General features: G+C 63.9%; 106 protein-coding genes, 2 tRNA genes and 1 other RNA gene (2 of these 109 running past the window's edge). 64 read left to right on the top strand and 45 right to left on the bottom strand.

Annotated features, from left to right (window positions below; all coding sequences use genetic code 11):
- Both aspT and AC1DSF_RS07155 read left to right on the top strand, forming a co-directional pair.
- Positions 1-412 carry the 3' portion of an aspartate-alanine antiporter gene (gene aspT / locus AC1DSF_RS07160; protein WP_478143187.1) on the top strand. The gene continues 1,283 nt to the left of window position 1, outside the view, so the window shows 412 of its 1,695 coding nt (coding positions 1,284-1,695); its start codon lies beyond the left edge, outside the window; it ends in the stop codon at positions 410-412.
- Positions 413-476: 64 nt separating this feature from the next.
- A complete protein-coding gene (locus AC1DSF_RS07155) occupies positions 477-2,096 on the top strand; it encodes a bifunctional aspartate transaminase/aspartate 4-decarboxylase (RefSeq protein ID WP_478143186.1) in 1,620 nt (539 codons plus the stop codon).
- A 58-nt stretch (positions 2,097-2,154) separates the two neighbouring features.
- Here AC1DSF_RS07155 and AC1DSF_RS07150 read toward each other — a convergent pair whose 3' ends face one another.
- Positions 2,155-2,859, bottom strand: a complete 705-nt coding sequence (locus AC1DSF_RS07150; RefSeq protein ID WP_478182496.1) for a hypothetical protein — start codon at positions 2,857-2,859, stop codon at positions 2,155-2,157.
- Positions 2,860-2,870: 11 nt separating this feature from the next.
- Positions 2,871-3,665 carry a DUF2092 domain-containing protein gene (locus tag AC1DSF_RS07145; protein ID WP_478126529.1) on the bottom strand — a complete coding sequence of 265 codons (795 nt, stop codon included), beginning with the start codon at positions 3,663-3,665 and terminating at the stop codon, positions 2,871-2,873.
- 129 nt (positions 3,666-3,794) lie between these two features.
- Here AC1DSF_RS07145 and AC1DSF_RS07140 point away from each other — a divergent pair, with 129 nt between their 5' ends.
- The 15 genes from AC1DSF_RS07140 (at position 3,795) to AC1DSF_RS07070 (ending at position 20,507) form a co-directional block, all read left to right on the top strand.
- Positions 3,795-4,388 carry a hypothetical protein gene (locus AC1DSF_RS07140; RefSeq protein WP_478182495.1) on the top strand — a complete coding sequence of 198 codons (594 nt, stop codon included), beginning with the start codon at positions 3,795-3,797 and terminating at the stop codon, positions 4,386-4,388.
- A 149-nt stretch (positions 4,389-4,537) separates the two neighbouring features.
- Positions 4,538-7,231 (top strand): helix-turn-helix transcriptional regulator, encoded by a 2,694-nt coding sequence (locus tag AC1DSF_RS07135; RefSeq protein ID WP_478182494.1) that lies wholly within the window; start codon positions 4,538-4,540, stop codon positions 7,229-7,231.
- Between the two features lie 186 nt (positions 7,232-7,417).
- Positions 7,418-8,266, top strand: coding sequence for a TauD/TfdA dioxygenase family protein (locus AC1DSF_RS07130; RefSeq protein WP_478182590.1), 849 nt, complete (start codon positions 7,418-7,420; stop codon positions 8,264-8,266).
- A 55-nt stretch (positions 8,267-8,321) separates the two neighbouring features.
- Positions 8,322-9,380, top strand: coding sequence for a beta-keto acid cleavage family enzyme (locus AC1DSF_RS07125; RefSeq protein ID WP_478143182.1), 1,059 nt, complete (start codon positions 8,322-8,324; stop codon positions 9,378-9,380).
- A gap of 3 nt (positions 9,381-9,383) precedes the next feature.
- Positions 9,384-9,974, top strand: coding sequence for an RBBP9/YdeN family alpha/beta hydrolase (locus tag AC1DSF_RS07120; protein WP_478126525.1), 591 nt, complete (start codon positions 9,384-9,386; stop codon positions 9,972-9,974).
- Between the two features lie 38 nt (positions 9,975-10,012).
- Positions 10,013-10,984, top strand: coding sequence for a quinone oxidoreductase family protein (locus AC1DSF_RS07115; protein ID WP_478126524.1), 972 nt, complete (start codon positions 10,013-10,015; stop codon positions 10,982-10,984).
- 11 nt (positions 10,985-10,995) lie between these two features.
- The gene (locus AC1DSF_RS07110; RefSeq protein ID WP_478182493.1) at positions 10,996-12,354 is read left to right on the top strand and encodes an MFS transporter; all 1,359 of its coding nucleotides are present in this window, start codon (positions 10,996-10,998) and stop codon (positions 12,352-12,354) included.
- A gap of 49 nt (positions 12,355-12,403) precedes the next feature.
- Positions 12,404-14,032, top strand: a complete 1,629-nt coding sequence (locus tag AC1DSF_RS07105) for a 3-(methylthio)propionyl-CoA ligase (RefSeq protein ID WP_478182492.1) — start codon at positions 12,404-12,406, stop codon at positions 14,030-14,032.
- Between the two features lie 7 nt (positions 14,033-14,039).
- Positions 14,040-15,047 carry a YeiH family protein gene (locus AC1DSF_RS07100; RefSeq protein ID WP_478182491.1) on the top strand — a complete coding sequence of 336 codons (1,008 nt, stop codon included), beginning with the start codon at positions 14,040-14,042 and terminating at the stop codon, positions 15,045-15,047.
- A 204-nt stretch (positions 15,048-15,251) separates the two neighbouring features.
- Complete coding sequence (locus tag AC1DSF_RS07095) at positions 15,252-15,986, top strand: c-type cytochrome (RefSeq protein WP_478182490.1); 735 nt, start codon at positions 15,252-15,254, stop codon at positions 15,984-15,986.
- Between the two features lie 83 nt (positions 15,987-16,069).
- A complete protein-coding gene (locus tag AC1DSF_RS07090) occupies positions 16,070-17,281 on the top strand; it encodes a c-type cytochrome (protein ID WP_478182589.1) in 1,212 nt (403 codons plus the stop codon).
- 20 nt (positions 17,282-17,301) lie between these two features.
- Positions 17,302-17,514, top strand: coding sequence for a hypothetical protein (locus AC1DSF_RS07085; RefSeq protein ID WP_478126520.1), 213 nt, complete (start codon positions 17,302-17,304; stop codon positions 17,512-17,514).
- Positions 17,511-18,083 carry a cupredoxin domain-containing protein gene (locus AC1DSF_RS07080; RefSeq protein WP_478126519.1) on the top strand — a complete coding sequence of 191 codons (573 nt, stop codon included), beginning with the start codon at positions 17,511-17,513 and terminating at the stop codon, positions 18,081-18,083. Before AC1DSF_RS07085 ends, AC1DSF_RS07080 begins: the two co-directional genes overlap by 4 nt.
- A complete protein-coding gene (locus AC1DSF_RS07075; protein ID WP_478126518.1) occupies positions 18,070-19,689 on the top strand; it encodes a cbb3-type cytochrome c oxidase subunit I in 1,620 nt (539 codons plus the stop codon). Before AC1DSF_RS07080 ends, AC1DSF_RS07075 begins: the two co-directional genes overlap by 14 nt.
- The gene (locus AC1DSF_RS07070; protein WP_478182489.1) at positions 19,689-20,507 is read left to right on the top strand and encodes a c-type cytochrome; all 819 of its coding nucleotides are present in this window, start codon (positions 19,689-19,691) and stop codon (positions 20,505-20,507) included. Before AC1DSF_RS07075 ends, AC1DSF_RS07070 begins: the two co-directional genes overlap by 1 nt.
- Positions 20,508-20,532: 25 nt before the next feature.
- Here the strand turns inward: AC1DSF_RS07070 and AC1DSF_RS07065 are convergent, their stop codons facing one another.
- From AC1DSF_RS07065 to AC1DSF_RS07035, 7 genes are all read right to left on the bottom strand, one after another.
- Positions 20,533-22,980 (bottom strand): efflux RND transporter permease subunit, encoded by a 2,448-nt coding sequence (locus AC1DSF_RS07065; RefSeq protein ID WP_478182488.1) that lies wholly within the window; start codon positions 22,978-22,980, stop codon positions 20,533-20,535.
- Positions 22,981-23,000: 20 nt separating this feature from the next.
- The gene (locus AC1DSF_RS07060; protein ID WP_478126515.1) at positions 23,001-24,110 is read right to left on the bottom strand and encodes a YCF48-related protein; all 1,110 of its coding nucleotides are present in this window, start codon (positions 24,108-24,110) and stop codon (positions 23,001-23,003) included.
- Between the two features lie 13 nt (positions 24,111-24,123).
- Complete coding sequence (locus tag AC1DSF_RS07055) at positions 24,124-25,473, bottom strand: DUF1329 domain-containing protein (RefSeq protein WP_478126514.1); 1,350 nt, start codon at positions 25,471-25,473, stop codon at positions 24,124-24,126.
- Positions 25,474-25,483: 10 nt separating this feature from the next.
- On the bottom strand, positions 25,484-27,181 hold the full coding sequence (locus AC1DSF_RS07050) for a DUF1302 domain-containing protein (protein ID WP_478126513.1): 1,698 nt from the start codon (positions 27,179-27,181) through the stop codon (positions 25,484-25,486).
- Positions 27,182-27,323: 142 nt separating this feature from the next.
- The gene (locus AC1DSF_RS07045; protein WP_478182487.1) at positions 27,324-28,001 is read right to left on the bottom strand and encodes a hypothetical protein; all 678 of its coding nucleotides are present in this window, start codon (positions 27,999-28,001) and stop codon (positions 27,324-27,326) included.
- Entirely contained in the window at positions 27,998-28,777 is a 780-nt protein-coding gene (locus AC1DSF_RS07040) for a bestrophin-like domain (RefSeq protein ID WP_478182486.1), read from the bottom strand. The genes AC1DSF_RS07045 and AC1DSF_RS07040 overlap by 4 nt, the downstream gene beginning before the upstream one ends.
- 34 nt (positions 28,778-28,811) lie before the next feature.
- The gene (locus AC1DSF_RS07035) at positions 28,812-30,002 is read right to left on the bottom strand and encodes a hypothetical protein (RefSeq protein ID WP_478126510.1); all 1,191 of its coding nucleotides are present in this window, start codon (positions 30,000-30,002) and stop codon (positions 28,812-28,814) included.
- Positions 30,003-30,247: 245 nt separating this feature from the next.
- Here AC1DSF_RS07035 and AC1DSF_RS07030 point away from each other — a divergent pair, with 245 nt between their 5' ends.
- From AC1DSF_RS07030 to AC1DSF_RS07000, 7 genes are read left to right on the top strand one after another with little or no spacing between them, the layout of a single operon-like run.
- Entirely contained in the window at positions 30,248-30,700 is a 453-nt protein-coding gene (locus AC1DSF_RS07030) for a DUF3302 domain-containing protein (RefSeq protein ID WP_478182485.1), read from the top strand.
- The gene (locus AC1DSF_RS07025; RefSeq protein WP_478182484.1) at positions 30,700-31,920 is read left to right on the top strand and encodes an HlyD family secretion protein; all 1,221 of its coding nucleotides are present in this window, start codon (positions 30,700-30,702) and stop codon (positions 31,918-31,920) included. The genes AC1DSF_RS07030 and AC1DSF_RS07025 overlap by 1 nt, the downstream gene beginning before the upstream one ends.
- Positions 31,920-33,350 carry a TolC family protein gene (locus AC1DSF_RS07020; protein WP_478182483.1) on the top strand — a complete coding sequence of 477 codons (1,431 nt, stop codon included), beginning with the start codon at positions 31,920-31,922 and terminating at the stop codon, positions 33,348-33,350. Before AC1DSF_RS07025 ends, AC1DSF_RS07020 begins: the two co-directional genes overlap by 1 nt.
- A gap of 12 nt (positions 33,351-33,362) precedes the next feature.
- Positions 33,363-33,617, top strand: a complete 255-nt coding sequence (locus AC1DSF_RS07015; protein WP_478126506.1) for an RNA-binding protein — start codon at positions 33,363-33,365, stop codon at positions 33,615-33,617.
- A 23-nt stretch (positions 33,618-33,640) separates the two neighbouring features.
- Complete coding sequence (locus tag AC1DSF_RS07010) at positions 33,641-34,693, top strand: hypothetical protein (RefSeq protein ID WP_478182482.1); 1,053 nt, start codon at positions 33,641-33,643, stop codon at positions 34,691-34,693.
- 30 nt (positions 34,694-34,723) lie between these two features.
- The gene (ppk2, locus tag AC1DSF_RS07005) at positions 34,724-35,614 is read left to right on the top strand and encodes a polyphosphate kinase 2 (RefSeq protein ID WP_478182481.1); all 891 of its coding nucleotides are present in this window, start codon (positions 34,724-34,726) and stop codon (positions 35,612-35,614) included.
- Between the two features lie 2 nt (positions 35,615-35,616).
- Entirely contained in the window at positions 35,617-37,296 is a 1,680-nt protein-coding gene (locus AC1DSF_RS07000; protein ID WP_478126503.1) for a SulP family inorganic anion transporter, read from the top strand.
- An 18-nt stretch (positions 37,297-37,314) separates the two neighbouring features.
- Here AC1DSF_RS07000 and AC1DSF_RS06995 read toward each other — a convergent pair whose 3' ends face one another.
- The 3 genes from AC1DSF_RS06995 to AC1DSF_RS06985 are packed head-to-tail and all read right to left on the bottom strand — an operon-like array spanning position 37,315 to position 40,535.
- The gene (locus tag AC1DSF_RS06995; protein ID WP_478126502.1) at positions 37,315-38,253 is read right to left on the bottom strand and encodes a DUF2950 domain-containing protein; all 939 of its coding nucleotides are present in this window, start codon (positions 38,251-38,253) and stop codon (positions 37,315-37,317) included.
- A 17-nt stretch (positions 38,254-38,270) separates the two neighbouring features.
- Complete coding sequence (locus AC1DSF_RS06990; protein WP_478126501.1) at positions 38,271-39,815, bottom strand: DUF3300 domain-containing protein; 1,545 nt, start codon at positions 39,813-39,815, stop codon at positions 38,271-38,273.
- A 48-nt stretch (positions 39,816-39,863) separates the two neighbouring features.
- Entirely contained in the window at positions 39,864-40,535 is a 672-nt protein-coding gene (locus tag AC1DSF_RS06985; protein ID WP_478126500.1) for a response regulator, read from the bottom strand.
- A 260-nt stretch (positions 40,536-40,795) separates the two neighbouring features.
- Here AC1DSF_RS06985 and AC1DSF_RS06980 point away from each other — a divergent pair, with 260 nt between their 5' ends.
- Positions 40,796-41,596 (top strand): Crp/Fnr family transcriptional regulator, encoded by an 801-nt coding sequence (locus tag AC1DSF_RS06980; protein ID WP_478126499.1) that lies wholly within the window; start codon positions 40,796-40,798, stop codon positions 41,594-41,596.
- A gap of 26 nt (positions 41,597-41,622) precedes the next feature.
- On the opposite strand, the gene AC1DSF_RS06975 is transcribed toward AC1DSF_RS06980, so the two are convergent.
- Entirely contained in the window at positions 41,623-42,009 is a 387-nt protein-coding gene (locus tag AC1DSF_RS06975; RefSeq protein ID WP_478126498.1) for a response regulator, read from the bottom strand.
- Positions 42,010-42,166: 157 nt separating this feature from the next.
- On the opposite strand from AC1DSF_RS06975, the gene AC1DSF_RS06970 reads away from it, so the two are divergent.
- Positions 42,167-44,134 carry a PAS domain-containing sensor histidine kinase gene (locus AC1DSF_RS06970; protein WP_478126497.1) on the top strand — a complete coding sequence of 656 codons (1,968 nt, stop codon included), beginning with the start codon at positions 42,167-42,169 and terminating at the stop codon, positions 44,132-44,134.
- A 9-nt stretch (positions 44,135-44,143) separates the two neighbouring features.
- Here AC1DSF_RS06970 and AC1DSF_RS06965 read toward each other — a convergent pair whose 3' ends face one another.
- Positions 44,144-45,499 carry a TAXI family TRAP transporter solute-binding subunit gene (locus AC1DSF_RS06965; RefSeq protein WP_478126496.1) on the bottom strand — a complete coding sequence of 452 codons (1,356 nt, stop codon included), beginning with the start codon at positions 45,497-45,499 and terminating at the stop codon, positions 44,144-44,146.
- Positions 45,500-45,609: 110 nt separating this feature from the next.
- On the opposite strand from AC1DSF_RS06965, the gene AC1DSF_RS06960 reads away from it, so the two are divergent.
- The 3 genes from AC1DSF_RS06960 to AC1DSF_RS06950 are packed head-to-tail and all read left to right on the top strand — an operon-like array spanning position 45,610 to position 48,118.
- Complete coding sequence (locus AC1DSF_RS06960; protein WP_478126495.1) at positions 45,610-46,734, top strand: AI-2E family transporter; 1,125 nt, start codon at positions 45,610-45,612, stop codon at positions 46,732-46,734.
- Positions 46,735-46,756: 22 nt separating this feature from the next.
- On the top strand, positions 46,757-47,200 hold the full coding sequence (locus tag AC1DSF_RS06955; protein WP_478126494.1) for an ion channel: 444 nt from the start codon (positions 46,757-46,759) through the stop codon (positions 47,198-47,200).
- Between the two features lie 45 nt (positions 47,201-47,245).
- On the top strand, positions 47,246-48,118 hold the full coding sequence (locus AC1DSF_RS06950) for an FkbM family methyltransferase (RefSeq protein ID WP_478126493.1): 873 nt from the start codon (positions 47,246-47,248) through the stop codon (positions 48,116-48,118).
- 26 nt (positions 48,119-48,144) lie between these two features.
- On the opposite strand, the gene AC1DSF_RS06945 is transcribed toward AC1DSF_RS06950, so the two are convergent.
- The gene (locus tag AC1DSF_RS06945; protein WP_478126492.1) at positions 48,145-48,366 is read right to left on the bottom strand and encodes a hypothetical protein; all 222 of its coding nucleotides are present in this window, start codon (positions 48,364-48,366) and stop codon (positions 48,145-48,147) included.
- Positions 48,367-48,395: 29 nt separating this feature from the next.
- Between AC1DSF_RS06945 and AC1DSF_RS06940 the strand changes: the two genes are divergently transcribed.
- Positions 48,396-49,907: an arylsulfatase gene (locus AC1DSF_RS06940; protein ID WP_478126491.1), complete on the top strand. Its 1,512-nt coding sequence runs from the start codon at positions 48,396-48,398 to the stop codon at positions 49,905-49,907.
- Positions 49,908-49,963: 56 nt separating this feature from the next.
- Here the strand turns inward: AC1DSF_RS06940 and AC1DSF_RS06935 are convergent.
- Together AC1DSF_RS06935 and AC1DSF_RS06930 are read right to left on the bottom strand one after the other, a co-directional pair.
- Positions 49,964-50,040: transfer RNA gene (locus AC1DSF_RS06935), tRNA-Arg, on the bottom strand.
- A gap of 72 nt (positions 50,041-50,112) precedes the next feature.
- Positions 50,113-50,901, bottom strand: a complete 789-nt coding sequence (locus tag AC1DSF_RS06930) for an SDR family NAD(P)-dependent oxidoreductase (RefSeq protein ID WP_478126490.1) — start codon at positions 50,899-50,901, stop codon at positions 50,113-50,115.
- A gap of 163 nt (positions 50,902-51,064) precedes the next feature.
- On the opposite strand from AC1DSF_RS06930, the gene AC1DSF_RS06925 reads away from it, so the two are divergent.
- From AC1DSF_RS06925 to AC1DSF_RS06915, 3 genes are all read left to right on the top strand, one after another.
- Positions 51,065-51,304 carry a hypothetical protein gene (locus tag AC1DSF_RS06925; protein WP_478126489.1) on the top strand — a complete coding sequence of 80 codons (240 nt, stop codon included), beginning with the start codon at positions 51,065-51,067 and terminating at the stop codon, positions 51,302-51,304.
- A 27-nt stretch (positions 51,305-51,331) separates the two neighbouring features.
- Positions 51,332-52,225, top strand: a complete 894-nt coding sequence (locus AC1DSF_RS06920; RefSeq protein WP_478126488.1) for a DUF72 domain-containing protein — start codon at positions 51,332-51,334, stop codon at positions 52,223-52,225.
- 67 nt (positions 52,226-52,292) lie between these two features.
- Complete coding sequence (locus AC1DSF_RS06915) at positions 52,293-52,484, top strand: DUF3606 domain-containing protein (protein ID WP_478126487.1); 192 nt, start codon at positions 52,293-52,295, stop codon at positions 52,482-52,484.
- 65 nt (positions 52,485-52,549) lie between these two features.
- On the opposite strand, the gene AC1DSF_RS06910 is transcribed toward AC1DSF_RS06915, so the two are convergent.
- The 4 genes from AC1DSF_RS06910 to AC1DSF_RS06895 all read right to left on the bottom strand — a co-directional run bounded on the left by AC1DSF_RS06910 (position 52,550) and on the right by AC1DSF_RS06895 (position 55,428).
- Positions 52,550-52,626, bottom strand: a tRNA-Pro gene (locus AC1DSF_RS06910).
- Between the two features lie 50 nt (positions 52,627-52,676).
- On the bottom strand, positions 52,677-53,381 hold the full coding sequence (locus AC1DSF_RS06905; protein ID WP_478126486.1) for a glutathione binding-like protein: 705 nt from the start codon (positions 53,379-53,381) through the stop codon (positions 52,677-52,679).
- 95 nt (positions 53,382-53,476) lie between these two features.
- Positions 53,477-53,740 (bottom strand): UBP-type zinc finger domain-containing protein, encoded by a 264-nt coding sequence (locus tag AC1DSF_RS06900; RefSeq protein ID WP_478126485.1) that lies wholly within the window; start codon positions 53,738-53,740, stop codon positions 53,477-53,479.
- Positions 53,741-53,751: 11 nt separating this feature from the next.
- On the bottom strand, positions 53,752-55,428 hold the full coding sequence (locus AC1DSF_RS06895; protein WP_478126484.1) for an FAD-dependent oxidoreductase: 1,677 nt from the start codon (positions 55,426-55,428) through the stop codon (positions 53,752-53,754).
- A 133-nt stretch (positions 55,429-55,561) separates the two neighbouring features.
- Between AC1DSF_RS06895 and AC1DSF_RS06890 the strand changes: the two genes are divergently transcribed.
- The 3 genes from AC1DSF_RS06890 (at position 55,562) to AC1DSF_RS06880 (ending at position 59,166) form a co-directional block, all read left to right on the top strand.
- Positions 55,562-56,434, top strand: a complete 873-nt coding sequence (locus AC1DSF_RS06890; RefSeq protein ID WP_478126483.1) for a GNAT family N-acetyltransferase — start codon at positions 55,562-55,564, stop codon at positions 56,432-56,434.
- 77 nt (positions 56,435-56,511) lie between these two features.
- On the top strand, positions 56,512-58,701 hold the full coding sequence (ppk1, locus tag AC1DSF_RS06885) for a polyphosphate kinase 1 (RefSeq protein WP_478182480.1): 2,190 nt from the start codon (positions 56,512-56,514) through the stop codon (positions 58,699-58,701).
- Between the two features lie 3 nt (positions 58,702-58,704).
- The gene (locus AC1DSF_RS06880) at positions 58,705-59,166 is read left to right on the top strand and encodes a SixA phosphatase family protein (RefSeq protein ID WP_478126482.1); all 462 of its coding nucleotides are present in this window, start codon (positions 58,705-58,707) and stop codon (positions 59,164-59,166) included.
- A 13-nt stretch (positions 59,167-59,179) separates the two neighbouring features.
- On the opposite strand, the gene AC1DSF_RS06875 is transcribed toward AC1DSF_RS06880, so the two are convergent.
- Positions 59,180-60,697, bottom strand: coding sequence for a Ppx/GppA phosphatase family protein (locus tag AC1DSF_RS06875; protein WP_478126481.1), 1,518 nt, complete (start codon positions 60,695-60,697; stop codon positions 59,180-59,182).
- Between the two features lie 201 nt (positions 60,698-60,898).
- Here AC1DSF_RS06875 and pstS point away from each other — a divergent pair, with 201 nt between their 5' ends.
- The 7 genes from pstS to phoR are packed head-to-tail and all read left to right on the top strand — an operon-like array spanning position 60,899 to position 67,504.
- A complete protein-coding gene (pstS, locus tag AC1DSF_RS06870) occupies positions 60,899-61,936 on the top strand; it encodes a phosphate ABC transporter substrate-binding protein PstS (RefSeq protein ID WP_478126480.1) in 1,038 nt (345 codons plus the stop codon).
- Positions 61,937-61,957: 21 nt separating this feature from the next.
- Entirely contained in the window at positions 61,958-63,028 is a 1,071-nt protein-coding gene (gene pstC / locus AC1DSF_RS06865; RefSeq protein ID WP_478126479.1) for a phosphate ABC transporter permease subunit PstC, read from the top strand.
- A complete protein-coding gene (pstA, locus tag AC1DSF_RS06860; protein ID WP_478182479.1) occupies positions 63,025-63,909 on the top strand; it encodes a phosphate ABC transporter permease PstA in 885 nt (294 codons plus the stop codon). The genes pstC and pstA overlap by 4 nt, the downstream gene beginning before the upstream one ends.
- A 5-nt stretch (positions 63,910-63,914) precedes the next feature.
- On the top strand, positions 63,915-64,694 hold the full coding sequence (pstB, locus tag AC1DSF_RS06855) for a phosphate ABC transporter ATP-binding protein PstB (RefSeq protein WP_478126477.1): 780 nt from the start codon (positions 63,915-63,917) through the stop codon (positions 64,692-64,694).
- Between the two features lie 10 nt (positions 64,695-64,704).
- The gene (phoU, locus tag AC1DSF_RS06850) at positions 64,705-65,406 is read left to right on the top strand and encodes a phosphate signaling complex protein PhoU (protein ID WP_478126476.1); all 702 of its coding nucleotides are present in this window, start codon (positions 64,705-64,707) and stop codon (positions 65,404-65,406) included.
- Between the two features lie 29 nt (positions 65,407-65,435).
- Positions 65,436-66,128 carry a phosphate regulon transcriptional regulator PhoB gene (gene phoB / locus AC1DSF_RS06845; RefSeq protein ID WP_478126475.1) on the top strand — a complete coding sequence of 231 codons (693 nt, stop codon included), beginning with the start codon at positions 65,436-65,438 and terminating at the stop codon, positions 66,126-66,128.
- A gap of 41 nt (positions 66,129-66,169) precedes the next feature.
- Positions 66,170-67,504, top strand: coding sequence for a phosphate regulon sensor histidine kinase PhoR (phoR, locus tag AC1DSF_RS06840; RefSeq protein ID WP_478126474.1), 1,335 nt, complete (start codon positions 66,170-66,172; stop codon positions 67,502-67,504).
- Here phoR and AC1DSF_RS06835 read toward each other — a convergent pair.
- From AC1DSF_RS06835 to AC1DSF_RS06825, 3 genes are all read right to left on the bottom strand, one after another.
- The gene (locus tag AC1DSF_RS06835; protein ID WP_478182478.1) at positions 67,488-68,828 is read right to left on the bottom strand and encodes an MATE family efflux transporter; all 1,341 of its coding nucleotides are present in this window, start codon (positions 68,826-68,828) and stop codon (positions 67,488-67,490) included. The two genes, phoR and AC1DSF_RS06835, sit on opposite strands and share 17 nt — an antisense overlap.
- Positions 68,821-70,551, bottom strand: coding sequence for a hypothetical protein (locus tag AC1DSF_RS06830; RefSeq protein ID WP_478126472.1), 1,731 nt, complete (start codon positions 70,549-70,551; stop codon positions 68,821-68,823). The genes AC1DSF_RS06835 and AC1DSF_RS06830 overlap by 8 nt, the downstream gene beginning before the upstream one ends.
- Before the next feature lie 87 nt (positions 70,552-70,638).
- Positions 70,639-70,896: a type B 50S ribosomal protein L31 gene (locus AC1DSF_RS06825; RefSeq protein WP_478104079.1), complete on the bottom strand. Its 258-nt coding sequence runs from the start codon at positions 70,894-70,896 to the stop codon at positions 70,639-70,641.
- Between the two features lie 153 nt (positions 70,897-71,049).
- Here AC1DSF_RS06825 and AC1DSF_RS06820 point away from each other — a divergent pair, with 153 nt between their 5' ends.
- Positions 71,050-72,111: an oxidoreductase gene (locus AC1DSF_RS06820; protein ID WP_478126471.1), complete on the top strand. Its 1,062-nt coding sequence runs from the start codon at positions 71,050-71,052 to the stop codon at positions 72,109-72,111.
- Here AC1DSF_RS06820 and rho read toward each other — a convergent pair whose 3' ends face one another.
- Both rho and trxA read right to left on the bottom strand, forming a co-directional pair.
- The gene (gene rho, locus AC1DSF_RS06815) at positions 72,112-73,377 is read right to left on the bottom strand and encodes a transcription termination factor Rho (protein ID WP_478126470.1); all 1,266 of its coding nucleotides are present in this window, start codon (positions 73,375-73,377) and stop codon (positions 72,112-72,114) included.
- Positions 73,378-73,559: 182 nt separating this feature from the next.
- Entirely contained in the window at positions 73,560-73,892 is a 333-nt protein-coding gene (trxA, locus tag AC1DSF_RS06810) for a thioredoxin TrxA (RefSeq protein ID WP_183023723.1), read from the bottom strand.
- Positions 73,893-74,019: 127 nt separating this feature from the next.
- On the opposite strand from trxA, the gene AC1DSF_RS06805 reads away from it, so the two are divergent.
- Genes AC1DSF_RS06805 through AC1DSF_RS06795 form a run of 3 tightly spaced genes read left to right on the top strand, consistent with a single transcriptional unit; the run spans position 74,020 to position 81,052 of the window.
- On the top strand, positions 74,020-76,572 hold the full coding sequence (locus tag AC1DSF_RS06805; RefSeq protein ID WP_478182477.1) for a PD-(D/E)XK nuclease family protein: 2,553 nt from the start codon (positions 74,020-74,022) through the stop codon (positions 76,570-76,572).
- Positions 76,569-79,817: a UvrD-helicase domain-containing protein gene (locus AC1DSF_RS06800; protein WP_478182476.1), complete on the top strand. Its 3,249-nt coding sequence runs from the start codon at positions 76,569-76,571 to the stop codon at positions 79,815-79,817. The genes AC1DSF_RS06805 and AC1DSF_RS06800 overlap by 4 nt, the downstream gene beginning before the upstream one ends.
- On the top strand, positions 79,814-81,052 hold the full coding sequence (locus tag AC1DSF_RS06795; RefSeq protein ID WP_478126467.1) for a TIGR03862 family flavoprotein: 1,239 nt from the start codon (positions 79,814-79,816) through the stop codon (positions 81,050-81,052). The genes AC1DSF_RS06800 and AC1DSF_RS06795 overlap by 4 nt, the downstream gene beginning before the upstream one ends.
- Positions 81,053-81,433: 381 nt before the next feature.
- Here the strand turns inward: AC1DSF_RS06795 and ffs are convergent.
- An RNA gene (gene ffs, locus AC1DSF_RS06790) (signal recognition particle sRNA small type) lies at positions 81,434-81,530 on the bottom strand.
- Between the two features lie 90 nt (positions 81,531-81,620).
- Here ffs and dnaX point away from each other — a divergent pair.
- The 7 genes from dnaX (at position 81,621) to AC1DSF_RS06755 (ending at position 87,731) form a co-directional block, all read left to right on the top strand.
- Entirely contained in the window at positions 81,621-83,453 is a 1,833-nt protein-coding gene (gene dnaX, locus AC1DSF_RS06785; RefSeq protein WP_478126466.1) for a DNA polymerase III subunit gamma/tau, read from the top strand.
- 75 nt (positions 83,454-83,528) lie between these two features.
- The gene (locus AC1DSF_RS06780; RefSeq protein WP_012747441.1) at positions 83,529-83,861 is read left to right on the top strand and encodes a YbaB/EbfC family nucleoid-associated protein; all 333 of its coding nucleotides are present in this window, start codon (positions 83,529-83,531) and stop codon (positions 83,859-83,861) included.
- A gap of 17 nt (positions 83,862-83,878) precedes the next feature.
- Complete coding sequence (gene recR, locus AC1DSF_RS06775; protein ID WP_478126465.1) at positions 83,879-84,469, top strand: recombination mediator RecR; 591 nt, start codon at positions 83,879-83,881, stop codon at positions 84,467-84,469.
- A 22-nt stretch (positions 84,470-84,491) separates the two neighbouring features.
- Positions 84,492-84,887, top strand: coding sequence for an MAPEG family protein (locus tag AC1DSF_RS06770; RefSeq protein WP_478126464.1), 396 nt, complete (start codon positions 84,492-84,494; stop codon positions 84,885-84,887).
- A 110-nt stretch (positions 84,888-84,997) separates the two neighbouring features.
- Entirely contained in the window at positions 84,998-86,032 is a 1,035-nt protein-coding gene (locus tag AC1DSF_RS06765) for an ABC transporter substrate-binding protein (protein WP_478126463.1), read from the top strand.
- A 48-nt stretch (positions 86,033-86,080) separates the two neighbouring features.
- Complete coding sequence (locus tag AC1DSF_RS06760) at positions 86,081-86,896, top strand: ABC transporter ATP-binding protein (RefSeq protein ID WP_478126462.1); 816 nt, start codon at positions 86,081-86,083, stop codon at positions 86,894-86,896.
- 1 nt (position 86,897) lies between these two features.
- Positions 86,898-87,731, top strand: a complete 834-nt coding sequence (locus tag AC1DSF_RS06755; RefSeq protein WP_478126461.1) for an ABC transporter permease — start codon at positions 86,898-86,900, stop codon at positions 87,729-87,731.
- A gap of 4 nt (positions 87,732-87,735) precedes the next feature.
- Here the strand turns inward: AC1DSF_RS06755 and AC1DSF_RS06750 are convergent, their stop codons facing one another.
- Positions 87,736-89,259 (bottom strand): transglycosylase SLT domain-containing protein, encoded by a 1,524-nt coding sequence (locus AC1DSF_RS06750; RefSeq protein ID WP_478126460.1) that lies wholly within the window; start codon positions 89,257-89,259, stop codon positions 87,736-87,738.
- Between the two features lie 349 nt (positions 89,260-89,608).
- On the opposite strand from AC1DSF_RS06750, the gene AC1DSF_RS06745 reads away from it, so the two are divergent.
- Together AC1DSF_RS06745 and rnhA are read left to right on the top strand one after the other, a co-directional pair.
- Positions 89,609-90,379, top strand: coding sequence for a class I SAM-dependent methyltransferase (locus tag AC1DSF_RS06745; RefSeq protein ID WP_478126459.1), 771 nt, complete (start codon positions 89,609-89,611; stop codon positions 90,377-90,379).
- Between the two features lie 13 nt (positions 90,380-90,392).
- Positions 90,393-90,842, top strand: coding sequence for a ribonuclease HI (gene rnhA / locus AC1DSF_RS06740; protein WP_478126458.1), 450 nt, complete (start codon positions 90,393-90,395; stop codon positions 90,840-90,842).
- 6 nt (positions 90,843-90,848) lie between these two features.
- On the opposite strand, the gene AC1DSF_RS06735 is transcribed toward rnhA, so the two are convergent.
- The 7 genes from AC1DSF_RS06735 to AC1DSF_RS06705 all read right to left on the bottom strand — a co-directional run bounded on the left by AC1DSF_RS06735 (position 90,849) and on the right by AC1DSF_RS06705 (position 97,410).
- Positions 90,849-91,331, bottom strand: a complete 483-nt coding sequence (locus AC1DSF_RS06735; RefSeq protein ID WP_478143138.1) for a cyclic nucleotide-binding domain-containing protein — start codon at positions 91,329-91,331, stop codon at positions 90,849-90,851.
- A gap of 40 nt (positions 91,332-91,371) precedes the next feature.
- A complete protein-coding gene (gene moeA, locus AC1DSF_RS06730) occupies positions 91,372-92,682 on the bottom strand; it encodes a molybdopterin molybdotransferase MoeA (RefSeq protein ID WP_478126456.1) in 1,311 nt (436 codons plus the stop codon).
- 43 nt (positions 92,683-92,725) lie between these two features.
- Positions 92,726-93,370, bottom strand: coding sequence for a molybdenum cofactor guanylyltransferase MobA (gene mobA, locus AC1DSF_RS06725; RefSeq protein ID WP_478126455.1), 645 nt, complete (start codon positions 93,368-93,370; stop codon positions 92,726-92,728).
- Positions 93,367-94,485 (bottom strand): GTP 3',8-cyclase MoaA, encoded by a 1,119-nt coding sequence (gene moaA, locus AC1DSF_RS06720; RefSeq protein WP_478126454.1) that lies wholly within the window; start codon positions 94,483-94,485, stop codon positions 93,367-93,369. Before moaA ends, mobA begins: the two co-directional genes overlap by 4 nt.
- Positions 94,486-94,576: 91 nt before the next feature.
- Entirely contained in the window at positions 94,577-95,338 is a 762-nt protein-coding gene (locus AC1DSF_RS06715) for an SDR family oxidoreductase (RefSeq protein WP_478126453.1), read from the bottom strand.
- A 24-nt stretch (positions 95,339-95,362) separates the two neighbouring features.
- Positions 95,363-96,796: an aldehyde dehydrogenase family protein gene (locus AC1DSF_RS06710; RefSeq protein ID WP_478126452.1), complete on the bottom strand. Its 1,434-nt coding sequence runs from the start codon at positions 96,794-96,796 to the stop codon at positions 95,363-95,365.
- Between the two features lie 47 nt (positions 96,797-96,843).
- Entirely contained in the window at positions 96,844-97,410 is a 567-nt protein-coding gene (locus AC1DSF_RS06705) for a peroxiredoxin (RefSeq protein ID WP_478126451.1), read from the bottom strand.
- A gap of 71 nt (positions 97,411-97,481) precedes the next feature.
- On the opposite strand from AC1DSF_RS06705, the gene AC1DSF_RS06700 reads away from it, so the two are divergent.
- The 4 genes from AC1DSF_RS06700 to AC1DSF_RS06685 all read left to right on the top strand — a co-directional run bounded on the left by AC1DSF_RS06700 (position 97,482) and on the right by AC1DSF_RS06685 (position 100,478).
- Entirely contained in the window at positions 97,482-99,059 is a 1,578-nt protein-coding gene (locus tag AC1DSF_RS06700; RefSeq protein ID WP_478126450.1) for a phospholipase D-like domain-containing protein, read from the top strand.
- Positions 99,060-99,123: 64 nt separating this feature from the next.
- Entirely contained in the window at positions 99,124-99,468 is a 345-nt protein-coding gene (locus tag AC1DSF_RS06695; protein WP_478126449.1) for a hypothetical protein, read from the top strand.
- Positions 99,461-99,703, top strand: coding sequence for a hypothetical protein (locus AC1DSF_RS06690; RefSeq protein ID WP_478126448.1), 243 nt, complete (start codon positions 99,461-99,463; stop codon positions 99,701-99,703). The genes AC1DSF_RS06695 and AC1DSF_RS06690 overlap by 8 nt, the downstream gene beginning before the upstream one ends.
- Positions 99,704-99,911: 208 nt before the next feature.
- Positions 99,912-100,478 (top strand): hypothetical protein, encoded by a 567-nt coding sequence (locus tag AC1DSF_RS06685; RefSeq protein ID WP_478126447.1) that lies wholly within the window; start codon positions 99,912-99,914, stop codon positions 100,476-100,478.
- Positions 100,479-100,488: 10 nt separating this feature from the next.
- On the opposite strand, the gene AC1DSF_RS06680 is transcribed toward AC1DSF_RS06685, so the two are convergent.
- Entirely contained in the window at positions 100,489-103,008 is a 2,520-nt protein-coding gene (locus AC1DSF_RS06680; protein ID WP_478182475.1) for a sodium-translocating pyrophosphatase, read from the bottom strand.
- Positions 103,009-103,260: 252 nt separating this feature from the next.
- On the opposite strand from AC1DSF_RS06680, the gene ppa reads away from it, so the two are divergent.
- On the top strand, positions 103,261-103,788 hold the full coding sequence (ppa, locus tag AC1DSF_RS06675; RefSeq protein ID WP_478126445.1) for an inorganic diphosphatase: 528 nt from the start codon (positions 103,261-103,263) through the stop codon (positions 103,786-103,788).
- A 66-nt stretch (positions 103,789-103,854) separates the two neighbouring features.
- Here the strand turns inward: ppa and AC1DSF_RS06670 are convergent, their stop codons facing one another.
- Positions 103,855-105,030 carry a GNAT family N-acetyltransferase gene (locus AC1DSF_RS06670; protein WP_478126444.1) on the bottom strand — a complete coding sequence of 392 codons (1,176 nt, stop codon included), beginning with the start codon at positions 105,028-105,030 and terminating at the stop codon, positions 103,855-103,857.
- Between the two features lie 10 nt (positions 105,031-105,040).
- Positions 105,041-105,979, bottom strand: coding sequence for a DMT family transporter (locus tag AC1DSF_RS06665; RefSeq protein WP_478126443.1), 939 nt, complete (start codon positions 105,977-105,979; stop codon positions 105,041-105,043).
- A gap of 108 nt (positions 105,980-106,087) precedes the next feature.
- On the opposite strand from AC1DSF_RS06665, the gene AC1DSF_RS06660 reads away from it, so the two are divergent.
- On the top strand, positions 106,088-107,782 hold the full coding sequence (locus AC1DSF_RS06660) for an NAD+ synthase (protein ID WP_478143131.1): 1,695 nt from the start codon (positions 106,088-106,090) through the stop codon (positions 107,780-107,782).
- Positions 107,779-108,117 carry a P-II family nitrogen regulator gene (locus AC1DSF_RS06655; protein WP_286565984.1) on the top strand — a complete coding sequence of 113 codons (339 nt, stop codon included), beginning with the start codon at positions 107,779-107,781 and terminating at the stop codon, positions 108,115-108,117. The genes AC1DSF_RS06660 and AC1DSF_RS06655 overlap by 4 nt, the downstream gene beginning before the upstream one ends.
- A gap of 129 nt (positions 108,118-108,246) precedes the next feature.
- Here AC1DSF_RS06655 and AC1DSF_RS06650 read toward each other — a convergent pair whose 3' ends face one another.
- From AC1DSF_RS06650 to AC1DSF_RS06625, 6 genes are read right to left on the bottom strand one after another with little or no spacing between them, the layout of a single operon-like run.
- Positions 108,247-108,837 (bottom strand): LOG family protein, encoded by a 591-nt coding sequence (locus tag AC1DSF_RS06650; protein WP_478126441.1) that lies wholly within the window; start codon positions 108,835-108,837, stop codon positions 108,247-108,249.
- A gap of 49 nt (positions 108,838-108,886) precedes the next feature.
- Positions 108,887-109,279 (bottom strand): diacylglycerol kinase, encoded by a 393-nt coding sequence (locus AC1DSF_RS06645; protein ID WP_478126440.1) that lies wholly within the window; start codon positions 109,277-109,279, stop codon positions 108,887-108,889.
- Positions 109,276-109,860: an RDD family protein gene (locus AC1DSF_RS06640; RefSeq protein WP_478126439.1), complete on the bottom strand. Its 585-nt coding sequence runs from the start codon at positions 109,858-109,860 to the stop codon at positions 109,276-109,278. Before AC1DSF_RS06640 ends, AC1DSF_RS06645 begins: the two co-directional genes overlap by 4 nt.
- Positions 109,861-109,870: 10 nt before the next feature.
- Positions 109,871-110,704 (bottom strand): DUF3106 domain-containing protein, encoded by an 834-nt coding sequence (locus tag AC1DSF_RS06635; protein ID WP_478126438.1) that lies wholly within the window; start codon positions 110,702-110,704, stop codon positions 109,871-109,873.
- A 14-nt stretch (positions 110,705-110,718) separates the two neighbouring features.
- Positions 110,719-111,153, bottom strand: coding sequence for a DUF3619 family protein (locus AC1DSF_RS06630; protein ID WP_478126437.1), 435 nt, complete (start codon positions 111,151-111,153; stop codon positions 110,719-110,721).
- The gene (locus tag AC1DSF_RS06625) at positions 111,150-111,716 is read right to left on the bottom strand and encodes an RNA polymerase sigma factor (RefSeq protein WP_478126436.1); all 567 of its coding nucleotides are present in this window, start codon (positions 111,714-111,716) and stop codon (positions 111,150-111,152) included. The genes AC1DSF_RS06630 and AC1DSF_RS06625 overlap by 4 nt, the downstream gene beginning before the upstream one ends.
- A 296-nt stretch (positions 111,717-112,012) precedes the next feature.
- Between AC1DSF_RS06625 and AC1DSF_RS06620 the strand changes: the two genes are divergently transcribed.
- Positions 112,013-112,531: the start of an acetolactate synthase 3 catalytic subunit gene (locus AC1DSF_RS06620; RefSeq protein WP_478126435.1), read on the top strand. It continues 1,266 nt past the right edge of the window; the window shows 519 of its 1,785 coding nt (coding positions 1-519); the start codon lies at positions 112,013-112,015; its stop codon lies beyond the right edge, outside the window.

Here is a 112,531-nt window from a genome sequence, read left to right as displayed (position 1 = left end):
CACCATCAAGCCCAAGTTCGGTCAGATCCCGGCGCCTGCGCTCTGGATTCTCAACAACCTCGGCCTGAACGTCTTCATCGCGATCGTCGGCATCAACGCCGGGCCGGACTTCATCAGCGGCTTGCAGAAGCTCGGTGTGAGCCTGTTCCTTTGGGGCGTGGTCGCCACGTCTGTCCCGTTGTTGCTCGCCATCGTGGTGGCGCGCTTCATCTTTCGCTTCGACCCGGCCATCCTGCTGGGTTGCTGTGCCGGTGCACGCACCACGACCGCCGCGCTCGGCATGGTGCAGGACGCGGCGAAGAGCAACATCCCGGCGCTCGGCTACGGCATGCCTTACGCAGTAGGCAATACCTTCCTCACGATCTGGGGCCTTTTCATCGTGATCGTGATGATGAAGATCAATCCAGGTTGATCGGTGCCTTCGTCGCCCACGGTCGTGACAACGACCGCGGCCTTTTCGTATCAAGGAGCAAGTGATGGACCTTCTGACATTGCGCAACTACGAAGCGCTCGGCCCTTTCGAGATCAAGAACTTCCTCGCCGACTCGGCGACCAAGGCGGCCAAGGCCGCGGCGATCTCCTATCTGAATGCCGGGCGAGGCAATCCCAACTGGGTTGCGACGGAGCCGCGCGAAGCATTCTTCACGCTGGGTCTCTTCGCGGTGCAGGAAACCAAGCGCGTGATGGATGTGCCGCCAGGCATTGGCGGCATCCCGCGTGAGGAAGGTTGTGCTGAACGCCTGCAAGCATGGTTGGCCAAGCACGACGATCTGCCGGGCGTCGATTTCCTGAAGCGGATGGTTCCATGGGCGGTGCTGAAGTTCAGCTTCAAGCCCGATGCTTTCGTCAACGAACTGGTCGACTCCATCATCGGCGACCATTACCCTGTGCCCGACCGCATGCTGGTGCACAACGAGATCATCGTGCGCGAGTTCCTGCAATGGGCGATGTGCGGCGACCCGAGGCCGAAGGGCACTTTCGAGCTTTATGCGGTCGAAGGCGGCACTGCCGCCATGTGCTACACGTTCAAGGCGCTGAAGAACAACCGCTTGCTCAACGCCGGCGACACGATCGCGCTGGGGGTTCCGATCTTCACGCCTTACCTGGAGATGCCGCACCTGGAGGACTATGACCTCAACATCGTGACGGTGCATGCGCCGCAGGAGAACAGGTTCCAGTTCACCGACGAAGAACTCGACAAGCTTCTCGATCCCAAGATCAAGGCCTTCTTCGTGGTCAATCCGGGCAATCCGTCGGCCATGGCGTTGTCCGAATCGGTGATCAAGAAAATCGGGGAGATCCTGAAGAAGCGGCCCGACCTGATGCTGCTCACCGACGATGTCTACGGAACCTTCGTGCCAGGTTTCCGGTCGTTGCTCGGTGCTTATCCGCGCAACACGATCGGCGTGTATTCATACAGCAAGTACTTCGGCTGCACGGGCTGGCGCCTCGGGGTCATTGCCGTGCATGAGGACAACGTCTTCGATCAACTCATCGGCAAGCACGATGACGCCACGCTGAAGAAGCTCGACAAGCGCTACGGCACACTGACGCCGCATCCGCGCGAAGTGCGGTTCATCGATCGCGTCGTCGCCGACAGCCGCGATGTGGCACTCAATCACACGGCGGGGCTCTCGCTGCCCCAGCAGGTGATGATGTCGCTCTTCTCGCTCTATGAGCTCATGGACGAGCAGAAGGCCTACCAGAAGGCCTGCATGGAAATCTGCCATCGGCGTGCGATGTTGACGGTCGAAGGCCTCGGCATCGATGTGTCGGCCAACCCGCATTTCGACTACTACTACGGGCTGATCGACTTCGAGTTCTGGCTGCGCAAATACGGCACCGAGGAGCTGGTGGCATGGGTCAAGGAGAACGTACATCCGCTGGACATCGTCTTCAGGCTTGCCGAGGATCACGGCATCGTGCTGTTGAACGGCGGCGGCTTCGAGGCGCCGGACTGGTCGGCGCGTATCTCCTTCGCCAATCTTGATGAAGAGGTCTATGAAAAGATCGGCCGTGCGGTGCGAGCGGTGGCTCGAGGCTACGTCGATTCGTTCGAACGGGCCAAAGGGGTCAAGCTGACGAGGAAGTCATAGAAACCGATAAGCATGGGTGACGCCGGCGCCACATTGGCGCGCGCCGGCGGCCACCGCTTCAGTAGGGCGGATTCACTACTACATACTGCCCAGCCTGCGGTTGATACCAGGCGCTTCCGCATTGCTGGTAGACCATGCCGCCATAGTTGACCGGCACACAGTTGGCAGGCACGGTGTTCACCATCGAGCCGATGGCCGCGGTGGTCACCGCGACTGCAGCGCCGACCGCTACCGCACCGGCGACGGGGTGATAGTCGTTGTCCCACCCGCCACAGCAGTTGTTGTTGTTGCCGCCGGCGACGACGACGTTGGTGTTGCGATTGGCGTTGACATTGGTGTTGACGTTGGTATTGCGGTTCGCATTGACGTTGTTGTTGCGAGTGCTGTTGTTGACGTTGTTGACGCTGGAACTGCGAACGTCATTGGTGCGCGTGTCGGCTCTGGCGTTGTTGGCTTGCTGGCCCTGCCTGTTGCCAGCGCCGCCAGCGCCTGGGGCGCGAGCACCGCCCGCGCCCGCAGCCGCACCACCTCCTGCGGCCGCACCTGCGCGAGCGCCGCCCCCGCCGCCCCCCGCTTGAGCGCGAGCTCCACCACCGCCACCGCCACCGCCGCCGCCGCCACTTGCGCGAGCACCACCGCCACCACCACCTCCCCGGCCGCCGCCGTCCCGACCCGCAGCCTCCGCCGCCGGAATCATGGCGAAGGAGGCCAGCATGAGAGCAGCCAGAGGGGCAGCGAGCAACCTGTTGAAAGATCCGTTCATGGTGGTCTCCTCTAGTTGGTCTTCGCCGGAACAAATTCGATCTTTGTCGCGCCCTTTGGGGGTGTGAACCTGAACGTCGCTTCGGTGAATGCCGGCTTCAGGTTCCAGTCCATGACGCTGACCGACTGGGGACGGGCCTCGTCGGCGCGATTGGTGATGACGAGCTTGCGCGGCAAGGGCTTGGCACCAGTGGCGATCCAGATCTGCCAATCGAAATCTCCCTGTCTGAACGCATAGTGGTCGCAAAGGTCATTGCCGACGAGATCCTGGCCGGCATTCATCGCCGACTCGATCTTGTCCACGGGCGCAGCGGGCGTGCCCCACAGGAACAGATCCGAAAGCGGAACTTCGAAGCCGTAGCGGTCTTCGAGCTTCTTCACGAGTTCTCCGTTCGTTCCCGAGAACTCGACAGACGAGTAGTACTTCTGCTCGGGAAAGGCGAGGGTGACCGTCTTGCCGTCGGAGATGATTTCGCGTTCCGATCGAACGCTCCACATCCGGGCGCGCAGCTTGTCCGGCCGTTGCACGTCGAGGGTCGCCGAGGCGGTGTGCAGCAGCTTCTGGCCGTCGACCAGAACGCGCTCGCCCATCAGCGAGGTCGACGTCCGGAAGCGTCCCAATGTCTGCAGGTACGCGCCCATGTCCTTGAGAGCCTGGATCGACGCCGGATCGACCGCGTTGGCGGCTGGCGCAGCGGGTGCGGCCGGCGCGGTGGGTGCTGTCGTGCCTGCCGGGGGCGTTTGCGCGACCCCCGGTGTCGTCAGTGACAAAGCCAGCATGGCCGATGCGAGTCCTGCGAGTTTCATGGCATCCACCTCGAAAAAAAGAGAGCATGCGCGCGTGGCTCGATAGGCTCGTTGACGAATATCAATCGCATGCGCCCCCCTTGGGGCCATGCTACTCACCATCTTCCGACAGTCACTAAGGAGACGTTGATGAAGTTCCTGGCAATACTCGCAGCGACGGCAGTTCTGGGCACGCTGGCGACCCCTGCTCTTTCGCAGGGCAAGCCCGGCCATGAGGTCGCGGCCTCGACCAGCCCCGGTACCGGTACCGTCAAGGAGGTCATCCGGGCGACAGGCGTGGTCCAGTCGATCGATCTCGCAAATCGCCATGTGACCATCAAGGATTCGCATGGCCGGGTGCATGCCTTCACCGTCGGCCCGGAGGCGCGCAACTTCGATCAGGTCAAGGTGGGCGATACCGTATCGGTGCGGTACGCGCAGGCGCTGACACTGACCCTCATGAAAGACGGCAAGGAACTGCGCAGCAGCGTCCAGACCCCCATGGCCGACAGGACGGCGGCAGGCCAGCTTCCGGGCGGCATGGTCGGCCAAAAGGTCGAGGTGACTGCCAATGTGGTTGCCGTCAACAGGAAGACCCACATGATCACGCTTCGCGGGACGGAGTACGAGGTCGACCTGACCATCCGCGATCCCGAGCAACTGAAAATGATCAAGGTGGGCGACCAGGTTCATGCGGTCTACACGGAGGCGGTAGCGCTGTCGATGGAGCCTGCGAAGAAGTAGGCGAGGAGGGGGACTTTCCCCTGTGCGGTCGATGCGTGTCGCTAGAATTCTCGCGCCCGCGGGCGTCGCAAACGCGCACTTGGGCACCTCCGAGCCACCCGTCCGCACCGGACCGGCGCCCTCAACCTCCGCTCGAAGAGAGGACGTCTGTGACGCGTGCTTCCGACCAGGTCGACGACGACTTGCTGCTCAAGGTCTCGCCACCTCGGGTGCCGCGTGATCTTGTTTCGCGTGCACGCTTTTTGTCGACCGCACCCGGCATCCGGGACTTTCCCGCGGTGGTCGTGCAAGCCCCGGCCGGATTCGGAAAGACTTCCCTGTTGGCGCAGTGGCGGCTCGAACACTTGTCCCGCGGCGCCACCGTCGCATGGCTTTTCGCGCAGCCGCAGGACGAACCTCAACGCCTGGCGCAAAGCCTCGCGCTCGCAGTGCGGCGCGGTTCCGGGCGTTCGACATTCGGGCACACCTTGCTCGAAGCCGTGGGTCCGGGCGGTCTCGAGGGAATCACCGTCTGGCTCGCGGAGCTGGCGCAGGCGGCCCTCGATGTCGTGCTGTTCGTCGACGAGGCGGAGCGCCTGCCGATGGCTTCGCGCGAAGCCCTTGTCTACCTCATGCGCAATGCGCCGCCGAACCTGCGCGTGATCGTTGCTGCGCGCCCCGATTGCCAACTGGACATAGACGACCTCGTCGCCTATGGGCAGTGCGCCTTGGTCGAACCCGCATCGTTGCGCTTTCGGCTCGACGAAACCATGGAACTCGTGCGCAGCCGCCTCGGTGCGCGCGTCGACAACGACACGGCGGCACGCCTGCACGAAGTCACTGAAGGATGGCCGCTCGGCGTCCAGGTTGCGCTGACGATCATCTCGCGCGGCGTCGATGCGCATGCCGACGTTGCCGGTATGGCGATGCTCGACGGCAGGCTTCACGATCATTTCGTGAAGCTGCTGCTGGCCAATCTCGACCCCGGCGACAGCGATTTCCTCGTTCGCATTTCCATCCTCGATCACCTGCATCCGGACCTGTGTCGCTCGGTGAGCGGATACGAAGACGCCGTCGAACGATTGGCGCGCCTGAGCCGGGACACGCCTGTCTTCGCTGAATCAGAGGGCGGCGAGTGGCTGCGCATGCATACGCTCGCGCGCGACGTACTGCGCAAGCTCTTCTCGGCGCTCGATGCGACGCAACAGGCTTCAGTGCATGCAAGCGCGGCCGAATGGCTCGCCGAGCACGGGCTGCTCGAATACGCGGCGCGGCACGCATTGACGGCGGGCGAGCACCAGAAGGCCTATGGGCTTGCCGAACGCAGCCTCTACGAATCCATCATGAGACACGGCAGGCAGGGCGCCGTGCTCGAATGGCTTGCGCAGCTTCCGGCCGACGAACTGGACCGGCGGCCCCGGCTCTTGCTTGCCGCAGCCTGGACTTTGGGCGTCAGCGAGCGGCATCAGGAGGCCGAGCAGCTTGTGGCGCGCATCCTGGCGCAGCCCGAGGTCGGCACGGATCTTCGCTATGAGTGCGCGCTGATTCTCGGTGGCGCGTCGGTGTTCGCGGACGATCCCGATCGATTCGCCGAACTGCACGGCCCCTGGTCCGACGCACCGCCCATCAACGATCCGGTGCTGCTGCAGGTTCATGCCAACCGCACCGCCTATCGGGCGCTCCTGTCCGGCGAACCGGCCCTGGCGCGCCTGCGTGAGCAACAGGCGCCGCGTGGCGACTTCGGCGGCGTCGGCTACACCGTGCGTTGGGGCGAATTCATCGTCGGGCTCAGCTACATCTGGGAAGGGCAGGTGCTGCTTGCCGAAAGTCTCCTGCGCCCCGCAGTCGCGCGTGCAGAAGCCGAACTGGGCCGTCGCAACCGGTTCAGCTGCATGCTCGCCGCGCTGCTTGCCACGGCGGCCTGGGAGTGCGATCGGCCGGGCGAATCCGCGGCATTGCTGGCAGACCGGCTCGACGTGCTCGAGCACAGCGGCGTGCCTGAATCGCTGCTGCTGGCCTATCGGACCATGGCGCGTAGCGCAGCGGCTGAAGGCGCAGAACATCGCGCGCTGGAACTGCTCGGTGCCATGGATGCGGCGGGGCGGGCCCGCAATCTGCCGCGCTTGCGCATTGCCAGCCTGTGCGAGCAGGTGCGAATGCACGCCAGGCGATATCGCGCCGTGACTTGCCGCCAGCTTTGCGGGGAGATCGATGCGCTGCTGGAAGACCCGGCAATGCCGAAGGGGCCGCTTTGGCGGGAGAGCGTGGATGTTCTTCGTGAGCTTGCGCAGTGCTACACGGCGATTGCGGCGAAGGACTGGCGCGGTGCGATGGCGCCATTGTCCCGGGCCGGCGAACTGGCGCGCACGATCAAGCAGGGGCGCCTGCGCATCGAGGTTCTCGGACTGCACGCCTTTGCCCTGTACCAGTGCGGAGAGGATTCGCAGAAGCAGCTGCGCGAGGCCATGGATCTTGCGGAAACCTTCGGGCTGCGCCGAGTGTTTGCCGATGCGCATCCGGACTTGGGCGACTGGGTCCGAAATGTCTCCGCTGGAGACTCCGCCCGATCGAGCCGCCACGGCGCTGCGCCCGAGCCTGCCGCGGCGCCGGGCTTGCGCTCGAGCCAGCCGGAGCTGCAACGGCCGTCCGCGCCTTACGGCATGGTGCTCACGCCCAAGGAGCGCGAGGTGCTGGAGCTGCTCGCCCATAACCTGTCGAACAAGGAAATCGGGCGGGCCATGCAGGTGGGGGAAACCACTATCAAATGGCACGTCAAGAATCTTTTCGCCAAGCTTGACGCCGGCACGCGCAAGCAGGTCGTTCTCCGCGCCCGGATCCTCGGGCTGATCAAGTCGTCCGACTGACAAGCGGTTACGCCGCTACAGGGGCCTGAAGGGGAGGGCCCCTGCTGCAAGGAGGGGGCGCCGCAAGGGCCATCTCCCTATTCTCATGGCCTACGGAGCCGCCCGTTCGCGGCCCGTTCCTACCGACAAGAGTCAGGAGACAACAGGCCCATGAACCCGACGAATACACGCGAACTCAAGACCTCCATCGAGGTCGAACCGCTGACCTGCAGTATCGGCGCCGAACTGCGCAACGTAGACCTGGGCGCCGCCTCGCGCGACGCCGGGCTCGTTGCCGAAATCCGCGCTCTCCTGCTCAAGCACAAAGTACTTTTCTTCCGGGACCAGAACATCACGCGCGCCGAGCACGTGGCCTTCGCGCGGCATTTCGGCGAGCTCGAGCCCCACCCGGTGCTCGGCAGTGACCCGGAGAACCCAGGACTGGTGCGAATCTACAAGTCGCCCGAGCAGCCGAACGACCGCTACGAGAACTCCTGGCATTGCGACGCCACGTGGCGCGAGAAGCCACCGCTCGGCGCCGTTCTGCGCTGCGTGGAATGCCCGCCGGTGGGTGGCGACACGACGTGGGCCAACATGGCGCTCGCCTACGAGCGGCTGCCGCAGCATGTGAAGGATCGGATCGCCCCCCTGCGCGCCCGCCACAGCATCGAAGCCAGCTTCGGCGCCGCGATGCCAATCGAAAAGCGCCTCGCGCTGCACGCGCAGTTCCCGGATGCCGAGCACCCGGTGGTGCGCACGCATCCTGAGACGGGCGAGAAGGTCCTGTTCGTCAATGCATATACGACGCACTTCACCAATTTCCACAATGTCGACAACGTGCGCTACGGCCAGGACTACGCGCCGGGCGCAAGCCAGCTGCTGCAGTACCTGATCAGCCAGGCGGCCATCCCGGAATACCAGGTGCGCTTCCGCTGGAAGCCCAACAGCGTGGCCATGTGGGACAACCGCTGCACGCAGCACTACGCGGTGATGGACTACCCGCCGTGCCATCGAAAGATGGAGCGCGCCGGCATCGTCGGTGAAGCCACCTTCTAGGCAACGCCTCTTCGCTCTTCTTCCGTCCCATTTACTTTTTCCACGAGCCTTCAACATGAACTATCTCGACGGTTCCCTTTACCCCGAAAACCAGCAGCCCCTGATCATCACGGCAGCGCCCTACGCGCCGTCGTGGGTGCCCTCCGACTTCCCCGAGGACATCGCTGTCACGATGGAAGACCAGATCCAGAAGGCAGTGGACTGCTACAACGCCGGCGCCACCGTGCTGCACCTGCATGTTCGTGAACTCGACGGCAAGGGCAGCAAGCGCCTGTCGAAGTTCAATGAACTGATCGCCGGCGTGCGCAATGCCGTGCCCGAGATGATCATCCAGGTGGGCGGCTCCATCAGCTTCGCACCGGAAAACGAAGGCGCGGCTGCCAAGTGGCTGAGCGACGACACGCGCCACATGCTGGCCGATCTCGATCCCAAGCCCGATCAGGTCACCGTGACGATCAACACGTCGCAGATGAACGTCGTCGAGCACTGGGAATACGAGGACTACAAGGGCACTTCGATGGAAGACCCGGCAGTCTTCAACGCCTACAAGGAAATGACGGTGCCTTCCCAGCCCGGCTGGGCCGAGGAGCACATCCGCCGCCTGAACGCAGCCGGCATCCAGAGCGCTTTCCAGTGCTACAACATCAACAGCTTCGAGTCGGTCGAGCGCCTGATGCGCCGCGGGATCTACAAGGGCCCGCTGGTCATGAACTGGGTGGCGATCGGCGGCGGCATGGACGTGCCGAGCATCTACAACCTGGCCAATTTCGTGCGCGCCACACCTGATGGCGCTGTGCTGACGGTCGAAAGCTCGATGCGCAACGTGCTGCCGGTCAACATGATGGGCATCGCCATGGGCCTGCACGTGCGCACTGGCACCGAAGACAACCTGTGGAACCAGTCGCGCACCAAAAAGGCGAGCACGGTCGAGCAGATCGAGCAACTGGTGCGTATTTCGCGCGAATTCGGCCGCCCCATTGCGACCGCCCAACAAGCGCGTGAGATCAGCAAGATCGGCGTCTTCTACGACACGGTCGAAGAGTCGTTGCTGGCCAACGGCTTCGCTCCCAACCGCAACGGCGCCCACCAGGGCTTCCTGCGCAAGGCGGCCTGAGCAATGGTTGCGCGGCCTGCCACTGTCCTGATCGTCCCCGGCTTGCGCGACCATGTGGCCGCGCACTGGCAGACGCTGCTCGCGGAGCGCCTGGCGCGCGTGCGCGTGGTGCCGCCGATGGGCCGCGAGGATCTGGACTGCGCAGCCCGCGTCCATGCCATCGAGCGTGAAGCGCAGGCGATCGAAGGGCCGCTGTTGATCGTCGCGCACAGCGGCGGCGTCGTGATGCTGGCGCATTGGGCGTTGCAGACAAGGCGCCCCGTTCTCGGTGCGCTGCTTGCCGCGCCGCCGGACTTCGAGCGGCCCATGCCCGACGGCTATCCCACAGTGGCACAACTGAATGCGAGCGGCTGGCTGCCCGTTCCGCGTCAGCGTCTTCCGTTTCCGAGCATCGTTGCCGCCAGCCGCAACGATCCGCTCGCCGAGTACGAGAGAGTTGCCGACCTCGCGCGCGACTGGGGCAGCCGCCTCGTCGACCTCGGTGAAGTCGGACACCTCAATCCGGCCTCCGGCTTCGGCCACTGGCCCGAGGCCGAGCAGTTCATCGATGAACTCGCCGACGACGACAAAGACAACGACAACGCGGCTGGCTGAGCGCCCGCCATTCCTGAATCAAGATCCAAGGAGACAACATGGCACTCGCCATTCGCCTGCACGACACCGGTGGTCCGGAAGTGCTCAAGCTCGAAAACGTCGAAGTCGGCGAGCCCGGCCAAGGCCAGGTTCGCGTACGCCACACCTTTGTGGCCGTGAACTTCATCGACATCTACTTTCGAACCGGACGCTATCCCGTGCCGAAGCCCAGTGGACTGGGCTCCGATGCAGTGGGCGTCGTCGAAGCCATCGGCCCGGGCGTGACGGAATTCAAGGTCGGCGACCGCGTCGGTTACCTGATCGGCCCCCAGGGCGCGTATTCGGACGTTCGCGTCATGCCTGCCGACGTGCTGATTCCGCTGCCCGATGGCGTCTCGGATCGCACTGCAGCCACCTTGATGATGAAGGGCATGACGGTGCAGTACCTGTTCCGCCAAGTCTTTCCGCTCCACGGCGGCGAGACGATCCTCTATCACGCGGCTGCCGGTGGCGTGGGCTCGATCGCCTGCCAGTGGGCGAAGGCGATGGGCGTCACGATGATCGGCACCGTCAGCTCGGACGAGAAGGCAGAGATCGCCAAGGCGAACGGCTGCGCTCATGTCATCGTGACCTCGCGCGAGAACATCGCCGAGCGCGTGCGCGAGATCACGGACGGCAAGGGCGTGCCGGTGGTGTATGACTCGGTCGGCAAGGACACGCTCGAAGCTTCGCTCGACAGCCTGCGCCCGCGCGGTGTGCTGGTGAGCAACGGCACGACGTCCGGGCCGGTTGTCATCGACACGATGACTCTGGCCGTCAAGGGGTCCATCTGGATCACGCGGCCGGCGATGATGCACTACATCATGCCGCGCGCGCACATGCTCTCGATGGCGGACGAGCTGTTCGGGCACGTGCTGTCCGGCGGCATCGTGAGCGAGCCGAAGCAGACCTTCGCGCTGGCGGACGCGGCGGACGCGCACTCTGCGCTGGAGTCCCGCCAGACGGTCGGCGCGACCGTTCTTGTGCCCTGAGAGGGATTGCCATGAATATCGCTGCAACAAAAGCAATGCCGGGCCGGGACGGATACCTGTTCACCCGCGGGCAGGCCTGGTTCGCCTTCGCCATGACAGTCGGGCTGATGATGTTCGACTACATCGATCGACAGGTCATCGTGTCGCTCTTCCCGTACCTGAAGAGCGAATGGAGTCTCTCGGACAAGCAGCTCGGCGGACTCGTCTCGGCGGTGTCGGTCACGGTTGCGCTGGCCGGCATTCCGGTCGCTTTGTTCGCCGACCGCGCCAGCCGCGTCAAGAGCGTGGTTGTCATGGCCACCATCTGGAGCCTGGCATCCATCTCTTGCATGTTCACCCGCAGCTACGGCACCTTACTCGCGGCACGTGCAACGGTCGGCCTGGGCGAAGCGGGCTACGGCTCCGTCGGCGCCGCGTTGATCGCCAGCCACTTTCCGTCGCGCCTTCGCGGTGCGGTCCTCGCCGGCTTCTTCGCTTCGGCCTCTGTGGGTTCGGTGCTGGGCGTGATGCTGGGCGGCGTCATTGCCGCCCATTTCGGGTGGAAGGCTGCATTCGGTGCTGTCGGCATTCCTGGGCTGATCCTTGCGCTGCTGTACCTGAAGGTGCGCGACTACCCGACAGTCAAGCTCACCGCGCGGCTCGACCAGGCGACCAGCTCGGCGCGCAATACGGCCAGTGCCATCATGCATGCGCTCGTTCGCTCGCGCACCATGCTCTGGCTGTGCATCGCCGCTCCGCTGCAGCTGATTACGGTCTCGGCGATCTGGTCATGGCTGCCGAGCTTCCTGAACCGGGTCCATGGCATGGCGCCGGAACAGGCTGCCATCAAGGCTTCGCTGGTCGTTCTCTGCGGTGCATTGGGAAGTGTGGTCTGGGGCGCCGTGGTCGACTACTCGGGGCGTCGTCGCCCGAAGTTCAAGCTGTACTCGACGGCGCTGCTGTGCGTCGCTTCCATGGTCGTGCTGATGTTGGCCTTCGGCGCTTCGAGCATCGGCCTTCAGCTCACTGCCAGTGCGCAGTTCGGCGTGCTTGCCTTTGGGGGCTTTCTGATGACCTGCACCGTCGGCCCTGTGGCTGCCGCAGTGATCGAAGTGATCCATCCTGGCATTCGCGCAACCGGCGCTTCGGTGCTCTCGCTTTTCCAGAACCTGTTCGGCCTGGCCCTGGGGCCGCTCATTGCAGGCTTCCTGTCAGATGCGTGGTCGCTGGAGCGGGCGCTGATGGTCGTGCCGCTCTTCAGCCTGCTGGCTGCCGCAGCGCTCCTGATTGCAGCGCGCACCTACGAGAGCGATCTGCAGCGTGCGGGAGAGGCAGCCGAGCACGAGGCGCGAGCCGACTCCGTCGCCCCCGGGCGCCAGGCAATGGCTTGAGCGGACCGCTCCATCCAATGAATTCGACGAATTGAAAGAGAAGACATCCATGAACGGATTGATGATGGAGCAGCCGCTGCTGATTTCCACGCTCCTGACCCACGCGGAACGCCATCATGGCGAGCAGGAGATCGTGTCGCGGCGCGTGGAGGGCGATGTTCACCGCTACACGTATCGCGATCTGGCCGAGCGCTCACGGCGTCTTGCCGGTGCTTTGGCCGCGCGCGGCGTTGCGTTCGGCAACCGCGTCGGCACACTGGCGTGGAACGGCTACCGCCACATGGAGCTTTACTACGCAGTCTCGGGTTCGGGTGCCGTGCTGCACACGCTGAACCCCCGCCTGCATCCCGATCAGGTGACGTGGATCGCAGACCACGCCGAAGACCAGATCCTGTTCTTCGACCTGACCTTTCTGCCGCTGGTGGAGGCGATCGCGTCCAATGTATCGACGATCAAGGCTTTCGTCGCGATGACCGACCGGGCGCACATGCCTGCATCGTCCAAGGTGCCGAATCTGCTGTGCTACGAAGAGCTGGTCGAGGCGCATTCGCCTGAATTCGATTGGCCTGTGTTCGACGAAAAGTCTGCTTCGTCGCTGTGCTACACGTCAGGCACGACCGGCAATCCAAAGGGCGCGCTCTACAGCCACCGCTCGACCCTGCTGCACACCTATGCGGCCGCTTTACCGGATGCGCTGAACTGCTCCGCCAACGACGTCATCCTGCCGGTCGTCCCGATGTTCCACGTCAACGCGTGGGGTCTGCCTTACGCCGCGTGCATGGTCGGCGCGAAGCTGGTGTTTCCCGGACCATGGCTCGACGGTAAATCGCTGCACGACCTTTTCGAGAGCGAAGGCGTCACCGTCTCGGCTGGCGTGCCTACCGTCTGGCAAGGCCTGTTGACGCATGTCGAAGGCAACGGCCTCGAATTCAGCACCATGCGCCGCACCATCATCGGTGGCTCGGCGTGCCCGCCCGCGATGATGCGCACCTTCCAGGAACGCTACGACGTCAAGGTCTTGCACGCCTGGGGCATGACCGAGATGAGCCCGGTGGGTACCGTCTGCACGCTCAAGCCACGCCAACAGGGTCTCGATGCCGAGGCGCGTCTCGCCATCCAGGCCAAGCAGGGGAGGCCGGTGTTCGGCGTCGACATGAAGATCGTCGGCGAAGACGGTGCCGAGCTGCCGCACGACGGCGTCACCGCCGGCGAGCTGATGGTGCGTGGTCCGTGGATCATCTCCGACTACTTCAAGGGCGAGGGCGATGGTCCTCTGGTCGACGGCTGGTTCCCCACGGGCGATGTCTCCACGATCGACGCCGAGGGCTTCATGCAGATCACCGACCGCAGCAAGGACGTGATCAAGTCCGGCGGCGAGTGGATCGGCTCGATCGACCTCGAAAACATCGCGATGGCACACCCTTCAGTGGCGCTCGCGGCCTGTATTGCGGCCCGTCACTCCAAATGGGACGAGCGCCCGCTGCTCGTGGTGACGCGCAAGCCGGGTGAGTCCGTCACGCGCGATGAACTTCTCTCCTTCTATGACGGGCGGATCGCCAAGTGGTGGACGCCGGATGACGTGGTCTTCGTGGACAGCATTCCGCTGGGGCCGACGGGCAAGGTGCAGAAGAACAAGCTGCGCGACGTTTTCCAGAACCACCTGCTCGCACAAGCCTGACAACCCAATGATCACGACCTTCGCGGCCTTGCCGACTCGCGGCCGCACGCTCTTTCCTGGCGTACTTGCCAGCCTGGTTGTAGCAATCGCCGCGACTTCGCTTTCGCAGCACTATGGCGCGCCCGTCATGCTGTTCGCGCTGATTCTCGGCATGGCGATGAACTTCCTCTCGAGCGACGGCGCCTGCGCGGCCGGTATCGGTTTCACTGCGCGCGAAGTGCTGCGTTGCGGCGTCGCGCTGCTGGGGTTTCGCATCACCATGGGCCAGGTCGCAGCGCTAGGTTGGCATCCGGTGCTGCTGGTGGTCATCTGCGTCGTGGTCACCATTTCCGTTTCGATGATTGCCGCGAAGTTGCTCGGATTCCAGAGCCTGTTCGGCTTGCTCACCGGTGGCGCAACCGCCATCTGCGGCGCATCGGCTGCGCTGGCGCTCGCAGCCGCGCTGCCTGCCCATCCGGGCAAGGAACGCGCAACGCTGTTCACGGTGATAGGCGTGTCGGCGCTGTCGACGCTGGCGATGGTCGTCTACCCCCTGCTGGCGCATCTGCTGGGACTCGACCCGCGCGCGGCCGGGATTTTCCTCGGCGGCACCATCCATGACGTGGCGCAAGTCGTCGGGGCAGGCTACAGCATGTCGCGCGAGACCGGTGACGTGGCCACCCTCGTCAAGCTCATGCGGGTGGCCATGCTGCTGCCGGTGATCGCTTTTGCCGTGATGTGTACACGCGCTGGCGGCAAAGGCGCCGGCGGACCCCGGCCGCCGTTGCTGCCTTGGTTCGCGGTGGCGTTTGCGGTGCTGGTCGCCATCAACAGCACCGGATGGGTTCCGGCGGGGCTGACCAAGCTGGGCACCGACCTTTCGCAATGGTGTCTGGTGACATCGATGGCTGCGATCGGCATGAAGACGCAATTGCGCGAGCTGGCGACGGTGGGCCTCAAACCGGTGGCGCTGATGGTCGGCGAGACTGTGTTTCTCATCGGACTCGTGCTTGCGATGATGCACTGGTTGTCCTGAACGGCGCTTTGCGATGAACTGACAATCGTCAATACGTGCATCTGCGGCGGAATCATAATTTTTTGCTGGGCTCGTAACCAGAAGGCAGAAAGGAACGTCCATGATGATGAAGCTCCACGCGTTGCCGGCTTCATGTTCAGTTGCTTCCGCCGTCCTCATGGTCTCGGGTCTGGACTGAGGCTCGACGGAACGGCCGATCACAGAATGCCACCCCTTCGCATCAGACCAGGACGGGCGGCGCTGCTGACGGCGATGTTCGTCCTGGCCTTTGCGCGCGCGGCGCTGGCGCAGCAAGACCCTGCCATTCCCGCTTTCAAGACCGTCGATTCGATGGAAGCGCGGGTCCAAGGCTGCGTCACCTGTCACGGCCAGAGCGGACAAGGCACCAGCAACCCATACTTTCCGCGCATCGCGGGCAAGCCTGCGGCCTACCTTTACAACCAGCTGGTCGCCTTTCGTGATGGCAAGCGGGTCTATCCGCCGATGAACTATCTGGTGGCTTATCTGCCGGACGCCTATCTGCGGGAGATCGCCGAGCACTTCGCCAAGCAGCGTCCCGCGTTTGAAGCCAATCTGCCGCCTACGGGGCCGGATTCGGTGATCAAGCGCGGCGCGACGATCGCCGTCGCGGGCGATGCGAGCAAGCAGATACCGCCCTGCATTTCATGCCACGGCCCCGGACTCACCGGGATGGAGCCGGGCATCCCGGGGCTGGTGGGATTGCGTTCGTCCTACATCGTTGCGCAGCTCACGCGGTGGCGCACGGGCAACCGGCAGGCCGCGCAGCCCGATTGCATGAAGCGCATCGCCGACCGGATGTCCGAAGCGGATGTGTACGCGGTGGCGACCTGGCTGTCGAGCCAGGACCCGCCGCACGATCCTTCTCCCGCGTCGTCCAACCTCCAGCGCATGCCCTTGTCGTGCGGCAGCCAGATGTAGGCGTCATGCGCAGAGGAACCCGCAACCTCCTTCTCGCCGGCCTTGTGGTCGTCGCGGTGCTCGTCGCGGGCTTTCTCTATTTCATGCCCGGATATCTGCCGGCGGAGCAAGGCAAGGTCGAAGTGAGCGCGACGACGCAGACGATCAACAAGGGCGAATATCTGGCACGCGCCGGAGATTGCATCGCCTGCCACACCGCACCCGGGGGCAAGGAATTCGCGGGCGGACGCGCGATGGCGACCCCCTTTGGCAGTCTCTATGTTCCCAATGTGACTCCCGACGACGAGACCGGCATCGGCCGTTGGACCTCCGAGGACTTCTACCGGATGATGCATCAGGGTGTCTCGCGAGACGGTTCGCTGATGTACCCGGTGATGCCTTTTGCGTCGTACAGCAAGGTGACGCGCGAGGACTCGGACGCCATCTACGCCTACATGATGTCCGTGCCGCCGGTCAGCCAGAAAAATCGGCCCCATGAATTGAAGTTCCCGTTCAATCAGCGCGACCTGCTGATCGGCTGGCGAGCGCTCTACTTCAAGCAGGGCGAATACGCGCCCGACAAGAGCAAGTCGGCGCAATGGAATCGAGGCGCTTATCTGGTCGAAGGCCTCGGGCATTGCGCCATGTGCCACACGGCGATCAACAAGCTTGGCGGCTCGAAGACATCGCAGGAGTTCGAAGGCGGGATGATCCCGAATCAGAACTGGTATGCGCCGTCCCTCACTTCCAACCGCGAGGCGGGACTCGGCAACTGGAACCTGAAGGAAATCGGCGATCTGCTGCAGGCCGGCATTTCGGATCGCGCCACTGTCTACGGGCCCATGGCAGAGGTGGTCTACAACAGCCTCCAATACCTCTCCGACGCGGATGTCGAGGCGATGGCGGTCTATTTGAAGGAGCTTCCACAGCGGGACTCCGAACCACCGCCGCCGAGCAGTGCGCGGCTGGTCAGTCCGAACGTGATGGAGCTCGGACGCAAGATCTATGCGACGCAATGCGTCATGTGCCACGGCGAGGAAGGCAAGGGACATCCGCCGCAGTTTCCGCCGCTCGCCGGCAATCAGTCGATCACGATGAGCTCCCCGGTCAACTCGATCCGCATGGTGCTGAACGGCGGCTATGCGCCCGGCACGAAGCGCAACCCGAAGCCCCACGGTATGCCGCCTTTCTCGCACATCCTCAATGACGACGAGGTGGCGGCGGTCGTCACCTATGTCCGCGTCGCCTGGGAGAACAGCGGAACGCCGGTGACCGCCGCCAGCGTGAGCGAATTGCGAACGCTCGTTCCCGAATAGCAGCAAGGAAGGTCCGCGCCATGGCCACCGCAACTCCCGACGATCTTCCAACTGCCGTCGAAGCCGCCGAGTTGGCGCGAGAGCAGGCGCGAGAAGAAGCGCGCATCGACGAGATCGTCTCTCTCGGACCAGCGGGCACGTTCGCCGTCGTCGGAGTCGCCACCTTCATCGTCGTCGCGATCGTGTTCCTCTTCTACTTCCTGGTCTTCGTGCCGCGAGGAGTGATCCAGTGACATCGACAAACGCCGACGTGTCGCGCGCATCCGAAGCCGTCGCGGCAGGGGCGGAAAGGCGCTGGGCGATCGTCGTGATGATCATCATCGCGCTGCTGCTCGCGATGATGATCATCACCGGACTGCATTGGGCGTCGATGCCGCCGTCGCGGGTGGAGACGATCGATCCGCGCACGCTGCACGTCTCGGGCGAGTTCGTCGAAAACAACCTGGGCACCACCGTCGACGCAAATGGCAAGGTCGTGGTCAGGCTCGTCGCACAGCAGTATTCGTTCGAGCCTCAATGCCTGGTCGTTCCGGCCGGTGTGCCGGTCACCTTTCGCGCGACCAGCGCCGATGCCGTCCACGGCTTCATCGTCGACAAGACGAACGCCAATGTGATGCTGATTCCGGGGTTTATCGCCACCTTCACCGCGACTTTCGAGAAGACTGGCGACCGCCTGATGCCCTGCCATGAGTATTGCGGCACGGGCCACGAGGCGATGTGGGGCCGCGTGCAGGTGCTGCCCGCCGATGAATTCCTCGCCAATGCCAAAGGCGCAGAGAGGATGAGCTGTGTTCCTCGCTAGAAAACTCGTCCTCGCGCACTTCTGGGTGGCCTTCATCGCATTCGGCGCGGCCATCGTGTTGGGCGAATGGCAGATGTTCGTGCGCAGCCCGCTCAGTGCGTGGGTGGGCGACCCGGAACATTACTACCGCTCCGTGACCGCGCACGGCACGGTGATGGGCTATGTCCTCCCGACCCTGGTGGCGATGGGCTTCGGCTATGCGATCAGCGAACTCGCGCTGAAGCAGCCGCTGATTGGCCTGCGCTGGGCATGGGCCGGCTTCTGGCTCGTGGTCGTTGGCACGGTCATGGCTGCCACGCCGGTCGCGCTGGGCCTTGCATCGGTGCTCTACACCTTCTATCCGCCCATGATCGCCAGCCCGTTCTACTACCTTGGCATCGTGCTGGTGGTGGTCGGCTCGTGGATCTGGGTGGCGCTCATGTCGATCAACCTGAGCGCATGGAAGAAAAAGAATGCCGGCTCGGCTGTGCCGCTGGCGATGTTCGGCAACGTCGCCGGTGCCTATTTGTGGGCGTGGACATCGGTGGGCGCCGCCCTCGAGATCCTGCTTTTGATCTTGCCGGCTTCAGTGGGCCTGACGGACACCATCAACGCCGGCCTGGCACGCGTCTTCTTCTCATGGACGCTGCACGCCATCGTGTACTTCTGGCTGATGCCAGCCTACATCGCGTTCTACACGATCGTGCCTCGCGCCATTGGCGGGCGCCTTTACAGCGACACGATGGGGCGCGTCGCCTTCGTGCTCTTCCTTGTGTTCTCGATGCCCATCGGCATTCATCACCTCTTCGCCGATCCGCAGGTGGGCGCAGGGTTCAAGTTCGTGCACGCAGCTTTCACGGCGATGGTGGCCGTGCCCACCTTTCTCACTGTTTTCACCATCGTCGCGTCGGTCGAGATCGCGGCGCGCTTGCGCGGGGGGAGGGGGGCTTTCGGATGGGTGAAGGCCTTGCCATGGGGCAATCCGATGATGCTGGCCGTCGCTTTCTCGTTCGTCATGTTGGGCCTGGGCGGTGCGGGCGGGCTCATCAACATGAGCTTTCAACTCAACGAGGCGATCCACAACACGCAGTGGGTGACGGGGCACTTTCACCTGATCTTTGCGGGCGCGATCGTCATCATGTACTTCGTGGTCGCCTATGACCTGTGGCCGCAGCTCACCGGCTGCAAGCCGCTGCCCGCCGGCCTTATGCGGACTCAACTCTGGCTCTGGTTCGTCGGAATGATGGTGATGACGCTGCCCTGGCATTGGGTCGGATTGCTCGGACAGCCGCGGCGCATGGCGTACTTCGACTTCTCGAACCCCGCGCTCAGCAACCAGGGCTGGACGCTTGTGGCGGGGACTCTTGGAGGCCTGCTGCTGGTGGTGTCCGCGCTGCTTTTCATCTTCATCCTGGCGCGTGCGGGCAAGAGCGAAGCGGTGCCCGCGCCCTACAGGTTCAGCACGCCAATCCATATGCCTGCGACCATCCCGGTCGCTTTGAACGGCTTTGCGCTCTGGGTCGTGCTGATGATCGCTCTCACGGTCGTGAACTACGGTTTTCCCATTGCGCAGTTGGCCTCGCTCGAGAATGCCTCTGTGCCTGTCATTCCCATCGGAGGGCGGTGATGCAGCAAGCCAGCCTGTTCGCATGGAGCAACCGATGGTTTCGATGGAGCCTGGTCGGCATCATCGCGCTCACCGCGGCGACGCTGCTGGTCGGGTTCGTCTGGCTGCCGTCCAGACATGGCGACTTCACTGCCAAGAGCCTCTGGGACAGCATCTGCCGAGCGGCGGGCGTACCCAGCGAATGGACGACCGCTGGTGAATGGCCAAAGCCGGGCACGGGCACCACCCGCGTCGTATTGACGAACGCGATGGGCCGCTCCGGCGCTGGCGACGCGACTGGCCGCGGCGCGACGATCGCGATCCAGCAATGCAGCATGTGCCATGGCGCGCAGGGCATGAGCGACGGCGGCTCGCCCAATCTGGCCGGACAGTACCCTGAAGTCATCATCAAGCAACTCCATGACTACAAGCGCGGCGACCGGAGCAGCGCGTTCATGCAGACCATCGCCAACAGGCTGTCGGAGCGGGACATCCAGGACGTCGCCGCCTACTACGATTCGCTTCCGAAGGCGCGCGCCGCCCTCGTGCGGCCTGACGAACCCGATGCGCCCGCGCTGGTGCGCGTCGGAGACCCACTGCGAAACATCGTGCCCTGTGTCGCGTGTCATGGCGGCATCGACCACAAGCTGGGAGCACCGTGGCTGGAAGGCATGCCCAAGGAGTACCTCCTGAAAGAGCTCAAGGCTTTCGCGGCGGGCGATCGCCGCAACGACAGCTTCGGGCAGATGCGCAACATGGTGCGGCCATTGACAGAGCAAGAACTCGAAAGCGTGGCGGACTTCTATGCACGGCGCGAACCCGTGCGCGAAGCCCGGTGAAGGGCCCCGTCCCGGCCGGCTTCCTCTATGCGATCGCCACGGTCCGCGTCTCGCCAATCAGGGTAGAGGTGGCACGCGGGCGCAGCAGAAAGTGAGACAACGCGGGAATCAGCAGCACCGCACCGACCATGTTCCAGATGAACATGAAAGCCAGCAGGATGCCCATGTCCGCCTGGAACTTGATGGGCGAGAGCGCCCAGGTGAGCACGCCCGCCGCGAGAGTCACCCCGACCAGCACGACCACCTTGCCTGTGAACTGCAAAGCATCGCGGTAAGCCTGCGCCAGCGTTGCGCCGGCACGCTGGCGGGCCAGCTGCACGCTCAGCAGGTACAACGCGTAATCCACGCCAATTCCCACGCCGAGTGCGATCACCGGCAGGGTCGCCACCTTGACGCCGATGCCCAGGCAGACCATCAGCGCTTCGCACAACACCGACGTGATCACCAGCGGAACCACCGCCACTACCACGGCGCGCCAACTGCGGAAGGTGATGAAGCACAGCACGATGACTGCCGCGTAGACCAGCATCAGCATCTGCGTCCAGGCTTTGTGGACGACGATGTTGGTGGCCGACTCGATGCCGGCGCCGCCCGCTGCAAGCAGGAACTTGCGATCGCCATTGCTGTGTGCGTCAGCGAAGGCGGCGCTGGCCTGCACCACCCGATCGAGCGTTTCCGCGCGATGGTCCGCCAGGTAGGCGATCACCGGCATCACCGAGCATTCGGTGTTGAAGAGTTCCGGGTTGTTCACGCTGGCCTGTTGCGCACCGTAGTTCAGCACGTCCTGGTTGCGGGCGATGGTCAGCCACTTGGGGCTGCCTTCGTTGCTGCCGGCGGTGATCTGGCGCACGGCGTTGGCCAGCGACATCGTGGTCTGCACGCCGGGTACCTGCTGGAGCGCCCAGGCGAGCCGATCGGCTTCGATGAGCGTTTCGTACTTCAGGCAGCCTTCCTTGGCGGTCTTGACGATCACCGCGAAGGTGTCGCTGGAGAGCGAATAGTTGGAAGTGATGAAGGCGTTGTCGCGGTTGTAGCGGGAGTCCGGCCGCAGTTCGGGCGCTCCGGGGTCGAGGTCGCCGATCTTGAGATGGGTGCTCACCGCGAGGCCGACAGCCAGCAGCACCGCGGCGGAGATGACAGTGCCCAGCGCCCAGCGCCGCTCGGTGAATCGATCGAGCCATGCGTAGACGCGGCCGACTCCGCTCGTTGTCTCGTCCAGTTCGGCGCGCAGGCTGCGCTGCGCAGCCTTGGCGCTGACGCCGATGTACGACAGCAGCACCGGCAGCAGGATCAGGTTGGTCACGATCAGCACGGCCACGCCGATGCTCGCGGTGAGCGCCAGGTCCTTGATGACGGGGATGTCGATCATCATCAGCACGGCGAAGCCGACAGCGTCGGCCACCAGCGCCGTCAAGCCAGCAAGGAACAGGCGCCTGAAGGTGAAGCGCGCAGCAACCAGCCGGTGCGCGCCGCGGCCGATGTCCTGCATGATCCCGTTCATCTTCTGCGCGCCGTGCGACACGCCGATCGCGAAGACGAGAAAGGGCACGAGGATGGAATAGGGGTCCAGCTCGAAGCCGAGCCCGGCCACCAGCCCAAGTTGCCAGACCACCGCCACCAGCGAGCACGCGACGACCAGCGTCGTGCTTCGAACACAGCGCGTGTAGAAGAAGATGATGAGCGTTGCCACCAGTGCGGCCAATGCGAAGTACAGCGCCACCTGGTAGAGGCCGTCGATCAGGTCTCCGACGAGTTTGGCGAAGCCGATGCTGTGCACGCGGATGCCCGTCGGCTGGCCTTGCGCATCGGTCTCGTAGCGCGCGCGCATCTGTTCGAGCGTGTGCGACAGGCCGCGATAGTCAAGCCGCTTGCCCGGCGTCGCTTCCTGGTCCAGCAGCGGCACGACGATCATGCTCGACTTGAAGTCATTGCCCACGAGGCTGCCCACCAGCCCGGCGCGTGCGATGTTGCCGCGCAGCTTTTCTGTGGAGACCTGCGAGCCGTCGTAGTTGTCTGGCATGACCGGGCCGCCCTGGAAGCCTTCCTCGGTCACCTCAGTCCAGCGCACGGCCGGTGCCCAGAGCGACTTCATCCACGCGCGGTCGACGCCGGGCGTCAGAAAGAGATCGTCCTGGATCTTCTTGAGCGCGGCGAGGTACTTCGGGTCGTAGATATCGCCCTGGGTGTTCTCCACCACGATGCGCAGGGAGTTGCCCAGCCCGCGCAGTTCGGTGCGGTTGTCGAGGTAGTTCTGGATGTAGGGATGGCCCTGCGGCAGCATCTTCTCGAAGCTGGCGTTGAGCGTCAGCCGCGTCACGGCCATGAAACCCAGCAGCAGTGTGATCAGGCCGCAGGCGACCATCACGGCGAAGCGGTGATTGAAGATCAGGCGCTCGAGCGGGGAGCCAGAGCGTGTGTCGAATTGCTCGAGCGAGCTCGGCGCGGAGATGTCCGCGGAGATAGGGGTGTGCATGTGCGAGATCCCGCTGCCGGTCAGGGCAGCTGAAGCGATTGGGCGCCGCGCGGCCCTGCTATCACGAGCGCGCCCTTGGCGGGGGTGACCACCGCCGCGGCGGGGACGGTGCGTTCGACAACGGCGGCCTTGAAACTGGCGCCGTCATCGTTGCTGGTCAGGATGTGGCCGGCCTGGCTGACGAGGACGATGCGTCCGTCGTCCTGGCGCGTGCCGGCGGTCAGTCCGACCTGCAGGCCGGTCGGTGTCTGCTGCCAGACTTTTCCGGCATCGACGCTGCGCAGCACCGTGCCGCGCAGGCCATAGGCAATCACCGATCGGGCATTGCCGGTGACGCCGAAGAGGGTGCCCTTGTAAGGAAGTTCGAGTGCGCGAAAACGTGTGTCGCCGCGCTCCAGCTTGAGCAGGAGTCCCTGCTCGCCGGCAATGTAGATGTCCGCGCCGATGCCTCGCACCGCATAGAGGTGCAGGCCCTTCGGGTTGTCCACCGCGTGCAGCCACGGTTCCCAGGTGATGCCGCCGTCGTTGGTATGCAGCACGAGCCCGAACGCGCCGACCACGAAGCCTTCGGACGCATCGCGGAACCAGACGTCCAGGAACGGGTTCTCCGCCCCTTGCGCCTCGAAGCGCCGAGCCTCGTCCACCAGCAGTCCGGCGCGCTTCGGATCGTCGGCCGCCAGTGCGGCAGCTTCGCGCTGGTAGTAGCGGACCATCATTTCCCCGACGCGCCGGCCGTCCAGCTGGGTGGTCCAGCTCTGGCCGCCATCGGTGCTGCGCAGCACGACGCCGTCGTGCCCCACGGCCCAGCCGGTCGTGACGTTCGCGAAGGTGACGGCCACCAGATCGGAACTGACGGGCACATCGGCCTGCCGCCAGTTCCTGCCTGAATCGTCCGACCAGACGATATGCCCGCGCTGGCCCACGGCCACCACGCGGTCGCCGGCGTTGGCCAGGCCGTTGAGCAACGTGCGCGAAGCGAGCGGGCTCTTGGTGGCGGGAGTGTCCAGCACGTCACGCCATCCGGCGGGCTTCACTGGCAGGACCTCGCGTGCCGAGACCGTCGCGGCCAACGCCGCGGCCAACACTGCGGCAAGTGCCAGGGCACCGATCGTGAATCGCTTCGCGTTCATCGCAGGGCCTCGATCAGCGAACGCCCGCGCCGGCCAGCGAGTCGGCAGTCCACTCGCGGTCGGACAGCGGCTTCGTGTGACGCATGCCGCCGGTTTCGGCGATGTAGCCGGTCAGCGAATAGACGCGCGATGCGAAGTCGTAGTGGCCGAACATGTCGGTGTACGGTGCCGGCAGGTCGTAGCTCGGCGTCATGTAGGCGAAGCCGGAGCGATAGAGCTGGCCGCGCGCGTCGTAGTTGTCCGAAGCCAGCGCTGCCCACGAGTCTTCGTCGAGGTAGAAGGTGCGCTTGCTGTAGACGTGGCGCTTGCCGTCGCGCAGCGTGGCTTCCACGGCCCATACGCGATGAAGTTCCCAGCGAACCAGGTCCGGGTTCAGGTGGTTCGGCTTGAGCAGGTCGTCCTGCTTGGACTGGTACACCGCGGCGTAATCGTTATAGGGCACGTACATCTCCTTCTTGCCGATCAGCTTGAAGTCGAAGCGGTCCATGGAGCCGTTGAAGATGAAGGTGTCGTCGAAGGTCGTCGCACCGGCGGTGCCAGGGTTGGGCGTGTCGAACGACAGGTCCGGAGCGACCTTGACGCGGCGCTGGCCGGGCAGGTACATCCAGGCGCGGCGGTCCTTGTTGCCGATGTCGAGCGGATCGACGATCAGCAGCGCCTCTCCGGCGCGGCGTGCCGGGCCGGTGTAGGTGAGCTTGATGCGCCAGTACGTGTCGGCCGTCTGCTTGCTCGAGTCCCAGAACGGAAAGTCCTGCACGCTCAGACCTTCAGTGGCCAGCGCCGAGTGGCCGCTGGCGTCGACGTTCAGGTTGCGGTACTTGGCTTCGTAGCTCTGGCCGTTGAAGCGCACCAGGTGATTCCACATGGCCTCGTAGCCGGTTTTCGGAATAGGGAACGGGAAGCCGGCGTGCGCGCCTTCGATGGAGCGGCCCTCGTTGGCCGTCTTCGCCTGCACTGCGTTGGCCGCCGTGTTGTCGGTGACGAACTTCGGGAAGGCGACGGTGCGGTGCGTCGGGTAGACATCGACGCGGAAGCCGGGGTACTTCTGCAGCAGCGCCTTGGTGCCGTCGGTCAGGTTGTCGGCGTATTGCGCCATGTTCTTGGCATCGATCACGAGGCGCGGCTTTTCGCCGGCGAACGGATCCGGGCGAATGCCGTCGCCAGCCTTGAAGCCAGCGGGAGCCGCCTTCAGCCCGCCGTCGTAGGCGGGAATGGTGCCGTCCTTGTTGCCGGCCTTTTCGGCGCCGACGGGCGTGAGGGTCGTGCCGAGGGCCTTGGCTTCGTCGGCGGTGATGGCCGCTTGCGCCGCCAAGGCGGCCGTTGCGGCGACGACGCCTGCAAGCACCGAGTGGGTGAATTTCATGTTGGGATTCTCAGAAAGTGGCTTTGAAAGTCAGACTCACGAATGCGCGGTCGTCGAGCAAGGTCGTGAGGCCGTTCTGGCTGGTCACGGCATACCCGTTGTCGCGGTAGCGGCCGACGTAGTTGATGTATTTCAGGTCGATGCGGTACTTCTGGCGGACGTCGAAGCCGACGCCCACGCTGTAGTTGCCGTTCGCCTGATTGCCGCCAAAGACGGTTGCCGCATTGCCGTAGAGGCCGACGGCGTACGTAAGGGGTGCCGACACGTCGACGCCCGGCCACACCTGGAACCAGGTGGGCGTGAAGGAGAGACCGGCGCCGAAGTAGTTCTTCGTGGTGCAACCGTCCCACTTGTCCTTGCCGGCACAGGCCGCAAAGCCCTCGGCGAAGAAGAGGTTCTTGCCGCTGGTGACTTTCGACCAGCTGGACCATGTAAGTTCTGCGCCGTAGGTCGCCGTGTCGAAAACGGCAGTCTTCGGTATCACGCCCACTGCATTGACCAGGCCGTGATACGTGTCGCCGCGTGGCCCGTTGGTATCGCCCGGCGCAGGCACGCCTGGTGCAATGCCGAGCACCGTGCTGTTCAGCGGCGTGTTGTGGCGATACGAGAGCTCGGAGCCGAAGCTGATGCCGCCGATGTTCTTCGCAAGACTGACGCCCAACAGATCGATGTTGTCGGCGTAGACCAGGTTGTAGCGGCTGATGTTCGGCCCGACGCGCGTGAGCAGGGTCTGCGGCAGCTTGTCGGCAAAGTTGCGCCAGTAGAAGCCCATCGTTCCATCGAGCCACTCGGGGCTCCAGCGCGTCGACAGGCCACCTTCGCCCCGCTGCGGCGGCTTGAGTGCGCCGCCGTTCTGTGCAAAGCCCAGGGGACCCGAGATGAACTGGCGGTCCGGCCCATTGAACGCGAAGTCCACGGGGCCGAGGTACGTGCCGCCTTCGGGGTAGCGGAAGGCTTCCCACTGCAGCATGTATTGCGCCGCGACCGACACCGTGTCCGTCACCTGCGCCTGCATCGAGATCTGGCTGAGCGGCCGGAACAGTTCCTTGGCTTCCACGCCAGGCGTTGCGAACCCCTTTTGCAGGTCGAGCGGATTCTGGGAATAGGCGATGCCATTGAGGTTGCCGTTCACGAAGAGCGATTCGCCCCAGTAGAGGGAATGGCGGCCGAGCTTCATGTTGACCGGCACGTTCCCGATGTCGAAGCCGCCGAACAGGAAGGCATCGAGCCATTCGCCCGAAGGCCCGGCGTAGTAGCGCTGGACGTAAGGGCTGTACTGGTGGTTGACGTAACTGGGGATGTTCACCAGCGGCGGGTAAGGGTTGGACTGGCTGGTGCTGCCGTACGCGTTGTCGTACCAGCCCGCGGCACTCACGCGCATGCCGTAGCGCTTCTGATAGGTGAGGTCGAACTCGGAGAGGACGTCAATGCGGTTTGCCACCGTCTCACCGGCGTTGAAACTGTAGGTACCCTCGTCCGAAACCACGTAGTTGCCGATCTTCGGATCGCGATTGGCAACGCGATTCGCGTAGTTGTAGCGAAGCGTGTTGTCCCAGCGGACGGAGACGTCCGGATTGCCCGTGTCGAACTCGAATGCATGCGCACCGCCTGACGACAAGGTCGCCAGCAAGGTGGCAGCGGCAACGGCTGCGAGGCGAAAGGACGAGCGGGTTTCGGCGGATCCCGTCTTGTGGTGGGAGTGATGCACGTGTTTCCAGTTTCTTCGTTGGTGAGTGGGAGGTCTCTCCTGCATATGAGCAGTGACCGGGCGGAATTCTGGGATTCGCGCGCACTCGCCACCCCCTCCTTGGTGGAGGGGGGAGGGGGGTAGGGAAAGTCTGGAGCGGCGCTCAGCCGCCGAGCGCCGTGATCGCAGCCACCAGCGCAGTGCCGAGACCGACCATCATCAGGCCGACCTTCCAGCTGCCGTACCCGGCGTAGCGGCCCAAGGCGAGGCCGCCGATGAAGAGCATCGTCAGCGCGACGATGCGGGACACATTCATTGCCGTCCTGACATCCTGGATCAGCGCAAAGGGCAGCACCACCGGAAATGTCGCCGTCACGACGATCAGGAAGATCGCGACCCCGGCGAGCGCGTCACGCCACAACAGCTTCGGCCGCGACGGGATGGACGGCAGGGCCACCATTCGGCTGCGAATGGCTTCGAGGTCGGCTGCCATCACGAAGCGCGCGCCGACACGCGACATGGAGCCGGCGACAAGATCACGACCTCTCTGTGCATCCGCCGCATCGCGAACGGAGCGCACCAGCGTGATCCATCGCCCGCGATCGGTCACCGTGCGAACCAGGTACATGACCGCGTCGACCAGTCCCCAGGCGAGGTTGCAGCCCAGCGCGGCGATGAACATCTGCCGCAGATCCTCGCGCCCTGAGTCGGCCACCGACACGGCGCCCGTGAAGGTGAGCGCCATGAAAAGCCCGAAAAGCATCTCCGATACGCGATCGACCGGGCTGAGGACCGGCTCTCTTGCCACTTCGTTTTTGTTCTCGAATTCCGGCTTCATCATTTCTTTTCGGTCGGGTGAATCGAGTCCCCCAGACTGATCAGGTTCTGGGGACTTACGCGGATCACGCCGCCGCGAGGGCTGTCGATGTCGGCAATGAGGAAGAACGCAATGGCCAGGACCAGCGGCAGAACCGCAAGCTGGCTGCGTTCGGCCGTGGCGTCGCGCACGCCATAGCCCACCAGCAGATGGCAGCAGGCCGCGATGCCCAGCATCAGGAGCCATGCGGCGCGGGGAATCCGGTTCCACCAGGCCGCCTGTGTATAGCCCTGCGCATTGAGCACATCGTTCATGCCCGACACTGCGAGCGCGACTGTCGGCGACAGCGGTGCCGCTGCTACAGGGGCCACCACCGCCGCCCACAACTGCGTCTGCAGCTTCGCAGTCCGCGCGTTGACTTCACCCAACTGCCGCTCGTCACGCGTCGTGTAGAACAGAACACGCTGATCGAAATACTCGCGCAGCAGGCCGCGAACCTTTTCCGCGTCCGCCGCAGGCAGCAAGTCGGCCCGCACGTACTCGGTGCCTATCGCATTGGCTTCCGCTTCTTCGAGGTTCTTGCGCTGGTCGTAGCGGCCAACGGCCATCGAGAAGCCAAACCCGACGAGCAGCCCCAGAAGCGTCAGCGTCGCCCCCACGATGATGCCGAAGTTGTCGCGCGTGCTCTCTTGCGGGCGGCCCCATCTTCTGAGCAGCCGGGCCCCGGCCCACATGCAAAAGGTCAAAAAGAAGAACGTGATGACGAAGACGAGAAGGGGGTAGTCGACCACTTTGATCATTGTTTTTTCCTGGCATTTAGCTTTCGGAAAGCCTTCAGAACGTGAACTTCGTCGAATACTGCAAGCGGTAGTCCACCTGCGAGCCGCCGACCTTGTCTTCGAGGCGCCCCCAGATCAATTCGGTGCCCATGGTCAAGTTCCTGGCGATGGCATAGAGCACGTTGACGGACGAATAGCTTCCCTCATGAAAGGCCGTGGCAATCTGCCCACCGGTATTGTTCTGCCGATGCGCGCTGTAGCCGATCGAACTGCTCCACTTGTCGTTCCAGGCATGGGTGAAGTAAACAAGCCATCCGACGGAGGGGACCGCCTCGGCCCGCAGGTTGCCGCCGGGCGCGAGGTCGACGCCGCCGTCGTTCATGTAGCTGGCAATGCCGCGCCCCGCTGCAAGTTGCCAATTCAGATGATCCTTGGCGGAGATCTCGAATGCGCCGCCGAGGTTCAGGCCATAGCCGTTGACCGTGCCGGACGGCTTTCCACTGACCGATTCGGTGTTGTGATAGCCCAGTTCCCGAAAGATGGCGGCGGCACGCAAGTGCCCCCACTCCCGTTCGAGCCTGAACGACGCGACGACGTCCGGCACCGGGTTGTGGCCCGTGATGCCTTGGCCGAGGGCCGGATCGACCCTTGCCAACCTTCCTGCGTCGATCGCCGAACTGGGCGACTCCAGCGTGATCGCCGCCAGCATTCCCGGCCGGTCGAGCGCCACGAATCGAAGCTGCGGCGTTCGCACGAAGACCATGCCGCTCGGCCCCCAGTAGTCAATGACGTCCGGGAGCACATCGATGTCCATGAAGTTCGAATACGTCTGCCCGATGCCGAACCTGTTCCATTCGATCCACGCGTCGAGCAGGTGGGGCTGGGTGCCGCCACTGGTTCCGAACAGGTCCAGGCTCAGGTCGGTCCTGATCGGACCTGCCGACGTCGGGATGAAGGACTTGAAGCCCAGGCTGGATTGCCGCACGCTCAACAAACCCGTGCCGTTGCTGCCGCACCCTGGCGTGCCCGGGCAGACGATCGGAATCTGCGATGGTCGCAGCGTCGCGCGCCAGTCAGGGTGCATGCGCCCGGCGTCGTAGATGGCGTCGAGCATGGCCTGTCCGTAGAACTCGACGCCGGCCTTTCCTTCCTTGGGCGCGTTGGCCCCGTCCGCGTTGTCGGACTGCGCATGTGCTGCGCCGGCGAGGGCGAGCACGACTGCCACGCCGGCGGCGTGTCGTTTCATCTCGTCCTCCACAAGTGACGCCCAAGTCTCGGCGCTCTTCGTCGACGGGAATTGACGTTTCTCAATTTGGCGCTTCGCGACTCATCTAGGATTTGCCGGGTCACCACGGAAGTCCAGGAGCCGGTATGCGATGCAGAGCGAGGGAGAGGTCCCGATCAGGTCTTGGCCTTTCGTCCCTTGTGTTTTTGGCGGTCAGCCTGGCCGCTCCGAAGAGCGCGAACGCATCGTTTCTTCCGCCCGAGATGATGAGCTCGGCGGCAACCGGGCTCGCCTGGTTCATCATCTTCGCCGTACCGATTGCCGGCATCGTCCTGTTCTGGATGGTGCACGTGCTGCCGGAAAAAATCGCGCACAAGCGGCACCATCCGCAGCGGGACGCCATCAAGACCCTGTGCCTCCTGTCGCTGTTCTTCGGCGGTCTGCTCTGGCCGCTCGCGTGGCTGTGGGCCTATATCAAACCGGTGGGCTACCAGGTCGCCTACGGCACCGAAAAGCACGAGGACTACTACCACGAGACGGGCGCGCGGGCACTGTCGGGCGAGCTTCTGGAGCATGAGATCGAGCACCTGCGCGAAGAGCTCGACGCCATGGATGCCAAGGGAGGATTGACCGCCGAGCTCAGGGTGCTGCGCAAGAACCTCGCGGCAGTGACGGCGCGCGGAGGCTTCGCCGCCGCGGCCAGAGATGCGAGCACCTGATGGAAGCGCTGCTCCTTGGCATCTATGCCTTCTTCGTCTGGCTCTTCTTCATCAAGCTGAAGTGGCTGCCGTGGAACACCGGGACGCAGGTCACGGTGGTGATCATCCCGATCGTCGCGCTGACGATTCTGGTCCTGACGCTCAACGTCGTCGCGCCGTCGACAGGGGACGTGCGCGTCATCAAGTACGTCGTGCAGATCGTGCCGCAAGTGCGAGGCCGCGTACTGGAGGTGCCCGTCGAACCCAACCGCCTCGTGAAGAAGGGCGAGTTGCTGTTTCGCATCGATCCGACGCAGTACGAGAACGAACTCGCTGCCGCCAAGGCGAGGCTGGTGGCGGACGAGGCCAAGTTCGCGGCGTCTCAGGCGGCCTTGATCGAAGCTTCCGCAGGCGCCCGGCAGTTGCAGGAGCAGCTCAAGGCCACGACCGGACAGGTCAGGTCGCTGCAGCCGAAGTACGAACTCGCACAGATGCGGGTGCGGCAAAACCGCGAACTGGTGTCCAGCGGTGCTGGTGATCGATTCGCACTGGAACAGGCGGAATCGAACCTCTATGACCTGCAAGGGCAGATCGCGACGGCCAATGCGAACGAAGCGCAGGTTACGCAAAAGCTGTCTGGACGCGTGAACGGCGAACAGGCTTCGGTGGCATCGGCTCGCGCACAGCTTGCAACCGCCAAGGCGCAGGTCGACATCAGTCGCGCGGACCTCGGCAATGCGCAATGGAACCTGGACCAGACTGCCGTCTATGCGCCGACCAGCGGATATGCCATCAACGTCCAGCTGAGGCCAGGCTCGTACGTTGTCTCAGTGCCCTTGGCGCCCGCCATGAGCTTCGTCGAGGAGACCTACCAGGTGGTCGGCCTTTACGACCAGAACGAATTGCGCCTTGTCGAGCCGGGCAACGCAGCAGAGTTCACGCTCAAGACGTACCCGGGCCGCGTCATCTCGGCCAAGGTCGACTCGATCGTCTGGGCGCAGGGCCAGGGGCAGGTGGCTCAATCGGGCCAACTGCCGCAGACAGCCGCGTATCCGCAGATGCCGGGGCGTTTTCCGGTGAAGTTCATCGTCGATGAAAAGGACGCGGGGCTTTTTCTTGCGGCGGGTGCGGATGGCCAGGGGGCCATCTATACGGAGCATGTGGAGATGATCCACATCATTCGGATGGTGATCCTTCGGGTCGGCGCCATCACCAACTACCTTGTGCTGAAGCTGCACTGATGCGAACACTTGCGCTTCATCGAAGGACTGTCGCGACGGCGCTGGTGCTCGCCGCTGTGGTTTCCGGCTGTGCGCTGAAGCTTCCGCCGACGTCTGTTGAGTTGCAGAAGGAAGTGCTGCCCCAGGCGCCAGTGCCTCCGGGATTCAGGGCTGGCGGTGGAGTGACCGCGCCCGTCGCCGACGGTTGGCTCGCGACCTTCGGCGATCCGGCGTTGACGGCGCTCGTCAACGAAGCCCTGGCCTACAACGTCGACTTGCGCGTCGCGGCGGCGCGCGTGGAGCAGGCCGGGGGCTACGTCGAGGTCGCATCGGCCGCTTTGCTTCCTGCCGTGGGCGTCGTCGGCCTGGGCGGCGGCAAGTCGGGCGGCAGCGGAGGATTGCAAGGCATCTTCCTGAATGCATCGCTCGAACTGGATGTGTGGGGGCGGCTGCGCTATGCAAAAGCGGCGGCCAAGGAGCAGTCGCTGGCTGCAGAGGCCGACTACGCCTACGCACGCCAGTCGTTGGCGGCCACCGTAGCCAAGGCGTGGTTCCTCTCGGTTGAAGCGGGCTTGCAGCACGCCATCACGAAGGATGCGCTCAGGTCTTCCGAAATGTTGCTGCAGATGTCGGAGGACCGCTTTCGCATCGGCAACGGCAGCAACGTGGCCGTGGCCCAGGCACGAGCCAGCGCGGGTTCATATCGCGATGCACTGAAGCAGGTGGAGTTCGCACGCGAGCAGGCGCTTCGGTCGCTCGAACTTCTGCTCGGCCGCTATCCCTCGGCGGAAATTGCCGTGGCGACACAGCTTGCGCCCATGCCGCCCCCTCTGCCGGTCGGTGTGCCGTCCGAACTGCTGGAACGCCGCCCCGACCTGGTGGCTGCGGAGCGCCGCGTCGCCGCTGCGTTCGATCGAGTGGGCGAAGCCAAGGCGGCGCAGCTTCCGCGCATCAGCCTCACCGCCGGCGGCAGCAACGTATCGAGCGACTTGCTCGTGCTGAAGGACCAGAGCAGCCCGATCTGGAGCCTGGGCGCCAACCTGATCGCGCCGATCTACCAGGGCGGCGCGTTGCGGGCGCAGGTGGAAATCCGCACGGCCGAACAGAAGGTGGCCGTGGCTGACTACGCGCGCGCAGGCCAGAAGGCGTTCGGCGAGGTCGAAAGTGCCTTGAGCGCGGAGTCGATCCTGCGCGAGCGCGAAGCGATCCTCACCGCAACGATCCGCGACAGCGAGCAGGCGCTGGAGCTCACGCGCATCCAGTATCGAGTGGGTTCGATCGATCTGCGCACCGTGCAGGAGAGCCAGCTCACCGTCTACGCGGCGCGCACCTCGCGCCTGCGCGTTCAGGCCGAGCAGTTGGCGCAGCGAACCAACCTGTATCTCGCATTGGGCGGTGGCTTTGACGAGCCGCCCCTGGCAACGGCTGCTTCGCCGTGCTGCACGCAGTGAAGGAGATTCCAAATGGCGCGACTGTTCATTGGAAACATTCCGGACGGGACGACCGATGACGAGATCAAGGCGTTCCTCGTCAAATACGGCTGCCCGGAATTCGACGAAATCCAGCACGTGCCGGGCGCCGGCACCCGGCCTGCGGCCATCATGACCTTCAACGGAGTGCATCCGGAGGCACTCAAGAAGGTCAAGGAGAGGATCCATGACATGTTCTGGAAAACGGGACGCCTCACAGTGCAAGTGCTGAGCGACGACTTCGCCTGATCGATCCTCTACAAGGACGGGCCATGGGACTCATCGGTCGGCTCTTCGGGAACAAAGGCGGCGACAAGGGCGGCGACAGTGACGCGCCGCCGGATGAGGACATCCAGCGAATGGTGGAACGGGTTCTGGCATTGAGTCCGCGCCTTCGACTGGCTCGCGGGCACGAAGCGCGCCTGAAGTCGGCAGTCTCGAAGGCCGCGCGCCATCTTCGCGAACTCGTCGCCGGATTTCCCCCGCTGCGAACGCTCGATGCGGCAAGTTGGGCATCCGATCCCTACATGAGGGCGTTCTTCGGCTCGGCGGACGACGTCGGGCCGGCGCTCAGCCGGTCTGAAGATCTGCGCCGCTTTCTCGACCAGGAGCCCGCATTGGGCGAAGTGTTCGCTGTGCTCGGCATGGCGATGAGCGAACGCCGAACCCTTGGTGTCGCCCAGGAAGGCGGCATCACGCGCTCGGACGTTCCGCAGACGACCGTGAGCTTCAGCGATCACCAGATCCGCATCTGCGGCCCCGAAGATGCCGGGCTTCGGCGCGAGATCGTGTTCCGGATGATCGATCAGTTGGCCATCGAGGCGCTGGCGCGGATCGAGGCGGACACGTCGCGGCGAGATGTCTTGCAGCAGGAGCGTGCGCTCCTGGCAACGCGCTTGCGCCTGATCGAGCGCCAGGGCACGGGCATGCGATCGATGCTGGGCGGCGAGGCCAGAGGCGATGCCGACCCGGCACGCTTGCGCACGCAAATGGAAGAGAACGACCGCGAGCTCAAGAGCCTGGGATCGCGCGCCGAGGCGCTTGACCGGCAACTCGAGGTCATGTGCGAGGCGTTCGCGGATGCAGGCCGGTTGATCCACGTCACGAAGCGGCGCCTGCGGCTGAGCCGCATGAACGTGGTGCTGCCAGAGCGTCAAGAGCATCCAAACGAGCAGGACGAAGACGGCGGCCACACGCTCGATCTGGAGATCGCGCGTGTCCCCGGCGATCCACCCACCGAGCGCGCGTTCGCGCTGGTGCGGGTGATGCGGGCGGATGTGCCGCAGCGCCGCAATCTGCTGGACGACGCCGCCCGGCTGCTGTGACACAGGACCTTCATCAACGAGGAGCTGGCAATGTCAAAGAGCGACAAGAGACACCATCAGGGCAAATCGAACCACAAGGACGGCGCACAGGAGTTGCCCGAGGCGGCACAACAAGGCGACGCGAAAGTTGCTGCAGGCGACAAGTCGCAGCCGCTGTCCGGCAAGGACTATGACAAGGCACTGCGCGAACTTCACATCGAACTGGTCAAGTTGCAGCAGTGGGTGCAGCACGCGGGCCTGAAGGTCTGCGTGGTCCTGGAGGGGCGCGATGGCGCGGGCAAGGGCGGGACGATCAAGGCGATCACCGAGCGCGTCAGCCCGCGCGTGTTCCGGGTCGTCGCCCTGCCGGCGCCGACGGAGCGGCAGAAGTCGCAGATGTACTTCCAGCGCTACTTCGCGCACCTTCCCGCGGCCGGCGAGATCGTGATCTTCGACCGCAGTTGGTACAACCGCGCGGGCGTGGAGCGCGTGATGGGTTTCTGCACCGAGGCGCAGGCCAAAGCCTTCCTGGCGGGCACACCGCTGGTGGAGCGCGCCATCATCGATTCCGGAACCATCCTGCTGAAGTACTGGCTGGAAGTCAGCGCCGAAGAGCAGACCCGGCGGCTCGAAGCCCGCATCCAGGACGGACGCAAGATCTGGAAGCTGTCGCCGATGGACCTCAAGTCCTATAACCGCTGGTTCGACTATTCGCGCGCACGCGACGAGATGTTCACGGCCACCGACTTGCCGGCGGCGCCGTGGTTTGTCGTGAACTCGAACGACAAGCGGCGGGCGCGTTTGAATCTCATCAAGCACTTGCTGGCTCATATCCCCTATGAAGAAGTGCCGCGCGAGAAGATCAAGCTCCCCAAGCGGCAAGCGCGCGGCGACTACCGCGAGTCGGACCACCCGTTGAGGGTGGTGCCCGAGATCTATTGAGCATGCGCCATCACATGCGCGGCCGCGTGGGATTGCCGATCCCGGGATGGCTTCGCGACTATCGGTCTGAATGGCTCTCCGCGGACGTCGTCGCGGGCCTGATCGCGGCGGCGGTTGTCATTCCCAAAGCCTTCGCCTATGCGACGATCGCGGGCCTGCCGGTGCAGGTCGGCATCTATACGGTGTTCGTCCCGATGGTGATCTACGCGCTCCTCGGGACCTCGCGTCCACTCAGCGTGAGCACGACCACCACGATCGCCATCCTGACCGGCACCGCGTTGGCGGCCGTGGTGCCGGACGACAACGCTGCGGGCCTGGTGACCGCTACCGCGACTCTGGCGCTGATGACCGGCATCATCCTGGTCGTGGCGGGATTGCTACGGCTCGGCTTTGTCGCGAACTTCATCTCCGAACCAGTGCTGATCGGCTTCAAGGCGGGGATCGGCATCGTCATCGTGGTGGACCAGATCCCCAAGCTGCTCGGCATTCACTTTGCGAAGGGCTCGTTCTTGCACAACGTGGTTTCCGTCGTGCACAGCCTGCCGGATGCATCGGTGCCGACGGTGCTTGTCGGCGTTATCACCGTGATCGCGCTGGTGGCGATGGAGCGCTTCACGCCGCGCGCGCCCGCTCCGCTGATCGCAGTGGCGGGAGGCATCGCCGCGATGAAGTTCCTGGGGCTCGAGAGTTATGGCGTTGCACCGGTAGGGGCGGTGCCAACCGGATTGCCGCCAGTGACGCTGCCGGATTTGCAGCTGATCATTCCGCTCTGGCCTGCGGCGCTGGGGATTGCGCTGATGAGCTTCACCGAGACGATTGCCGCGGGGCGGGCTTTCGCGCGCAGCGGAGATCCGACGCCGGAGCCCAATCGGGAGCTTTGGGCGACAGGACTCGCGAACGTCGGCGGCGCGCTGCTCAATGCAATGCCGGCGGGCGGAGGCACCACGCAGACGGCCGTGAACCAGCTGGGTGGCGCGCGCACCCAGCTTGCCGAACTGGTCACCGCAGCAGCCGCATTGGGCACTGCGCTCTTCCTGGCGCCTTTCATCGGGCTGATGCCGCACGCGACACTGGCAGCGGTGGTCATCGTCTATTCGATGGGCTTGATCAAGCCGGCGGAGTTCAGGGCCATCATCAAGATTCGGCGCACCGAGTTCGTGTGGGCGCTCGTTGCAATGGCGGGCGTGGTGCTTCTCGGAACGCTGCAAGGCATCGTCGCCGCGATCGTGGTGTCGCTCGTCGCGCTGGCCTACCAGATGTCCGATCCGCCCGTGCATGTGCTCGGACGCAAGCCGGGAACGAGCGTGCTGCGGCCGCGAAGCGATGAGCATCCCGAAGATGAATCCTTCGGTGGATTGCTTCTCCTGCGGCCGGAAGGGCGGATCTTCTTCGCCAACGCGGAGCGCATGGGTCTCAAGATGATGGCGCTGGTCGATGCGGCGCACCCGCAGGTGGTCGTTCTCGACATGAGCAGTGTGTTCGATATCGAATACACCGCGCTCAAGATGCTGACCGAAGGCGAGGAAAGGCTGCGCAATGACGGGATCGCGCTCTGGCTCGCGGGCCTGAATCCCGGCGTGCTGGCGATGGTGCAGCGTTCACCGCTGGGCGAACGTCTCGGCCGCGATGGCATGTTCTTCGGCGTCGAACAAGCCATTGCGCGGCATCGAGCCACTGCCTGATGCTCTGGAAGGGGCGGATCAGCTGCCGGGCACGTCCACCTTGCGCCAACTCGAATCCGGGTTGAAGCGCGTGAGGGCGCGTGCCGCGGCATCGGTGTTGGAGCCGAGATCCTTCTCGTACAGGGTGCCGTCATGGCTGACCATGAAGCTCATCACGCCCGTGTCTCCGTAGCGGATCGGCCATGCGATCAGTGCAAAGCCGGCACGCATGCGCCCGCCGATCACATAGTCGTAAGCACCGCCCGGTGCGTCCTTGCCCTGGGCTTTCAGGATGCGGAAGTGATAGCCGTGATAGCCCTCGCTGCTCTTCTGGCCGCCGTAGAGCGGGCCGAGCGGGCTCTCGTCCTGGCCCGTGGCGTCGGGCCAGTAGAGGCCGTCGTGCTTGCCGGGTGAACTCACGAACTTCTGCGCGTATTCGAGCACGCCATTGTTGTCGCGGTCTTTCTGCGCATATTCCTTCTGCGCATCGAAGTACGCGAGCGCGGCTTGCATTGCGGCGAGTTCGTTGCGCCCGATGCGCCGGGTGCGCATGAGGTCCGCACCCGCCTTCGGGTCGAACTTCCAGCCGGCGGCGCTCTTCACGATCGGCACCGGCAGGGTCCAGTCGCTGTCGCCCACGGCGAGCATGGCCTTGCCCGGCGTTTCGAGCACGATCTTGTGCTGCCTGGACCAGGCGCCGAGGAAGTCGTAGATGTCGTCCACATCGACGCCGCCCTCAGGAACGAAGCGCCTCCAGTCGGGGCCGAGCACGAGTGTCAGGGCGGCGGTATCACTGCGGGTGACGGCATCGACGAACGCTTGCGCGGCCGCGTCCGGAGAGGGGTAGGCGTGCTGCGCGAATACAGGGCCCGATGCGAGCGACAGGGACAGCGCCATCGCCGTCCCGGCCGCCAAGGACTTGAACTTGCCCACGTTCAGCCACGATGTCCGCGAGTGTCGTTGAGTGTGTTGCGTCATGAATTCCTCCAATCGCTTCAACGACGGCCGCCGCCGCCGCGCCCACCACCGCCGCCGCCTCGCATGCCGCCACCTCCGCCGCCCGCGCGAGCGCCGCCACCACTCATGTGTGCGCCTCCGCCACCACCACCGGCACGAGCGCCACCGCCGCCCCCGTAGTTGTGCGACATCGACTGCCGGCTTGCGTCTCCGCGGCTTGTCTGCTGGCGGGCCTGATTTCCGTCGCCGGCGCCTCTCAAGGCGTTGTCGCCGCCGCGTGCCCCGGCACTCCCGGGACCCCCGACGCCTCCGGCGCTGCCCGGTCCTCCAGGACCGCCGATGCCTCCGGCACCTCCGACGCCCCCGACGCCCCCTGGACCACCAGCGCCGCCCGGACGTCCAGCGCCTCCAGGTCCACCCACATTTCCGGGGCCACCCGCGCCGCCGACCCCGCCGACGCCTCCGGCACCACCGACGCCTCCGGGGCCGCCAGCGCCCCCGGGACGGCCAGCGCTGCCCGGACCGCCCACGCCCCCTGCGCCGCCGGGACCGCGACCCGCGCCGCCGGCAGCAGCCTGCGCTCGATCGCGTGTGCCCGGGTCATTGCGAAGCTGATCGCGCCCTTGGCCGGGGTCCATGCCGCGCTGTTGCAACTGAGATTGAGCCTGCTGACGCTGCGCATCCCGGCCGCGGTAGTCGCCGCGCTGGTCTGCGCCTGCCACATTCTTTCCGAACTGCTGCTGGCTGGCCGAATCGCGATATGGCACTCCGCGCCGATTCGCCGCGTTGTGCTGGAAGTTCGTCTGATTGGCGTTGATCTGCCGATTGGCGTTGACGCTGTTGTACCGATTGACGTTCACGTTGACGTTACCGCCGCCCCAATTGGCATTGCCCCAAAGTGCAGCAGTGGCAGCCACGCCCACGCCGAAGGCGATGCCGGTCGCGAGTGCCGCGCCCGGGTAGTAGTAGGGAGCGGGCGGGTAGTAATAGGGCGGGTAGGCCGGATAGGGCCAGGCGCCATAAACCACCGTCGGGTTATAGGAAGGCACGTAGACCACCTGAGGGTTGGCGGGCTCGATCTTGATGACTGTCTGCTGCGTCTGCGGCTCTTGCTGGACGATGACGTTCTGCTGCTCGGAGCTCTTGAGGTTGCCCGTCTGCTGGGCCTTGGCGCGCAGCCGCTGTGCGGAATCGAGCACGTCCTTGGACGACGCGAGAAATGCATCGCCCAGGTTCTGCACCCAATCCGGCTTGTCGCCCATCATCTGGAGCACCTGGGGAAACGCAACCAGCGACTGCACGCTCGGGTCCCATGGCTGATCGGCCACGAGCTTCAGCGCCGCATCGCCTTTCTCGTCCCGATGCGCCTTGGACCATCGCGCTGCATCCGCGACGTCCGATGGATAGGTCGAGGCCATCAGCACCTGCGACAGCAACTGGTCCGGATACAGCGCGATGGGCGCCATCATCTGGTCCAACTGTTCGCGCGAGAAGGTCTGCCCCTGCTGCGCCCCGGCGAGCGCCGTGAACAGCGACGCAGCGACCATCAGCGAACGGGCAAAGCGGACGATCAGTGCACGCATGGTTCGCCTTCCTTAATTGAGAACGAAGAGCGGAAACGGAGCGAAAGCCTAGGTCTGCACGAAAGCGTCGTCAATGTGGTTCTCCAGAGCGTAGCGAATCAATTCGGCGGTGCTGGAGAGATCCAGCTTTTCCTGAATCCGCGTCTTGTGGGTGCTCACGGTCTTCACCGACAGGTGAAGCGCATCGCCGATGGCGGTGAGCGGTTGGCCTGCAGCCACGCGCCGCAGCACTTCGAGTTCGCGATCGGTCAGCTGCGCATGTCGGGGAGCTTCCGACGATCCATTGAGTTGCTGCACGAACTTCTCGGCCAGGCTCTCGGTGACGTAGGCGCCGCCCGCCGCAACCTTGCGCACCGCACCAACGAGCTCCCTGGCGGCAATGTCCTTGGTGACGTAGCCGTTGGCCCCCGCCTTGAAGGCGCGCATTGCGTACTGCTCTTCGGCGTGCATGCTGAGGACAAGAATGCGGACACGGTTGAACCCCGACTTGATGCGTTGAACCAGTTCAAGCCCCGTCATGCCGGGCATCGACAGGTCGATGAGTGCGAGGTCGAACTCACTCCCTGCGAGAAGGTCGAGCGCCTGATAGCCAGTCGTCGCCTCGGTCAAGACCCAGTTGTTGGCGGCCGGATCGAGCACTCGGATGAGGCCTTCCCGGACGACCATGTGATCGTCGACCAGGAGTATTCGCAGCGCCGGCGCGGAAGCAGTGGCGTCCATCTCAATACCTCCTCGGACCCAGCAGAACAGAGCTGCCCGGATCTCAGTGTTTATTTCGATCGACTATGACGCCAAACGCGCGGCTTCACAAGACGTTGACAGACTGCGACGTTCGGAATTTTCCTAGCCAGCGTTCGGCGAAATCCGAATCTCTCGGGTTGAATCCGCCGTTGTGCAAAGCATCGCACCGATGTTCGTCGGGCAGCTTGCGAGGCAAGCTTCGGCCTCCCGGCCAGTGCCCACAACCTGGAGAGCACGCAATGAACATCCCCCAAGCCCATGAGACTCCGTCGTACTTCAGCGGCAACATCGGCCTGAGGCTTCACGGCAGTGATCGTCGCGACTCGACCCCTCTTCATGACATGCTCGACCTCATCGGCGTGACCGCTGGCGACGATTGGCCCATGTCGACCTTTCAGCCGACGGTGCGCCGACTGCAAACAGGAGAACTTTTGTTTCTAGAAGGTGCGCCGGCGACCTCCATCCACATCGTTCGTACCGGCGTCTTCAAGGTCTTCAGGACTGCCGAGGACGGCTACGAACAGGTGTTCGGCTTCGTCCGCAGGGGGGAACTGCTTGGCTGCGACGCGCTGTTCGACGCTCGCCACCAGATGGCAACCGTCGCACTGGAGGACGCCAGTGTCTTCGCCATCGCCTTGCCCGACTTCCATGCTCTGGCGCAACATCTGCCCTCCTTCGACCGCGGCATCCTGCGGGCGATGGCCAGGGCCATGCTCGACCTGACGCGCGTGTCGGAGATGATGGCTGCCGCCGCGTCCGAGGTGCGGCTGGCGAGATTCCTGCTGCATGTGTCGCGCTGCATGTCGACGTGCGGGCAATCGCCAAGATCGCTGCGCCTACAGATGACGCGCCGCGACATCGGAAGCTACCTGGGGGTGGCCCACGAAACGATCAGCCGGTCGTTTGCTGCATTGATGGAAGCCGGCCTGATCGAAGTCGAGCAACGCAAGGTGGAGATTCTCGACCTCGGTTCATTGCAGTCGTATGCGCAGGGCACGCGCGCACCTGCAAAGACGCAAAGACCGGCACTCAATTCCTGAGCGCGGCCTAACTCGGCCAACTCGGACTACTGCGCGGATCGGGCGGACTGGGCGATCGAAAGATCCGCAATGAAGTCTCGCGCCTGCTGGAATTCGGTGCTTTTGTCGAAGTAGGCGAGGGCGCCGGCCTTGATGAGCGTGTGGCGCATCGACGTCCAGTTGAACTGCGAAAACATGACGATCTTGATGTGAGGCTCGTGCAGCCTGACATGGCGCAAGACATCGATGCCGCGGTCGTTCCCGCGCAGTTTGGCGTCCAGGACGATGAGATCGGGCGTGCTCGACGCGATGGCTTCGACAGCCGTCGCCAGGTCATCCGCATAACCGACGATTTCGACGCCCGCCGCAGTCGCCAGCAGCGCGCCGAAGCTTCGCTGTATTGCCACGGAATCATCGACCAGCAGCACTTTCACGTCCGGCCCTCGCAAAGTCGTTTGTTGACCCTGCGGCCATGTTGCCGCCGAACAGCCGCACGCAGAATGCGTCTGGTCAATGATTCATCAGAAAGCACGGCATTTTTGAGGCATCCTAGCGGCGGCCTAAAGCCCTAACGCAACTGATCCATCCCTCATGGCTTCATGGTTTGAGAACCTGTCGATCCGGAGCCGAATCGTCCTTCTTGTGGCGGGCGCGCTGCTTCCTCTCGCGGTGCTCGTGACTTGGCTCATCAAGGCCGAGATCGCGGAGGAGCCGAGTTCGGCCGTGCTGGCGATCGTGATCGCCCTCGGTTTGTGCCTCTTCGCACTTGCCTTCGCGTGGCGGCTGGGCGCCGGCATCGTGGATCCCATCGCTCACCTGAAGGAAACCGCCACCTTGATCGCAGCCGGCAAGGAAGCCACTCGGGCCAGCCTCATCGGGCCGCCGGAAATCAGGGCGGTGGCGCAAGAACTCAATCGGGTGATGGATGCCAAGGCGCTGAGTGAGCAAGACCTTCGCGAGAGCGCCTGGAAGCTTCAGGCGGCGCTGACGAGCATGAGCGATGCCGTCTATATCTCTGACGCGCAAGGGCGAATCATCGAGTTCAACGACGCCTTCGCATCCTTGCACGGCTTTGCCGACAAAGCCGCTTGCCGACGCGGCCTGGCGGAATACCTCAAGAGGCTTGAATTGTTCATGCTCGACGGCGAACCGTCGACACGTGAAGAATGGCCGCTGTCGAGGGCGCTGCGAGGAGAAACGGCGACCAATGTCGAATACCGGTTGAGACGCCTGGATTCAGGCGCGTCATTGATCGGCAGCTACAGCTTCGCGCCGATTTGCTCCGAAGGCGGCGCGATTGCGGGCGCCGTGGTGACGGTTCGCAATGTGACTGAGATGAGAGAGGTGCAAGCCGACCTTGCGTCGTCGCATTTGGCGCTGCAACGGCTTATTGCCTCACGCGACCGGGTGCAGGAAGAGGAGCGCAAGCGCATCGCACGAGAACTGCACGACGATCTGCAACAGACCTTGTCCGCGATCCGCATGGATCTGCATTTCATTGCCGAGCGCTTGGGAGAGGATGCGCCGCAGTTGCCGCTCCTCCTTGGCAATGTCGATCGTCTCGCAGAAAGAGCAGTCGTTTCGACGCGGCGTATCGTCAACGACCTCCGTCCGCCGATGCTCGAAGACCTGGGCCTGGTGCCTGCGCTGGAGGCCATGGCTGCGCAATTCGGTCAACAGACCGGCATTGCGTGCAGCGTCGATGCGCCCGAGGAAGTCATTTCAAGCGAATGGGTCGAAGCGCAGCCGATTGCCATTTGCCTCTATCGCGTCGCCCAGGAAGCGCTCAACAACGTGGCCAAGCATTCGCACGCGAGCGAAGTTCAGATCCGGCTCGGAAGTGCGACTCCCGAGTCGATCTCGCTGCAGATCAGCGACAACGGATGCGGACTGGATGCAGGGGACATGCATAAGCACGGGTCTTTCGGAATCCTGGGCATTCGCGAACGGATTCGTGCCCACGGTGGTGTCGTGCGGATCGACCGCGGGCCGGAAGGAGGCACCGTGCTCGATGTGCTGGTTCCATGTGCAGGTGCTCCGGGGTTGCTGGACCACGGTGCCCCGTTGAAAGGGGCAATGAATGGAGACGGACCGCGTAGCGACTTCGACGACGCCCAGGCACTGCCAAGACTGTTGACTCGCGCGACGGACAAGATGCTGCAGGACGTGATCGATGCGATTGCAGGGACTGTCGCAGTCATGGACCGGCGCGGCACGATCCGTTTTGTCAACCGCGCATGGAGCGAATTCGCAAACCACAACGGACAGCCTGATTTCAGCTTGGTCGGTCCGGGCGTGAATTACATGGAGGTGTGTCGGCGCAGTTCGCTCAGCGACGAATCGGCAATGAAGGTGCTTCGGGGCCTCGAAGGCGTGGTCTACGAGGATCGCAAGACATTTACTTGCGAATACTCCTGTCACTCGCCCGACGAGTTGCGGTGGTTCCGGATGCATGTGACGCCCATGGCCAATGGTGATGTGATGGTCGCCCACTTCTGGATCAACCCGGAAGATCATGCGGTCGGCATCGATGGCGGTGTCGAGGCCCGAAAGTCCTGACGCGCTCTGTCAAGGCGCAGGCGCATCGCCGTTGCCGTTTCCGTTGCCGTTTCCGCTGGCGCCCCGTGCCTTGGCCATCACGGCGCTCCGCACCAGGCCGATGTGCTCCCGCAGCGTGTAGGCCTCGCTCGCGTAGCTCAACGGCGCGCGGATGCGTGCAGCAGCCTGCTCGATGCGGCCGAGGTCGAGCAACCACTGGTCGAGTGGCAGGGTGCCGGTCCGTGTCCTGACATCCCGTTCGAGCAGTGCCAGCTCTCCATACCAGCGATAGATGCGCGAGCGCATGCGCCAGCGAATCAGTCGCGGCAGGACATTGGTCAATGGAACAATCACGAAGATCACCGGCAACAGCAGCACGATCAGGCGTTCTAGGTAGGCGGCGACCGTAAAGGGCAGGTACCGGTGAAGCATGCTCGGGCCGAATCGATGATGGCGGCTCGCATCGCTCGACACCGGCAGGTCGACCATCGATGTATTCGGAAATTCGTCGTCGGCCTCGAAAAATCCCTGATTCCCATGCAGCTCGCGCGCGGCCTCCAGCAGCAGGTTGATGATCGCCGGCGAGAGACCGTCGCGCGCGACGAGCATGGCCTTGGTGCCGATCAGCTTCACCTCTTCCTTCGGAATGTGTTCTTCGAGATCGATGGTCCCTGGCGGCAAGGTCAGTTTGGTGATGTAGGGAAAGCGGCGCTGATAAGCCTCCGCGCGCCCCAGGCTCAGCAGCTTCAGTTCCGGGTCGTGCAGGGCCTGCCATATGGCCGGAAACTGCGCGGGTCCGATCAGGAACGCGGCGTCTACCGTTCCAGCCTGCAGCGCGCGCAAGGCCTCCAGATTGACCAGCGGCACCAGTTCGGAGTTGAGGCTGGTGATGTTGTTGGCGGCAAGCAGCGGCTCCATGAAGGCCCGCACCCCGCTGCCCGGTGAACCGACGGCGAGGCGCCTGTGGCGAAGCTCGTCGAAGTGCTCGTGGACGACCGTGTCGCGGTAGAAGATCCACAATGGCTCGTAATACAGCGCGGCGAGCATGACCAGGTCGTCGCGCTCGTGCGGGCGCACCACGCCGCCATGCACGAAAGCCACATCCACCCCCGACTTCGGATCGCGCAGAAGGCGCTCGTTTTCGTCGGCGCCTCCAGTGATGCGTTCTTCGACGGTGACACCGTCCCGCGCCAGGATCTGCTTGTAGCGCTGTGCGTACTGGTGGTACATGCCGTCCGGCAGGCCCGACGCAAGAACGATATGGCGCGGAATCGCACTCAGCAACAGCCATGCGCCCAGAAAGGCCAGCGCGATGCTCGCCACCGCGATCAGCGTCCAGCGCAGTTGTTCGTGTCGCGGTTCGACTGGCAGGTCACCAAGGCGCATCAGAGCCTGCATCCTGCCACTGGCTGATTGCTTCGCGCTTGAGAGTTGTCAAGTCCAGCAAAACCCATCGCCGGAGAATTCCGAAGTCGTCTACTTTCGAAGGTCGACCCATGACTACGCTTTTAAAGCCGGACCTGGTCCTCGAAACACGGGTCGCCCGAAAGCTGATGGATGTGTTCATCCGCGCCGGGCTGGTCCTCGCACTGACGCTGTTGTGTTTCAAGATCTTCGCGCCCTTCATCTCGATGATGGCCTGGGCGCTGATTCTGGCAGTGACGATCTATCCAGGCCATCAGGCATTGGCCGCCAAGCTGGGCGGCAAACAGGGGCTGGCGGCCACTTTGGTCGTGCTGGGTGGCATCGCGCTGATCGTGGTGCCGATGGCGGTGGTCCTCGGCTCGATGGGTGATTCGGTGCACGAGACCGTTGAGCGCCTGCGGGACAACAAGTTCGCAGTTCCGCCGCCGCCGCCAGGACTCGCGGATTGGCCGGTCATCGGGCCGAAGGTGAGTGGCGCCTGGTCGCTGGCACACAACGACTTGCCGTCGGTCGTCCAGAGAATGCAGCCGCAGCTTGGCGAGCTGGCCTCCAAGGCACTGGAGATGGTGGCGAGCATCGCGGGCACGGTGCTTCTATTCATGTTCTCGTTCGTCATCGCGGGGGTGATCATGGCCTTCGGGGAGTCGGGCGCCGACGCGTCGCGATCGATCCTTGGGCGCATCGTTGGCAACCAGCGGGGCGTGGAGTTCGCTGCGCTGGCCACGTCGACCATCCGCGCAGTCGCATTGGGCGTCGTGGGCGTAGCCTTCATCCAGGCGATGGTGGTGGGCATCGTGATGATCGTCGCCGCCGTTCCATTTGCCGGCGTGCTCGCAATGGTTGTCCTGGTGCTTGGCGTGGCGCAGGTGCCGGCGCTGCTGGTGACGCTGCCCGTCATTGCCTACATCTGGCTGAGCGGCAACTACGACACCATGCCGGCTGTCATCTACTCGGTGCTATTGGCTGTTGCGGGCATGCTCGACAACGTGCTCAAGCCTCTCCTGCTGGGCCGGGGCGTGGATGCGCCCATGCCGGTGGTGCTGCTGGGTGCATTGGGCGGGCTGGCCGGCGCCGGCATTCTCGGCATGTTCATCGGCGCGACCGCGTTGAGCCTTGGCTATCAGATCCTCATGCGGTGGGTGGCGACGGACCCCAACGTCGTCGTCGTGGAGGCGGATTTGCCGAACTTGCCTTGATTCCCGTGGTGCAGGGCACGACGTGCTGAGGAACCTGGCGGTCGGGCTACCGACCATCCTGTTTTGCCTGGTGCTGCAGGCGAGCTTCACGTTCTGGAGCGTTCGTTACTACTCTGGCAGGGCAATTCATCACGCGGTCATCGCGGGACCGTTTGTGCAGATCCGCTCGCTTCTCGTCGTGATGGTCGTGCTGGTGCTTGGCAATTTCCTTCAGATCATGATTTGGGGATTTCTGTTCATGATGCTGGGCGAGTTCAGCGAGTTGTATGAGGCGGTGTACCACTCGGCAGTTAACTTCAGCTCGCTCGGCTATGGCGATGTCGTGATGACGAAGCCCTGGAAGCTGCTCGGCCCACTGGAGGCCGCAAACGGCGTATTGATGTTCGGCCTGACAGGCGCCGCGCTGATGGCAGTGCTGCAGCAGATGATCAGGGCGCAGGCCGAGAGAGACGGGCAAAGTCTTTGAGCCGGGCGCTGACGGTCAACCCCCTCGCCCGAGCCCGAGCATCCCATGCTGACGGGCGAACGTGGATTGCCGAGGAAGCGGTGGCGCGCTAAAGTGCGGGCGCACCTTGGCGCCGGCTTTCACAAATTCAGTGGACCACTGTTAAGAACAATGATCGAACCGAAACAAGCCCTGAAGAGCGTTCTTCGAAAATTCGATCTTGCTCTGGTGAAGGCGGCCAGCCTGGATCACATGCTGAAGACGGATGCTGACATGAAGTTCCTCATGACCATGTCCGACTCAAGCTGCGCAGCGGCCATACTGCAAAACTTCCCGCTGTCGAAAAGTCAGCTTCGGCAAGATCTTTTCGTGCTTTCGGAACTTCAATTCAAGCGAGGCGGGTCCTTCGTTGAGTTCGGCGCCACTGACGGCGTCGGCCTGAGCAACACGCACTTGATGGAAAAGGAGTTCGGCTGGTCCGGCATCCTTGCCGAGCCAGCGCACTCCTGGCATAGCCAGCTTTCGCGAAACAGGACCGCCGCGATTGAACACGAGTGCGTGTGGTCGAAATCGGGACTGAGCCTCGAATTCAACGAAGTCGACGATGCGGAACTATCGACCGTCGCATCGGTGGCAAGCGGCGACGCGCACGACCGGCAGTCAGGCAGTCGTTACCTGGTGAAGACCATCTCGCTGGACGATATGCTCGACAGGCACCACGCACCGCAGGACATCGACTATTTGTCGATAGATACGGAAGGCAGTGAGTACGAAATCTTGAGCGCGTTCGATTTCGGGAAACATTCGTTCAAGGTGATCACTTGCGAGCACAACTACACGCCCGCTCGCGAGAAGATCTTTACCCTTTTAAGTCGCAACGGATACACACGGAAACTCGAGGAAATCTCTGGTTTTGATGATTGGTATGTGAGGCAATAGCGCCGGTCCACACCAGCGCGTCGCTGTCAGCGCTCCGCACTGCCATAGATCAGCCCCCCGTTCACAGGCACGCAGCTGGCTGGGACGTTGCTCACGTCCACGTTGGTGACGCTGGTGTTGCGCACGTCGCCGGTGCGGATGCCGGGGATTGGTTTGTGCTGGCGGGCGTAGAGGTGCAACAAGCGATGCACAAAGGTGCAATTTCGTTGGGCGCTCTGTCGGCGGAAGATGTGGGTCGCCGATTCCACACGTGTTTCCTACTGCCGAAGGAGAATCCATGTCCACCGCAAGCAAGCCGAACATTCTTTTCATCATGGCCGACGACATCGGCTGGTTCAATGTCAGCGCCTACAACCTCGGCGTCATGGGGTATCGGACGCCGAACATCGACAGGATCGCCCGACAGGGGGCCTTGTTCACCGACTTCTACGGACAGCAGAGTTGCACAGCAGGACGCGCCGCGTTCATCACCGGGCAGGCGCCGATCCGCACCGGCCTCACGAAGGTGGGAACTCCCGGTGCCACGTTGGGCCTCAGTGCGGAGGACCCGTCCATTGCCGAGTTCCTGAAGGGCTTTGGCTATGCCACTGGGCAGTTCGGCAAGAACCATCTGGGCGACCGCAACGAGCACCTGCCGACGGTGCATGGCTTCGACGAGTTCTTTGGCAACCTGTACCACCTGAACGCTGAAGAGGAGCCGGAGTACGAGAACTATCCGAAGGACCCTGCCTTCCGGAAGAAGTACGGTCCACGCGGCGTGATGAAGTGCAAGGCGACGGACAAGGATGATGCGACCGTCGACGAGCAGTTTGGCAAAGTCGGCAAGCAGGTCATCGAGAACACCGGCCCGCTCACGCGCAAGCGCATGGAAACCGTGGACGAGGAGTTCATCGGCGCCGCATTGGACTTCATGGATCGCAAGACGAAGGAAGGCGCGCCGTGGTTCTGCTACTTCAATCCCACGCGCATGCACGTCTTCACGCACCTGAAGGAATCGTCGCGTGGCAAGACCGGCATCGGACTCTATCCCGACGGCATGGTCGAGCTCGACGGCTACGTTGGGGAACTGCTGCAGAAGCTCGATGACCTCGGCGTCGCCGACAACACCATCGTCGTCTTCACCACCGACAACGGCGCCGAAGTGCTGTCGTGGCCCGACGGTGGCGCCACGCCGTTTCGCGGCGAAAAGGACACCAACTGGGAGGGTGGGTGGCGCATCCCCTGCGTGATGCGCTGGCCGGGCGTCATTGAGCCCGGACGGGTCATCAACGACATCTGCTCGCTGCAGGATTTCATACCCACATTCGCGGCGGCCAACGGCGAACCCGATCTGCCAGCCAAGGTGAAGAAGGGCTACCAGATCGGCGAGAAAACCTACAAAGTCCATCTCGACGGCTACAACCTGATGCCCTTCTTGTCGGGCAAGGAGGAAAAGTGCCCACGCGAAGGGTTTCTCTATTGGAGCGACGACGGCGACATGATGGCGATGCGGATGGGGCGCTTCAAGATCGTCTTTGCCGAGCAGCGCAGCACGGGACTCGCTGTCTGGCGCGAGCCGCTATCGCAGATGCGGATTCCGAAATTCTTCGACCTGCGGGCCGATCCGTTCGAGCGTGGAGAGGAAAGCTTCAAGTACAACGATTGGTTCGTCGAAAACGTTCCTCTGCAATACGCGGCACCCCCGCTGCTTGCCAAGTGGCTGGAGACCTTCAAGGAGTTTCCGCCACGTGCGCGTGCCGCGAGTTTCAGCATCGACCAAGTGGTTGAAAAGTTGATGCCGAAAACCTGAGCGCGGTGCTGAGCCGACGCAACGCTTTGCGGACTCGAGGAATGTAGACCGTGATATGGCCTGCCCGGAGGGGATCGAACCCCCGACAACCTGCTTAGAAGGCAGGTGCTCTATCCAACTGAGCTACGGGCAGTGAATATGTGGCCGGGATTTTACGGTGCCGATCGACCCCGCACTTTCCCGAGTCTCCCCGGTCGCTCGAAACTCAAACCACCATCGGCACGGCGGCCCCATCCATCGACAGGATGGCGCCAGAGACATAGCCTGCGCTCGGCGATGCGAGAAAGACGACCGCGTTGGCAATGTCCTCCGGCTTGGCGAGCCGGCCGAGCGGCATGCGAGCCTCGGCGTCGCGCAGCACTTCGGCTTCCGTGACCTTTCGCAGGCGCGCATCGGCCGCAATGCCTTCGGCCATCCGATCGGTCAGGGTCAGCGCCGGATTCACGGCGTTCACGCGAACGCCCCGCGGCCCGTAGGCGGCAGCAAGGCCGGCGGTTGCGAGCATCAACGCAGCGTTGGCCGCGCCGCCCGCGAGATGAGTGGGCGAGGCGACCTTGCCGCCCATGCCGATCACATTCACGATGGAGCCGGAACCGCGCTCGCCCATCCGCTTGATGACCGGATCCATCACGTTCACATAGGTAAAAAACTTCGCCTGCATGGCGTCGTGCCACGTCTGCGGCTGCAATTCGTCGAAAGGGGTCCGCCGTGCCGCCCCGGCGGAGTTGACCAGGATGTCGATCGGGCCCGATCCGACCTGCGCTGCTTCCACCATCTGCAAAGCCGCGCGCGCGTCCGTGAGGTCTGCGCAATAGCCGCTCATTTTGTGCCCCGCCGAACCCATTTTTGCCAGCGCGGTATCGAGATGTGCCTGCGTCCGTCCGGACAGGCTCACGCGGGCGCCTTCTTGCAGGAACGCCAAAGCACACGCCAGGCCGATGCCCCGGCTACCGCCGGTGATGAGCACATGTTTGCCAGCCAGTTGAAGATCCATGTCAGCTCCGATGCGATCGAAAAGCCTGAATTGTGAGTGCGTCAGCGACGGCGTGCGCGCGGGCTGGACTTTGGCCGATACTCCCTTTTTTCCGTTCCGTTCCGCTGGCTACCCTGCGAGAGAGTTTTCGCCCGCGCGAGTGTTCGATGTTCTGGAGTTTTGAATGAAGTTCGCCTTGATCCTTGCGGCCGTGCTGTTGTCCGGCTGTGCTCAATTCGGAAAAGTGTCAGGCACCGCCATGAACGATCCGCAGGTGGGCAGCTACTGCGAGGCGCCGGTCGCGGGCGCTTGCCTGGGCTGCAACATCTCGTGTCCGGCCGGCGCCAGCCCCAGGGCGAGCTGCAGGGCGGGCGCCACGACCGCGAGCATGTGCACGCGCGGCGCGGTCTGCGAGTGCCGCTAGCGGCGCAGCAAGGGCATAGGCAAAGTCATGGCCATTCTTGTCGGCACCGCTTCATGGACTGACAAGACGCTGATCGACTGTGGGCGCTTCTATCCAAAGGAAGTGAAGACACCCGAGGCGCGCCTGCGCTTCTATTCGTCCATCTTTCCGCTGGTGGAAGTGGACAGCAGCTATTACGGCATTCCTGCGCCGATGACTGTGTTCAATTGGGCCGAACGCACGCCCGAGAACTTCGTCTTCAATGTGAAGGCGTTCCGGCTCTTCACCGGCCACCAGACCGACCCGAAGGTGCTGCACAAGGACATCAAGGAGGCATTGGGCTCGACCAAGACGCTCTACTACCGCACCACGCCGCCGGAGATCCGAACCGAGTTGTGGAGGCGGTTCATCGATGCCATCGCGCCGCTCAAGGCGGCCGGCAAGCTGGGTCTGGTTCACTTCCAGTTCCCGCCCTGGCTGATGTGCAACCGGGAGGGCTATGCGCATGTCGAGCATTGCGTCGAACAGATGGATGGGCACACGGTCGGCGTCGAGTTTCGCCATGCTTCATGGTTCGATGAATCGAATCGCGCGGACACGATGGCCTTTCTGCGTGAATTGCGCGCTGTTCACACCGTGGTGGATGGGCCTCAGGGCTTTGCGAACAGCGTTCCTTTGCTGGCCGAGACCACGAACCCGGACTACGCGCTCGTGCGGTTGCACGGCCGCAACGTCGACACCTACAACACCAAGGGCGCAAGCTCCGCTGCGGAGCGTTTCGACTACGACTACCCGGATCAGGAACTGCGCGAAATCATGGTCGAGGTCATTCGGCTGGCCTACAAAGTGCGCAACACGCATTTGATCTTCAACAACTGCGACGAAGACAAAGGCCAGCGCAACGGTATTGCTTTCATGAAGATGTTGCTGGCGCACGGCTGAAGGGCGCTTGCAAAGCGGTTCGCACAGGCCTATAAGAATCAGCCGGAAACCGCATTCGGGAGGCCAAATGTCGGACGATCTGAGCAATTTCAAGCCGCTGGATCCAGGTCGCATCAACACTGACGACCGGGTCGAGATCAGGTACTGGTGCGGGCAATTGCACTGCAGCGAGGAGGCGCTGCAGAGCGCCTTGTCCAAAGTCGGCAACCACGTGAGCGCCGTGCGGGAGCATCTGGAGTCGGGTGGGAGAGCGGGCTGAGCTTGCAGGGCGCTCAAATGACAACGGGGACAACGGCATTGGCCGTTGTCCCCGTTCACGATGGATGGTCGGGGCGAAAGGATTCGAACCTTCGACCCTCTGGTCCCAAACCAGATGCGCTACCAGGCTGCGCTACACCCCGACAAGCCCGCGATTCTAACCTGACGAAAAGCGCCTTTTGCTTTTTTGCGGTCAGCGACGTTGATATTGCGATTTGCCGAACAGGATTTCCCGTTCCTTGTCGCCTGTGATCGGCGTGCGCAGGTCTGCGAGCACCTTGACGCCGCGTTGCACTGCGGGCCGGGCCGCGACGCCGTCAAACCACTGCTTGAGGTGCGGATACTCGGTGAGCACGATGCCTTGGTTTTCCCAGCTGCGCAACCAGGGAAAGATCGCGATGTCGGCGATCGAGTAGGTCTCGCCGGCAATGAACTCGTTGGCCGAAAGCTGTTTGTCTATCACGCCGTAGATGCGCTTGGCTTCGTTCGAATAGCGGTCGATCGCATAGCCGATCTTCTCGGGTGCGTAGTTGCGAAAGTGATGAGCCTGGCCGAGCATCGGGCCGACGCTGCCCATCTGGAACATCAGCCACTCGAGCACCGCATACCGGCCGCGAACATCGGTCGGCAGGAACTTGCCGGTCTTGCCCGCAAGGTAGACGAGGATCGCACCCGACTCGAAGAGCGAGATCGGTTTGCCGTCCGGGCCCTCGGGGTCCGTGATGGCCGGGATCTTGTTGTTGGGGCTGATCTTCAGGAATGCGGGATCGAACTGATCGCCTTTGCCGATATTGACCGGGTGTGCGCGATAAGGGAGGCCGCATTCCTCCAACATGATGTGAATCTTGTGGCCGTTGGGCGTGGCCCAGGAATAGGCGTCGATGGGTGCTTGGGGCATGTCTCTGGATCCAGATGTGGTGACAAGGCCGGCCAGCATAGCTTTTGCCGGCCTTTCGTGCAGGGCAGGGGCAGGCAGGGCGGGCGCCAGAGGGATCAGCCCACCTGCGCTTCGTGCGCGTAGCACCACATCCAGTCTTCGCCGCGCTCGAGCGATGCGACCACCGGATGTCCGGTCGCCTTGTAGTGCCGCGTCGCGTGCCGGTTCTTGGACGAGTCGCAGCAGCCTACGTGGCCGCAGTGGACGCAAAGGCGCAGATGAACCCACTGGTCGCCCATGGCGAGGCATTCCTCGCATCCGGCCGACTTGGGCGGAACGATCGTGTCGGGCACGTGGGAACAAGGACGGATGCTGGACATCGGGTGCTTCCTCAAGGTTGAGTCGATGACGCAAGGTGTTGATGGATGAGTGCGACCACTGCCGCGCCTTCGCCGATTGCACCGCCGACGCGCTTGACGGAGCCCGAGCGCACGTCGCCAACCGCGAAGACGCCCGGCACGCTCGATTCGAGCGGTGCCGCGACTTTCGCCGGAAAGCCGCCGCGCGCCTTCGGCCCGGTCAGCACGAAGCCGTGCTTGTCGAGCGCGACGCCGCAGCCTTCGAGCCAATCCGTCTCGGGCACGGCGCCGATGAAGAGAAAGATATTGCGCGCGGGGCAGTCATGCTGATTGCCGCTGCGGCGGTCGCGCCATGTGGCGCCGTTCAGGCCGGTCGATGGCTCGCCTTGCAACTCCACGAGTTCGGTATGCGGATGAAGCTCGATGTTGGGTGTCGCTTCGATACGATCGATCAGGTAGCGCGACATGGTTGCCGCGAGCGAGGGCCCGCGCACCAGCACGTTGACCTTGGCCGCGTGTTGCGAAAGAAATACCGCCGCCTGCCCTGCAGAATTGCCGCCGCCAACCAAGGCGACCTCCTGATGCGCGCAGAGCTTGGCCTCCAGCGCCGACGCCCAGTACCAGATGCCGCGCCCCTCAAATTCGGCCAGCCGCGGCACTTCGGGGCGGCGATAACGCGCGCCGCTGGCAATCACCAGAGTCCTGCACCGGAGCTTGCGCCCGTCGACCAGCTGCACGGAGACTTCGCCGTCCGACTCGGCCCGGCTGCAATCGAGCGAGGCGACCTGCGCCGGAATCAGCATCTCGACGCCGAACTTCTGCGCCTGCACGTAGGCGCGGCCGGCAAGGGCGCCTCCGGAGATGCCGGTCGGAAAGCCGAGGTAGTTTTCAATACGGGCGCTGGCGCCTGCCTGGCCGCCGAAGAAGCGGCAGTCGACGACGATGACGCGCAAGCCTTCCGATGCGGCGTAGACGGCGGTTGCCAGGCCCGCCGGTCCGGCGCCGACCACCAGCACATCGAAAAGATCTTCGTGCTCGATGGAGTCGACCATGCCGAGACAGCGCGCCAGCGCGTTCTCGGTCGGATTGGCCATGACGGACCCGTTCGGGCACACAACCAGCAGATCGACCTCGCCGTACTGCTCGAGCAGCGCGGCGGCGTCGGCGTCTTGCGTGGCGTCGACGACATGGTAGGGATGCCCGTTGCGACTGAGGAAGTTCTGGATTCGCATCACCTCGGCCGATTGCGGCGGGCCGATCAGCACAGGGCCGCTGGCGCCCGATTCGATGAGCGCCACGCGCCGCAGGATCATGGCGCGGACCAGCCTTTCGCCGAGATCGGCCTCGGCAATGATGAGGGCGCGCAATTGCTCCGGCGGCACCAGCAGCGTTTCGACTTCGCCTTCGGCGTGCCCGTCGACCAGCGCCGGCCGGCCCGAAAGCTGCGCGACTTCGGCGAGGAACTGGCCTGGCCCTTGGCGTTCGATCGGCACGACATGCCCGAGCCCGTCGCGCTGGCTGATCGCCACCACGCCTTCGAGCACGACGAACATGCCGGGTCCGGGTTCCCCGGCCGTGAAGAGACAGGCGCCGGCGTGGTAATGACGGACGCTCCCGAAGCGCCTGATGCGTGAGATGTCCTGCGCGCTCAGCTTGGGGAACATCTGATGGCGGCGGGTTTCGACCTCCACCCTGGTTTCGTTGGCCATGAAATCTCCGTTGGCGAATCTTCGGCATTAAACGATGAAGCGCGAGGCTTCGCGCGCGTCACGCAAATGCCACCCGACTGACATGCTTGTTTCACTTCATGTCCCGAGACTCCGTCTGCAGAAAGGGACCCGAATGAAAGAACTGCCCACACCGACGTTTCCGTTCTCGCAACTGGGTTTGCGTCCTGCTTTCTGGCCGGGCTCGGGTGCGACTCAGCGTCCAGCAGCAATACTTGTGCCCAAAACATCGCAGGTGCCGGCGGCGCCAGAGCCTTTGGCCGGCGGCATCAGCGTGAGCTGGGCGCGCCACCAGGACGACGTCCGTGCAGCGCAGCGCCTGCGCTTCGAAGTCTTTGCAGGCGAAATGGGCGCGCGCCTGGCGACGCCGATCGAAAACCACGACATCGACCTGTTCGACGACTTTTGCGAGCATCTTCTGGTCCGAGACGACGCGACTGGCCGCGTCATCGGCACCTATCGCGTGCTTACGCCCGCGCAGGCGAAGCGTGTCGGCAGCACCTACAGCGACACTGAATTCGATCTGACTCGCCTGCGTGACTTGCGCGAGCGCATGGTCGAGCTGGGCCGAAGCTGCGTGCATGCGGACCATCGTCAAGGCGGAGTGATTCTGGCGCTGTGGGGCGCACTGGCTGCTTTCATGAAGCGCAACAAGCTGGACACGATGATCGGCTGCGCCAGCATCCCGATGTGCCATCACGGTGTGACCAGCGGCGATGCGGCCGCCAGCATTTGGCGCCAGCTTTCGGCAACCCACATGGCGCCGATCCAGTACCACGTCCAGCCGCGGCTGCCGCTGCCGGTGCATCGGCTCGACAGCGCCCTGGACATCGAGCCGCCGGCCCTGATCAAAGGCTACCTTCGGCTGGGGGCCAAGGTTCTCGGGCCACCGGCCTGGGACCCGGACTTCAACACGGCCGATTTGCCGATGCTGATGCGCATCGACGATCTGCCTGCACGCTATCGAAAGCACTTTCTCGGCCATTGATACCAAGGGCGACACAAAGGGCGACGAGGCCGTCACGCCGTTGTCATGCAACTGTCACGATGGACGTGGAAACTGTCATGTTTTGGCTTATGGTTGAGTCCGTGCCGGTCGTACCAGAATTTTTATCCACGCCGCCCGAAACCGTCGACAGTCTGGCTGTCGCCGGCAAGCCGGCACTGACGCTGCTCGACCGCGACCACAGCATCCTGGCTTTCAATGAACGGGTGCTCGATTGGGCGCAGCGCCCCGAGGTGCCGCTGATAGAGCGGCTGCGTTATCTCTGCATCGTTTCGTCCAACCTCGACGAGTTTTTCGAAGTTCGCGCCGCGCCGCACCTGGGGGCGAGCGTGGCGGGCGTGCGCAAGGGCAGCTACAGCGTCGATTCCTTCGAGCGGCTGGCCGAGGCGGCGCATGCGCTGGTGGCGCAGCAATACTCGCTCTACAACGACAAGCTGATTCCTGCCTTTGCGAGCCAAGGCATCCGGATCGTCTCGCATGGGGAGCGCAATCCGGTCCAGCGCAAGTGGGTCAGCGACTATTTCGAGCGCGAAGTTCGGCCGCTGCTGATCCCTGTCGGGTTGGACCCGGCGCATCCGTTTCCGCAAGTCGCCAACAAGTCGCTCAACTTCATCGTGCGGCTCAGCGGCAAGGATGCTTTCGGTCGCGAGAACCCGATCGCCATCGTGAAGGTGCCGCGGGTGTTGCCGCGCCTCATCCGGCTGCCGGCCAAGGTATCTGACGGAAAGACGCTGTTCATCGCGCTGTCGAGCATCGTGCGGGCGCATCTTTCGAGCATGTTTCCGGGGCGCGAAGTTGGGGAGTTTTCGCAGTTTCGGGTGACGCGCCATTCCGACCTCGCCGTTGACGAGGAAGACGTCAAGAACCTGCGTACCGCGCTGCGCCAGGGCTTGCAGCACCGGCATTACGGTCAGGCCGTTCGGCTGGAGGTGTCATCGAGCTGTGCCGAATCGCTGGCGAGCTTCCTGCTGGCGCAGTTCAATCTGCCGACGCAGGCGCTCTACCGGGTGCACGGGCCGGTCAATCTCGCCCGCCTGACGCAGCTCATCGACTTGCTCGACGAGCCGCAGCTGCGGTTTCAGCCTTATGAGGCCTCCTACCCGATCACGCTTTCGCCGGGACAGTCCTTCTTCGACAGGCTGCGGCGCGGCGACGCGCTCATCCACCAGCCGTTCGAGAGCTTCGAGGGCGTGTTGGCCTTCCTGCGAGAGGCAGTTCAGGACCCGCAGGTGCTGGCGATCAAGCAGACGATCTACCGCACGGGCACCGACTCCGAGCTGATGGACCTGCTGCGCGAGGCAGTGCGCCGTGGCAAGGAAGTGACGGTGGTCGTCGAGCTCAAGGCGCGTTTCGATGAAGAGGCGAACATCAACTGGGCGGAAATGCTGGAGTCGATCGGCGCGCAGGTCGTCTACGGCGTCGTCGGCCTGAAGACCCACGCGAAGATGCTGCTGATCACGCGACGTGAAGGCAAGCACATGCGCCGCTACGGCCATCTTTCGACCGGCAACTACAACCCGCGCACGGCGGCGCTCTACACGGATATCAGCCATCTGACCGCCGACCCCTTGTTGACGGCGGACATGGAAGCGGTCTTCGTCCACATGGCCAGCCAGAGCCGCCTGCCGAAGCTCAATCGCATGTGGGTCGCGCCCTTCGACCTGCATCGCAATCTCATCGCCCGCATCAACGCGCTCGGTGCGGCCTCGGAAGCCGGCGAGCCGACGCGCATCGTCGCCAAGATGAATGCGCTGACGGACGAAGACCTGATCGCCGCACTCGTCAGCGCGGGGCAGAAGGGCGTGAAGATCGACCTGATCGTGCGCGGTGCATGCACGCTGCCGGCCCGCATGCCGGGCGTGACGGACAACATCCGCGTGCGTTCGGTCATCGGGCGCTTTCTGGAGCACTCGCGGGTTTTCTACTTCCGGCAGGCGCTTGACGAATCGCTTTACCTGTCGAGCGCGGACTGGATGAATCGCAACATGCTGCGCCGGGTCGAGCTGGCCTGGCCGGTGACTGATCCGGTGCTGCGCCAGCGTCTCATCGACGAATGCCTGGTGGCCTATCTGCACGATGGGCGCGATGCCTGGGACCTGGGTTCGGACGGCGTCTACAGGCGCGTCGACAAGGACACCCATCCGGGTGAGGAGGGCGCTTCGCGCGCCATTGAAGCGCATGGTGCGCAGACGGCCCTGATGAACCGCTACGCGTCGCGCGGACTGCGGCGCGCCGCATTACGAGACTGATCCATGGACCTGATTTTCTGGCGCCACGCTGAAGCGGACGATTGGACGGAGGGCTGCGACGACATGCAGCGTTCCCTGACGTCGCGAGGCGAAAAACAGGCCAAGCGCATGGCCGCATGGCTCGATCGCCAATTGCCCGACGGCACCCGCATCGTCTGCAGCCCGGCGCGCCGCTGCGAGCAGACGGCGCTGGCGCTCGGCCGCAAGTACAAGCTGCGCGGCGAACTGGCGCCCGACACCACGCCCGACGCGCTGCTTTCCGTGGCGGGTTGGCCGAACGGCAAGTCGGTGGTGCTCCTGATCGGCCACCAGCCATCGCTCGGGCAGGCCATCTCGCTGCTGCTGGGTCTGCAGCAGGACAGCTGCCCCGTGCGCAAGGGCGCAGTTTGGTGGATTCGCACCCGCGAGCGCGACGGCGACGTGCAGACCGTGGTCGTCACGGTTCAGGCGCCGGAGTTGCTTTGAGCTCCCGCTGACCTCAGACCTTGGCGAGCTCGACCCGCCAGTTGGTCTTCTGCCAGGCCAGTACCTCTTCGCGCAGCAGATGCGCGGATTGCGGATAGAGTTCGACCCACTGCGAGCGGCAGGCGATCGTGAAGATCTTCTCGTCGCGCCGCGAGATGCGCAGTCCGGCGAGGTCGGGATCTCGCCGGGCATGGCAAAGGATCACGGCCACCCGCAGCGCCAGCAGTTGCAGCACGAAGGTGGGGTCGTCCAGCACGGTTTCGAGCTTGCGCAGCTTGCCCCGGTGGCCGAGCACCAGTTGGCTCAGCCAGTGCATCTCGTTGACGGCAAAACCCGGCGCATCGGCGTTGTCGAGGATGTATGCGCCGTGCTTGTGGTATTCGCTGTGCGAGATGTGGGTGCCGATCTCGTGCAACTGCGCGGCCCAGCTCAGTTTTCGCAGCGAGCGGCCGGCGCGGCTTGCGGTGTCGGCGCCCCGGGCGCTCGGATCCAGCTGCAGAAACAGCGTCGCGGCCGTTTCGCCGACGCGCTTGACCTGCGCTCCATCCACGGCGAAGCGGGTTGCCAGCCGGGCCACCGTGCCGACGCGCAGGTCGGCAACCGTGTCGTCGCGCTCGAGCAATTCGTAGAGCACGCCGTGGCGCAGTGCGCCTTGGGCGACTCTCATCTCGTCGATTTCCAGCAGATCGAATACCGCGCGAAGCACGCTCACGCCGCCGCCGATCACCGCCTTGCGATCTTCCCGCATGCCTTCGATGCGCAGGCGGTCGGCACTGCCGGCCTTCAGCAGGCGGTCGAGGAGCCAATCCAGGCCCTCGCGAGTGATCAGGCCCGGCTCGTTGCCGGCAACCGCCAGCACGTCGCCCACCGCGCCGATCGTTCCGGACGCGCCATAGGCCACGTCCCACCGATCCGGCACATAGGTCGATAGCGCGTCGTCGAGCACCGCCTTGGCAGCGACTTCGGCGGCCTTGAAAGCCGAAGTCGTGAAGACGCCTTGCGGAAAATGCTTCATCGACCAGGCCACGCTGCCGACGCGATAAGACTCCATCACCTCCGCCTTGGGGCCTTGCCCAATGATCATTTCGGTGGAACGGCCGCCGATGTCGATGACCAGACGGCGCTCGCGGTTCGTCGCTTCGGTGTGCGGCAGCATGTGCGCCACGCCTTGGTAGATCAGGCGCGCTTCTTCGCGGCCCGTGATGACGTCGATGCCGAATCCCAGAATGGTGCGCGCGCGCAGCAGGAACTCGTCCCGGTTGCGCGCTTCACGCAGGGTCTGCGTGGCGACCGCGCGGACTTCGGAGCGCTTGAATCCTGCGAGGCGTTCGCCGAAGCGCGCCAGCGCATCCCAGCCGCGCTGCATCGCATCGGGCGTGAGGTTGCGCGAAGAATCGAGTCCGTTGCCTTGGCGAACGGTCTCCTTGATGTATTCGGCCCGGTGAATCTGGCCGTGATCGACGCGACCGATTTCGAGGCGATAGCTGTTCGAGCCGAGATCGACCGCAGCGAGGCGGGTTCCGTTTTGCATGGTGAGGAGGAAATGTCGGGGCCTGATCGTAGCGCCGCAGGCTAGGTGCGGCGCATGACGGTTGTGTGACAACGTCATTCCGAGTCCGGCGCATCGGGGCATTTTCCCCTCTGTGGGCAGATGTCATCGCACTGTCACAGAAGCTTTCTAGAGTCCGTCCCAAGCCCTCTGAAGGGTTTCTATGCAGCTAAAGGAAGCATCATGAAAACGACGTTCAAATTCGCAGCTGTCGGCCTCCTGGCCTCGGCGTTCTTCCATGTTTCCGCCTTTGCGGACGAGGCCACCGGTGCCGGCGCCAGCTTCCCGGCGCCGCTGTATTCAAAGTGGGCCTCCGACTTCAACAAGGCCACGGGGGCCAAAATCAACTACCAGTCCGTGGGTTCTGGCGCGGGCATCAAGCAGATCGATGCGAAGACGGTCGATTTCGGCGCATCGGACATGCCCCTTTCGGACGATGAGCTCAAGACCAAAGGGCTGATGCAGTTCCCGACCGTCATCGGCGGTGTGGTCCCGGTGATCAACATCCAGGGCATCAAGCCGGGCGAACTCAAGCTCAGCGGACAGGTTCTCGGCGACATCTACCTGGGCAAGATCACCAAGTGGAACGATCCGGCCGTGAAGGCGCTGAACCCCAGCCTGGCGCTGCCCGATGCACCGATTGCCACGGTGCGCCGCGCCGACGGTTCGGGTACGACGTTCCTGTTCACCAACTACCTGAGCAAAGCCAATCCCGAGTGGAAGGCCAAGGTCGGCGACGGCACGGCAGTCAATTGGCCCAACGGTGCGGGCGGCAAGGGCAACGAAGGTGTCGCAGCCTTCGTGAACCGCCTGCCGAACTCGATCGGCTATGTCGAATATGCGTACGTCAAGCAGAACAAGATGAACTACGCGCTGATGCAGAACAAGGACGGCGCCTTCGTGTCGCCGGACGATTCGGCATTCAAGGCCGCCGCGGCAGGCGCGGACTGGTCGAAGACCTTCTACCAGGTGCTGACCGACCAGCCGGGCAAGGATTCGTGGCCCATCACCGGCGCGACCTTCATCCTGATGCACAAGACGCAGGACAAGCCCGTGCAAGCCGCCACGACGCTCAAGTTCTTCGACTGGGCCTACAAGACTGGCGACAAGACCGCTGCGGATCTCGACTACGTGCCGATGCCCGACAAGGTCAAGGGCGTCATCTCCAGCGCCTGGGGCGACATCAAGGACGCGTCGGGCAAGCCCGTCGCTTTCAAGTAAGCAAGACACGACGGCGCGCGCATGAGCACTCCGCTTGATCGCGCGCCCCATTCGGAGCGAACCGTGTCAACCACATTCCCCGCAAGCGCCAGCCCGCTCGATCGCTCAGCCGAGCGTGCCCGCGTCACGGCAAGTCCGCCGCCGGCCAAGCGGCCACGCAGCGGCGCCACCACCGATCGCCTGTTCGGCATGGCCGCCAAGGGCGCCGCGCTGCTCACGCTCGCGATGCTGATCGGCATCCTGCTTTCGCTGCTGGTCGGCGCCTGGCCGGCCATCTCGAAGTTCGGGCTCGGGTTTCTCACGAGCAGCGTCTGGGATCCGGTGCAGGACCAGTACGGCGGCCTCGTGATGATCTACGGGACGCTCGCGACCTCCGCCATCGCGTTGGTCATCGCGGTGCCGGTGAGCTTCGGCATCGCGCTGTTCCTGACCGAAATGTCCCCGTCCTGGCTGAAGCGCCCGCTGGGCACCGCCATCGAATTGCTCGCGGCGGTGCCTTCGATCGTCTACGGCATGTGGGGCTTGCTGGTCTTCGGGCCGATTCTTTCCACCTTCGTGCAGCAGCCGCTGCAGAAGCTCTTTGCGGGCGTTCCTTACCTGGGCGCACTGGTGTCGGGGCCGCCGGTAGGCATCGGCATTCTGTCGGCCGGCATCATCCTGGCGATCATGATCATTCCGTTCATTGCTTCGGTGATGCGGGACGTATTCGAAGTGACGCCGCCGCTGCTCAAGGAATCCGCCTACGGGCTCGGTTCGACCACCTGGGAAGTGGTGTCGAAGGTCGTGCTGCCTTACACCAAGGCCGGTGTCGTCGGGGGCATCATGCTCGGCCTCGGCCGTGCCTTGGGCGAGACCATGGCCGTCACGTTCGTGATCGGCAACACCAACCAACTCAACTCACTCTCGGTCTTCGAGGCGGCCAACAGCATCACTTCGGTGCTTGCCAATGAGTTTGCAGAGGCGGGGGCTGGCTTGCACCAGGCTTCGCTGATGTATCTCGGCCTGGTGCTTTTCTTCATCACCTTCGTCGTGCTGTCGCTGTCCAAGCTGCTGCTCCAGCAGATGCGCAAGAGCGAAGGAACCAAATCATGACCACGGCTGAACGTCTGCTGAGCGCCAAGACACTCCAGGAAACGCGCGCGGCCAAGTTCGCCGGCCGAAAGCGGGTGAACATCGTCGCGCTGACGCTGTCATTGGCTGCGATGGCTTTCGGGGTCTTCTGGCTCGTCTGGATTCTGTGGGAGACCCTGCGCCTGGGCATCGGTGGCCTCACTTTGAGCGCGCTGACCGAAATAACGCCGCCACCCAACGAAGAGGGAGGCATTGCCAACGCCATCTTCGGTTCGCTTGCGATGGTGGGGGTTGCCACTTTCATCGGTACGCCGATCGGGATCATGGCGGGCATTTACCTTGCCGAATACAACCCCGAGGGGTGGCTCTCGAGCGTGGTGCGCTTCGTCAACGACATCCTGCTGTCGGCGCCGTCGATCGTCATCGGCCTGTTCGTCTATGCGATCGTCGTGGCGTACTTGAAGTCGTTCTCAGGCTTGGCCGGTGCGTTGGCCCTGGCGTTGATCGTGATTCCGGTCGTGATCCGCACGACCGAAAACATGCTGCAACTCGTGCCGCCTGGTTTGCGCGAAGCGGCCTATGCGCTCGGCACACCGAAGTGGAAGGTCATCCTGAGCATCACTTTGCGCGCAGCGCGAGCCGGCGTGGTAACGGGCGTGCTTCTGGCAGTGGCGCGCATTGCCGGCGAAACCGCGCCGCTGCTTTTCACCGCGCTCAGCAACCAGTTCTGGACGGCGGACATGCGTCAGCCCATGGCGAGCCTGCCGGTGACGATCTTCAAGTTCGCGATGAGCCCGTACGAGAACTGGCAGCACCTGGCCTGGGCCGGCGTGTTCCTGATCACCGTCGCGGTCCTCGCCCTCAATATCCTCGCGCGCGTTCTCACGCGAAACAAGCTCTGAACACCATGTCAACCACCATCGCTCAACCGACCCGCGCGAAGATCTCGGTCAAGGACCTGAACTTCTATTACGGCAAGTTCCACGCGCTCAAGGGCATCAACCTCGAAATCCCGGAGAACAAGGTCACGGCCTTCATCGGACCTTCAGGCTGCGGCAAATCGACCTTGCTCCGCACCTTCAACCGGATGTTCGAGCTTTACCCCGAACAGCGCGCGGAAGGCACCATCGCCTTGGACGGTGAAAACCTGCTGACGTCGAAACAGGACGTCGCCCTGATCCGCGCCAAGGTCGGCATGGTGTTCCAGAAGCCGACACCTTTCCCGATGTCGATCTACGACAACATCGCGTTCGGCGTGAAGCTGTTCGAGAACCTCAGCGCTTCCGAGATGGACGATCGGGTGGAGTGGGCGCTCAAGAAGGCCGCCCTGTGGACCGAAGTGCGCGACAAGCTCCAGCAGAGCGGCTCGGGCCTTTCAGGCGGCCAGCAGCAGCGCCTTTGCATCGCGCGCGGCATCGCCATCAAGCCCGAAGTGCTATTGCTGGACGAGCCGTGCTCGGCGCTCGACCCGATTTCCACGGCCAAGATCGAAGAGTTGATCGCCGAGCTGAAAAGCGAGTACACCGTTGTCATCGTGACCCACAACATGCAGCAGGCTGCTCGCTGCAGCGACTACACCGCCTACATGTACCTCGGCGACCTGATCGAGTTCGGAGCGACCGAAGAACTCTTCTTCAAGCCGAAGCGCAAAGAGACGGAAGACTACATCACGGGCCGCTTCGGCTAAGGAGACCGACATGACCGAAAAGCATCTTTCCAGCCAATTCGACAGCGAGCTCAACGCCGTCTCCTCCCGCGTGATGGAGCTTGGCGGAATGGTCGAAGCGCAGATCCACCAGGCGGTGTATGCGCTGCAGCAATTCGACGCTGAAACGGCCGACCGTGTGATGGAGACAGAGCACCGCGTGAACGCGATGGAAATCGAGATCGACCGTGATCTGTCGTCGATCATCGCCCGCCGCCAGCCGACCGCGCGCGACCTGCGCCTCTTGATCGCCATTTCGAAGACAACCGCCAATCTGGAGCGAGTGGGCGACGAGGCCAACAAGATCGCCCGCATGGTCAAGTCGATCATCGAAAGCGGATCGGCGCGCGCCTTGCCTTCGATGGAACTGCGCATTGCGGCCGACTTGGCTTCGGGGCTTCTGCGCAAGGCGCTCGACGCCTTTGCAAGGCTGGACACCGCCGCGGCGCTGTCGATCCTGAAGGACGACGACCTGATCGACAAGGAATTCGACGGATTCGTTCGCAAGCTGGTCACCTACATGATGGAAGACCCACGCACAATTTCCGCGAGCCTCGACCTGCTGTTCCTGGCAAAAGCCATCGAGCGCATCGGCGACCACGCGAAGAACATTGCCGAATTCATCATCTACATCGTCAAGGGCGCGGACGTGCGGCACACTTCCATGCAGGAAATCGAGTCGGCGTTGCAGTGATCGCCATCGAATGGAAAATTTGAGGATTCATGAAGAAACCCCGCATCCTGATCGTTGAAGACGAGTCTTCGATTGCCGAACTGATCGCAGTGAACTTGCGGCACAACGGCTTCGAGCCGATCTGGGCCGAAGACGGCGCCGCGGCGCAGCGCGAGATCGATGCTTTCTTGCCCGACCTCGTGCTCCTGGACTGGATGCTGCCGGGCCAGAGTGGCTTGCAGTTGGCCCGTCAATGGCGCAAGGATTCGCGCACCAAGGCAATCCCGATCCTCATGCTGACCGCGCGCGGCGACGAGCCCGACAAGGTGGCGGGGCTGGACGCCGGTGCGGACGACTACATCACGAAGCCTTTTTCGACGCAGGAGATGCTGGCGCGCATCCGCGCGGTGTTGCGCCGGCGCGCGCCGGAGGTCGTGACGGAGCGTGTCGAGATCGGCGAACTCGCACTTGACACGGCCACGCACCGCGTCACCTGGCAGGGCACTCCGCTGAAAGTGGGTCCGACCGAATTCAAGCTGCTGGGCTTTCTCATGCAGCACGCCGAACGCGTGCACAGCCGCGCGCAGTTGCTCGACAAGGTCTGGGGCGACCACGTCTACATCGAGGAGCGCACGGTCGATGTGCACGTCAAGCGCCTGCGCGAGTCGCTCGGCCCGGCCGCGCCGATGGTCGAGACGGTGCGCGGCGCAGGCTACCGGCTCACAGCCCAGGCTACGGTTTGAGAAGGCTCGCCGGTGAAGACCGGGCGAGATAATGAACCTGCATGCCGTTTCGTATCGCGACTTTCCTGATTGCTTCGCTCGTCGGCGGCGGCGTGGCCGCGGCCTTCGGCTGGCGTTTCGCCTGGCTGGGGGCATGGCTGGGTGCTGTCGTTTGGCTGGTGCTCGACGCCTGGCGTGCTCAGCGGCTTCTCGATGTGCTGCGCAAAGACGCTTCCGGGCTGCCTTCTCGCGGATCAGGCGTCTGGGGCGAACTCGCTGAACGGATCCGCAAACTGCTGCGGGACCGCGAAAAGCAGACTCAGCAAGCCGAGGAGCGCCTCCAGGAGTTTCTGGCGGCCATCCAGGCATCGCCCAACGGTGTGGTGCTGCTCGATCAGCAAGGTCGCATCGAATGGTGCAACCAGACGGCGGCGGGGCAGTTCGGCATCGACGCCGAGCGCGATCTGCTCCAGCATCTTGCCAATCTGGTCCGCGATCCGGCTTTCGTTGCGTACCTGGCCTCGTGGAACTACAGCCGCGACGTCGTCATCGATGCACCGTCGACGCTGCCGCAACGCAGCCATCCGGTGCGGCTTTCGGTGCAGGTGCATCCCTATGCAGGCAACCGGCGGATGCTGCTCACGCGCGACATCACTTCTCTGGAGCAGGCGGACGCGATGCGGCGCGATTTCGTCGCCAATGTCTCGCATGAAATCCGCACGCCGCTCACGGTGCTTGCCGGCTTCGTCGAGACATTGCAGAACCTCCCACTCGATGCAGAGGAGCGCTCGCGCTATCTCGGGCTGATGAGTCAGCAGTCCCATCGCATGGAAACACTGGTGAATGACCTGCTGACCTTGTCGCGCCTGGAAGGCAGTGCGCCACCGCCGGCCAACCGCTGGACCCGCCTGCGGGCCCTGATGGCGCAATGCGAAGACGAGGGCCGGGGGCTCTCCAGCCGGCTCTCGCCGCAAGGGCATCAATTGTCGTTTTCGTTGGAAGCGGACAGCGAGATTGCAGGCGCGCCGACTGAACTGCAAAGCGCGATGTCGAACCTGCTGACCAACGCGATTCGCTACACGCCCGCCGGCGGACAGGTGGCCGTGACCTGGCGTCTTCTGCCCGATGGCCGGGGCGAATATGCAGTACGCGACAGCGGACCCGGCATCGCTGCCGAGCACATCCCACGGCTGACCGAGCGCTTCTATCGCATCGACCGCAGCCGATCACGTGAAACGGGCGGCACCGGGCTCGGGCTCGCGATTGTCAAGCACATCGCACAGCGGCATGGGGCCGAACTGCGCATCGAGAGCACGGTCGGCAAGGGGTCGCGCTTTGCGCTCGTGTTTCCGGTCGTGCGGCTGCGACTGGCGTCGGCAGTCAGCGCGGTCGCCTGACGGTTCGCGCAAGCAGGATCAGAAACAGCAAGGCGGTGATGAGAAGCGCAATCCCGCCCATGAGCCAGAAGGCCAGTGGAGATTGCATCGCGGGCCACGGGCCGATGCCGCGATAGGCCAGCAGGTAGCTGCCGCCGAGTCCGACGCCCCACAGCAGAGTGCAGTAGAGGATCAGCGGCATCACCGTGACCCGATAGCAACGCAGGACGAAGACGCAAAGTGTCTGCAGAGCATCGGCGAAGTGATAGCCGGCGGTGACCAGAATCAACGTCGCACCGAGAGCGATCACGTCGGGATTGGCTGAATAGATGGCAGCGAGTTGCCAGCGGAACAAGGCCATCGATCCGGCGAAGAGCAGGGCGAGGCACATCGTCAGTTCGAATCCTCTGCGGCCGGCGCTTCGGGCGAGGCCATCCTCGCCGGCGCCCAGCCAGTAGCTGACCCGCGCGCTGGTCGCGATGGAGAGCGACAGCGGCATCATGTAGGCCACAGCGGTGAGGTTCGCCGCGATCTGATGCGCAGCCGATGCCGCCGTGCCAAGGCGCGCAATGAAGAGTGCCATCAGTGTGAACGAGGTCACCTCGACCAGCACCGCCAGGCCAGCGGGAACACCGAGCCTCGCGAATTGGCGCAACTGCGCCCAGTCCGGCGCTTCGATGCGCTGCCAGAAGCGATATTCGCGATAGAAGGGCTCATTGCGCAGCAGCCAGATCGCTGCGCCCAGCATGGTGTAGTTGACGACCAACGTAGCCCATCCGCAGCCGACCAGCCCCATCGCGGGCACCCCCGCGCCACCGAAGGTGAACCAGATCGACAAGGGCAGCTTGACGCACAGCGATCCCAATTGCAGCCAAGTCACCAGCTGGGGTTTGCCAAGGCTTTGGTTGAGCGTGCTGAACAGCCGGAACAGCAAGGCCGGCGGCAACGCCAACGCCAGCACCCGCAAATACGCCTGGACGTCGTCTTGCATGCCTGCCGGCACTTCGGTCCAACGGAGCATCGGCGCCGGAAAAAGCAGGATCGTCATGCCTATGACGACCGCGGCGGCGCAGACATAGAGCGACTGGCGCACCGAGCGGCCGACTTCCGCCGTACGTTGCGCGCCGTGGAGTTCGGCCCATACCGGCAAGAGCGCCTGCAGGGCACCCATCAAGGCAACGAAGACGCTGATGAATATCGCCGAGCCGACCGACAGCGCCGCAAGAGCGCCTTCGGCATAGCGCCCGGCCACGATCGTGTCGGTGACGCCGAAGGCCATCACGGCCAGCTGCCCCACCAGTACCGTCCCTGCGTGGCGCGCGATCACACGCCGTTCGCTAGTCACCTGCGGGAACGATCCGTTGGAAGAGCAGCAGGTCGTCCGCTGGGCTGGTCGGACGACGCAGCGTCCCGATGAGGCGCCAGGCATCGAGGTTGACGATCTCGTGAAGGCTCACGATCGCACTCGGGCTGACGAGCAGCCAAGGGCAGGCTTGCCCGCTCAGCAGCGGCTGCAAGTCGAAGTTGCCGTGATGGCGAAGCGCGGCGATGTGCGGCCGGTCGAGTGCGAGCTCGGAAATGCACGAAGGCTGGCCGACGCGCTCTGAAATCGCGCGCACCTGCGGGGCGTAGCTGCGCGCATAGTCGAGCGCTGGCAACCACAGCGTCATCACGAGCGTCCAGCACAAGGCAGCACCGCCGGCCGGCAAGACCAGCGTCTTCCACAGGGCGGCGCGGTGGCGCCCGGTGCGCCATCGCACCAGCCATGCCCAGGCGAGCGTCGCCGTCAGTGCAAAGACAAAGGCGACCGCGGAAAACTCTGGCACGAAGCCCGGCGCGAGCTTCGCGACGTTGGCCGCGGGCTTGGCGGGCACGCCCGTCTGCATTGCAACCCAGATCACCCAGATGATGATGGCCGAACCGCTGAAGAACAGCAGCGTGAACCAGTCGATCAGCGCCGCCACGCTTCGGCGGAAAGTCGGGAGCGCGAACGCTGCCAAGGTAGCGAACGCGGGCAAGCCGAGCAACAGCGAGCGTTCCGAAAAATTCGTGGTCCAGGTGGCGAGCAGGGGCACGACCACGAACCACAGAGGCAGGGCGACATGCCGGGCCGTCAATTGCCGGCGCCATCGCCACAACGTCCAGATGGCCAGCGGCCAGGCCGGCCAAGTGAACCACAGCAACAGCTTGGCCTGATCGCGTATTTCGGCGACGGCGCGGTGGCTTCCGGGGAGTTCGATCTTCCATTGCAGCAGGCCGAGGATCGCAGCCAATATTCCTGCAAGAAGCGTCGCGCCGAACACGGCCACGATGGCGCCCTTCGTGTAGATGGGCTCGGAGTCTCCGGGCTGATCGGCCGCGCCGCGCCTGCGTTCTTCGACGAGGATCACCCCGCATCCGATGCCCAGTGCGAGCCCGACGGTCGGGCCGCCGCTCAGCGTCATGCCAACCGTGCCGATCAACAGGACGACGAAGGCACCCGCGCGCCGATATGGCAGTGCGGCAACGCCATAGAACAGGAGTGATGCAAAGAAGAGCTGGGCGAGTGCGGGAGTGGTTTCGTGCCCCAGCTGAGCAAGTCCGAGGCAGGCGATCAGCGCCAGCAAAGCGCCATCTGCAATCGCGCGCGCATAGTCCGTCGGCTGAGCTTCACCCCCGAAAGCGAAAGCCACCGGCTGTGCCCGCGAAGTGCGCGCCAAGTAGTAGACGGCATACCAGGTTGCGGTGAAGGTGCCGGCGAGGAGCAGGGCGAACGCGATGCGCACCGCAAGATCGGGGTTGATCCAGGCCGGCGCGATCTTGATGGCCCAGGCGCCGATCCAGTAGGGAATCAGCGCGGGCGTCTCGGGCCGCATTCCGAGAAGCATCGGGTCGAACCACCGCGCGATGCCTTCGGTGGTGCGAGCCAGCTCCGCCATGTAGCCGAATGCGGTGATATCGGCGCTTTTCCATGGACCGCGGCCCAGCAGGCCCGGCATGAGGTACGCCGCGCACAGCAGCAGCAATGCAACGCGCGGTAGGCGGCGCACAGCGCTCTGGGCAACGATGGCGGGCGTCGGCTGGTTCAACTGCGAAGGAAGGGGAGGGGACGGTCAGTTGGAAAGAAAAAGGGCAGCGCGGTGACCCGGGCTGCCCTATGTACGGAAGCGCCTTCCTTACTTGGAAGCAGTCTTGCCGAAGCGGTTGCGGAATTTCTCGACGCGGCCGCCCATGTTGTCCACCGACTTTTGCGTGCCGGTATAGAAGGGGTGCGATTCGCTCGATGTGTCGAGCTTGTAAAGAGGCAGTTCACGACCGTCGTCGGTCTTGCCCATTTCCTTGGTGTTCGCGCACGAACGGGTCACGAACTTGAAGCCGTTCGACAGGTCGACGAACAGAACTTCACGGTAGTTCGGGTGAATGCCTTCTTTCATGATCTTTCCTTTGGGTCGATGCGAGAGCCACAAAAATCCGTCCTTGGTGGTTGATTTACCTTGACGGATGACACGACACAACGTCGCGCTGCACTTTTCGCGAAGCCGGCAATTATCGCATACTGGTCTCTTTTAGCGCCAGAGGCTCACCCCATGCCACCATCGAATTTGCGCGCCGGCCTCGTCGGCTATGGATTTGCCGGGCAGACCTTTCATGCCCCGGTCATTTCCGCCGTTCCGGGCCTTGAACTCGGCGCCGTTGCAAGTTCGCAACCGCACAAAGTCCACGCCGATTGGCCGGGTGTGGACGTGGTTCCCGACGTTAATGCGCTGGTCAGCCGAGCCGATATCGATCTGATCGTCGTGGCGACCCCCAACGCCCAGCACCATCCGGTCGCCAAGGCTGCACTCGCGGCCGGCAAGCACGTGGTGGTGGACAAACCCTTTACCCTGGACGCCGCCCAGGCGCGCGAACTCGCCGGGTTGGCTGCAGGCAAAAAGCGCGTGCTGTCGGTCTATCAAAACCGCCGCCTGGACGCGGATTTCCTGACCTTGCGAGACGTCCTCGCGAGCGGGGAGTTGGGACGGCCGGTGTACTTCGAATCGCATTTCGACCGCTATCGACCCGAGGTGCGCGCGCGTTGGCGCGAACAGCCGGTGCCGGGTGCGGGATTGTGGGTCGATCTCGGGTCGCATCTGCTCGACCAGACGATCCAACTCTTCGGGCGACCGGACACACTGCAACTGGACAGCGCCATCTTGCGAGACGGCGCATTGGTCGAAGATTATTTCCATGCGGTGCTTCGCTACGAGAGCGGGCCGCACGCGCCGCTGCGAGTGATTCTGCACGCGACGACGTTGGCCGGACATGCCGCGCCGCGCTACATCCTCCACGGCGTGCGCGGCAGCTACCTCAAGCGCGGCGTCGATCCACAGGAAGACGCCTTGCGTGCCGGTGGGCGACCCACGGATCCAGGATGGGGTGCCGATCCGATAGAAGGCGAACTCACCGTTGCGGCAAAGGATGGTCGGATGCAGACGCGAAAGCTACCCACGCGTGCGGGCAACTACGTCGACTACTACGTCGCCGTGCGGGATGCGATTCTCGGTAAAGGCCCGAATCCGGTCACGCCGGAGCAGGCGGTCGAGCTGATGGAATTGCTCGACCTCGGCCGACAAAGCGCAGCCGAAGGGCGCGCATTGCCGGCTCGCTGATCAGCCGCCGCGACGCATCATGTCGAAGAATTCGACATTGGTCTTGGTGGCCTTCATGTTCTTCAGCATGAGCTCCATCGCCTCGATCTCGTCCATGTTGTACATGAGCTGGCGAAGGATCCGGGTTTTCTGAAGAATTTCAGGCGGCAACAGCAGTTCCTCGCGGCGGGTGCCGCTGCGATTGAGCTGGATGGAGGGGAACACGCGCTTTTCGTACAGGCGGCGGTCCAGATGGATTTCGGAGTTGCCCGTACCCTTGAACTCTTCGAAGATCACCTCATCCATGCGGCTGCCGGTGTCGATCAGGGCTGTGCCGATGATCGTGAGCGAGCCGCCTTCTTCGACATTGCGCGCTGCGCCGAGGAAGCGCTTGGGGCGCTGCAGGGCGTTGGAGTCCACGCCGCCGGTCAGCACCTTGCCTGATGAAGGCACCACGTTGTTGTAGGCGCGGGCGAGGCGGGTGATCGAGTCGAGCAGGATCACGACGTCCTTCTTGAGCTCGACCAGGCGCTTGGCGCGCTCGATGACCATTTCGGCAACGTGCACGTGGCGGGCCGCCGGTTCGTCGAAGGTCGACGCAATGACTTCGCCCTTCACGGTGCGCTGCATTTCGGTCACTTCTTCGGGCCGCTCGTCCACGAGCAGCACCATCATGTGAACCTCCGGATAGTTCGCGCTGATCGCGTGCGCGATATGCTGCATCATGACCGTCTTGCCGCTCTTGGGCGGCGCTACCAGCAGGGCGCGCTGGCCTTTGCCGATTGGCGCGATGATGTCGATGATGCGCCCGGTGATGTTTTCGTCGCCCTTGAAGTTGTCGCGTTCCAGGCGCATCAGCTGCTTGGGAAACAGCGGCGTCAGGTTCTCGAACATCACTTTGTGCTTGTTCGCTTCAGGCAGGCCGTCGTTGACCTTGTCGAGCTTGGTCAGCGCAAAGTAGCGCTCGCCGTCCTTGGGCGTGCGCACCTCACCTTCGATCATGTCGCCGGTGTGCAGATTGAAGCGTCGAACCTGGCTGGGCGAGATGTAGATGTCGTCCGTGCTGGCGGTGAAGCTGGTGTCGGGGCTGCGCAGGAAGCCGAAGCCGTCCGGCAGGATCTCGAGCACGCCGTCGGCGAAAACCTGTTCGCCAGCCTTCGCACGCTTCTTGATGATTGCGAACATCAACTCCTGCTTGCGCATGCGGCCGACGTTTTCGATCTCAAGGGCTTCAGCCTGCTTGAGGACTTCGGACACATGGAGTGCCTTGAGTTCGTTTAAGTGCATGGAGCGACCCCTTGCGGGGAAATCTGTCAAAACGAGGAGGGGGAGGTCTGATGTGAGGCGAGAGATGCCTCACAAACCGGGGAACTCGAACCGGGTGCCTGAATGGGCCGGTGAACTGTGGGGAATTATGACAGGAAAAACGAGAAAGCTGCCGACGCGTTGCGCGGCGGCAGCAGGGAACATCAAGCGAGCTGCTGATCGATGAAGGCGGTGAGCTGGGCCTTGCTCATTGCGCCGACCTTGGTGGCGGCCAACTGACCGTCCTTGAACAGCATGAGCGTCGGGATCCCGCGGATGCCGAACTTGGCCGGGATGTCGCGGTTCTCGTCGACGTTCATCTTGGCGATCTGCAGCTTGCCTTCATAGGTGCTGGAGACTTCGTCCAGGATCGGCGCGATCATCTTGCAGGGACCGCACCACTCGGCCCAATAGTCCACCAAGACAGGCTTGCCGGACTTGAGCACGTCGGCTTCGAAAGAAGAGTCGGAGATATGTTTGATGAGGTCGCTGGCCATGGATGTGTCCTTGTGCGCGGGGAGTTTCGGTGCAGCTAAAGTGCGGTTCATTGTGACAGAAACCAAGTATTGGCGTGGTCGGGCGGAAAGCTATGGCGCCGATAGTCAACACCCCTTGGAACCCCCAATGCATCCTTTTGAGCGCCATCCCGCGCATGCGCTTTGGTGCGACCCCGAAGCCGGTCTCGTCGGGCGCATTTCCCGCCTGCTGGCCGAGCGTCGCCTGCACCCTTCCCGTACCATGGTTCTCGTGCCCTATGCACAATTGATGCAGGTCGCGCGCAACATGTGGATCGCGAACGGCGCGTCGGGTTTCGCCCCCCGGTTCGAGACCACGCGCAACTGGGCGCGCAGCGTGGGCGGCTTCGTGCCAGATGCCGACGACCTCGCATTCGACATGGCGCGCGACCTGATCACCGCGCAGTCATTGCTGGTTCGCGCAGGCTTCTCGGCTTCGCGGAATGCGCTCGCCGGCAGGTTGGTGGATATTGCGCTTCAACTCTCGCCACTGGCCGCTGCCGAGCGGCCCGAAGAACGTTCCGCCTGGGCCGATCGGGTCCGCGGGGCCATCGATGCGGGCAAGGGCTCGGAGTGGTTCAACATGGAAAGCGCCTTGAACGGCATCGCGCTCGCCTGGACGGCCAACTCGGGCTACGCCACCGACGTGCTTTATTCGAACGCCGCACAGGCGCAGGTCGATCAGCTCATCGTCCTCGATGGCCTTCAGGCTGATCCGCTCACTCGAAAGCTGGCAGAGCTTTTCGGCGAGCGCTGCTTGCGTCTGCCGCTTGCAACGATGGATGCGCCGTCATGCGTCGCCAGCCTGCATGCGGCGGCCGGTCCCGAGGACGAAGCCGAGCGCGCTGCGGCGTGTGTCGTCCGTCAGCTATCGGAAGGCCACGCACCCGTTGCGCTGGTGGCGACCGACCGCGCGCTGACCCGCCGGATCATGGCGCATCTGGTTGCACGCGGAGTTATCCCTCGCGATGAAACCGGCTGGAAGCTGTCGACCACGCGAGTGGCCGCGAGCCTGATGAGCGCATTGCGAGCATGTGCCCACGATGCCAGCAGCGACCAGGTATTGGACTGGCTCAAGCATGCGAGCAAGTTCAATCGTCGCGAAGTCCTGCTGCTGGAATCACGCCTGCGGGAGCGCGGAATGCGCGACTGGCGCACGTGGCGTTCGTACGTCGTGGCGAGCACGAGGCCGGAAGATGTCGAGCTCGTCGCTACCACTGATGTGCTCGAGAACATGCGCAGCGAGATGGCGCGTGCCAGGCCGCTTGGCGAATGGCTCGCAGCGGCGCGCACGCTGCTGCAAGCCAGCGGCCAATGGTCTGCGCTCACCAGCGATGCCGTCGGTATTGAACTGATTGGCGCCCTGTATCTGGACGCTGAAGAGGGGGAGATCCGAGGAGCGCGCTGCACGTTGGCCGAGTTCACTGGTTGGGCTCGCGACGTGCTGGAAGCGGCGAGCTTCGTGCACGTACCGACCGATGCCGATGCGCCGCAGGTCGTCGTTCTCCCGCTGTATCAGTTGCTCGGACGCGCCTTTGCCGCCGTTGTGGTGCCCGGCTGCGATGACCAGCGCTTGCCCGCTTCGCCAGAACCTCCCGGCGACTGGAGCGCGGCACAGCGCACTGCACTGTCGCTGCCTTCGCGCGATGCGCTGGAGGCGGCGCAGCGCTCCGCGTGGGCCATTGCAATGAGCGCGCCGCATTGTGATGTTCTATGGCGTCAGTTCGACGCCAGCGGCGAGCCGGTGCGGCCAAGCCCGCTCGTTCAGATGCTGCACCTGGATCACACGGCTGAAATGGCTGCCGATCCGCGGCTTTCGGTGACAGTCGCTGCGCTCCCCACGCTGCACCCGCTGCCGCGAGGCGACGCGCTTGTGCCAGCGACTTTGTCATCGACTGCCTATGAGGATCTCCGCCGCTGCCCCTATCGTTTTTTTGCCATGCGCCAGTTGGGTCTGCGCAGCAGCGACGAATTGGATGCAGAGGTCGACAAGCGCGATTTCGGCAACTGGCTGCATGCCGTGCTCGGCCATTTCCATGAAGCTTTGAAAGCAGATCCCACAACCGACTTGGAGATTCGGCGAACGATGATGGCTGCCGCCGAGGTGCAGGCCACCAGTGAGTTCGGATTGTCCGAAGCTGAATTCCTGCCATTCGCCGCTGCGTGGCCGGCGACTCGCGATGGTTACCTGGCTTGGCTAGCCGGGCACGAAGCTGCCGAAGGCGCGATTTTTGTCGAATCCGAGCCGTGGAAGGAAGTGCCACTGGGTCGTGTGAAGCTGATCGGGCGGCTCGACCGTGTCGATGCGGTTCCCGACGGCAGGGTCTTCGTGATCGACTACAAGACCGAGTCCGCCGACAAGACGCGAGAGCGAATCAAGAATCCGTCAGAAGACACGCAGCTTGCGTTTTATGCCGCGCTCTTTCCGGACGACAGCTTGCGGGCAGCCTACGTCAACGTCGGCGAAAAGGCCTCCGGGACACGCACCTTCGAGCAACTGGACGTCGTCGCTGCGCGGGACGCACTGGTGACCGGTGTGATGGATGACCTTGCGCGCATCGCAGGCGGCGCCGCGCTGCCCGCGTTGGGAGAGGGCCAGGTCTGCGAACACTGCGGTGCGCGCGGGCTATGCCGGAAGGACTTCTGGGAGGGTCCGGCATGACCGCACCGGCCTACGAACACAACGGCGCGCACGTCAGCCGTGAGCGCTTCTATGCGATCGCGTGCGACCCCCGTCGCTCCGTCGCAGTGGAAGCCTGCGCGGGGGCAGGCAAGACCTGGATGCTGGTGTCGCGCATCTTGCGCGCGTTGCTCGAAGAGGGCGAAAGCGCTTGCGCACCGCACGAGATTCTGGCGATCACCTTCACCAAGAAGGCAGCCGGCGAAATGCGGGAACGTCTGGACCAGTGGCTGGAGAAATTCTCGCAACAGCCGGTGGCCGAACTGGTGCCTGAACTTGTGATGCGCGGCATGGCATGGCCCGATGCGGAAGCCGCCGCCCCGCGGCTGCAGGGCCTCTATCGAGAGCTTCTCGCGGGCGGACGGCCCGTTCAGTTTCGCACCTTCCACGCCTGGTTCGCCGGCCTGCTGCGAAGCGCTCCGGTGGCCGTTCTCGAGAAGCTGCGGCTACCGGCCAACTATCAACTGCTCGAAGACGACGCCGAGGCGAGGGTGCGCGTGCGGCGCCCGTTCTATGCGGCAGTGGCGGCTGACGAGGACGCCTCGGCCGACTACCGCGCGCTGGTCGCGACGCATGGCCGTTCGCAGATCGGCAAGGCCTTGGACGAAGCGCTGACGCGGCGTGTCGAGTTCGTGCTCGCCGATGCTCATGCAGCGGTCGATCGCGCCGTCACGCCAATGGCAGAGATGTATCCCGCATTTGAGGGGGCTGAATCTCCGGAAGACGTATTGCTCGGTGACTCGGTGTGGCGCGGTGCACTGCTGGCAGCTGCTCGCGCACTCGGCCGCGCCAGCGCTCCAACCTTTTCACGACGCGGCGTAGAACTCGAACAGGCCGTCACCGAACGGCACGCCGACGGGGTGCTCGACGCACTCCTCACGCAGAAGGGCGAGCCCCGCAAGTTCAGCGAAAAGCTCGCGGGGCTCGATGACGTGCGCGCCGCACAGGAGCGCGTGTTGCAGTACTGCGCGGCGCGGGCCCAACACGATGCGTGGCTCTATCAGCAGCGAATGGCGAGATTGACGCGTTTGCTGATCACCTGCTTCGCGGACGTAAAGATCTCTAACGGCTGGGTCGACATGAACGACGTCGAACAGGCGGCACACCTGCTTCTGGGCAACGCCGAACTGTGGGGATGGGTGCAGGAGCGCCTGGACGCGCGGGTGCGCCATCTGCTCATCGACGAGTTCCAGGACACCAACCCGCTGCAATGGCAGGCGCTCAACGGATGGCTCGGAAGCTACGCTGGAGCGGCAGGGCGGCGACCGGGCGTTTTCATCGTCGGCGATCCGAAGCAAAGCATCTATCGCTTTCGGCGTGCGGAACCGCAGGTCTTCATCGCCGCCAAGCAGTTCGTCCAGCAGGGGCTGAACGGCGATCTGCTCAATTGCGATCACACGCATCGCAATGCGCAAGCGGTGATCGGGCTCGTCAACGCTGCCATGCAAGAGGCGCAGCGAGTCGGCGAATTCAGCGGATTTCGCGACCATACGACTGAATCGATCACAGTGGGTCAGGTTCGCAAGCTGCCGCAGATCGGCCGGGATGCGATCGCCAGTGCCGCGTCGCCCAGCGAAGCATCGTCAGACGGCTTGCTGCCTTGGCGCGACAGCCTCACTACGCCTCGCGTGCTCCCCGAGGAAAAGCTGCTGCAGAAGGAATGCGAGCAGGCGGCGCGCTGGATTGCGGGGCGTATTGCGTCGGGACTTGCTCCGAGCCGGATCATGGTGTTGGCGCGGCGCCGCAGTCGACTGGCCGTAATGCAGGACGAGCTGCGAAAGCTGCACATCGCCGTCCAGCAGCCGGAAAAAAATGAACTGAACGACGCGCCCGAGGTGCAGGACGTCGTCGCGCTCATCGATGCGCTGGTGTCGCCGGACCACGATCTGTCTCTTGCACGAGCGCTGAAATCACCGATCTTCGGCCTCGACGACGACGCGCTCGTGCAAATCGCGCTGAAGCGACGTGAAACACGAGCGAACTGGTTCGATGTGCTGCAGGCCCCGGGGTGGCCCGCACCGCTCGCCGGCGTCGGCGCGCGGCTGCGGACTTGGCAAGGCTGGCTCGACACGTTGCCGCCGCACGATGCGTTGAGTGCTATCTATCACGATGCCGGGGTGCTCTCGGCCTTTGCCGCAGCGGCGCCGACGGCCATGCGCGCCAGCGTGCTCGCGAACTTGCGTGGGCTGCTGGCAGCATCGCTCGAACTCGATGGTGCGCGCTTCGCGACACCTTACGGGCTGGTTCGGGCATTGCGCGCTGGGGGGGTCAGGGCGCCGTCGGTGGCGGTCATCGACGCCGTTCAGTTGCTGACGGTTCACGGCGCCAAGGGCCTGGAGGCGGACTTGGTGCTGCTCCTGGACACGGACGCCTCGGCGGAGCGGGCGCAGACCATGGGCGTGCTCGTGAAGTGGCCTGGACATGCTGTTGCGCCCGAGCGCTTCGTGTTCGTGGCGAGCGAGAAGAATCCGCCCGCGTGCGCCACGGAAGACCTTGCACAGGAGCACGCCGCGCGTCGTCGGGAGGAAATCAACGGGCTGTACGTCGCGACGACCCGCGCGCGGGCGGAGCTCGTCATCTCGGCTGTCGCCGCCGCGAGGTCCAGCGGTGAGAGTTGGTGGGCACGGCTGGAAGCGCTGAGTGATCCGATCGACGATGTGGCGCCCGTGGCTGCAGTGTCTCCCTCGACGGCGCCGGCTGAATTCCCAATGCTGGAGCTGCCCGCGCTAGCGACTGCCGATCACGGCCATCCTGTCATGGCTCAACCTCGCGATGCCGAAACGCGCGCTTCTGCACTGGGGCAGGCCATGCACCGTCTGCTCGAATGGGCTCAACCGGGAGTGCCTTTGCCAACGGAACACGTGCGCGCCGCAGCACGCGAATTTGCACTCGATCTTCACGCGACCCGCTCGGCGGCCGCACTGGCGGAGCGTATTCGTGCCGGCGCAGGCGCGTGGGCGTGGGACGCCGAAGCACTCGACTGGCATGGCAACGAAGTCACGTTGATCCACCAGGGCCAGACCCTGCGCATCGATCGCCTGGTGCGCCATCGCGAGAGCGGCGCGTGGTGGGTGCTCGACTATAAATCGGCCGCGCGACCTGAGCGGGATGCGGAATTGATCGCTCAACTGAACCGCTATCGAGATGCGGTACAAGAAGCCTATCCCGGCGAGACGGTGCGCGCCGCGTTCCTGACCGGCCAGGGCGAACTGGTCACACTCGAATGATTCAAGAAAAAAACGTCGCCGTGGTCGGCGGTGGGCCCGCCGGATTGATGGCGGCTGAAGTGCTCAGCGCGCGCGGCATTCAGGTGCATCTGTACGACGCCAAGCCATCCGTCGGGCGCAAGTTCCTGCTTGCCGGCCGGGGTGGCCTGAACCTCACGCATTCGGAGCCGCTCGGCAAGTTCGTCGAACGGTTCGGCGACCGCCGTGCCGAGATCGAGGGCTTGCTTCATCGTTTCGGCCCTGATGCGGTACGCGAATGGGCGCACGGACTCGGGATCGACACCTTCGTCGGCACCTCGGGCCGAGTGTTCCCGAAAGACATGAAGGCAGCGCCGTTGCTGCGTGGGTGGCTGCACCGTCTCAGGCAGGCTGGCGTGCAGTTTCACATGCGACATCGTTGGCTCGGATGGGATGAGGCGACGGCATCGCCGACTTCGTTGCGATTCGCGACACCCGGCGGTGAGATGAGGTCGCAGCATGACGCCGTGGTGCTTGCGCTCGGCGGCGCCAGTTGGTCGCGGCTCGGGTCCGACGGTGCGTGGGCACCGTGGCTGGCCGATCGCGGCGTCGATGTTGCGCCCTTGCTGCCTGCCAACTGCGGCTTCGATCTCGTCTGGACTCCCTATTTCGCGGAACGATTTGCAGGCGTGCCCTTCAAGTCGGTGGCCATCTCGTTCACTGATTCGGAGGGTCGCACCTTCGCGCGAAAAGGCGAGTTCGTTGCGACGGCCACCGGCATTGAAGGCAGCCTCGTCTACGCTGCCTCGGCGCTGCTGCGCGATGAGATCGCCCGCAACGGCGGCGCCACGCTTCTCCTCGACCTATTGCCCGACCGAACCTTGGAGCAGGTGCGCGCCGCTGTATCGCATCCGCGTGGCTCGCGTTCGGTGGCGAGTCATCTAAAAAGTCGATTGAGCCTGGACGGCATCAAGATGGCCGTGCTGCACGAAGTGCTCACGCGTGACGACATGCATGTCCCTGAAAAGGTCGCCGACACCATTAAGGCGGTGCCGCTCAAACTGACTGCGCCAAGGCCTATCGATGAAGCCATCAGCACCGCTGGCGGCGTGCGTTTCGAGGCGCTCGACCGCCATTTGATGAGCGGCTCGATGCCGGGCGTGTTCTTTGCTGGTGAGATGCTCGATTGGGAGGCTCCCACGGGCGGCTATTTGCTCACGGCGACGATGGCCAGCGGCGCAGTGGCGGCGGACGGCGTGCTGCTGCGGTTGAAGTAGAACTTTGTTGTGGCGCTCGCCCAAACGCTGCTGGCGTCAGCGCTGCGATGGCTGCCAGTGCCGTATCGTCGTCGCGATCACCTTCGCTGCCTGTTCCCTGATGGTCCCGAGGCCTGACCGGTCACGCGCAACCGGAAACGGCCAGGAGGCTCGGCTGACGAGCGGCTTCGGCGTGAATGGAAGCACTGGAAGCCCACGCGCAGTGGCTCGAAGGGGAGCAAAGGGAGAAGGGGGAATCATGACGTCGCCTCGATGTTGTTCTTGGGGACGACGAATTCTACCGGAGTCACTGTATTTGCGTACAGTGTTTTGCGAGGCTGGAACGCCGAGGGCGTGAGGCCCTTGGCGCGATCCGCGGCGCGATGCTTCGCGCGATATGAGGTTGACGAGCCTTACCCCCGGCACTGGCTACGCAGTTAGGGCTGCTTGGTTCCCCACCTGACCCGGTTGGCCACTTCACCATGCGGGGAGGCCCGTCAGCGGGGGATTGTAGGCGACGTTTCTTCACCCCGATATTGCGTGGGATGAAGCAACGGAGACCTCGGTCGGCCGACCCTAAAATGCGCCGATGGCCTATCTCGTGCTCGCTCGCAAACACCGCCCGAAAACCTTCAGCGAGATGGTCGGCCAGGAACATGTCGTCCAGGCGCTCGAAAACGCGCTGACCTCGCAACGACTGCACCACGCCTATCTTTTCACCGGAACGCGGGGCGTGGGCAAGACCACGGTTTCACGCATTCTGGCCAAGTCGCTCAACTGCCAGGGGCCGGACGGGCAGGGCGGCATCACCGCCACGCCATGCGGCACATGCCAGGCGTGCCGCGACATCGATTCAGGTCGATTCGTCGACTACACGGAACTCGATGCGGCATCGAACCGGGGCGTCGATGAAGTGCAGGCATTGCTGGAACAAGCGGTCTACAAACCCGTCCAGGGGCGCTTCAAGGTCTTCATGATCGACGAAGTGCACATGCTCACGGGCCACGCGTTCAACGCCATGCTGAAGACGCTGGAAGAGCCGCCCGAATACCTCAAGTTCGTGCTGGCGACGACCGATCCGCAGAAGGTGCCGGTCACCGTGCTTTCGCGCTGTCTGCAGTTCAACCTGCGGCCGATGGCGCCCGAGACGGTGCTCGAACACCTCACGCGCGTCCTGCAGACCGAGATGGTGCCGGCCGAGCCGCATGCGCTGCGGCTCATCGCACGCGCCGCGCGCGGATCGATGCGCGACGCCTTGTCCCTGACCGATCAGGCGATCGCATTCGGCAACGGAGAGTTGCTGGAAGCCGGTGTGCGGCAGATGCTCGGGAGCGTCGATCGCGGTCACGTATTTCAGCTGATCGAGGCGCTCGCCAAGGGCGACGGCAAGACAGTCGTCGAGACATCGGAAGGATTGCGGCGCGATGGGCTTTCCGCCGCTTCGACACTCGAAGAGATGACGGCCGTGCTGCAGGGCATGGCAGTCTTGCAGGCGGTGCCGTCGCGCGTCGGATCTGACAACGGCGCAGACCCCGATGCTGCGGAAACGGCGCGGCTCGCTGCGATGATGCCGGCGGACGAAACGCAGTTGCTCTATAGCCTCTGCTTGCACGGACGTGCCGAGCTGGGTCTCGCGCCCGACGAATATGCGGCGCTCACGATGGTGCTGTTGCGTTTGCTGGCGTTCAAGCCCGGTGGCGCAGCATCGGAGGAAAAAAAAACTCTGAATGAAGCTCCGCAGGCCGAACCGGCGCTGCCGCGCGCGGCGTCTGTCGAGTCCGCCAAGCCCGCCATGCCAGCACCGGCGGTGCAACGGCTTTCATCGCCACCCGCGCCTTCAGCCACTCCCGTCGAGCGCCCTGGTCACCGTCTCCCCGTGTTCGACGCTCCGGCGCTGCATACATCGCCACCGCCCCGCCCAGCCGCCGAAGAATCCGCACCAACGGCGACCAAGGTCATGGCGATGCCCGTACGCATCCAGCCGCCACCCGGTGTGCGAGAAGGCGAGTCCACCGCGCCGTCGGCGCCGATCCCGCCGAGCGAGGAGGGCGACTTCTGGCACGCCACCGTCACGCAGATGGTGGCCGCCGAGTCGATCACCGCGCTGGCCCGCGAACTGGCTTTGCAGTCGCAGCTGGTGGCTCGCGACGTCGACCAGTGGCTGTTGCGGGTCGAGCGTGAATCACTCAACCAGCCCGGCAGTCGAGACAAGGTTCAGGCAGCACTTGCTGCGTTCGGCCATGGTGTGAAAATCGCCATCGAAGTCGGTGCCGTCGTCGACAGTCCGGCACGACGCAACAAGCAGGCTGCAGAGGAGCGTCAGCGGATCGCCGAAGAGGCCATACGCAACGATCCTGAAGTGCAATCGATGATGCGAGACTGGGATGCGAGGATCGTCCCAGGTACATTGCGACCCGCATGACGGTTTGAGCCGGCGGCGCCGAGCCGGCGCCACCTGGTCTCATCCATCCAACATTTCTTACTCACAGGACCAACGATGTTCAACAAAGGACAACTGGCCGGCCTCATGAAGCAGGCGCAGGCAATGCAGGACAACCTCAAGAAGGCGCAGGAAGAACTCGCCACGATCGAGGTCGAAGGCGAGTCGGGCGCGGGCCTCGTGAAGGTTGTGATGACCTGCAAGCACGATGTCAAACGCATCACCATCGACCCGAGCCTTCTGGCCGACGACAAGGACATGCTCGAAGACCTGGTGGCCGCTGCGTTCAACGCGGCGGTGCGCAAGGCTGAAGAAACGAGCGAGCAGAAGATGGGCAAGCTCACCGCCGGCATGCCCGGCTTGCCGCCCGGCATGAAGCTGCCGTTCTGACGGTTCGCCGCACCTGAATGGCGGATTCCAGCTCGCTCGATGCGCTGATCGAAGCGCTGCGGCGTTTGCCCGGCGTAGGCGCGAAGTCTGCTTCGCGCATGGCGTTTCACTTGCTGCAGCACGATCGCGAAGGCACACAGATGCTGGCTCGCGCGTTGCAGCAGGCGGCCAGCAACGTGCGGCATTGCGAGCGATGCAACACGTTCACCGAAGCCGCCATCTGCAATGTCTGCGGAGATCCGCGCCGCGATGCGACCAAGCTTTGCGTCGTCGAGACACCGGCCGACCAGGCCGCACTCGAGCGCACCGGCGCGTTCCGTGGCTACTACTTCGTTTTGATGGGCAAGCTCAGCCCGCTCGATGGCATTGGACCCAAGGACATCGGCCTTGCGAAGCTGTTCGATCGCGCGCTCGATGGCACTGTGAGCGAGGTGATCCTTGCGACCAACTTCACCGCCGAGGGCGAGGCCACGGCTCACGTGATCGGCGAAGCGCTCAAGCAACGGGGGCTCACGGTGACGCGGCTTGCGCGTGGCGTGCCTGCCGGCAGTGAGCTCGAATACGTCGACCTGGGCACCATCGCGCACGCGTTGGTCGACCGTCGTTGACCCTCTCCAAGGCGAGAAGCACATGAGCATGCCCCACCTCTCTCTGGCCTACTGGTGCGTGTTGATCGCTGCCTTGCTGCCCTATGTGTCGGCCTACATTGCCAAGGCGGGCGCTTTCAAGGGCAGCGACAACCAGAAGCCGCGCGAGTGGGGTGCGCGCCAGTCTGGATGGCGCGCGAGGGCTAACAGCTCACAGGCCAACGGCTTCGAAGGGCTTCCGTTCTTCATCGGCGCCGTGATCATCGCGCATCAACTGGGCGCTGCGCAGGCGCGGCTCGACATGCTTGCAGCGGCCTACGTCTTGCTGCGCTTGGTCTATATCGGTGTCTATATCGCAGGTCTCGGCACCATTCGCAGCGCTGTCTGGGCGCTCGCGTTTTTCGTGAATGTCGCGATCCTGTTCGCGGGCCGCCAGTAGTCTTCATGTTTACGTGAAAACCCGCACGGGATGTTCCCGATGCAGAGGGACATGCACACCCCTAAGCTCGTTTCGAAAACATTCGAACACAGGGCCTCAAGGCGCCACTCATGCTCAATCGCCGCACCTTCACCATCGCCACCGCACTTGGCGCTGCAGCCGTCGGCGCGCCCCTGGTCCACAGCCAGCCCAAGCTTGAAAAATCGAAGGTGTCTATCGCGGTCGGCGGCAAGGCCGCTTTCTACTACCTTCCGTTGACGATCTCAGAGCAGCTCGGCTACTTCAAGGCCGAGGGCCTGGATGTGGAAATCTCCGATTTCGCAGGAGGCTCACGCGCCCTGCAAGCCGTTGTCGGCGGCTCGGCCGATGTCTGCTCGGGTGCTTTCGAGCACACGATCAACCTTCAGGCCAAGAACCAGATCTTTCAGGCTTTCGTCCTGCAAGGGCGCGCACCGCAGATCGCGATCGGCGTTTCGACGAAGAACATGCCGAGCTATTCGGGCATCGTCGATCTGAGGGGCAAGAAGCTGGGCGTCTCGGCACCGGGCTCGTCGACGAACATGGTGGCCAACCTGGTGCTCTCGCGCGGCGGCCTCAAGGCGAGCGACGTGAGTTACATCGGCGTCGGCGTTGCGGCAGGGGCGCTCACCGCACTGCGCTCGGGTCAAATCGATGCCATCAGCAACACCGATCCGGTGATGACGATGCTCGAGCAGAAGGGCGACGTGAAGATCATCAGCGACACGCGCACGCTCAAGGGCACGCAGGAAGTGTTCGGCGGCCCGATGCCGGCCGCTTGCCTCTATGCGTCTGCGGAGTTCATCCAGAAGAATCCGAACACGTGCCAGGCGCTGGCGAATGCCATCGTGCATGGCCTCAAGTGGCTGCAGACGGCCGGCCCGGGTGACATCATCAAGACAGTGCCGGAGACGTATCTGCTTGGCGACCGCGCGCTGTATCTCGCGTCGTTCGACAAGGTTCGTGAAGCCATCGCCACGGACGGCATGGTGCCGGCGGATGGTCCGAAGACGGCGCTCAACGCCATCGCGAGTTTCGATCCCAGCGTCAAGGCCGACAAGATCGACCTGTCGAAGCTCTACACCAACGATTTTGCGCGGCGCGCAAAGGACAGGTTCAAAGCCTGACCTTTACGCCTCGCAACCCGGCTCCGGCCGGGTTTTTTCTGGCACTCCATGGTCGACTACGCGCTCGAACTCCTAGACATCAGCTGCATCTTTCGATCGAAGGACGATCAGGGGCAGCGCTACACCGCTGTTTCGGACACCACGCTGCGCATTCGCGAGGGCGAATTTGTGTCCGTGGTCGGGCCGACCGGTTGCGGCAAGTCGACCCTGCTCAACATCGGCGCCGGGCTGCTGGCGCCGTCGTCGGGCAGCGTGAAGGTGTTTGGACAACCATTGGCCGGCATCAATGCGCGGGCTGGCTACATGTTCCAGACCGAAGCCCTGATGCCGTGGCGCAGTGCGCTGGACAACGTGATGCTGGGTCTGCAATACCGCGGCGTTGCCGATGCGCAGGCGAAGGCACAGGCCGAAGACTGGCTCGCCCGCGTGGGTCTTGCCGGATTCGGCGACCGCTATCCGCATCAACTCTCGGGCGGCATGCGCAAGCGTACGGCGCTTGCCCAGGTGCTGGCACTGGACCCTGACATCATCCTCATGGACGAGCCGTTCAGCGCACTCGATATCCAGACAAGGCAACTGATGGAGAACGAGGTGCTCGACCTGTGGGCGGCGAAGAAGAAGGCGGTGCTTTTCATCACGCACGATCTCGACGAGGCGATCGCGATGAGTGATCGCGTAGTGGTTCTGTCGGCCGGTCCGGCAACGCATCCGATCGGTGAATTCGTCATCGACCTTCCGCGTCCGCGCGACGTGGCCGAGGTGCGGGCGCATCCAAGGTTTGTCGAACTGCACACGCAGATATGGGGCGTGCTGCGCGACGAAGTCCTCAAGGGCTACGCGCAACAACTGAAGAAGGCGGCCTGACATGCGCCTTCGACCCAGTGAAAACAACGCACCGTTCTGGCAGATCGCGCTGCTGATCGTGCTTCTGGTGGCGTGGCACGTCGCGTCGCGCAACGAGCAGTTCGCCTTCTTCGTCGGCGAACCGATCCAGGTCGCGGGGCGAATCTGGAGCTGGTTCATGCCCGTCGCGATCCCGCCGAACGTGCTCTTTCCCGAAGGGCTGCCCGGCAATGCCGATGTCTATCTGCACCTCGGGGTGACGCTGCTGGAGACCGTCCTCGCATTCCTCATCGGGACTGTGCTGGGGCTGGCCTGCGGACTCTGGCTGGCGCTCGCGCGCACGGCGAGCCTCGTGTTCGACCCCTACATCAAGGCAGCGAACTCGATGCCTCGCGTGATCCTCGCGCCGATCTTTGCCCTTTGGTTTGGGCTGGGGATCTGGAGCAAGGTGGCGCTTGCGGTCACTCTGGTGTTCTTCATCGTGTTCTTCAACGTGTACCAGGGAGTTCGCGAGGTGAGCCCGGTGGTGCTCGCCAACGCCCGCATGCTGGGCGCGAATCAACGTCAATTGCTGCGCACGGTGTATTTGCCGAGCGCGACCAGCTGGGTGTTTTCGAGCCTTCACACCTCGGTCGGGCTGGCCTTCGTCGGTGCGGTGGTGGGCGAATACCTGGGCTCGGCGCGCGGCGTCGGCTATCTGATCCTGCAGGCCGAAGGCACCTTCGACGTCAACACGGTGTTCGCTGGCATCGTGGTGCTGACAGCCTTCGCGCTGGTGCTCGACGCTATCGTCGGCGTGCTCGAAAAACGCCTGATGAAGTGGCAGCCCCGCAGCGGCGAATCCGAGAAGCTCTGAGCGCCTAGCGCTTTTTCTTGGAGGTCTTGGGCGCGCTCTTGACGGCCTTTGCCTTTGGACTGGTGCTCTTGGGCGAGAGGCTCGTCGTCTTGAGCATGTGGTTTCCGCTCGAGCGCGCTGCACCGCTGCCGACGTGCGCCGTCGATGCCGCGCGCACGGGCAGATACACAACGACTTCGTAGCCCTTCTGGAAGGCGTGATTGGGCTTCACGTCGTTCCATTCGGCGACGGCGGCCGGGCTGAGCCTGTAGCGACGGGCGATGCTCGCGACGCTGTCCTTCTTGCCGGCGCGCACGATCGTTCGGCGCGTGACGATTTCGGGCTGAAAGCTCAGATGCCCGGTGTCAGCGACAAGCGCCGCCACGTCTTCCTGAACGCGGGCGCCACGCGGCACTATCAGAGTCGAGCCCGCCTTGATGAGCATCCGCGGAGGCACGCTGTTGACGGCGCGCAGGTCGGCTTCGCTCATGCCTGTGCGCTGGGCGGCGTCCGCGACCGTCATCGTCGATGGCACGGACCAGGCGGTCCAACTGGCGTACTGCCCTTGCGAGTAAGCCTCGAAATTGCGCTGGAACACGGCTGCGTTGTCCCAGGGCAGCAGGATCTCGGGTGTTCCGGCGGCGAGCAGAACCGGCTTGTGCGCCGAGGGATTGAGCGCGCGGAAGTCTTCGATCTTGACGTCGGCCAGTTTTGCGGCAAGGTCGACGTCGAGATCCCGCTTGAGCGTGACGGTCTGGAAGTAAGGGTGGTTTGCGATCAGCGGCAGCTCTGCGTTGAAGCGTTCCGGATTGGCAACGATGTTCTTGACGGCCTGCAGCTTGGGGACGTACATGCGGGTTTCGGCAGGCATGTTGAGGTCGGTATAGCCGGTCGGCAAGCCGGCGCGCTGGTTCTTCGCGATGGCGCGGCTCACGTTGCCTTCGCCCCAGTTGTATGCCGCCAGCGCCAGTTGCCAGTCGCCGAACATGCCGTAGAGCTTCTGCAGGTAGTCGAGCGCTGCGCGAGTAGACGCGACCACGTCCCGGCGGTCATCACGAAAGATGTTCTGCTTGAGGTCGTAGTCGGTGCCTGTGGCGGGCATGAACTGCCACATGCCGGCAGCACGAGCGGTCGAAACCGCTTGCGGATTGAAGGCGCTTTCAATGTACGGCAGCAGCGCAATCTCCGTCGGCATGTCGCGACGCTCGAGTTCCTCGACGATGTGGAAGATGTAGCGGCTCGACCGCTCTGTCATGCGCTGCATGTAGTCGGGCCGGCTTGCGTACCACTGCTCGCGATCGTGTACGAGGTCGTTGTCGAGGTCGGGCATCTTGAAGCCCTTGCGGATGCGGTCCCACATGTCCGTGGGAGGTGCCAAGGTGACGACAGCGCGTGATTTCGTCTGGCCCGAAGTAATCGGCGTCAGGGGTCCGCCCGGATAGACCGGAGTCGCGCGCTCCGATGCAGCCAAGGACGAATTGCCTGTACCGGTGGCGCAGCCCGCGAGAAACAAGGAGCCCGCGAGGCAGGCGGCAACGATAAGTCTCATCAAAAGTGGTTCATCCATTAACGCAGCGCCGCGAACACCGCAGCGGCCGCTTACTGATCGATCTCTGCGGCAGGGGGTTCCGCTGCACACGCAAATCTCGGGTTAGCAAGTGTGTATGCCAGGTCGCCCTCGTCGCCAATGCGCGCCGGGCGGAAGAAAATTCGACATTCGCCTCATCGGGTCGGCATGACGGGAGTGCGTGACTAGAATCGCGGCCAACTGCAGATTGCCACGCTCGAGTGCATCGGACACCGGCCTGGCATCTCCCGGGTCGACCGAGTTCGCGTCGCACACTTCCTGCAGCATCCAGATGTGGTTGTCGGCAAAGGCGGGCAGCGGAACGAGGGTCATGAGCGGTCAAATTATAGGTTTGCATGATTGGTTCGAGACCCCCCCAGGCCGCTATCTGCTGGCCTGGGAGCAGTCCCAGTTCGATCAGGCCGTGGCGGACGTATTCGGCTATCACGCGCTGCAACTGGGCTTGCCGGAGCTGGACGGCCTGCGTGCCAATCGCATGCCGTATCGCTGGCTTTCGGTATCCGACCCGGCGATGGCGGCGAGATGCGCGCTCGTCACCGATTTTTCCGCGTTGCCTTTTTCGGCCAACAGCCTTGACCTGGTGGTGCTTCCGCACACGCTCGAACTCAGCCTCGACCCCCATGCGACGCTGCGTGAAGTCGAGCGCGTGCTGGTGCCCGAAGGCCGTGTCGTGATCTGCGGGCTCAATCCCGCAAGCCTGTGGGGCATGCGGCAACGGAGGGCGCGTCTTTACAGGCGCCTTGGATTCGGCGAGCTCTTTTTGCCGGAGGCCGGCGACTTCATCGGCTACAGGCGCATGCGCGACTGGCTGCGTCTGCTGAGCTTCGAGGTCGAATCAGGGCGCTTCGGTGTCTACCGACCTGCGGTGCGCAGCGAGGCATGGCTGGAGCGCTGCCATTGGTTCGACACGGCAGGGGAGCGCTGGTGGCCGATCTTCGGCGCGGTTTATTTTCTGGTCGCGGTCAAACGGGTCCGCGGCCTCCGGCTGCTGAGCGCCGACTGGCGCCGGGCTGCGGCCCGCGCGAGCGCGCCGGTGCCGATCGCGGGCAGGATGCACCGCGATCCCTCTCATCGACAGTGACAAGGAACGTTTCTTGAACGAAGTACAGATCTATACCGACGGCGCCTGCAAGGGAAACCCGGGCCCCGGCGGCTGGGGCGCATGGCTCAAGTCGGGTGCCACCGAAAAAGAATTGTTCGGCGGCGAACTCAACACCACCAACAACCGGATGGAACTGCAGGCGGTGATCGAAGGGCTCGGTGCCCTCAAGCGCCCATGCAAGGTCGTTCTCTATCTGGACAGCCAATACGTGCGGATGGGCATCACGGAATGGATTCGCGGCTGGAAAGCCAAGGGCTGGCGCACTTCGACGAAGCAGCCCGTCAAGAATGTCGAGCTTTGGCAGCAACTCGACAAGCTGGTGTCGGAGGGCGGCCATCAAATCGAGTGGCGATGGGTCAAGGGGCATTCGGGAGACCCGGGCAACGAGCGTGCGGATGCGCTCGCCAACAAGGGAGTCGAGCGGGCGCTGGGGAGGATCTGACGCGCTTCAGATGCGCTGCGGCGTTTCCAGTGCTTCGCCCATCTGGGCCCTGAAGAGCAGGTCATCGGTGACCCGCAGTCGCCGGCTCATCTCGCGCGCGATGTTCATCTGGATCAGCGCAAACTGTTCGACGTCGCGCTCGAACACCCGATAGAGATTGGCCGACGAAAGCTGAATTGCGCTGCAATCCTCGTCCGCGCGCACCGACGCACTGCGTGGCGAAAGATCGAGAAGGGCCATCTCACCGAAGCAGTCGCCCGGCCCGAGCCGGCGGATGAGGAGTTCGTGGCTTTGCCAGCTTTTCGAGACAGTGACGTGCCCGGTTTCCAGCACGTACATGCAGTCGGGCTCATCGTTTTCATGGAAGAAGTAGTCGCCGCCCTTCATGCGGACCACCGGCGCCGGCGCCAGCAGGAATTCCATCGTTTCAGAGCCCACGGCTCCGAAGATGGGCATCTGTTGCATCAGTTCGATTCTTGTCGCGCCCACTTGCCGCTCCTTCCGCTCCTTCGATCTGCGGGGCCAGACCTTACACCACACCGTCGAACATCATCACGTCGACGGCATCGCCTGCGGCCACGTCTCCCTGATCATGGTGGAGCACCACCAGCCCATTGGCTTCGACCATCGAGCTCAGGACGCCAGAGCCCTGGTTTCCGGCAACCCGAACCTCCGGCAGTGAGCCAGCGACGGCCTGTACGCGGCCACGCTGGTATTCGGTGCGGCCGGGCTTCTTGCGAATGGCGCTGACGCTCTTTGCGCGAAGGAGGGGTGGGGCCGCCGCCGAGCTTGCATTGCAGCCCATCATCCGCAGCAGCGCAGGGCGCACGAACGCGAGGAAAGTCACCATGACCGCGACAGGATTGCCGGGCAGGCCGAAGAGCACCGCTGGTGCGCGCATCTCGGTGCCCGCGTGAATGAGCCCGACGGCCATTGGACGCCCGGGCCGCATGGCAACACGCCAGAAGGCCATGTCGCCCAGGCGCTGCATTACCGTGCGCGTGTGGTCGGCCTCGCCGACACTGACGCCGCCGCTGGTGATGATGGCGTCGGCATCGCCCGCAGCACGCCGCAGGACGGATTCGAGCGCGGCGGGGTCGTCGCGCACCAAGCCAAGGTCGACGACCTCGGCACCCAGGCGCGCGAGAAGTCCGAAGACCGTGTAGCGATTGCTGTCGTAGACCGCACCCTCACGCGGCGATTCGCCCACGCTCAGGATCTCGTCGCCCGTCGAGAAATAAGCGACCCGCAGGCGCCTGAGCACCGGCACGGTGGGCAATCCCAGGCTGGCCATCATGCCCAACGCAGCCGGAGAGACGATCTCGCCGCGTTGGAGTGCCGGCCTGCCCTGCATCAGGTCTTCGCCGGCCAGTCGCCGGTTGTCGCCGCGCTGCAGCGCGGCGGCGGAAAAGCTGACGGCCGCGCCCTCGATGGTGCAGAACTCCTGCGGAATGACGGTGTCCAGGCCCTCCGGCATGACGGCCCCGGTCATGATCTTGACGGCGTCGCCAGCGGCGATCGAACCGTGCCAGGCGGCACCTGCCAGCGCCGTGCCCACCACCCGCAGGCGCACGGTCGCATCGTCGTCATGGCGGTCGAGCACCGCGCCATTGAAGGCGAACCCGTCCATGGCCGAGTTGTCGTGCGGGGGCACGCTCAGCGGCGAGACGATGTCCTCCGACAGAACCCTTCCGAGCGCATCGCGCAGCGCGACGGTTTCGTCTCGCGTGACGGCGGATTGGTCGGCAAGCCGCGCCAGGAACGCCTGCACCGCATCGACGCCCATCGCCTTGGGGTCGTAGCCCGCCAGGGCGGCGGCGATGTCGGCAATTCGGCTCATGGAGAAAGAACGGCAAGGATGACGAGAACGATCGGGCCGGCCGTCAAGGACGTCGCTGGGATTCGAGTGCGTGCAACTCGGCCAGCGTATTGGCGTTGAAGAATGCGCCCGGCGCGTCTTCTGGCCCATCGAAAGGCACGATCACTGTCCGGTGCTGTGCAGTCCACCGCTGGATCTTGCGACCCCCGTCCTCCGTGAAGCGCACCAGGCTTTCGCGCAGTTGGACGCTCAGGAGGCAAAACACGGGTTGGGGTCGCGTGACATCAGCCTCATCCAATGACTCGGGCGCGGCCGCCATGGCGATTTCGGAGCCGTCGGAGACAAGGGCTTGGGATAGCCGGCGCGCGAGGTCGAGCGGAAACAGCGGCGTGTCGCACGGCACGGTCAGAAGATAAGGCGTCTCGCAGTGCTCCAGCCCTGTGAGAAAACCCGCCAGCGGCCCCGCGTAGTCCGCAAGTTCGTCAGGCCACACCGGAACGCCAAAGGCTCGATAAGTCGGGAGATTCCGATTGGCGTTCACCATGATCTGCCCGACCTGGCTGCCCAGGCGCTTGACCGCATGCTCGGCAAGTGGCGAGCCGTTGAAGTTCTGCAAGCCTTTGTCGACGCCGCCCATGCGCGAGCCGCGGCCGCCGGCCAGCACGAGGCCTGTGATGTCCTGGACGGGGATGCCGGCCACCGCGCTCATCCGCCGATGTAGCTCATTTCGACGCGGCGCGGCGCGCCCGCATCGTTGTCCGGCTCGCGCAGCGACCGCAACTCGGAATACCGGTCGCTCCGGCCCTGCCAGATGTCTGCGATGGCGGATGTGATCTGCGCGTCGTCCACGCCGCCGCGCAGCATAGGACGCAGATCGTGGCCGGAATTGGCAAAGAGGCAGAGAAAGAGCTTGCCCTCGGTGGAGAGTCGCGCGCGGGTGCAATCGTGGCAAAACGCCTGGGTCACGCTGCTGATCACGCCGATCTCGCCGGCGCCATCCGCATAGGCCCAGCGCTGCGCGGTTTCGCCGGGCGCGCTGGCTTCGAGCGGCACGAGCGGGAATTCCTCTGCGATGCGCCGCACCACGTCTGCGGACGGAAGCACTTCATCCATGCGCCAGCCGTTGGTCGCACCGACGTCCATGTATTCGATGAAGCGCAACACCACGCCAGTGCCGCGGAAATGCCGTGCCATCGGCAGGATTTCCTGCTCATTGGTGCCACGCTTGACCACCATGTTCACCTTGATCGGCGCGAGCCCGGCAGCCTGTGCAGCTTCAATGCCCGCGAGCACCTCGGCCACCGGAAAGTCGACGTCGTTCATGGCGCGAAAGACGGTGTCATCCAGACCGTCGAGGCTCACCGTCACGCGGTGAAGCCCAGCCGCCTTCAGGGCCTTGGCCTTGCGGGCGAGAAGGGAGCCATTGGTCGTCAGCGTCAGGTCCAAGGGTTCGCCATCCGCCGTGCGCAGGGCGGCCAGCTGCTCCACAAGCACTTCGAGGTTCTTGCGCAGCAGCGGTTCGCCGCCCGTGAGGCGGATCTTGCGCACGCCGTGCGTCGCAAAAACGCGCGCCAGGCGCGTGATCTCCTCGAAGCTCAGCAATGCACTGTGCGGCAGGTATTGATAGTTCTTGTCGAAGATTTCCTTCGGCATGCAATAGCTGCAGCGGAAGTTGCATCGATCGGTGACGCTGATTCGCAGGTCGGTCAGCGGGCGAGCCAGGCGATCGAGCAATACGCCCGTTGCCGCGACCGGAAGCCCGGCCGAGACCGTCGCGCGGCGTGCGCGGCCGATCTCGGAGAGGGGAACGACATGCTGGCTCATGGAAAGAGCAATTTAACGCATCGCCCGCGGCATCGGTGCTGCAGGGCCGTTTGACCCTGCCGCGAGCCGACCACAACTTTGGTCTTGTGCGTTACACGCACCGAGCGCCGTCGACCTCGATGCAGACCCCGCTGATGAACGAAGCTTCGTCGCTCGCCAGATAAAGCGCCGCATTGGCTACGTCGAGCGCTGTCGAGAAACGCCCCAGCGGAATGGTCGCCCGGAACTTCGCCTTGCGTTCTTCCGTGACGGGCCCGCCGGCAAATTCGGCGGCGAGGCCGGTGTCGGGGTTGAACACCGGGTTGATGCAATTCACGCGAATGTTGTCGGGGCCCAGTTCGGCGGCCAGCGACTTGCTCGTGGTGATCACGGCACCTTTCGATCCGTTGTACCAGGTGAGGCCGGGGCGGGGCCGCACGCCTGCGGTCGAGGCGATGTTGATGAACGACCCACCGCCATTGGCACGAAAGGCGGGCACCGCGTGAATGGTCGAAAGATAGATGCTCTTCACGTTGACCGAATAGCAGCGGTCGAACTCGTCTTCGCTCACTTCGAGTGCCGGACGATTGCGGTGCGTCCAGCCGGCGTTGTTGACCATGGCGTCGAGCTTGCCATGGCGCTCGACCGCAGCGCCCACCAGCGCCTTCATGTCGGCTGATTTGGTGACATCTCCAGCAAAAAACGATGCGCGGCCGCCCGCACGCAGGATGGCTTCGACCACCTGCTCGCCCAGTGCCGTATTGATGTCGTTGACGATCACCTGGGCGCCTTCTTCCGCCAGCCGCTTCGCGATGCCTTCGCCGATGCCGCCGCCGGCGCCGGTGACGATGATGGATTTGTCCTTGACGCGCATTTTGTTGTTTCCTGTTGCTGTTGTTCAGCCGTGCTTGATGGCGACGGTCTTGAGGGTCGTGAATCCGTAGAGCGCTTCGAAACCCTTTTCACGGCCATAGCCCGATGATTTGACGCCGCCAAAAGGCAACTCGACTCCGCCGCCGGCCCCGTAGTTGTTAATGAACACCTGGCCGCTCTGCAGGCGCTTCGCCATCCTGAACTGCCGCCCGCCGTTTTCGGTCCAGATGCCCGCGACGAGGCCAAACCTCGTCGCGTTGGCAAGCGCCACGGCTTCGTCCTCATCCCGGAACGACATCGCCGCCAGCACGGGGCCGAAGACTTCCTCTTGCGCAAGACGGTGGTCCACAGGCACGTCGCGCAGGAGAGTGGGCGCCTGATAGAAGCCGCTCTCGGGCGCTTCGTCGACCACGGTGCCCTGGCCGATCATGGGAATGCCCGCAACATGCGCGTCCGACAGAAAGTCCCACACGCGCTGCTGCTGCGATTGGCGAATCAGAGGGCCCACGTCGAGATCCATCGCCGCAGGGCCTACGCGCAGCGCATTGAACGCGTGGCCCAGCCGTTCGAGCAGGGGCTCGTAGATTTCGCGCTCGATGAGAACGCGCGAGCCCGCCGAACAAGTCTGGCCCGCGTTCTGCACGATGGCGTTGATCACCACCGGAATGACAGCGCCCAGGTCGGCATCCGCGAAGATGATCTGAGGGCTCTTGCCGCCAAGCTCGAGCGTGACCGGGCAATGGCGCTCCGCCGCGACCTGCTGGATGATCGTCCCGACGCTAGGGCTGCCAGTAAAGCTGATGTGGTCGATGCCTGGATGGCGCGCCAGCGAATCGCCGACTTCGTGGCCGTAGCCCGTCACGATGTTGAGGGCGCCCGGCGGGAAACCCACCTCGGCCGCGAGTTGCGCCACGCGGATCAGCGACAGGCAAGCGTCTTCCGAAGGTTTGACGACGCACACGTTGCCCGCAGCGAGCGCGCCACCCACGCTGCGCCCGAAGATTTGCATCGGGTAGTTCCACGGAATGATGTGGCCCGTGACACCGTGCGGCTCGCGCCAGGTGAGCACGCTGTAGCCGTCTTGGTAGGGGATGGTTTCGCCGTGCAGCTTGTCGCATGCGCCGGCATAGAACTCGAAGTAGCGCACCAGCGCCAGTGCGTCGGCCCGAGCCTGCTTGACCGGCTTGCCGCAATCGCGTTGCTCGAGAAGCGCCAGCTCGTCCGTGTGCTGGGCAATCTTTTGCGAGAGCTTGTAGAGCAGCTTTCCGCGATCGGCGGCGCTCACCTTGTGCCAGGTCGACTCGAAACAGTGGCGCGCGGCGCGCACCGCGTTGTCGATGTCCGAGGCGTTGCTGCGCTGCAGTTCGTCGAAGGTCTGGCCGTCGGAAGGGTCGATCACCGGCAGCGTGCGGCCGGACGATGAGGCAACGCTTTCGTTGCCGATGTAGTTGAGTTGCATGGGGCGAAATCTTAGCGGCCTCCCGCTGCTTTCGTGAGGCGGCGGTTTCAGCGCGAAGCCGTGGCCTTCGGCAGGGCGCGCACGGCATTGAGCATCCGCTCCACGTGCTTGTCGGGGTTCAGGTTCTGGTAGTAATAGGCGACGTTGCCATTGGGGGCGATCACATACGACAGCCGGTTGGCAAAATCCGGGCGCGTTTGCATGAGTGCATCGAAGCCCTGGATGACTGTCTTCGCCGAGTCGGACGCGACCGGAAAGCGGTTCTGGCATGACTTCACCGAGAACCTGGTCAGCGTCTCGATGTCGTCGGCCGACACACCGATCACGGTGGCGCCGAGGGCCGCGAACTGGTCGATCGCTTCGGCAAAGGCGTGCGCCTCGATGGAGCAATCGTTCGAATCAGCGGCGGGGAAGAAATAGACCACCACCGGACCTTTGGCGAGTTGCTCGGCAAGCGAATACTGGAATGTTTTTCCGCCAAGAGCCGCCGTGGCCGTGAACTTGGGAGCAGGATCGCCGATGTCCAGTGCCGCGAAAGCGGGCGGTGCCAGAACTGCGGCAATTGCAATGCCAATCCCAAGCAAAGCCGGACGGGCAGAGATCGTGAGCGTCATGATGTAACCCTGCGGAAGGTCCGACGAATTCTAGGACGCAAGGGCGCAATAGCAACCGAGGTGGAAAGACGATGACTTTCGGAACGACCCGCTGGCTGCACGCCGCCTTTTCATGCGCCTTGCTTGCCATGCTGACCGCTTGCGGGTCTTTGCCGCAGATGCATGAACGCGCGGACGAGTACGCTGCGCCACCCGATCAGTCCACCCGGCTCGCAAAGATCGTCGATGATTCGACGCCGCCCGGTGAGCACTCCGGTTTTCGCCTGATGCCGCTGGGCGTCTATTCGCTCGACGCCCGGATCCAGCTCGCCAAGCGGGCCCAACAGGCGCTCGTGGTGCAGTATTACCAGCTCGAAAACGACGGCACCGGCCGATTGCTGATGCGGGCTTTGCGGGAAGCCGCGGCGCGGGGCGTGAAGGTGAGGGTGCTGGTGGACGACCTCTACACCGCCAAGAGCCAGGAGCCGCTGCTGGAGCTCGCGCAGGTGCCAAACGTCGAGGTGCGGCTGTTCAATCCGTTCTGCTGCGGGCGCAACGGCTTCATCTCGCGTTTTGCCGCTTCGCCGCAGGACATCCCGCGTCTCAATCACCGCATGCACAACAAGCTCTTCATTGCCGATGGCGTGGTGGCGGTCGTGGGCGGACGCAACATCGCCGATGAGTATTTTGTGCTTAGCCAGGCGCAGAACTTCATTGACATGGACGCCGTTGTCGTCGGGAAAGTGGTGCCGGAGCTCGAGGCAGTCTTCGACACCTTCTGGAACGCCGAGCAGGTCTGGCCCATCGAAGACATCGTGCACGCCACTCGGGGGAAAAAGCCCACGGCCGAAGATTTCGACAATTGGATCGGCATGTCCGCGCCTGCGCCCCGGCTGGAGCTTCCGCCGGTGGACGTCCTGGGATACGGCCCGATCACGGAGGAACTGGACGGCGGCCGCATGGGGCTGCTCTGGGGCGAAGCCCATGTGATTGCCGATCCGCCGAAGAAGCCCACCTACATGAATGCCGACGAGGCGCTTGCCACCAGCGTGACCATGAAGGTCTGGGGGCTGATGATGGATGCGAAGACCGAAGTGAACCTGACTTCCCCCTACCTGGTGCCGGGGGAAAAGGGCATGGCCGCCTTCGACGATCTCGCGCGGCGAAAGGTCAAACTGACGCTGCTGACCAATTCGCTCGCCGCCAACGACGAGCCGCTGGTGCACACGGCCTATGCCCGCTATCGGGAGCGGCTCCTTCGCAGCGGCGCCGACCTCTACGAGCTGAGCCCCGAGCGAACGATCGCCAGCGAACGCTTCGGCATGTTCGGCAACTCGCTCGGCCGCCTGCACGCCAAGACGGCAGCGATCGACAAGCAGCGCATCTTCATCGGATCCATGAACCTCGACCCACGATCGGCGACGCAGAACACCGAAATGGGTGTCGTGGCCGAAAGCCCGCAACTTGCGCGCGAAATGCTGCGAGTCATCAACATCAGCAAGCTCCAGAATTCGTATCGCCTTCGCCTGAACAAGGAAACGGGAGCCTTGCAATGGCTGACCACCGATGGCGAAAAAGAAATAATCCTGACTTCCGAACCTGAGGCCAGCTTTTTTCAACGTTTTTACAACGTGCTGGTCGGGCCGATCGTTCCGGAAATGCTGTTGTAATCCCCGGATGGTCACCACGGCACCCCGTCCTTGCAATTCGGCTCCGGCTCCCCACATGCTTCGCATGAACGCTACACATACTCCTGCGAACAAGTCCGACCTGGCTGTAACGCACGTGCTGGCCCAACTCCTCGAGCGCATCGAGCACAGTTCCGAGCCCGTCGGGGCCGAGCAATATCGGTCCGTCGTCATGCACCTCGTGGATGAATTCCGCGATGTAGAACCAGGTGCCCAACTGGGCCAATTGCTCGACGCCTACCCGGCCGCCGCCGAGGTGTACGAAAATCTCAACTACCAGCATGCGGGCCTGTGCCGCACCGCGCTGGACGTATCGCTATCCGCTGAACTGGCCGCCAAGAGCGCTATAGAGCGCGCCATGAAGCGTGGCCCGGAAGCCGCCCATGAGTAAGACTGAAGTCAAGACCACCGTTCTAGAGGACGGCCTGCGCTACAAGGCGAAGGCGTCCGGATCCCCATTTCGCGCTTCGGCGTCGTTCAGCGGCGCGACGATGTCGTGCTTCATGTGCGGAAAGCACCGCGTGCGCTCGCAGATGCGCACCCGTCAATTGCTCGGCAAATCGCAGACGGTTTGCGCGCCTTCCTGCAAGGCACTCGACGAACTCGTGGCTTCCGGGGGCGGCTAAGCCCCCTTCTCGGGGGCGATCGGCCGCCGAATTAGTACTTCGTACCGCCTATCAAATCGGAAGAATTCGAACTACAGTTGGAAACAACTGACGCAACTATTTGCATCAGAGCAAAGTTCCAATTGATGGTTGATTCCATGTTTCCGATGAATTCGATAGCTCTTCAAGCCCTGAGCACGCTTCGATTCAATGCGAAAGGACGTGCCCTGTGAGCCGCCAACGCCACGTGATCATGCAGGTCGTCAAACGATCCGGCGGTGCGACGCACCACGTCGAGTTTTCGATGGACGACAACTTCGCCGAGCGACTGCGGCAATTGCGCTCGCTCGTTCCACCCCTGAACGCCCTGAACAAGCAACGCGACCTCGTCATCGACAAGGTCCGCGTGCGCTTGCCGACGGCTGTGTGGCGATGCGGCGTTGACATCGACAGCTCGGTCGACGGGTCTTGCATCGTGATCGCTGCCGAAGGTTTTTTCAATTGCGGGGCCAAGGACCGCAAGACCAAGGAAAAGCTGGTCACCTATACCTTTCCTATCGCGAGGCTGATCGAGCTTCACGTGGAGCGACCCGAGGGCGAGACTTTCTACATCCGCGACGGCATCTTCACCAATGACGAGCCGGCGGACTCAGCGGCCGGACGCTGGGTCGCTTCGCTGCATGAGCTCGACGAAATGCGTGTCCCCGAGGCGCCATCGGACTTCGACACGCTCCAGGGCGTGCCATTGCGAAGCGAGCAGGGCGCCTCGCCCACGCGCTCGGTCAGCCTGAACTGACCGTTTCTCGCTACTGAACCTTCACCTCGACGCGGCGGGCTTCGCCCGCAGAGCCGTCGCCCTGGGCTTGCGCGGGCTTGGCGAGTTCGACCTTGTCGTCAGGCACGCCCGCCATCCGAAGCGCGGCGCCTACCGCCATTGCGCGTTGCTTGGCGAGTTCGGCGTTCTTCTCTGCGTCTCCGCTGGCATCGTGGAAGCCGCTCACCACCACATGACCACCGGCCTGTACGTTCTTCGCGATGTCGGCCAGCGCTTCGTTCGCGCCGGCCGGTACTTCGGCGCTGCTGCTGGCAAAGTAGAACTTCACCACGCCGCCTTCGGTCTTGATCGACGCGCCTGAGTCCGCGGCCACCGGGGCCGATACCGGCGCAGCCGCGGCGGGGGCTGCGGCGGGGGCTGCGGGCGCAGCAGGTGCGGTTAGCGGTGCTGGCGTTTCTGCCGGCTTGGTCATTGCACCCGCTTCACCCGAATGAAACTTGACCACCAGCGGGACGATCAGGAGCGCCACGATGTTGATGATCTTGATCAGCGGATTGATGGCCGGGCCGGCAGTGTCCTTGTAGGGGTCGCCCACGGTGTCGCCGGTCACGGCGGCCTTGTGCGCCTCCGAGCCCTTGCCGCCGTGGTGGCCATCCTCGATGTACTTCTTCGCGTTATCCCACGCGCCGCCGCCCGTGCACATGGAGATCGCCACGAAAAGACCGGTCACGATGGTGCCCATCAGCAAGCCACCGAGCGCCTTCGGCCCGAGCACCAGGCCGACCAGAATCGGCACGACCACCGGCAACAGTGACGGGATCATCATTTCCTTGATGGCCGCACCAGTCAGCATGCTCACCGCGCGACCGTATTCGGGCTTGGCGGTGCCTTCCATGATGCCCTTGATCTCGCGGAACTGGCGGCGCACTTCCTCCACGACGGAACCCGCCGCCCGGCCGACGGCTTCCATTGCCATGGCGCCGAAAAGGTAGGGGATCATGCCGCCGATGAACAGTCCAACGATCACCATCGGATCGCTCAGATTGAAGTCGATCGCAAGGCCGTAGCCTTCGAGCTTGTGCGTGTAATCGGCAAAGAGCACCAGCGCCGCAAGCCCTGCGGAGCCAATCGCATAACCCTTGGTTACGGCCTTCGTGGTGTTGCCGACAGCGTCGAGCGGGTCGGTGATGTCGCGCACACTGGCTGGCAGTTCGGCCATCTCGGCGATGCCGCCGGCGTTATCAGTGATGGGGCCGTAGGCGTCGAGCGCGACGACGATGCCGGCCATGCTCAGCATCGCCGTTGCCGCCACTGCGATGCCATAGAGGCCGGCCATCGTGTAGGCGGCCAAGATTGCGATACAGACGCAGATCACCGGCCAAGCGGTCGAACGCATCGAAACGCCAAGGCCAGCAATGATGTTGGTGCCGTGGCCGGTCGTCGAAGCCTGCGCAATGTGACGTACCGGCGAATATTGCGTGCCGGTATAGAACTCGGTGATCCACACCAGTGCAGCCGTCAGCGCCAGCCCGACAAAACAGGCACCGAAAAGCTTGAGCTGGCTGCCGGTGGGAGCGATGGCGTTGTCGGGGATCAGCCAGCTCGTCACGAACCAGAACGCGATCAGCGACAGGATGCCCGCTACCGCCAAGCCCTTGTAGAGCGCGGGCATGACATTGACCATGCCTGGAGAAGCTTTCACGAAGAAGCAGCCGATAATCGAAGCGATGATCGACACGCCGCCGAGCGCCAGGGGATACATCACCGCGTTGACCGGTGCCGCGGACACCATGAGCGCGCCCAGGACCATGGTCGCGATCAATGTCACGGCGTAGGTCTCGAACAGGTCGGCGGCCATGCCGGCGCAGTCGCCGACGTTGTCGCCCACGTTGTCGGCGATCACGGCCGGATTGCGCGGATCGTCTTCAGGGATGCCCGCTTCGACCTTGCCCACCAGGTCGGCGCCCACGTCGGCGCCCTTGGTGAAGATGCCGCCGCCCAGGCGCGCGAAGATCGAGATCAGCGAAGAGCCGAAGGCGAAACCGATCAACGGATTGAGCAGGCTCGCGAGGCTCTTGTCCGGTGTGATCGTGGCGCTGCCCGCCAGGTACCAGTAGAAGGCCGACACGCCCAGCAGGCCGAGCCCCACGACCAGCATGCCGGTGATGGCCCCACCGCGAAACGCCACGTCGAGCGCCGGGCCGATGCCCTTGGTGGCCGCCTGCGCCGTGCGAACGTTGGCCCGGACCGAAACGTTCATGCCGATGAAGCCGCAGGCGCCTGAAAGCACCGCGCCGATGATGAAGCCCACTGCCGTGGTCAAGTCGAGAAAGATGGCGATCAGTATTGCAAGCACCACGCCTACGATGGCGATGGTGAGGTACTGCTTCGCGAGGTAGGCCGCCGCGCCGGTCTGGATCGCGGCTGCGATTTCCTGCATTCGGGCGTTGCCCGCGTCTTTCGAAAGAATCCAGCTGCGCGCCCAGAACCCATAAGCCACGGCCACGAGGCCGCAGACAATGGCGAGGACGAGAGGGGTGTTGCCAGTCATGCCTTTGCTTCTCCATTAGTTCGACTTAACTTTGTGGAGACGAAAGCTCGACCTGTGCGCAACGCGTACGGGTCAGTGCTTCCGCCGCGTTGCTTCCTCGAAGCCCCGGTGCCGCAAAGGCAGGGGCCGATTGGCCAACGGGTTCAATTTACAGGCAAATGCGGCTTTGTGTGCGACTGTGCCGTGACATGGAAAGTAAACTTCGGGTTTGTCCGCATCTCGCTAACCTCCTCCTACTCCTAAAGACAGACCATGTCCCTCGGCAAAGTTCACCCCGGAAAAGACGCTCCCGAATCTTTCAACGTCATCATCGAAATCCCGATGAACGCTGATCCGATCAAGTACGAAGTCGACAAGGAATCGGGCGCGATCTTCGTCGACCGGTTCATGACGACGGCGATGCACTACCCGACCAACTATGGTTATGTGCCGCAAACCCTGTCGGGCGACGGCGATCCGGTGGACGTGCTGGTCATCACGCCCTACGCGCTGGTGCCTGGCGTGGTGGTGCCGTGCCGGCCCATCGGCATCCTCATGATGGAAGACGAAGCAGGCGTGGACGGCAAGGTGCTGGCCGTTCCGACCGACAAGGTGCTGCCGATCTACAGCCACTGGAAGAAGGTGGAGGACGTGAACCCGATGCGCCTGAAGGCCATCACGCACTTCTTCGAGCACTACAAGGATCTCGAAGCCGGCAAGTGGGTCAAGGTGCTGGGCTGGGAAGGCATCGACTCGGCCAAGAAGGAAATCATGGACGGCATCGCTAACTTCAACAAGTAAGTTTCGCGGTCGATCATTTTTCAGGGCGTCTCGTGGCATGTGTCGCGAGGCGCTTTTTTCATGCCTTCATTCTTGTTGGCGGAATGGGCTGCGCTCTTCGAGATGGTCCATGTAGTTCTCGATGCCCGCGCCTTCGCGTTCCAGAAAGCGCTCGACCGCGTCGGCGAAAGACGGGTGCGCCAGCCAATGCGCGCTCGTGGTCTTGACCGGCATCAGCGCGCGCGCCATTTTGTGTTCGCCCTGCGCGCCGCCTTCGAAGCGCAGAACGCCATGCTCGATGCACCACTGCAGCGGCTGGTAGTAGCAAGCCTCGAAGTGCAGGCAGTCGACCCGTTCGAGCGCGCCCCAGTAGCGGCCGTAGGCGATGAGCGGATGCTCCGATGCGTTGCTTCTGCCGACGCCGGCGGACAATGTGATCAGGCTCGCCGCGATCGGCTTGCCGCCGCGCTCGGCGATGAAGAGCAGCCAGGCTTCCGGCATGCTCGCCGCCATGCGATGAAAGAAGTCGCGGTTCAGATAGGGCGGATTGCCGTGCTCGCGGTAAGTGCGCGCATAGCAGCGATAGAAGAAATCCCAGTCGGCGCTGTCAATGTCGGTTCCACGCGACCAGCGAAAGCTCACACCTGCCTCATGGACCTTGCGGCGCTCCTGGCGGATCTTCTTGCGCTTGTCATGAGCCAGGCTCGCAAGGAACGCGTCGAAATCGCTCCATTGCGCGTTGTTCCAATGGAACTGGACCGTGTGCCGCAGCATGAGTCCGGCGTCGGCGCACGCAGCGATATCTTCGTCGGCGCCGAAAAGCAGATGCAGGGAAGACACTTCCGTCTGCTCACACCAGGCGACCAAGGCTCGTGCCAAAAGCGCTCGGCTGATGTCGTCGCGCGCGAGCAGCCGGGTACCCGGCACGGGCGTGAAAGGCACCGCGACGACCGCCTTGGGGTAGTAGGCCAGCCCGTGCTGCTCGTACGCATTGGCCCAGGCCCAATCGAAGACGTACTCCCCGTACGAATGGTCCTTGACATAGAGCGGGCATGCCGCCAACAGCTGCTTGCCGCGCCAGAGCGCCACGAAGTGCGGCGCCCATCCTGTCTTCGGCGAAGCGCTGCCGCTGGCGTCGAGCGCGTTCAGGTAGGCATGGCGCATGAAGGGGGAGGGCGCGGCCTGCTTGGCGAGCAAGCCGTCCCACGCGGCGGCGTCGATCTCGGCGATCGAGCGATGGATGCGAACGATAGGGTCAGTCACTGCAAACTCGTCAACTGCGGCGGGCCCCGAGCGTCTCGGCCACGTAAATGCCGCCGAGCACGAGGGCCAGCGCTACCGCGTGGTAGATCGACAGGGGCTCGCCCAGGATCATCACGGCCAGCAGCGGCCCGAAGATCGGAACCAGATTGAGAAAAACGCCGGCCCGCGCCGGCCCGATCAGTCCCACTGCGTGAATGAAGGTGATCTGCGAAATGAAAGACGGCAGCAGGCCGACGAAGATCACCAGTGCGATGCCCCTGCCCGTGGGCATGAAGAACTGGCCCATTGCGACCTCCGCAGCCACCAGCGGCAGTGAGACCAGGCACGCGACCAGGGCGGTGGCAGCAAAGAAGACGATCGCTGGCACCGCGGGTCTTCTGCGCAGACCCAGTGCATATCCCGCATACAGGAGGCACGCGATCACCATCCAGACGTCTCCGACATTGAACGCAAGACTCGCCAGCAACGCAAACTCACCGCGAGACGCGACGACCGCGATGCCGGCCAGTGTCATGACAACGCCCACGATCTGCAGGCCAGTGATGCGCGTGCCGAAGAACAAAAAGCTGCCGACCAGCACCAGCACGGGAATGGTGCCCTGAATGATCGCGATATTGATGGCCGTTGTGTGATGGGCCGCCGCATAGAACAGCGCGTTGAAACCCGTGAAGCCGAGCGCACCCATCAGCACGATGGACCGCCAGAACGGCAGCAGGGAGCGCCAGTGCATGGCGATCTGTTGCCGCGACGTAAGACCGAGGGCGAGACAACAGACGATCCAGCGCGAGAAGGTCAGCATCATCGGCGAGACCTCACCCACGGCGAGCCGCGCAGCCACGGCATTGGCGCCCCAGATCAGCGTGGTGAAGACCAGGAGCAGATAGGCCTGGCCCTGCGGGCTCGGAACGACGGAATCGAAGAAGGCGGAAATTGAAGAGCCGGTGCGCATCGCTTCATGAGGGTAACAGCCCCTGCGATGCCGCGTGGCCCGAGGGTTGCAAGGCGTGGGCGCCGATATGTGGATGACATAATCGATCAGCCCTTTGCTTGCTCTCATATGACTCTGAAACTCGCCATCGCGCAGCTCAATTTCGTGGTCGGCGACCTTACCGGCAATGCGCGGAAGATCGTCGACGCCGCGCGATCCGCCTATCAGCAAGGGGCACGCCTCCTGCTTACACCGGAGCTTTCGATCTGCGGCTATGCGGCGGAAGACCTGTTCCTGCGGCCCGCCTTCGTTGCCGCCTGCGACGATGCCGTAAAGGTGGTGGCCGCCGAACTCGCCGATCTCGATGGCATGGTGGTGGTGGTTGGCCATCCGACGGGCGGCAGCCTGCGCAGCAAGTCGGTCGCCGTGCAATTGCGGCACAACGCGGCCAGCGTGCTCAGCGAAGGGCGCATCCTCGAGACTTACGCCAAGCGCGAACTGCCCAACTACCAGGTTTTTGACGAGCGCCGGTATTTCACGCCCGGCGAAGGCGTCTGTGTGTTCCAGGCGGGCGGCGTGTCCGTCGGCCTGCTGATTTGCGAAGACGCGTGGTTCGACACTCCCGCGCGACTGGCCAAGGAGGCGGGTGCCGAAGTGCTGGCGGTCATCAACGCGTCGCCGTTTCACGTCGGCAAGGGCGGCGAGCGCCTGACGCGCATGGCCGAGCGCGCGCATGCGGTAGGCCTGCCGCTGGTATATGCGCACCTCGTCGGCGGCCAGGACGAAGTGGTCTTTGACGGGGGCTCCTTCGCGCTGCAGGCTGAAGGCACGCGCGCGCTGCAAGCGGAAAGTTTCAAGGAACAACTGGTCCTCGCGCAAATGGAGCGCAGTGCGCAAGGGATGCGCTTCATGCCCGACGACTCCGCCGCCTCGGCACCGCGCGAAGCCGAAGCGCAACTGTGGGACGCCCTCGTACTCGGCGTGCGGGACTACATCGGAAAGAACGGCTTTCCGGGCGCGATCCTCGGCCTTTCGGGCGGGATCGACTCGGCGCTTGTGCTCGCGGTTGCGGTCGATGCGCTCGGCAAGGACAGGGTGCGGGCCGTGATGATGCCTTCGCCGTACACCGCTGACATCAGTTGGATCGATGCGCGTGAAATGGCTCGGCGCATGGGCGTGCGCTACGACGAAATCTCGATCAAGCACACTTTCGAGTCGTACCTCGGTGCATTGGCCAATGAGTTCGAGGGGCTGCGCGAAGACACCACCGAAGAAAACCTCCAGGCGCGCATCCGCGGTACCTTGCTGATGGCGCTGTCGAACAAGTTCGGCTCTATCGTGCTGACCACCGGCAACAAGAGCGAAATGGCGACGGGCTACTGCACGCTTTACGGCGACATGGCGGGGGGCTTCGCGGTCATCAAGGATCTGCTGAAGACAACGGTGTTCGCGCTGGCACGCTGGCGGAATGCGCATGACCCCTACGGCACAGGCCACGAGCCAATCCCCGAGCGCATCATCACGCGCCCGCCGAGCGCCGAGTTGCGGCCGGACCAAACCGATCAGGACAGTCTGCCGCCCTACGACGTCCTCGACGGCATCCTGTCGCGCTACATGGAAGACGACGAAGGGATCGACGAGATCATCGCGGCGGGCTATGACCGGGACGTGGTCGAAAGAGTGGCGCGCCTGATCAAGATCAATGAATACAAAAGGCGTCAGGCACCCGTGGGAATCCGGGTCACCCATCGCAGCTTCGGCAAAGATTGGCGCTACCCTATTACCAGCAAATTCAACGAAACCGCCGGAAGAAAGCCCCTATGAAGCAAATCACTGCCATCCTCAAACCGTTCAAGCTCGATGACGTGCGCGAGGCCTTGGCCGAAGTGGGCGTCACTGGCCTCACCGTGACCGAAGTGAAAGGCTTTGGCCGCCAGAAGGGTCATACCGAGCTGTACCGTGGCGCTGAATACGTGGTCGACTTCCTGCCGAAGATGAAGGTCGAGGTGGTGGTCAACGAGGCGGATGTCGATCGCTGTGTCGATGCGATCGTCAGCGCTGCGCGCACCGGCAAGATCGGGGACGGCAAGATCTTCGTGACGAACGTGGAGCGGGTCGTGCGCATCCGCACGGGGGAAGAGGACGAAGCTGCGGTCTGACGGCTGGCTCGCCCCCAGGCTGCGCGCACTTCGTGTCGCTTCGCCTTCCCCCTGCCCGGGGGCAACACCGGCGGCCCGGCAAAGCCGGTTCCGCGGTGTTTCTGGAAGGAACTCGTTGCGACGCGGTCCTTATAGGATCTGGGCTAATTTGTCGGACTTGGGGTGGCGGGTGTGCTCTTGCCGGAGTGCTTCCAGGAGGGCGGGCGCGTCGGTGGCGGAGCGGATGAGGTCCATTTGCCATTCGCCCATGAAGCCTTCGCGGACGCTGTGGGCGAGGAAGGCGAGGAGGGCGTCGTAGTAGCCGGCCACGTTGAGGATGCCGACTGGCTTGTCGTGGTAGCCGAGTTGGCGCCAGGTCCAGATCTCGAACAGTTCCTCGAAGGTGCCGATGCCGCCGGGCAAGGCGAGGAAGGCGTCGGCTCGCTCGCCCATCATGGCCTTGCGCTCGTGCATGGTGTCTACAACGTGAAGCTCGTCGCTTTGGCGGTTGGCGAGTTCCCTGTCGACGAGGGCCTTGGGGATGATGCCGACGACACGGCCGCCGGCCGCACGGGTGGCGTCGGCGACGGTGCCCATCAGGCCCGTTCGACCGCCGCCGTAGACCAGCTGGCCGCCTTGTTCGCCGATCCAGCGGCCGACCGTCTGGGCGGCGGCGGTGAATTCGGCTTGCTCACCTGGGCGGGAGCCGCAATAAACGCATATCGAAAATCTAGGAGTCATCTCCGTATCATGCCGCGCCAGCGTGACGTTCGGGCTCCGGGGCCATGCGTCAACCCGCCAGGCGCTGCCAAACTGCGGTGATCCAGACGCCGGCGCACAGGAGGATGGACACAAGCACCGCGGCGCTGCCCACGTCCTTCGCCGTCTTGGAAAGTGGATGCCACTCGGCACCCACTCGGTCGATGGCGGCCTCGATGGCCGTATTGAGCAGTTCGACGATCACCACGAGAGCCAGTACGGCAAGAAGCAGCGCGATCTCCATCCAGCGCTGGCCCACCCAGAACGCAGACGGCACCATGACGATGGCGCAATAGATTTCCTGCCGGAATGAGGGCTCCTGCCAGCCGGCGCGGAAGCCGTCGACTGAAATCCGCGCTGCGTGCCAGATGCGAACCAAACCCCGACGTGCTTTTTGCGGGTTGGCCGTTTCCGTGGTGCTCATCTGCGGCTGAGCGGCTTCGACGGAATCAGGCGCGTGCCAGCCCATGCGTCATGCCAGAACTGTCGCTCTGGCTGAAACCGGGCCAACAGCGCCCACACCAGGACCCAGCCAAAAACCAGCACCGACGCTTCGCCGCCGCCGAGCTTGAACGGGGAGATGGCGGCCAGCGGCGGCAAGAACCAGATCCAGCTCAACAAATATCGCAGCAGCGCGCGACCTTGCGTCAGGGGTCGCCCGAAACGGTCAACGACCCGGATCCCCCAGGTTTTCATGGCGAGGGTCTGCCCCTTCGACCAAAACCAGACGAAGTAGACGCCGAATACCACGAACAGGAAGGCCTGCAGCAGATGCCGGCGGGAATCCATGCCGTCGCGCATCTGCCCGAGGGTGCTGAAAAGCCAGCCTGCAACGAACACTACCGCAAACAGCAGCATGCCTTCATAGAGCCAGCAAGCCATGCGGCGCCACAGACCGGGTGCTGGCAAAGCGGGCGAGGCGGGCGAGACAGGCGGACTCTGTGCGGGCGCTCCAGCGGCGGCAGCACGATCGGAGCCAGGGGTGCCGGAGGACGTGGAAGACATCGACAGCGGCTCAGGGCGCGGAGGCGGGTTGGTCGGACACGCGCACGGGCGCTTCAGATGCGGACGGAGCCGGCACCTGAGCCTCTGCGCTCACGGGCGGAAAGGAAGCCGAGGCTGCGGACGTGGGTGCGGGCGCGGGCGTGTTTGCCGCAGATGGCGCGGGCACCGGATGTGCCGTTCCCACAGGCGCAGAAGCCGCCGCGGCAGTGGTCGCGGGCGGGGCCAGCTGTATGCGGGGCATGTGCAGGTTGTCGGGGCCGACGGCGGGGACGGGCGCCAGCTTCTGGCGTGGCACTGGGCGGATCGTCGATGCCGCGCCTGGAGATTTCACGGTCGTGGCACGGGCCGCCAGCTTGCTTTTTTCTTCGTCGCTCAAGGCTTGGTAGGCCTCCCACTTCGCCTTGCGCTCGTCAGCGGGGACTTGCTTGACGTCCGCGAAGTTGAGCCGCGCCTGTTCTCGCTGCTGATTGCTCAGCTTTGCCCATTCGGTCATTCGGCTATGGAGAACTTCCTGATCCGACGCAGGCAAGCTGGCGTAATCGCGCGAAATGGCAAGCCATTTGCGCTTGTGAGGCTCGGTCAGCTCGTCCCAGTACAGGGCCAGCGGTTGTAGGGCCTTTTGCTGGCGGGCGGTGAGCTCGCGCCAGAGCGGCTTCGAGGGGGGCTTGGGCGCGACTGCGGAGGTGGTTGCCGAGCCGGTCGCTTTGCCCGGCTGGGCCTTGGCCGAAGTCGCGGCCATACCGCAGGCACACAGCAAAAGACCCGCGCTCAGCCACACGGCCGCCCAGGTGTGCGGCCGCGCGAGGCTGCGCGCTTCGGCGCGAGAAAGAGGGCGTAGCGGCATTCGGTGCGCGGCAATCAGTGTTCGGGCTCGGTGTCGGACGTCTTCAGGAACTGGGCAAATCCCGGGTCGGTATAGGCCGCCGGCGGGAGCGCGTCGGTCAGGAGCGCCGAGTCGATCGCGGCCAATTCGTTGGTGCGGTTGTCGTCCTGCATCACGCTGATCGCCACGAGCCCCGCGACGAGCGCGACGAGGGGGACGACCGATCCGATGCGGGTCCACCAGCGGGCGCCCAGCCCGAGCGACGCACTACCGCCGTGCGACAGGACGACCGGCGCACTGCGAACGTGTTCAACGACCTTCCGACGCGCCATCGCCTGCGCCCGGGCGACGCGGAGCCTTTCGCTGACCTCGTGCGAAAGTTCTACATTGCCGGCCGAGAGCCGGGCGGCCACGCGGCGGCCGAACTGCTCCTCAAGTGCAGCGGAAGAGGCGGAAAGCGATGTATTCATAGCGAAATTCCCTTGGCTTTGAGCGCCTTGCTCAAGGCGTGAACGGCGCGCGAACAGTGAGTCTTGACGCTACCTTCGGAGCACCCCATTGCAGCGGCCGTCTCGGCGACATCCATTTCCTCCCAGTAACGCATCAGAAAGGCCTCACGTTGACGACCGGGGAGCGCGGCAATTTGTTCCTCGATTTCGCGGAAGACCTGAGCCCGCCGTGTCGTGTCTTCGGCGCTTTCGGTTTCCTGGCCGTTGGTCGAGAGCTGGAAGTGCTCCAGCAGGTCGAAATCACCGTCATCGTCCAGGCTCTCGAAATCGCTTAGATTGGAGAAAAGCGCCTTGCGCGTCTTCTGCCGCCGGAACCAGTCGAGGGTGCAATTGGAGAGGATGCGCTGGAAAAGAAGCGGCAGCTCGTTGGCCGGCTTGTCGCCATAGTGCTCGGCCAGCTTCATCATGCTGTCCTGGACGATGTCCAACGCGGCTTCTTCGTCCCGCACGTGATAGACGGACCGCTTGAACGCGCGACGTTCGACGCTCTTCAGGAAGTCGGAAAGTTCTTTTTCAGTGGCCAAGCGAATCTGGCGCCGGGGACGCGCCGAGTGGGAAAGTGTCTCGAGGACATCGGGTTTTCTTGTCGCCGCGGATTATGCCCCGCACCCATCCTGGCCGTGAGAAGGGGCGCCGGTTGCTCTTTGGGCGCCACTTCCGGTGTCATAATCCGCGCTGCTAGTCAAAAGGCAAACGGGTCACGGTCCGGCGGTATGACAAATTCGCCCATGGTCGTGGCCTCAAGTCCTGACGCGGCTTCAAGAGAGCTGGCGAAGGGGCACCCAAGGTTTTTCGTTCCCGAAAATCACAAAGGTTGATCATGGAAATCTCAAAGGCGGAAATCACTTCCGCGGCAGCCGCATCCTCCGCGATGGGCAATCAAACACAAGAGCTCATGGGCGCCGAAGTGCTGGTCAAGGCACTGCAGGCTGAAGGCGTCCAGTACGTCTGGGGCTACCCCGGCGGCGCGGTGCTCTACATCTACGACGCGTTCTACAAGCAAGACACCATCCAGCATGTGCTGGTGCGGCACGAGCAAGCCGCTGTGCACGCCGCCGACGGGTATGCGCGCGCCACCGGCGAGGTCGGCGTGGCGCTGGTCACTTCCGGTCCCGGGCTGACCAATGCGGTCACCGGCATCGCGACCGCCTACATGGACAGCATCCCGATGGTCATCATCTCGGGGCAGGTCCCGACTGCTGCGATCGGGCTCGATGCATTCCAGGAATGCGACACGGTCGGCATTACCCGTCCCATCGTCAAGCACAACTTCCTCGTCAAGGATCCCAAGGATCTGGCGCTGACGATGAAAAAGGCCTTCCACATCGCACGCACCGGC

The sequence above is a fragment of the Variovorax sp. 01N429 genome (genome assembly GCF_056399425.1).
Note: the sequence above shows the minus strand (reverse complement) of the source record. Positions and strands in the feature narration are given on the sequence as shown.

Excerpts from the sequence above, each read along its gene's own strand:
- AC1DSF_RS07155 (WP_478143186.1), top strand. The coding sequence starts at position 477 with ATGGACCTTCTGACATTGCGCAACTACGAAGCGCTCGGCCCTTTCGAG.
- AC1DSF_RS07150 (WP_478182496.1), bottom strand. The coding sequence starts at position 2,859 with ATGAACGGATCTTTCAACAGGTTGCTCGCTGCCCCTCTGGCTGCTCTC.
- AC1DSF_RS07145 (WP_478126529.1), bottom strand. The coding sequence starts at position 3,665 with ATGAAACTCGCAGGACTCGCATCGGCCATGCTGGCTTTGTCACTGACG.
- AC1DSF_RS07140 (WP_478182495.1), top strand. The coding sequence starts at position 3,795 with ATGAAGTTCCTGGCAATACTCGCAGCGACGGCAGTTCTGGGCACGCTG.
- AC1DSF_RS07125 (WP_478143182.1), top strand. The coding sequence starts at position 8,322 with ATGAACTATCTCGACGGTTCCCTTTACCCCGAAAACCAGCAGCCCCTG.
- AC1DSF_RS07120 (WP_478126525.1), top strand. The coding sequence starts at position 9,384 with ATGGTTGCGCGGCCTGCCACTGTCCTGATCGTCCCCGGCTTGCGCGAC.
- AC1DSF_RS07115 (WP_478126524.1), top strand. The coding sequence starts at position 10,013 with ATGGCACTCGCCATTCGCCTGCACGACACCGGTGGTCCGGAAGTGCTC.
- AC1DSF_RS07110 (WP_478182493.1), top strand. The coding sequence starts at position 10,996 with ATGAATATCGCTGCAACAAAAGCAATGCCGGGCCGGGACGGATACCTG.
- AC1DSF_RS07105 (WP_478182492.1), top strand. The coding sequence starts at position 12,404 with ATGAACGGATTGATGATGGAGCAGCCGCTGCTGATTTCCACGCTCCTG.
- AC1DSF_RS07100 (WP_478182491.1), top strand. The coding sequence starts at position 14,040 with ATGATCACGACCTTCGCGGCCTTGCCGACTCGCGGCCGCACGCTCTTT.
- AC1DSF_RS07095 (WP_478182490.1), top strand. The coding sequence starts at position 15,252 with ATGCCACCCCTTCGCATCAGACCAGGACGGGCGGCGCTGCTGACGGCG.
- AC1DSF_RS07090 (WP_478182589.1), top strand. The coding sequence starts at position 16,070 with ATGCCCGGATATCTGCCGGCGGAGCAAGGCAAGGTCGAAGTGAGCGCG.
- AC1DSF_RS07085 (WP_478126520.1), top strand. The coding sequence starts at position 17,302 with ATGGCCACCGCAACTCCCGACGATCTTCCAACTGCCGTCGAAGCCGCC.
- AC1DSF_RS07070 (WP_478182489.1), top strand. The coding sequence starts at position 19,689 with ATGCAGCAAGCCAGCCTGTTCGCATGGAGCAACCGATGGTTTCGATGG.
- AC1DSF_RS07065 (WP_478182488.1), bottom strand. The coding sequence starts at position 22,980 with ATGCACACCCCTATCTCCGCGGACATCTCCGCGCCGAGCTCGCTCGAG.
- AC1DSF_RS07060 (WP_478126515.1), bottom strand. The coding sequence starts at position 24,110 with ATGAACGCGAAGCGATTCACGATCGGTGCCCTGGCACTTGCCGCAGTG.
- AC1DSF_RS07055 (WP_478126514.1), bottom strand. The coding sequence starts at position 25,473 with ATGAAATTCACCCACTCGGTGCTTGCAGGCGTCGTCGCCGCAACGGCC.
- AC1DSF_RS07045 (WP_478182487.1), bottom strand. The coding sequence starts at position 28,001 with ATGATGAAGCCGGAATTCGAGAACAAAAACGAAGTGGCAAGAGAGCCG.
- AC1DSF_RS07040 (WP_478182486.1), bottom strand. The coding sequence starts at position 28,777 with ATGATCAAAGTGGTCGACTACCCCCTTCTCGTCTTCGTCATCACGTTC.
- AC1DSF_RS07035 (WP_478126510.1), bottom strand. The coding sequence starts at position 30,002 with ATGAAACGACACGCCGCCGGCGTGGCAGTCGTGCTCGCCCTCGCCGGC.
- AC1DSF_RS07030 (WP_478182485.1), top strand. The coding sequence starts at position 30,248 with ATGAGCTCGGCGGCAACCGGGCTCGCCTGGTTCATCATCTTCGCCGTA.
- AC1DSF_RS07025 (WP_478182484.1), top strand. The coding sequence starts at position 30,700 with ATGGAAGCGCTGCTCCTTGGCATCTATGCCTTCTTCGTCTGGCTCTTC.
- AC1DSF_RS07020 (WP_478182483.1), top strand. The coding sequence starts at position 31,920 with ATGCGAACACTTGCGCTTCATCGAAGGACTGTCGCGACGGCGCTGGTG.
- AC1DSF_RS07015 (WP_478126506.1), top strand. The coding sequence starts at position 33,363 with ATGGCGCGACTGTTCATTGGAAACATTCCGGACGGGACGACCGATGAC.
- AC1DSF_RS07010 (WP_478182482.1), top strand. The coding sequence starts at position 33,641 with ATGGGACTCATCGGTCGGCTCTTCGGGAACAAAGGCGGCGACAAGGGC.
- ppk2 (WP_478182481.1), top strand. The coding sequence starts at position 34,724 with ATGTCAAAGAGCGACAAGAGACACCATCAGGGCAAATCGAACCACAAG.
- AC1DSF_RS07000 (WP_478126503.1), top strand. The coding sequence starts at position 35,617 with ATGCGCCATCACATGCGCGGCCGCGTGGGATTGCCGATCCCGGGATGG.
- AC1DSF_RS06995 (WP_478126502.1), bottom strand. The coding sequence starts at position 38,253 with ATGACGCAACACACTCAACGACACTCGCGGACATCGTGGCTGAACGTG.
- AC1DSF_RS06990 (WP_478126501.1), bottom strand. The coding sequence starts at position 39,815 with ATGCGTGCACTGATCGTCCGCTTTGCCCGTTCGCTGATGGTCGCTGCG.
- AC1DSF_RS06985 (WP_478126500.1), bottom strand. The coding sequence starts at position 40,535 with ATGGACGCCACTGCTTCCGCGCCGGCGCTGCGAATACTCCTGGTCGAC.
- AC1DSF_RS06980 (WP_478126499.1), top strand. The coding sequence starts at position 40,796 with ATGAACATCCCCCAAGCCCATGAGACTCCGTCGTACTTCAGCGGCAAC.
- AC1DSF_RS06970 (WP_478126497.1), top strand. The coding sequence starts at position 42,167 with ATGGCTTCATGGTTTGAGAACCTGTCGATCCGGAGCCGAATCGTCCTT.
- AC1DSF_RS06965 (WP_478126496.1), bottom strand. The coding sequence starts at position 45,499 with ATGCGCCTTGGTGACCTGCCAGTCGAACCGCGACACGAACAACTGCGC.
- AC1DSF_RS06960 (WP_478126495.1), top strand. The coding sequence starts at position 45,610 with ATGACTACGCTTTTAAAGCCGGACCTGGTCCTCGAAACACGGGTCGCC.
- AC1DSF_RS06950 (WP_478126493.1), top strand. The coding sequence starts at position 47,246 with ATGCTGACGGGCGAACGTGGATTGCCGAGGAAGCGGTGGCGCGCTAAA.
- AC1DSF_RS06940 (WP_478126491.1), top strand. The coding sequence starts at position 48,396 with ATGTCCACCGCAAGCAAGCCGAACATTCTTTTCATCATGGCCGACGAC.
- AC1DSF_RS06930 (WP_478126490.1), bottom strand. The coding sequence starts at position 50,901 with ATGGATCTTCAACTGGCTGGCAAACATGTGCTCATCACCGGCGGTAGC.
- AC1DSF_RS06925 (WP_478126489.1), top strand. The coding sequence starts at position 51,065 with ATGAAGTTCGCCTTGATCCTTGCGGCCGTGCTGTTGTCCGGCTGTGCT.
- AC1DSF_RS06920 (WP_478126488.1), top strand. The coding sequence starts at position 51,332 with ATGGCCATTCTTGTCGGCACCGCTTCATGGACTGACAAGACGCTGATC.
- AC1DSF_RS06915 (WP_478126487.1), top strand. The coding sequence starts at position 52,293 with ATGTCGGACGATCTGAGCAATTTCAAGCCGCTGGATCCAGGTCGCATC.
- AC1DSF_RS06905 (WP_478126486.1), bottom strand. The coding sequence starts at position 53,381 with ATGCCCCAAGCACCCATCGACGCCTATTCCTGGGCCACGCCCAACGGC.
- AC1DSF_RS06900 (WP_478126485.1), bottom strand. The coding sequence starts at position 53,740 with ATGTCCAGCATCCGTCCTTGTTCCCACGTGCCCGACACGATCGTTCCG.
- AC1DSF_RS06895 (WP_478126484.1), bottom strand. The coding sequence starts at position 55,428 with ATGGCCAACGAAACCAGGGTGGAGGTCGAAACCCGCCGCCATCAGATG.
- AC1DSF_RS06890 (WP_478126483.1), top strand. The coding sequence starts at position 55,562 with ATGAAAGAACTGCCCACACCGACGTTTCCGTTCTCGCAACTGGGTTTG.
- ppk1 (WP_478182480.1), top strand. The coding sequence starts at position 56,512 with ATGTTTTGGCTTATGGTTGAGTCCGTGCCGGTCGTACCAGAATTTTTA.
- AC1DSF_RS06880 (WP_478126482.1), top strand. The coding sequence starts at position 58,705 with ATGGACCTGATTTTCTGGCGCCACGCTGAAGCGGACGATTGGACGGAG.
- AC1DSF_RS06875 (WP_478126481.1), bottom strand. The coding sequence starts at position 60,697 with ATGCAAAACGGAACCCGCCTCGCTGCGGTCGATCTCGGCTCGAACAGC.
- pstS (WP_478126480.1), top strand. The coding sequence starts at position 60,899 with ATGAAAACGACGTTCAAATTCGCAGCTGTCGGCCTCCTGGCCTCGGCG.
- pstC (WP_478126479.1), top strand. The coding sequence starts at position 61,958 with ATGAGCACTCCGCTTGATCGCGCGCCCCATTCGGAGCGAACCGTGTCA.
- pstA (WP_478182479.1), top strand. The coding sequence starts at position 63,025 with ATGACCACGGCTGAACGTCTGCTGAGCGCCAAGACACTCCAGGAAACG.
- pstB (WP_478126477.1), top strand. The coding sequence starts at position 63,915 with ATGTCAACCACCATCGCTCAACCGACCCGCGCGAAGATCTCGGTCAAG.
- phoU (WP_478126476.1), top strand. The coding sequence starts at position 64,705 with ATGACCGAAAAGCATCTTTCCAGCCAATTCGACAGCGAGCTCAACGCC.
- phoB (WP_478126475.1), top strand. The coding sequence starts at position 65,436 with ATGAAGAAACCCCGCATCCTGATCGTTGAAGACGAGTCTTCGATTGCC.
- phoR (WP_478126474.1), top strand. The coding sequence starts at position 66,170 with ATGCCGTTTCGTATCGCGACTTTCCTGATTGCTTCGCTCGTCGGCGGC.
- AC1DSF_RS06825 (WP_478104079.1), bottom strand. The coding sequence starts at position 70,896 with ATGAAAGAAGGCATTCACCCGAACTACCGTGAAGTTCTGTTCGTCGAC.
- AC1DSF_RS06820 (WP_478126471.1), top strand. The coding sequence starts at position 71,050 with ATGCCACCATCGAATTTGCGCGCCGGCCTCGTCGGCTATGGATTTGCC.
- rho (WP_478126470.1), bottom strand. The coding sequence starts at position 73,377 with ATGCACTTAAACGAACTCAAGGCACTCCATGTGTCCGAAGTCCTCAAG.
- trxA (WP_183023723.1), bottom strand. The coding sequence starts at position 73,892 with ATGGCCAGCGACCTCATCAAACATATCTCCGACTCTTCTTTCGAAGCC.
- AC1DSF_RS06805 (WP_478182477.1), top strand. The coding sequence starts at position 74,020 with ATGCATCCTTTTGAGCGCCATCCCGCGCATGCGCTTTGGTGCGACCCC.
- AC1DSF_RS06800 (WP_478182476.1), top strand. The coding sequence starts at position 76,569 with ATGACCGCACCGGCCTACGAACACAACGGCGCGCACGTCAGCCGTGAG.
- AC1DSF_RS06795 (WP_478126467.1), top strand. The coding sequence starts at position 79,814 with ATGATTCAAGAAAAAAACGTCGCCGTGGTCGGCGGTGGGCCCGCCGGA.
- dnaX (WP_478126466.1), top strand. The coding sequence starts at position 81,621 with ATGGCCTATCTCGTGCTCGCTCGCAAACACCGCCCGAAAACCTTCAGC.
- AC1DSF_RS06780 (WP_012747441.1), top strand. The coding sequence starts at position 83,529 with ATGTTCAACAAAGGACAACTGGCCGGCCTCATGAAGCAGGCGCAGGCA.
- recR (WP_478126465.1), top strand. The coding sequence starts at position 83,879 with ATGGCGGATTCCAGCTCGCTCGATGCGCTGATCGAAGCGCTGCGGCGT.
- AC1DSF_RS06770 (WP_478126464.1), top strand. The coding sequence starts at position 84,492 with ATGAGCATGCCCCACCTCTCTCTGGCCTACTGGTGCGTGTTGATCGCT.
- AC1DSF_RS06765 (WP_478126463.1), top strand. The coding sequence starts at position 84,998 with ATGCTCAATCGCCGCACCTTCACCATCGCCACCGCACTTGGCGCTGCA.
- AC1DSF_RS06760 (WP_478126462.1), top strand. The coding sequence starts at position 86,081 with ATGGTCGACTACGCGCTCGAACTCCTAGACATCAGCTGCATCTTTCGA.
- AC1DSF_RS06755 (WP_478126461.1), top strand. The coding sequence starts at position 86,898 with ATGCGCCTTCGACCCAGTGAAAACAACGCACCGTTCTGGCAGATCGCG.
- AC1DSF_RS06750 (WP_478126460.1), bottom strand. The coding sequence starts at position 89,259 with ATGAGACTTATCGTTGCCGCCTGCCTCGCGGGCTCCTTGTTTCTCGCG.
- AC1DSF_RS06745 (WP_478126459.1), top strand. The coding sequence starts at position 89,609 with ATGAGCGGTCAAATTATAGGTTTGCATGATTGGTTCGAGACCCCCCCA.
- moeA (WP_478126456.1), bottom strand. The coding sequence starts at position 92,682 with ATGAGCCGAATTGCCGACATCGCCGCCGCCCTGGCGGGCTACGACCCC.
- mobA (WP_478126455.1), bottom strand. The coding sequence starts at position 93,370 with ATGAGCGCGGTGGCCGGCATCCCCGTCCAGGACATCACAGGCCTCGTG.
- moaA (WP_478126454.1), bottom strand. The coding sequence starts at position 94,485 with ATGAGCCAGCATGTCGTTCCCCTCTCCGAGATCGGCCGCGCACGCCGC.
- AC1DSF_RS06715 (WP_478126453.1), bottom strand. The coding sequence starts at position 95,338 with ATGCGCGTCAAGGACAAATCCATCATCGTCACCGGCGCCGGCGGCGGC.
- AC1DSF_RS06710 (WP_478126452.1), bottom strand. The coding sequence starts at position 96,796 with ATGCAACTCAACTACATCGGCAACGAAAGCGTTGCCTCATCGTCCGGC.
- AC1DSF_RS06705 (WP_478126451.1), bottom strand. The coding sequence starts at position 97,410 with ATGACGCTCACGATCTCTGCCCGTCCGGCTTTGCTTGGGATTGGCATT.
- AC1DSF_RS06700 (WP_478126450.1), top strand. The coding sequence starts at position 97,482 with ATGACTTTCGGAACGACCCGCTGGCTGCACGCCGCCTTTTCATGCGCC.
- AC1DSF_RS06695 (WP_478126449.1), top strand. The coding sequence starts at position 99,124 with ATGAACGCTACACATACTCCTGCGAACAAGTCCGACCTGGCTGTAACG.
- AC1DSF_RS06690 (WP_478126448.1), top strand. The coding sequence starts at position 99,461 with ATGAGTAAGACTGAAGTCAAGACCACCGTTCTAGAGGACGGCCTGCGC.
- AC1DSF_RS06680 (WP_478182475.1), bottom strand. The coding sequence starts at position 103,008 with ATGACTGGCAACACCCCTCTCGTCCTCGCCATTGTCTGCGGCCTCGTG.
- ppa (WP_478126445.1), top strand. The coding sequence starts at position 103,261 with ATGTCCCTCGGCAAAGTTCACCCCGGAAAAGACGCTCCCGAATCTTTC.
- AC1DSF_RS06665 (WP_478126443.1), bottom strand. The coding sequence starts at position 105,979 with ATGCGCACCGGCTCTTCAATTTCCGCCTTCTTCGATTCCGTCGTTCCG.
- AC1DSF_RS06660 (WP_478143131.1), top strand. The coding sequence starts at position 106,088 with ATGACTCTGAAACTCGCCATCGCGCAGCTCAATTTCGTGGTCGGCGAC.
- AC1DSF_RS06655 (WP_286565984.1), top strand. The coding sequence starts at position 107,779 with ATGAAGCAAATCACTGCCATCCTCAAACCGTTCAAGCTCGATGACGTG.
- AC1DSF_RS06650 (WP_478126441.1), bottom strand. The coding sequence starts at position 108,837 with ATGACTCCTAGATTTTCGATATGCGTTTATTGCGGCTCCCGCCCAGGT.
- AC1DSF_RS06645 (WP_478126440.1), bottom strand. The coding sequence starts at position 109,279 with ATGAGCACCACGGAAACGGCCAACCCGCAAAAAGCACGTCGGGGTTTG.
- AC1DSF_RS06640 (WP_478126439.1), bottom strand. The coding sequence starts at position 109,860 with ATGTCTTCCACGTCCTCCGGCACCCCTGGCTCCGATCGTGCTGCCGCC.
- AC1DSF_RS06635 (WP_478126438.1), bottom strand. The coding sequence starts at position 110,704 with ATGCCGCTACGCCCTCTTTCTCGCGCCGAAGCGCGCAGCCTCGCGCGG.
- AC1DSF_RS06630 (WP_478126437.1), bottom strand. The coding sequence starts at position 111,153 with ATGAATACATCGCTTTCCGCCTCTTCCGCTGCACTTGAGGAGCAGTTC.